This is a genomic window from Streptomyces sp. NPDC049040, from assembly GCF_043197715.1.
In the GTDB taxonomy this organism is placed as follows: domain Bacteria; phylum Actinomycetota; class Actinomycetes; order Streptomycetales; family Streptomycetaceae; genus Actinacidiphila.
In genome coordinates this window covers 170,255-284,421 of the sequence record NZ_JBICTO010000008.1, presented here as the reverse complement: position 1 = coordinate 284,421, position 114,167 = coordinate 170,255, and the positions used below count along the sequence as shown (strand labels likewise).

Here is a 114,167-nt window from a genome sequence, read left to right as displayed (position 1 = left end):
CGTCGGAACCCGCCTCGGGCTCCGACAGGGCGTAGGAGAACATGCCCTTCTTGCGGGCGAGCGCGCCCAGGTACCTCGTCTTGAGCTCCTCCGAGCCCGACAGCTGCACCGGGAGCGAGCCGAGCTTGTTGACCGCGGGGATGAGCGAGGAGGACGCGCAGACCCGGGCCACCTCCTCGATCACGATGACGGTGGACAGCGCGTCGGCCCCCGCGCCGTCGTAGGCCTCGGGGACGTGCACCGCGTGCAGGTCGTTGGCCTCCAGAGCGTCACGCGCCTCCTGCGGGAAGCGGCCCTGCTCGTCCACCTCGGCGGCGAAGGGGGCGATCTTCGCCTCCGCGAGGGAGCGCACGGCGTCCCGCAGCATCTCGTGCTCTTCGGAGGTCCGGAAAAGGTCGAAGTCGGAGGATCCGGCCACAGAATCTCACTCCCGAATGCTAACTACCGTTAAGTAACCCTACGATCCTAGGGCCGTGCCCATGATCAGGCCTACGTGACGTTCACGACAGCACAAGGTCGGCCCCGCACGGCCCGCGGCCCCGCGCCGCCCCGCCGTACGACCGGCTGTCCCGCACCGCCGCCTCCGTCGGCCAGGTCACCGCATCGTGGACCCGGCGACCTGCGCACACCCCTCTTTTGGCTGACCCGCTGCCGACTATGCTCTGGCCCATGCCTCTCAAGCTCACCGTCATCGGTACCGGCTACCTCGGCGCCACCCACGCCGCCGCCATGGCCGAACTCGGCTTCGACGTGCTCGCGCTCGACATCGAGCCGCGGAAGATCGAGATGCTGGCGCAGGGCCGGGTGCCGATGTTCGAGCCGGGCCTCGAGGACCTGCTGGCCAAGCACGTGGCAGGGATCGAGGGGTCCAGCGGGCGGCTGCGCTTCACCCTGTCCTGGGAAGAGGTGGCCGAGTTCGGCGACGTGCACTTCGTGTGCGTCAACACCCCCCAGAAGCAGGGCGAGTACGCCTGCGACATGAGCTACGTGGACCGCGCCTTCTCCCTGCTGGCCCCGCACCTGCGGCGGCCCGCGCTGGTGGTCGGCAAGTCCACCGTGCCCGTGGGCAGCGCGGCACGGCTGGCGGCGCTGCTGACCGAGCTGGCCCCGGTGGGCGCGGACGCGGAGCTGGCGTGGAATCCGGAGTTCCTGCGCGAGGGCTACGCGGTGCAGGACACCCTGCACCCGGACCGGATCGTGGTGGGCGTGACGAGCGAGCGCGCCGAATCGGTGCTGCGCGAGGTCTACGCCACGCCCGTCGGGGAGGGCACGCCCTTCATCGTGGCCGACTACCCGACGGCCGAGCTGGTCAAGACCGCGGCGAACGCCTTCCTCGCCACCAAGATCTCCTTCGTCAACGCCATGGCCGAGGTCAGCGAGGCGGCCGGCGGCGACGTCGCCAAGCTGGCGGAGGCGATCGGCTACGACGACCGGATCGGCCACAAATTCCTGCGGGCCGGCATCGGCTTCGGCGGCGGCTGCCTGCCCAAGGACATCCGCGCCTTCATGGCCAGGGCCGGGGAGCTGGGCGCCGACCAGGCGCTGACCTTCCTGCGCGAGGTCGACTCGATCAACATGCGCCGCCGCACCCACATGGTGGAGATGGCCCGCGAGGCGCTGGGCGGCGGCTTCCTCGGCCGCCGGATCGCGGTGCTCGGCGCGACCTTCAAGCCGGACTCCGACGACGTACGGGACTCCCCGGCGCTCAACGTCGCCGGGCAGATCCAGCTCCAGGGCGGCCAGGTCACCGTCTACGACCCCAAGGGCATGGACAACGCCCGCTCGCTCTTCCCCACCCTCGGCTACGCCCCGACCGCCCTGGACGCGGTCCGCGGCGCCGACATAGTGCTGCACCTGACGGAGTGGCGGGAATTCCGCGAGCTCGACCCGGGCGCGCTGGCCGACGTGGCGCGCGGCCGGTCGGTGCTCGACGGCCGAAACGCGCTGGACCCGGCCCTGTGGCGCAAGGCGGGCTGGACGTACCGCGCGATGGGCCGCCCGCAGGCGTAAGGCATGGCCGCGAGGTCCTGTCAGGCCGGTCCCTGTCAGGCCGGCTCGGGCGAGCCGGCCCTGGCGTTCTTCCGGTAGGCCCGCATCTTCGAGCGGCTGCCGCAGATCGCCATGGTGCACCAGCGGCTGCGGCCCGCCGGACTGCGGTCGTAGTAGACCCAGCGGCAGGTGTCGGCGGCGCACGCCTTGAGGCGCTGCCAGCTCCCGTCCGCAGTCGCCCCCGCGATGGCCGCGGCGACCGCCGCGGTGAGCTCCGCCGCTCCGGTGAGTCCTTCGGCGGCACCTACGGCGGCGCGACCCTCGGTGTCGACGGACAGCCGCAGCGGCGCGGCGGCCAGCAGCCGCTCCAGCGCCTCCCCGGTGGCGGCCGGGACGTCGGTGCCGGCGTGGGCCGCACAGACGTCCCGCAGCGCCTCACGCAGCGCCAGGACGTCGGCGAGCGCGCCCGCGTCGTAGCCGCGCCCCGCCAGGCCGCGGCTCCGCGCCCAGCCGGCGGCCGCGTCAGGGGACGTCAGTTCGTCGCTGCCGCCCTCCAGGTCCACGGTGTTGACCAGGTCCTGGACGAGTGCCAGCCCTTCGGGCGCGGGATCGCGGGTTCCTGGCTGCTCCACCCTTGTCACGTTACCTCTGCTCCCCCATCATGAAGTAACGGTTACCGCCAACCACCTCGTACCGGTAACACCGCCGACGAAAGGACCCGCCATGATCGGCCGGCTGAGCGCCGTCGTCCTCGACTGTCCCGACCCCGCCGCCCTCGCCGCGTTCTACGCCGAGCTGCTCGGCGGCACCGTCGAGGCCGAGGACGAGACCTGGGTGGACCTCGACCACGAGGGGGGCCGGCAGCTCTCCTTCCAGCTCGCCCCGCAGTACAGGGCGCCCGCCTGGCCCGACCCCGAGCGCCCGCAGCAGTACCACCTCGACATCGCGGTGCCCCGGGCCGAGATGGACGACGCGGAGAAGAAGGTGCTCGCCCTGGGCGCGACCCTGCTGGAGGGCGACCTCGGCGGGACCCGCAACTGGCGGGTCTACGCCGACCCCGCAGGGCACCCCTTCTGCCTCTGCGCCTGCTGAAGGGGCGCCCGGGCGGGCGGCACGGACCGGTCAGCCGGCCGGCAGCACCATCGTCGACGGGCCGCGCGTGGCCCGGATCGCGGTCGCGGCCGACTCCGCGTCCCGCAGCACCCGCACCGCGTTGTGCCAGGTCAGCTTGGCGAGGTCGCCGTCGGACCAGCCGCGCCGCAGCAACTCCGCGACCAGGTTCGGATAGCCGGCGACATCGCGCAGGCCGTCGGGAGTGAAGGCGGTGCCGTCGAAGTCGCCGCCGATCCCGACGTGGTCGACCCCGGCCACCTCGCGCATGTGGTCGAGGTGGTCGGCGACGGTCGCCGCGGTGGCCGCCGGGCGCGGGTGCTCCGCCTCATATGCCCGCTGGACGGCCATACCGCCGGGTGTGGTGTCCAGCGGGTGCAGGCCGTGCGCGCGCATGTTGGCGTCGGCCGCCGCGGTCCACTCGATGGCCGCGGGCAGGATGAACTTCGGCACGAAGGTGGCCATGGCCACGCCCCCGTTGGCCGGCAGCTGCGCGAGCACGTCGTCGGGGATGTTGCGCACGTGGTCGCAGACCGCGCGGGCCGAGGAGTGCGAGAAGAGCACCGGCGCCTCGGCCACCCGCAGCGCGGCGCGCATGGTGTCGGCGGAGACGTGCGAGAGGTCCACCAGCATCCCGAGCCGGTTCATCTCCCTGACGACCTCCTCGCCGAAGGCGGTCAGGCCGCCCGCGGCGGGCTCGTCCGTCGCGGAGTCCGCCCAGGGGGTGTTGTTGTTGTGGGTGAGCGTCATGTAGCGCACCCCGAGGTCGTGGAAGGCCCGCAGGACGGCCAGCGAGCCGTCGATGCTGTGGCCGCCCTCGGCGCCCATCAGGGAGGCGATACGCCCCTTGCCGCGGGCTTCCTCGAGGTCGTCCGCGGTCAGGGCGAGCGCGAGGTCGTCGGGATAGCGCTCGGTCAGGCGGCGGACGACGTCGATCTGCTCCAGGGTCGCGGTGACCGCGTCCGCGCCGGCCAGCTCGACCGACACGTAGACCGACCAGAACTGCCCGCCGACCCCGCCGGCCCGCAGGCGCGGGATGTCGGTGTGCAGGCGCTCGCTCTGGTCGGCCGCGATGTCCAGCCGGTCGAGGTCGTAGGAGACCTGCTCGCGCAGCGCCCACGGCAGGTCGTTGTGCCCGTCCACGACGGGGTGGGCGGCGAGCAGGTCACGGGCGCGATCGAGGAAGTCCATGCAGGCCAGCCTATGCGGCGGCCTACTTGGCGAAACCGAAGCCCGCGGCGCCGGTGACCTTGGCGCGCAGCCGCCGGCCCTTCTCGGTGGCCTGCTCGTTGAGCGAGGCCTGGAACTCGCGCATCCGCGCCTGGATCTCCGGGTCGTGCGCGGCCAGGATGCGGACTGCGAGCAGCCCCGCGTTGCGCGCGCCCGCCACCGAGACCGTGGCGACCGGCACACCGGCAGGCATCTGCACGATGGACAGCAGCGAGTCCATGCCGTCGAGGTACTTCAGCGGCACCGGCACCCCGATGACCGGCAGCGGGGTGACGGAGGCGAGCATCCCCGGCAGGTGGGCGGCGCCGCCGGCGCCCGCGATGAGTGCCTTGAGCCCGCGGTCCGCTGCCTGCTCGCCGTAGGCGATCATCTCGTGCGGCATGCGGTGCGCGGAGACCACGTCGACCTCGAAGGTGACGTCGAACTCCTGGAGCGCGTGGGCCGCGGCCTCCATCACCGGCCAGTCGGAGTCGGAGCCCATGACGATGCCCACCGAGGGTGCGGTGGTGCCGTGCGCTTCACTCATCGATCGTCCCTCGCAGGTAGTCGGCCGCGTGCCGGGCGCGCCCGCGCACGTCGGGCAGGTCGTCGCCGTAGGTGGTGACATGGCCGACCTTGCGGCCCGGCTTCACGTCCTTGCCGTACATGTGGATCTTCAGCCCGGGGTCGCGGGCCATGCAGTGCAGGTAGCCGGCGTACATGTCGGGGTAGTCGCCGCCGAGCACGTTGGCCATCACCGTCCAGCGGGCCCGCGGCCGCGGGTCGCCGAGCGGCAGGTCGAGCACGGCCCGCAGGTGGTTGGCGAACTGGGAGGTGGCGGCGCCGTCCATGGTCCAGTGGCCGCTGTTGTGCGGGCGCATGGCCAGCTCGTTGACCAGGATGCGGCCGTCGGCGGTCTCGAACAGCTCCACCGCGAGGTGGCCGACCACGCCCAGCTCGCGGGCCACGGTCAGCGCGAGCTGCTGCGCCTGCGCCGAGAGCACGTCGGGCAGTCCTGGCGCCGGGGCGATCACCGTGTCGCACACGCCGTCGACCTGCACGGACTCCACGACCGGATAGGCCACCGCCTGGCCGTGCGGCGAGCGCACGACGTTAGCGGCCAGCTCGCGCACGAAGTCGACCTTCTCCTCGGCGAGCACCGGCACACCGGCCTTGAAGGCGTCGGCGGCGTCGGCCTCCGCGCGGACGAACCAGACGCCCTTGCCGTCGTAGCCGCCGCGGACGGTCTTGAGGACCAGCGGGTATCCCGCGGTCTCCGCGGCGAACCGGGAGACGTCCGCCGGATCGGCGACGATCCGGTTGCGCGGGCAGGGCACACCGATCTCGGCGAGCCTGGTCCGCATGACGCCCTTGTCCTGCGCGTGCACCAGGGCGTCGGGCCCCGGGCGTACCACGATGCCGTCCGCCTCCAGGGCGCGCAGGTGCTCGGTCGGCACATGCTCGTGGTCGAAGGTGATGACGTCGCAGCCCTGCGCGAAGGCGCGCAGCGTGTCGAGGTCGCGGTAGTCGCCGACGGTGACGTCGGAGACGACCTGCGCGGCCGAGTCCTGGGCCGTGTCGCTGAGAATCCTGAACCTGATGCCGAGCGGGATGCCCGCCTCGTGGGTCATACGGGCGAGCTGGCCGCCGCCGACCATGCCGACTACGGGGAATGTCACGTTTTTTCCTGCCGGTGGAGCACGGGGGCCGGTCCCCCGCTGATGGCCCTACCAGGGTATCGGCCGCGCGACCGGTCGAACGCCGGACGGCCCTTCGGTGACTTCCAGGGGGCGGTTAGCATGAGGGACACCAAAAACCCCCGCCGCGACCCGCGCCATCGACCTACCCACCCACAGACAGGGCCCGAGCGATCACCATGACCGGATTCCACGCCCTGCGCGACAAGCTCGGCCTGATGTACCGCGAGATCGCGAAGTTCGGGGCGGTCGGCGGCGCCGGCGTACTGGTGAACATCGGCGTGTTCAACCTGGTCCGGCACAGCACCGGGCTCCAGACGGTACGGGCCAGCGTGCTGGCGACGCTGGTGTCGATCGCGTTCAACTACTTCGGCTTCCGCTACTTCACCTACCGCGACCGCGACAAGGCGGGCCGTACCAGGGAACTCGGGCTCTTCCTGTTCTTCAGCTGCATCGGCCTGGTGATCGAGAACGGCGTGCTGTTCGTCGCCACGTACGGCTTCGACTGGGACAGCCAGCTGCAGAGCAACGTGTTCAAATTCGTCGGCATCGGCGTGGCGACGCTCTTCCGCTTCTGGTCCTACCGCACCTGGGTCTTCCGGGCGGTCGCGGTACCGGAGCCGGTCGAGCCCGACCTCACCGTGCGGGACCCGCGGGTCGACGCGACCCGGCGCTGATCAGCTGACGATGTCCTCGCGCGGCGGGGGCGGCTGCATCTCCCTGGCGAGGAAGAGCGCGAAGACCGGCGGGTGCTGCTGGAGGAGTTCGAGGCGGCCGCCGTCCGCCTCCGCGAGATCGCGGGCGAGCGCCAGGCCGAGGCCGGTGGAATTGCGGCCGCTGACCGTACGCTCGAAGACCCGCGCGCCCAGGTCGGACGGCACACCACGGCCCTCGTCCGTGACCTCGACCACCGCCTGGTTCCCGGTCACCCTGGTACGCAGGCCCACCGTGCCCGCCCCGTGCATCAGCGAGTTCTCGATCAGCGTGGCCAGCACCTGCGCGACCGCGCCCGGGGTGCCGACCGCCCGCAGCGCCGGGGTGCCGGAGCGGACGACGGCCCTGCCCTCGTTCTGATACGCCGGGCGCCACTCCTCGACCTGCTGCTTGATCACCTCGTCGAGGTCGAAGTAGACCGCCGAGCCGGTCCGCGGGTCGCGCGCGTTGGTCAGCAGCCGCTGCACCACGTCGGTCAGCCGCTCGACCTGGCCGAGCGCGATGGTCGCCTCCTCCTTGACCGTCTCCTGGTCGTCGGTGGCCACGATCTCCTCGAGCCGCATCGACAGCGCGGTCAGCGGGGTGCGCAGCTGGTGGGAGGCGTCGGAGGCGAGCCTGCGCTCCGCGGTGAGCATCCGCCCGATCCGCTCGGCACTGGCGTCCAGCACGTCGGCGATCCGGTCGAGCTCCGGCACGCCGTAGCGGCGGTGCCGCGGGCGGGGGTCGCCGGAGCCGAGGCGCTCGGCGGTCGCGGCGAGGTCGCTGAGCGGGCTGGCCAGCCGCTTGGCCTGGCGCACGGCGAGGCCGACCGCGGCCACTACGGCGAGCAGCGCGACGGCCAGGATCACCAGCAGATTGCGCCCGATCTCCTCGCTGACGGTGGAACGCGGCTGCTCCACGGTCACGGACTCACCGTGGTCGCCGCGCTGGGTGGAGGTGATGACCTTGCCCTTGGGGCGGTTGCCGAGAGTGACCTGTGGGCGTCCCGGCACCCGCACCACCGCGTAGCGGTCGGCGGCGATCTGCCGGTCGAGGCCCTTGGCGTCGATGCTTTCCCCGGCCAGGATGCGGTTCTCCACGATGCCGACCAGCCGCACGGCCTCGGAGTCGACACCGTCGCGCGCGCTGCTCTCGATGGTCCTGGTCTCCACGAAGATCAGGGACAGCCCGAAGACGGCGATGACGACGAGCACCACGGCCAGCGTGGAGGAGATCAGACGGCGGCGCACGGCGGCGGCGGGTCAGTTCTTCTCGAACCGGAAACCGACTCCGCGCACCGTGGAGATGTACCGGGGGTTGGCCGCGTCGTCCCCGAGCTTCTTGCGCAGCCAGGAGATGTGCATGTCCAGCGTCTTGGTGGACGACCACCAGGTGGTGTCCCAGACCTCGCGCATCAGCTGCTCGCGGGTGACGACCCGGCCGGCGTCCCGCACCAGCACCCGCAGCAGGTCGAACTCCTTTGCGGTGAGCTGGAGTTCGTCATCACCCATCCAGGCGCGGTGCGACTCGACGTCGATCCGCACCCCGTGGGTGGACGGCTGCGCGGGCTCGGTGGTGCCGCGCCGCAGCAGGGCCCGCACCCGGGCCAGCAGCTCGGCCAGCCGGAAGGGCTTGGTCACGTAGTCGTCCGCGCCTGCGTCGAGGCCGACGACCGTGTCGACCTCGTCCGCACGGGCGGTCAGCACCAGCACGGGGAAGGTGTGGCCCTCCGTGCGGATCCGCCGGCACACGTCGAGGCCGTCCATCCCGGGCAGGCCCAGGTCGAGCACCACCAGGTCGACGGATCCCAGCAGCGCCGCCTCCAGCGCGGTGGGTCCGTCCTCGCGCACCTCGACCTCGTAGCCCTCGCGGCGCAGTGCGCGCGCGAGCGGTTCCGAGATGGATGCGTCGTCCTCGGCCAGAAGTACGCGGGTCATGGGCTTGATGGTAGTCCGCACCCCCCGGGCGTGAGGTGGTGGTACGCCGCTGTCCGTTCACGCCCCCCGCGACCGCCTCGCACCTGCGCTCCTGCGGCCCGCGGCGGTCAGGACAGCGGCCACGGGCGGGCGGTCGCGCCCAGCCTGTTCCAGGCGTTGATGACGGTGATCGCCCAGATGAGTTCGGCCAGCTCCCGCTCGTCGAACTGCGCCGCGGCGCGGGCGAAGACGTCGTCGCCGACCGGTCCGTCGGTGAGCCGGGTGGCGGCCTCGGTCAGTTCGAGGGCCGCGCGCTCGCGCGGGGTGAAGAACGGGGTCTCGCGCCACACCGGGAGCGCGTAGAGGCGCTGCTCGCTCTCGCCGCCCTTGCGGGCGTCCCGCGCGTGGGTGTCGACGCAGTACGCGCAGCCGTTCAGCTGGGAGGCCCGGGCCCGGACCAGTTCGAGCAGCGGATCCTCGAGGCCGATGTCGCGGGCGGCTGCGTCCAGTGCGTTCATGGCGCGGTTGACGTGGGGGACGAGCTTGTCCACGGCGAGGCGTACGGGCGGGGCGACGGTGGTCTGGTTCGCAGCGGCCTCCACGGGAGAGGTGGTGTCTGCGGTGGTGGTGTCAGTGCTCATGGCAAGAAATCTACGGCGGCAGTGGATCGTGGGTAAGGTCCACTTTCATGGACGATTCATGGCCCACTTCGGCGGCGGAAGCGCTCGGCGGGACGGGTGTGGACCTGCATCTCGACCTGCCGCACGGCACCCCCCACGGCCGCCGGGCGGCCCTCGAACGCGCACTGCGCGACGCCGTGCGCGGCGGCCGGCTCGCCCCCGGCAGCCGACTGCCGTCCAGTCGCAGGCTGGCCGCGGAGACCGGGCTGTCCCGCGGCACGGTCAAGTCGGCCTACGACCAGCTCACCGCCGAGGGCTACCTGACCGCCCGCCAAGGCTCCGGCACGGTGGTGGCCGACCGTCCGCAGGGGCCGTCCGCCCCGGCGCCCGGCCGGTCCGCCGTCCCTCGGGCGCCGCGCCACGACCTGCGCCCCGGCAGCCCCGACGTCACCTCCTTCCCGACCTCCGCCTGGCTGCGGGCCACCCGTCGGGTGCTGTCCGCCGCACCGTCCGCGGCATACGACTACGGCGACCCGCGCGGCACCGCGGAACTGCGCACCGCACTTGCCGGATACCTCGGCAGGACCCGAGGGGTGGTCGCGGAGCCGGACCGGATCGTGGTGGTCTCCGGGTACGTGCAGGGCCTCTCGCTGCTGACCGGTGTACTGGGCGGTCGGGGCGGGCGGGAGCGGGGCGGACCCGTGGTCGCCATGGAGGACCCCGGGCTGCCCTTCCACCGCGAGGTGGTGCGGCGGGCGGGCGGCCGGGTGGTGCCGTTGCCCGTCGACGAGTGGGGCGCGGGTGCCTGCCCGCGGGAGGCGGACGCGGTGGTCGTCACCCCCGCCCACCAGTACCCCACCGGCGTCACCCTGCACCCGGCCCGCCGCCACGCGCTCACCGCCTGGGCTCGGGAGGGCGGCGGCCTCGTGGTCGAGGACGACTACGACGGCGAATTCCGTTACGACAGGCAGCCGGTGGGCGCTCTCCAGGGCACGGCTCCCGACCAGGTCGTCTATCTCGGCACCGCCTCCAAGACGCTGGGGCCCGCGCTGCGGCTCGGCTGGATGGTGCTGCCGCCGCACCTGGTGGCGCCGGTCGCCGAGGCCAAGCTCTACAGCGACTACCACACCGGGTCGGTGGGCCAGTTGGCGCTTGCCGAGCTGATCGCCGACCACGCCTACGACCGGCATGTGCGCGCCGCGCGGCTGCGCTACCGGCGGCGCCGCGACCTGCTGGTCGCCCGGCTGACCGGCGAAGCGCCGTACCCCGGGGTCGAGGTGCGGGGCGTCGCGGCCGGACTGCACGCACTGCTCGGGTTGCCGCAGGACGGCCCGGACGAGGCCGAGGTGCTGCGCAGGGCCGCGGCCCTGGGGCTCGCCGTCGGGGCCCTGGGCGAGCACTGGCATGCAGCGGACGACGCCGTCGGTCCCGGCCCCGGACGCCCGCAGGGCCTCATCGTCGGTTACGGCACCCCCGGCGAGGGCGGCTACCCGGCGGCACTCGACATACTGACCCGGGTACTGGGGCCCTGACCGCAAGGGTGCGCGGGCATGCGGCTCGTCGGCGTCGCCGACAGCGGCGGCGGCCTGACGTCAGTGCACCCCGGGCGCGGGATCTCTGGCATGCCGCTCGCCGCGTACCCATGGCGCAACATTGGGCTGACGTCACTCGTCAGCACGAGTGACGTCAGCCCATTTTCGGCTACACCGGTCTTCTCGCCCGATCCCGAAACCGCCGAGCGGGGGCATCCGGCGCCCCGCCGGGGTACGCGAACGGCCCGCAGCGGGCGCCGCGGGCCGTTCCGGGTGTGCGTGGCGTCAGGACGGCGCCGCGAGCTCCGCCCACACCGTCTTGCCGGGGCGGTCGGTATTGCGAACGACTCCCCAGTCGAGGCAGAGCCGCTGGACTATGAACATGCCGTGGCCGCCCGGGCGTCCGGCCCGGTGCGGGGTTCGGGGCGCGGGCTCGCCGCCGCCGCCGTCGACCACTTCCAGGCGCAGCGACTTGGGGCTGCGGCGCAGCAGCAGTTCCTCGGGACCGCCGGCGTGCAGGCACGCATTGGTCACCAACTCCGAGACCACGAGCAGGACGTCCTCGGCAGCGGCCATGCGGTCCGCGGTCGCGGCCGGCAGCCAGCCCCAGTCACGCAGAGCCTGCCGGGTGAAGTCCCTGGCACGGGGCACGATGCCGCTCTCACCGGTGAGCTGGAGCCTGCGGGTGGCCTCCGGCTCACGGGACTGCGTCTCGTCGCTCTGAACGCCCCCGCCTGCACCCGGGTCCGGGTCACGGTCATCCGCGGCGAAGGGCCGGGTGGTGCTCATCTAGGCCTCACCTCACGGATGTACGACTGGGTCCGACCTTCTTCTTCCCGATGGATCTCCCGGAACACGTCCGTGAGGCCATCAAAGCTGGGGCACCCTGCGGCACCCATCGCGCGTCCTGCCCCCGAGCGCATCCGGCTACTCCTGGAGTGCCTGGTCGACGGTGGCATGCACGGTGAAGACCGCCTCTGCCCCGGTGATCTCCAGCACCCGGGCGACGGTCGGCCGCATGGCGGCCAGATGTACGGCGCCACCCTCGGCCTCGGCCCGCAGGCGTGCGCTCAACAGGACGTTGAGTCCCGTCGAGTCGCAGAACTCCAACTGCGAGCAGTCCACCACCAGCCGGGTCGCACCGGCGTCCATGGCCGCACCGAGCGGTTCGCTCAGCAGGTCCGCGGTGTGGTGGTCGAGCTCACCCGCCGGGGTGAAGACCGCGGAGTGGCCATGCTGCTTGACCTCGACACGCAACCGGCCAAGACCGGCTGTGTCGACCGCTTCGCGGTCCATTTACGCTCCTCTGCCCTTCGTGACGACGCGATCCCCGACCCTACGCGTTCCTCGGGTGAGACGGTAGTCGTCACTCTGACGTAGCCGTGACCTGGTGGGGCACCTTCACGCATCATGACGGTTCATGCGCGGCACGTGAACAAAGAACCGGGCAAAACGCCCATGACAGCGCCATAACTTGCGACGCCCCCGGCAACAGGCGTAGGGGTGGAGGTACGGCATAGGCACTGCCGACCGCCGCAAGAGAGGCAGGACCACATGGCACCCCCGCTCGGCCTGGATCACCAGAACCATGCGCTGGAGCAGTTCGCGGGGCTTGAGGGGCTCCCGGAAATTCCCCCCTACGACGAGATCGGACCGGTCGACGCGCGCGCCCTGTCCAAGACGCTCTTCGCCCGCCTCCACGGCCTGGAGGAGGGTACGGAGGAGCACGCGTACGTCCGCAACACGCTGGTGGAGCTGAACCTCGCCCTGGTGAAGTTCGCCGCCTCCCGGTTCCGCACCCGCAGCGAGCCGATGGAGGACATCATCCAGGTCGGCACGATCGGCCTGATCAAGGCGATCGACCGCTTCGAGCTGAGCCGCGGCGTCGAATTCCCGACCTTCGCGATGCCGACGATCGTCGGTGAGATCAAGCGCTTCTTCCGCGACACCAGCTGGTCGGTCCGGGTACCGCGGCGGCTCCAGGAGCTGCGCCTGGATCTGGCGAAGGCCGGCGACGAGCTGGCGCAGCAGCTGGACCGCACGCCGACCGTCCGCGAACTGGCCGCCCGGCTCGGGCTGCCGGAGGACGAGGTCATCGAGGGCATGGCGGCGAGCAACGCGTACACGGCCAGCTCGCTCGACGCCCAGCCGGCGGAGGACGACCCGGAGGGCGCGCTCGCCGACCGGATCGGCTACGAGGACCACGACCTCGAAGGCGTCGAGTTCGTCGAATCGCTCAAGCCGCTGATCGCCGGGCTGCCGCAGCGCGACCGGGCGATCCTTTCGCTGCGCTTCGTCGGCAACCTCACGCAGGCCGAGATCGGCGACGAGCTGGGCATCTCGCAGATGCACGTCTCGCGGCTGCTCACCCGGACGCTGTCACGGCTGCGCCGCGGGCTGCTCGTCGAGGAGTAGGCCGAGGTCCCCGCGCGCCTCGCGCAGCACGCCGTCCTTCCACACCGCCGCCGCCAGCGGCACACCGGGGCGGTACGCGAGGTGGACGTGGCTGGGCGCGTCCAGCAGCAGCAGATCCGCGCGGGCACCCGGCGCGATGCGGCCGATGTCGTCGCGGCGCAGGGCGCGCGCGCCGCCCCGGGTGGCGGCGTGCACCGCCTCGTCGGGGGTCATTCCCATGTCGCGGACCGCGACGGCGACACAGAACGGCATCGACGTGGTGAAGGACGAGCCCGGGTTGCAGTCGGTGGACAGCGCCACGGTGGCGCCCGCGTCGAGCAGCCTGCGGGCATCGGGGTAGCGCGCGCGGGTGGAGAACTCCGCTCCGGGCAGCAGCGTCGCCACGGTGGTGTCCGACGCGCTCGCGAGCGCGTCGACGTCGGCGTCGGTGAGGTGGGTGCAGTGGTCGGCGGAGGCCGCGCCCAGCTCGACGGCCAGCCGGACGCCGGGACCGTGGCCCAGCTGGTTGGCGTGCACCCGCGGGATCAGGCCGCGGGCCATGCCGGCGGTGAGGACGGCGCGGGCCTGGTCGCCGTCGAAGGCGCCGCGCTCGCAGAAGGCGTCCACCCAGCGGGCGTGCGGCGCGCAGGCCTCCAGCATCCCGCCGGTGACCAGGGCGACGTAGCCGGCCGGGTCGCCCTCGAACTCCGGCGCGACGACATGGGCGCCGAGGTAGGTGACCTCGGCGGTGTGCCGGGCGGCGATCTCCAGTGCGCGGGCCTCGTCGCGGGTGGTCAGGCCGTAGCCCGACTTGGTCTCCTGGGTGGTGGTGCCCTGCCGGAGTGCCTCGGTCAGGAAGCGGGTGAGGTTGGCGGCGAGTTCCGCGTCCGTGGCGGCGCGGGTGGCGGCGACCGTGGTGCGGATGCCGCCCGCGGTGTACGGGCGGCCCGACATCCTCGCGGCGAACTCCGCGCTCCGGTCGCCGGCGAAGAGCAGATGCGAGTGCGAGTCCACGAAGCCGGGCAGCAACGCGCGGCCGCCGGCGTCGATGCGCTTGTCGGTGGCGGGTGCTTTCCCGGACTCACCGACCCAGGCGACGCGGTCGCCTTCGATCACGACGGCCGCCGCGCCGGGAACCAGGCCCAGGGGGTCGCGGGTGCCGGGCGCGGAGCGGGAGGGGTCGTTGGTGACCAGGCTGCCGATGTCGGTGATGACCGTGCTGGTCGCCTTGCCGGTCGTCGTCATCGCTCGTGCTTTCGCTCGCCGGGTCGGGGAGGTTGGGGGCGCGGCCGGATGCCCGGCCGCGTGCGTCAGGACCGGGGCCGTGAGCCGGGGCCGTGGCCCGGGCCGTGAGCCCGGGCCGGACGCGGACCCCGGGTGGGGGCGGGTCAGCCGCGGAGTGCTCCGATCGCCTCCGCCAGCGCGGCCGGCACGTCCTGGACCAGCTGGTGCTGCCCGTCGCGGACGATCTGCCGGCCCCCCACCACGGTGTGCCGCACGTCGGCCGCCGTCGCCGCGAACACCGCGGTCTCGCCGGCCAGCCGTGGCGGCGGCCCCGCGGTGCGTACCGAGTCCAGCGCGACCGTCGTGAAGTCGGCCAGCGCGCCCGCCTCCAGCCGGCCCGCGTCGGGCCAGCCGAGACCGGCGTGCCCGTCCTCGGTGGCGGCGCGCAGCAGTTGGGCCGCGGTCCAGTGACCGCGGGTCATGGCCCGAAGCCGCTCGTTCAGCTCCACGGCCCGCGCCTCCTCGAACAGGTCGATCACCGCGTGGCTGTCGCTGCCCAGGCTCACCGGGCAGCCGGCGCGGCGCAGTTGCGGTGCCGGGCCGATGCCGTCGGCCAGGTCCCTCTCCGTGGTGGGGCACATGCACACCGCGCTGCCGGCGGCACCGAGCAGCGCGACGTCGCCCGCGGTGAGGTGGGTGGCGTGCACCGCGGTCGTGTTGGGCCGCCAGAAGCCGGAGTCGGCCAGCAGCCGGGTGGGGGTGCGGCCGTGCAGGACGAGGCAGGCGTCGTTCTCCGCGGTCTGCTCCGACAGGTGGATGTGGGTGGGCACCTCGGCGGTGCGCTCGGCGAACACCCGGTAGCCGTCCCGGTCGGAGAACGCCCGCACCGAGTGCACGGCGGCGCCGATCTTGGCGTGGCCCTCGCCCTTGAGCTGCGACCAGCGGTCGTACCAGCGGTCGGCGGTGCCGTCGCCGAAGCGCAGCTGCGGCCCTTCGAGCGGGCGGTAGCCGGTGCGGGTGAAGCCGCCGTGCAGGTAGGCGGTGTCCAGCAGCGTGATGCGGATGCCCGCCTCGCCCGCCGCGGCGATCAGCGCCTCGCCCATGGCGTTGGGGTTGTCGTAAGGGGTGCCGTCGCCCTGGTGGTGCAGGTAGTGGAATTCGCCGACGCAGGTGATGCCGGCCAGCGCCATCTCGGCGTAGACGGCACGGGCGAGGGTGAAGTAGCTGTCGGGGTCGAGGGCCCGCGCGACGTCGTACATGACGTCGCGCCAGCTCCAGAAGGACGTCGGCGCCGACCGCGCGGCTCCCGGTCGGCCGCGCTCGGCCGCGGGGGACGCTCCCGCGCCGATCTGCGCGGTGCCGCGCAACGCCCGGTGGAAGGCGTGGCTGTGGGCGTTGGCCAGGCCCGGCAGCGTCAGGCCGCGCAGCACGGTGGCGCCGGCGGGGGGCCGTTCGACTCCGGTGCGGACCTCGGCGATCCTGTCGTCGGCCACGGTCAGGGCGATGCCGGGTTCGGCGTGTGTGCCGAGCCAGGCGTGTTCCAGCCAGTAGGTCACCTGCACGCGAGACCTTCCAATACGTCGGCGAGCGCGGACACTCCGGCGGCACAGTCGTCCTCGGCCGCGCTTTCTGCCGGGGAGTGCGAGACGCCGGTGGGGTTGCGTACGAACAGCATGGCGGTCGGGACGGCCGCGGAGAGGATTCCGGCGTCGTGTCCCGCGCCGGTCGGCAGGACGGGCACCGGCGCACCCGCTCCGAGCAGGGCGGAAAGCCGGTCACGCAGGTCCTGGGCGAACTCGACCACCGGGGTGAACGACTCGCGGGTGACGCCCACCTGGACGCCGTCGCGGGCGCCGCGCTCGACGGCCGCCTGCTCGATCGAGGCCACGACCTCGGCGAGGATCTCCTCGTCGGGGGCTCGTGAATCCAGCCAGCCGCGGACCAGCGAGGCGATGGCGTTGACGCCGTTGGGTTCCACCGCGACCTTGCCGAAGGTCGCGAGCGCGCCCGCCAGCCGGGCCTTCTTCCTGGCGGCCAGCACCGTGTTGGCGTACGTCAGCATCGGGTCGTGGCGGTCCTCCAGCCGGGTGGTGCCCGCGTGGTTGGCCTCGCCGCGGAAGTCGAAGCGCCAGCGGCCGTGCGGCCAGATCGCCGAGGCGACGCCGACCGGCCGGTCCAGCAGGTCGAGGGCGCGGCCCTGCTCGACGTGCAGCTCCACGAAGGCGCCGACGCGGGCCAGCCGTTCCGGGTCGGGGCCGATCGCGGCCGGGTCCTGGCCCGCGCCTTCCATGGCGCGCGCGAGGCTCACACCGTCGGCGTCGACCAGTTCCCTGGCGTCCTGCGGGCTCAGCACGCCCGCGGTCAGCCGGGACCCCACGCAGGCCAGGCCGAAGCGGGCGCCCTCCTCGTCGGTGAAGTTGACGACGGCCAGCGGCCTGCGCGGCCGGGCTCCCCTGGCCCGCAACTCATCGAGCGCGGCGAAGGACGAGACGACGCCGAGCGGCCCGTCGAAGGCGCCGCCGTCGGGGACGGAGTCCAGATGGGAGCCGGTGACGACCGCGTCGCCCGCCGCGGGGTCGCCGAGCCAGGCCCACTGGTTGCCGTTGCGGTCCGTCTCACAGGCCAGTCCGCGGTCCTCGGCCTGGGCGCGGAACCACTCCCGGCAGTCCGCGTCGGCGGGCGTCCAGGCGTAGCGGCGGTAACCGCCGGACCCGGCGTGCCTGCCGATGGCCGCCAGCTCCCGCCACATGGTCTGGAAGCCGGCGCCCGCAGCGGCGGGGGTCACGAGGACTCCCGCATCGGGACCCGTACGTCGCGCTCGGCGGCAACCTCCGCGGCCCGGTCGTAGCCGGCGTCTACATGGCGGATGACGCCCATGCCGGGGTCGTTGGTGAGCACCCGTCGGATCTTCTCCGCCGCGAGCGCGGTGCCGTCGGCGACGGTGACCTGGCCGGCGTGGATGCTGCGGCCGATGCCGACACCGCCGCCGTGGTGGATCGACACCCAGGACGCGCCGGAGGCGACGTTGACCATCGCGTTGAGCAGCGGCCAGTCGGCGATGGCGTCGGAGCCGTCGAGCATGGCCTCTGTCTCGCGGTAGGGCGAGGCGACGGAACCGCAGTCCAGGTGGTCGCGGCCGATCACGATAGGGGCCTTGAGGGTGCCGTCGGCGACCATCTCGTTGAAGCGCTCGCCCGCCCGGTCGCGCTCGCCGTACCCGAGCCAGCAGATGCGGGCGGGCAGGCCCTGGAAGTGGACACGCTCACCGGCCAGTTTGATCCAGCGTGCCAGCGACTCGTTCTCCGGGAAGAGGTCGAGGATGGCGCGGTCGGTGCGGTGGATGTCGGCGGGGTCGCCGGACAGCGCCGCCCAGCGGAAGGGGCCCTTGCCCTCGCAGAACAGCGGGCGGATGTAGGCGGGGACGAAACCGGGGAAGGCGAAGGCCCGCTCGTAGCCGGCGAGCTGCGCCTCACCGCGGATGGAATTCCCGTAGTCGAAGACCTCGGCCCCCGCGTCCTGGAAGCCGACCATGGCCTCGACGTGCCGGGCCATCGACTCGCGGGCGCGCCGGGTGAATTCGGCGGGCTCCGCGGCGGCGTAATCGGCCATGTCGGCGAGTTCGACGCCGATCGGGAGGTACGCCAGCGGGTCGTGGGCAGAGGTCTGGTCGGTGACGATGTCGACGGGAGCCTGCATGGCCAGCAGCTGCGGCACGACCTCCGCGGCATTGCCCAGGACCCCGACGGACAGCGGGCGGCGCGCGTCACGGGCCTCGGTGGCCAGCCGCAGCGCGTGCTCGAGGCTGTCGGCGCGCACGTCGAGGTAGCGGTGCTCGATACGGCGCTCGATGGCCCGCGGGTCGACGTCGATGCACAGGGCCACGCCGCCGTTCATGGTGACGGCCAGCGGCTGGGCACCGCCCATGCCGCCGAGTCCCGCGGTGAGGGTGATCGTGCCGGCCAGCGAACCGTCGAAGCGTTTGGCGGCGACCGCCGCGAAGGTCTCGTAGGTGCCCTGGAGGATGCCCTGGGTGCCGATGTAGATCCACGAACCCGCGGTCATCTGGCCGTACATGGTCAGGCCGAGCGCTTCGAGGCGGCGGAATTCCTCCCAGGTGGCCCAGTCGCCGACCAGGTTGGAGTTGGCGATCAGCACGCGGGGCGCCCACTCGTGGGTCTGCATGACGCCGACCGGGCGGCCGGACTGGACCAGCATCGTCTCGTCCTGCTTCAGGCCGCGCAGGGTGCGGACCATCGCGTCGAAGGAATTCCAGTCCCGGGCGGCCTTGCCGGTGCCGCCGTAGACGACGAGCTTGTCGGGGTGCTCGGCCACCTCCGGGTCGAGGTTGTTCTGGAGCATGCGCAGCGCGGCTTCCTGCTGCCAGCCCAGGGCGCTCAGTTCCGTATCGCGCGGTGCGCGTACCGGCCTCGGTCCCGTCATCGGTGCGGCCTCCTCGTCATGGCGTTGAATATTCACATCCTGGCTAGCTGAATAGCTCTAGTCAACAAGGCCCGCGCCCCGGGTGCCCCGGGGCGCGGTACGGACCCGGGGTGCCCTCCCGCCGGGGACGGCGCGGTCTCCCGGCGGGGGCACGGTGCTGGCGGCGCGGCAGGGACGGCGCCGTCCCTGCCGGGCGCGATGGGCCGGCACGGCGGAGACGGTGCGCTCCTGGCGCGGGGCCGGCACCTGCCCGCCACAGGCACGCGGAGACGGCGCGATCCTGCGCGTGCACAACGCACGCGAAGGGCGCGCCCGAACCGTGCGGAGACGGCGCGGTCCTGCCGCGGGCGCGATGCGCGGGCACGGCGGAGAGGGTGCGCTGCCGGCGCGGGGGCGGCGCCGTACCGCCGCAGGCATGGTGTGCCGGCGCGCATGCGGCGGGGGTGCGGTGGCGTTGTGACCGGCGGGAGTGGTGGGATGGCCTGCATGACGGACGAGGCGGCGGTACGCCGGGGTGACGCTTTGCGCTCAGCGGTGGCCACCGGCCTGGTCAGCGAGGCGGAACCCGTCGTCGGGCTGCTGGACATCGCCGGCATCCGGCAGGCGGCAACCTCCCTGCACGCGGCCTTCGCCACCCCCGGGGTGGCCGTCGAGCACACCTTCGCCGTGAAAGCCGCTTCGCTGGTGCCGGTCCTGGCGCTGCTCGGGCAGTACGGGCTCGGCGCCGAGGTGGCGAGTCCGGGGGAACTGGCCCTGGCCCGCGCCGCCGGGATCCCGCCGGCCAGGACCGTACTCGACTCCCCCGCCAAGACCACCGCGGAGCTGCGCGAGGCCCTGGCCCTGGGCATCGCGGTCAACGCGGACAACCCGCAGGAGGTCGCCAGGATCGACGGCCTGCTGGCCGCCGCACCGTCCGCCTCGCCGATCGGGCTGCGGGTCAACCCCCAGATCGGCGGCGGCAGCATCGACGCGATGAGCACGGCCACCACCACCTCGAAATTCGGCGTGGCGCTGCGCGACCCCGGCGCCGAGGACTGGGTGCTGCGCACCTACGCGGAGCGGCCCTGGCTGAACCGCCTCCACACCCACACCGGCTCGCAGGGCGTGCCGCTGCCGCTGATGGCCGCAGGTGTCAGGGCCGCCTACGAGCTGGCGGAGCGGATCAACGCCGCCGCGGGACGGCAGCAGGTCACCGTTCTGGACATCGGCGGCGGCCTGCCCGTCAACTTCGGCTCGGACGCCGTCACCCCCACCTTCGGCGACTACGCCGACCTGCTGCGCGCCGAGGTGCCCGGCCTCTTCGACGGGCGCTACGGCATCGTCACCGAATTCGGCCGCGCGCTGCTCGCCAAGCACGGCACGGTCCTGGCCCGGGTCGAGTACGCCAAGTCCGCGGGCGGGCGGCCGATCGCCGTCACGCACGCCGGTGCCCAGGTCGCCACCCGCACCGTCTTCGCCCCCGACGCCTGGCCGCTGCGGGTCCTCGCCCTCGACCGGACGGGCCGGCCCAAGAGCGGCGAACCGGTGGTCCAGGACGTGGCCGGGCCCTGCTGCTTCGCCGGCGACCTCGTCGCGCGCGGGCGCGCGCTGCCCCCGCTCGGTCCAGGCGACCATGTCGCGCTGCTGGACACCGGCGCCTACTACTTCTCGACGCACTTCGCCTACAACTCGCTGCCCCGCCCCGCCGTCTGGGCCTACTCCGCGGTCTCCGGCGGCGATCCCGCCTTCGCCCCGGTCCGCCCGCCGCAGTCCCTCGCCGACCTGCTCACCGAGAGCGGCGCGGGCCTGCCCCCGCTGGTGCCCTAGCGCAGGCCCCGCGTCGCCCGGGTGCGGCGGCCGCCAACGCGGTTCAGCGCCGGCGGCGGGCGCCGCCGGGTCCGGCGTCACCTGCCGCTATGCCGGTGAGCTGGTAGGCGGCGGGGTCGCCGTCCGGGCGGACCCACAGCAGCGCGTCCTTGCCCCGTTCGATCCTGGCCAGCCGCAGCGACCTGGCGAAGAGCCCGGCACCGACACCGCCGAGGAGCATGCCGCCCGCGCAGGGCAGCACCAGCGAGGAGGCCGCCGCGACGACGAAGGCGGCGGCGAGCCACCAGCGGCGCCGCCGCGCCCAGGTGCGGGCGGTCACCTTGCGGTCCTGGAGGAAGACCGACTTCGCGGCCTTGGTCGCCGCCGCGGCACGCGAGGTGTGCCGGCCGCCGCGTATCAGGAAGGCGGCCACCGCCGCGATGATGAAGAGCGCCGCACCGGCCATGACGCCGATCCTCCGCCCGGTGGGGCTGAAGGTCACCGCCGTCCCCGGCACCGCCGCGACGACGCCCAGCCACCACAGCCAGGTCCCCGCCGTCCGTACCGTCACCGCCACTCGCGCCAATGTGTAGGCCCCGCGCACCACGTCGCGCCTCCTCCCGCGCCTGTCCGCCGCACGGCGGACGTCCGACAAGTGCTCGGGAGGTTACTTCGGAATTCTCAGATTTTCGTTAAGACGAAAGGAATTGGAACGGCCGTCCCTCACTCCACGAAGACCCCGCGCGCCGCGGCCTGCGCGTCGAACTCCTCCAGGCGTGCCTGCGCCTCGGGCAGCTCGTCGCACATCGACTCCAGCAGCACCCGGCCGAGCAGCATCGGGGCGCACGCGGTGTCGAACGCCAGCCCGGTCCCGACGGCGGCCGGCAGCAGCAGGTCGCTGTGCGCGGCGACCGGCGCGAACGCACTGTCGGACACGGTGACCACGGTCAGCCCCGCCTGCCGAGCGTGGGCCAGGGCGTCGATCACCTCCCGCGGGTGCCGGGGCAGCGCGAAGCACAGCAGCGCGCTGGCCCCCGCCCGCACCGCCGCGTCGATCCGGTCGGCCAGCATGGTGCCGCCCTCGTCCAGCAGCCGCACATCGGGGTGGACCTTGGCGGCGAAGTACGCGAAGCCGCGGGCCTGCGCCCCGGCCGCCCGCAGCCCGAGCACCGGCAGCGGGACCGATCCGGCCAGCAGCGCACCGGCCCTGGCGACGGGTCCAGGGTCGGCGAGCAGCGCCGCGAGGTGCCGCAGGTTCTCGATCTCGGCGTGCACCGCCTGCTGGTACTCGTTGCAACCCGCGACGTCGGGCGCGGACGCCACCGGCGACACCTCGCGCAGGTATCTGCGCAGCGCCGGATAGCCGTCGAAGCCGAGTGCCACCGCGAACCGGGTCACGGACGGCTGGCTGACGCCCGCGAGTTCGGCCACCTCCACGCTGGACAGGAAGGGCGCGTCCGAGGCCTTGCGCACCAGGCAGTGCGCGATCCTGCGCTGGGTGGGGGTCAGCCGGTGCGCCTCGAAGAGCTTCAGCAGCCGACCCGCGGCGCCGCCGGCCGAGGCCCCGTTCTCGCCCCCCGCTGCGTTACCCATCGCCGTCCATCCCTGACCTCGTCCACCGGCACTTATTCACTCGCCCAAGACTCTGCATGACGCTATGCATTTCCGGCAAGAGCCGCGACCCCGCCCATCCGCCTCAGCCGAGCAGCACCGAGGCCAGGACCTGCGCCGCGGGCAGCGCCCCGGCGCCCGTGCACCGCCAATACCCCTCACCGGCCTCGGCGTGCAGCGCGTACACCGCCGTCGCCTCGAACAGCGCGGCGAGCCCGCCCGGCACGGATATGACAAACGCCAGGCTGCCCTGCCAGGAATCCACCCCGCGCCTGCCCTCCCGCCGGGCCTTCCAGAACAGCAGCCCGCACACCGCGAGCGCCGCCACGCCGCACACCAGCGCCGCGTACACCAGCGCGAACTCCGTCCACGGCACCTGCAGCTGATGGCACAGCGCGTCGGCCCGCTTGCTGCGCCGGTTCTGCAGCAGCGCGCCGCCCACCAGCAGCAGCACGCCCAGCAGCACGAGAGCCGGCACCGACAGCACGCGCCGCCGCCAGCCGGCCGCGGGCGGCGGCCGCCGCACCCGCGCCTTCACCGCGCCCGCCGCGCCGTCCGCGGCCGCCCCGCCCGCCGCGAGACCTGTCGCGTCACTCATGTCCGGCCCCCCATCCGCCCCGCCCGCCGCGGCCGTTCGCCCGCCCGCCGCCCGGTCACTCACTGCTTTCTCAGCGTAACCGAAAGGGCCGGACAGGTGATCAACACCTGTCCGGCCCTGTGGATAACTCAGCTACTGCCGAGAAATCCCCAGCTCAGTGCCCCCGGGAGTCGACCGGTTCCCCATCGCGTACCTCGCCGGGACCACCCGGGATCCCGTGGCCGGCGTCGGCCGGCGTGGCCCGGTCGGCATGTCCCGGCCACCACGCGGCGTGACCGATGAGCGCGGTGAGACTCGGCGTGAAGAACATCGCCATCACGAAGGCCGCCATCACGATGCCGAAGGCGACCGCGAAGCCCATCTGGGTCAGGAAGGCGTTGCCCGACAGCATCAGGGTGGCGAAGGTCGCGGCCAGGATCAGACCGGCCGCACCGATCGTCGGGCCCGCGTGCCGCAGCGCCATGCTGGCCGCCTCCCGCGGGTTGCGGCCCTCCTTGGCCTCTTCCCTGAGCCTGGCGATCATCAGGATGTTGTAGTCGGTGCCGATGGCGACCACGAACAGGTACATGATGATCGGCAGCAGGAAGATCAGCCCGTCGCCCCTGCCGAAGATCAGCACCGTGGTGCCGAGCGTCGCGCCGAAGCCGAGGCCGACCGAGGCGATCAGGTACCAGGGCGCGACCACGCTGCGCAGCAGCAGGCCCAGGATCAGCATGATCAGCACCGCGGCGACCGGGAAGACCGTGCGGTAGTCGTGGTTGACGGCCGCGTTGATGTCCTTGAAGACCGACGAGGATCCGCCGACGAAGGCCTCGGTCCCGGGCGGTGCGCTGTCGTGGGCGACCGTCCTGACGTCGCCGATCGCCTTGATGGCCTTGTCGCTCGCGGCCTCGTACTTGAGCGTGACCGTGAAGTTGGCGGTGGTCCCGGCCTTGTTCAGGCCGGTCTTCGGGTCGAACTTGACGTCCGCGACACCGTCGGCCCCGCGCAGCTTGTCGGCGTAGGCGGTGAAGTCCGCGGTCAGCGGCTTGTTGCCGGTGCTGGTGAGGTAGACGTTGGCCGGCTCGGCGGCTCCCGCGGAGAACGCCTTGGTCAGCGTGTCCTGGACGACCATCGACTCCTTGGTCTTCGGGATCGAGCCGGACGCCAGGTCGTAGGACGCCTTGTAGCCCAGGGTGCCCAGGGCGAGCAGCACCATCACCAGACCGGAGACGATCGCCACCATCCCGGACCTGCGGCCGACCAGCTTGCCGATGGAGGCGAAGCGGGTGCCGCTCGGCTCCTGGTTCCACTTCTTGCCGGGCCAGAAGAGGGCGCGCGGCGGGATCAGCGAGCAGATCGCGGGGAAGAGCGTCAGTCCGGCCACCAGCGTGACCGCGACCAGGATGGCCAGCGCCGGGCCGAGCTGGGCGAGGAAGCCCAGGGTGGAGAGCGCGAGCGCGCAGAAGGCGATGATGACCGCGCCCGCCGCCGAGGCGATGGCCTCGCCGACCCGGGTGACGCTGTTGATCATCGCTTCCTTGGGCTCGTCACCCGCCCGCAGCCGTTCTCGGTAGCGGAACATCAGGAAGAGGAAGTAGTCGGTGCCGACGCCCAGGACCACCACGATCAGCAGCGCGGAGACCGAGCTGTTGGCCTGGAGTCCGAAGATCTTCGTCGCGTCGGCGATCAGCGCGTTGGACACGGTGAAGACCACGCCGAGCAGCAGGATCAGCGGCATGACGGCGATCAGCGGGGACCGGAAGATGATCGACAGCGTGATGATGATGATCAGCAGTGAGCCGACCAGCGCCAGCGCGTCCGAGGTCTTGCTCGCCTCCTGCGAGTCCAGGCCCTGTGCGGCCTGACCGCCGACCTGCACCTTCAGCGCGGTGCCCTTGGCCAGCGCGGTGGAGTCCTTGCGCAGCGCCTTGGCGGCGTCGGCCTGTTTCGGCTGGCCCGCGGACTTCTTGTCCATCTGGACCAGCGCGGTCTGGTATTTGCCGTCCTTGGACGGGCTGCCGTCGACGACCTTCTGGACCTCGCCGATCTTCTTCTGGCCGAGTTCCTTGGTGATCTTGGCGACGTCGGCCTTGTCGGCGGCCGTCAGCTTGCCGTGGTCGGCGCGCTCGTAGAGCACGATCGCGGCCGGGGTGAAGGCCGAGGGGAAGGCCTTCTCCTGGAGGTCCATGGCCTTGATGGACTCGTAGCTGCTCGGCAGGAAGCTGCTCTCGTCGCTGTTGGACGGCAGGCTCGGCGCGGTCGCGATGATCGCGACGGCCGCGATCACCCAGGCCACGATGGTCCATACGGGATGGCGGACGACTGTGCGTCCGATGCGGTGGAACATGCGGTGCTGCCTCCATGGCAGGACGAATCACCGCCACCCTTCGGAGCGGGACCGGGGTATCGGCGACCCGGGCGGCCGGGGCGGGCCGCCCGGTGGTGCGGGCATTCGTTGACTGAGGCATGAGCTTACTTGCCGCCCGGCTAGCAGCAACCCCGGGGTGGGGCGACGCCGGCGATGCGGAGCGGCCCGTTCGGACACGCCTGTCGCCCTACCCCTATCCCGGTCAGACGGGAGGGAGCAACCGTTTTTGCGGCTTGCCCATCGCGTTGCGCGGCAGCTCAGCGAGGAATCGGACGGTGCGCGGCCGCTTGTGCACCGACAGCCGAGCGGCCACGAAGTCCGTCAGCTCCGCGGCGCTCACCCCCTCGGCCACCACGTAGGCGACGACCTGCTGCCCCAGATCGGGGTGCGGCGCCCCGACGACGGCCGCCTCACGGACCGCCGGATGGTCGAGCAGCGCGTTCTCCACCTCGCCCGCGCCGATCCGGTAGCCGCCCGACTTGATCAGGTCGGTGGAGGCGCGCCCGACGATCCGGTGCGTGCCGTCCGCGTCGACCGCGGCCACGTCGCCGGTACGGAACCAGCCGTCCTCGGTGTACGAGGCTGCCGTCGCCTCCGGCCGCCCCAGGTAGCCGTCGAAGAGGGTGGGGCCCTTCACCTGCAGTTCGCCGACCCCGTCGGCAGCGTCGGCGATCCGGGTGGCGATCCCGGGCAGCACGGCGCCGACCGCGCCGGGAGCGCGCTCCCCCGCGGCCCGCGCGCTGACCGTGATCAGCGTCTCCGTCATGCCGTAGCGCTCCACCGGCGCATGGCCGGTCAGCGCCCGCAGGTCGCGGAAGACGGGGGCGGGCAGCGGGGCGCTGCCGGACACCAGCAGCCTGGCGCCGGCCAGCGCCCTGGCCGCGGCCTCGTCGCGCACCACCCGGTGCCACACGGTGGGCACCCCGAAGTAGAGGCTGCCGCCGGCGGCCGCGTACGCCGCAGGGGTGGGCCTGCCGGTGTGCACCAGCCGGCTGCCGGTGCGCAGGGCGCCCAGCACCCCGAGCACCAGGCCGTGCACATGGAAGAGCGGCAGCCCGTGCACCAGGGTGTCGTCCGCGGTCCACTGCCAGGCCTGCGCCAGCGCGTCGAGGTCGGCGGCGATGGCCGCGCGCGACAGCAGCACGCCTTTGGGCGGCCCGGTCGTACCCGAGGTGTAGAGCACCAGGGCCGCGCCCCCGTACCGCGTCCCGCCCGGCGCCGTGGCCGCCGCCGGCGTGAAGTCCGCCCGCTCCGCGAAGTCCACCGGCACCGTGGCGGCCCCGGAGTCCCGCAGGATGTGCTCGCGCTCCGCGGGACCCGCGTCGGGTGCGAGCGGCACCACGGGCACCCCGGCCAGCAGCCCGCCGACCACCGCGGCCACCGTCTCGAGGGACGCCGTGGCCCTGACCGCGAAGGCCTCCGTCCCCGCCACCCGCCGGGCGACCGCGCCCGCCGCGCCCAGCAGATCGGCGTAGGAGCAGCTGCGCCCGTCGACGGTCACCGCGTCCGCCCGGTCGGCAGCCCCGTGAAGGGCGGTCAGCAGCGGTACGTCGGCCATGTCGGAATCCTCCTCGGGGACGGCTGACCCCCGAGGAAATCGGGGGCTAACCCCAGTGTCGCCCACGGTCCGCGCTCTCTACGGTGGGCGTATGGACGCCCGCGACCCGGAACTCAACAGAGAACTCTCCGCCACCTTGCAGGCCCGCAAGGACCTCGGAGCGGAGTACGAGTCTGAACTCATCGACTCGTTCATGGAGAAGGTGACAGACCGCGTCGACAGCCATGTCGAGCAGCGGGTGCGCCGCGAACTCGCACAGCAGCAGACGTCGTTCGCACGCGCCGACCGGCGCCCGATCGGGCCGCCGCAGCCCAGCGCGCGTTTCGCCCGCTACGGATTCGCCGGCTTCAGCATGATCCTGGCGATCCCGCTGTCGGCCATCGGCGCATCGCAGGCCGGCACCGCCGGGCTGTTCATCAGCTGGGCGGGCATCGTCGGGGTGAATCTCGCCCAGGGGCTGAGCAGCGTCTGGTCGAAGTCCCGTCAGGACGCCGACTGAGACCGGGGACGAGCCCCGGGCGGAGGGCCGGCGGGGCCGCCGCCCGGCGGGGCGGCGGCCCCGCACCGGCCGAGGTCGCTCGGGAAGTCGGTCGCGGGGACCGCCGCACCCTCGGAGCGAGTCCGAAGGGCGGGACGACGGCGGTCCCCGCGAGGGACGCGGGCCGGGTCAGGACCGGGCTTGCGCGTCCTGGTCACCATGGAGTCCGGGAGCCGCTCCGGAGGTCCTTGGCGCCGTTGGCGTGCCGTCCGGGCCGGCGGATCGCCCGCCCTTTCGACATCACCCAATCTGCCTGACGCTTGTTAAGCGCGTGCTGCGCGTACGTGTCGCGGGTGTACCAGTTCCGCGAATCCCCACCGATCGGGCGCGGGCCGGCGCCTGCCGGGTCCGGCCCCGGCCCCGGTCGGGGCCCCGGTGCAGGCCCGACCCCCGGCTCCGGTTCAGGCCGCGCCGTTCCCGGTTCAGGCCCCGCCGTTCCCGGCCAGGAAGGCCAGCAGGTCCTGCCGGCTGACGACGCCGGTCGGCTTGCCCTCGACCAGCACGATCGCCGCGTCCGCGCCCTCCAGTACGGTCATCAGACCCGCGACCGGCTCGCCGGAGCCGACCTGCGGCAGCGGCGGGCACAGGTGCTTGTCCAGCGGGTCCTCCAGGTTCGCGCGCTTGGTGAACAGCGCGTGCAGCAGGTCCCGCTCCACCACGGACCCGATCACCTCGGCGGCCATCACGTCCGGGTGCCCCGCCCCCGGCTTGACCACCGGCATCTGGGACACGCCGTACTCGCGCAGCACCTCGATCGCCTGACCGACCGTCTCGTCCGGGTGCATGTGGACCAGCTGCGGCAGGTCGCCGTCCTTGTGCGCGAGGACGTCGGCGACGCGGGCCTCGCCCTCGCCCTCGTCGAGGAAGCCGTGCGAGCTCATCCACACGTCGCTGAAGATCTTCGACAGGTAGCCGCGGCCGCTGTCGGGCAGCAGCACGACGACCACGTCGTCGGGGCCGAGCCGTTGCGCGACCTCGAGCGCCGCCACGACCGCCATGCCGCAGGAGCCGCCGACCAGCAGGCCCTCCTCGCGGGCCAGCCGCCGGGTCATCTGGAAGGAGTCCTTGTCGGAGACCGCCACGATCTCGTCGGCGACGTCCCGGTCGTAGGCGGTCGGCCAGAAGTCCTCGCCGACGCCCTCGACCAGGTAGGGCCGCCCCGAGCCGCCGCTGTAGACCGAGCCCTCCGGGTCGGCGCCGATGACCTGCACCCGCCCGTCGCTGGCGTCCTTGAGGTAGCGGCCGGTCCCCGAGATGGTGCCGCCGGTGCCGACGCCCGCGACGAAGTGGGTGATCCGCCCGTCGGTCTGCTGCCACAGCTCGGGGCCGGTGGACTCGTAGTGCGACAGCGGGTTGTTGGGGTTGCTGTACTGGTCGGGCTTCCAGGCGTTCGGGGTCTCCGCCACCAGCCGGTCGGACACGTTGTAGTACGAGTCCGGGTGCTCGGGGTCGACGGCCGTCGGGCAGACGACGACCTCGGCGCCGTACGCCCGCAGGACGTTGATCTTGTCGGTGGAGACCTTGTCGGGGCAGACGAAGATGCAGTGGTAGCCCTTGCGCTGGGCGACCATCGCCAGGCCCACCCCGGTGTTGCCCGAGGTGGGCTCCACGATGGTGCCGCCGGGCTTCAGCTCGCCGCTGCGTTCCGCGGCCTCGATCATGCGCAGTGCGATGCGGTCCTTCACAGAACCGCCGGGGTTGAAGTATTCGACCTTGGCCAGGACGGTCGCCTGGATGCCCTCGGTCACACTGTTGAGCTTCACCAGCGGGGTGTTGCCGACGAGGCTGATCATCGAGTCGTGAAACTGCACCGTAGTGTCTCCGGGTTCTCCGTGATGGTGGGCTCAGCCTAGGTGCTGCACGCGAACCGGAGCGAAACGGGGACGTTGCGGACACCGTTGACGTTGCCGGGGATGTCCTTCGGGGCAACAAGTTCTTGTACCTGCTAGTACACAGGAGGTGAGCCGGCTCGATGTCGAGGGCGAGGGTGGCACGGCGGATCGCGACCGCGGCGGCGTTCGGCGGCGGCGGGATCAGCCTGTTGAGCGGGGCGGCGGTGGGCCTCGTACTGGCGGAGGTGCGGCTGGCCAAGCGGGTGGTCGGCGGCTCGGGGGACGTGCCGCCGCGGGCCGACGGCAGATACGGGTCCGCGTACGCGCGTTCGGGCGAGCCGCCGCTGCGGCTCGTCTTCCTCGGTGACTCCACGGCGGCAGGGCAGGGGGTGCACCGGGCGAGGGAGACCCCCGGCGCGCTGCTCGCGTCGGGGCTCGCGGCGGTCGCGGAACGGCCGGTGAAACTGGTCAACGTCGCGCAGCCGGGCGCCCAGTCCGACGACCTGCCCCGCCAGGTGGCACTGGTCCTCGACCCGTCGGCGCCGCCGCCCGACGTCGCCGTGATCATGATCGGCGCCAACGACGTCACCCACCGGATGCCGCCCGCCACCTCGGTGCGGCTGCTGTCGGAGGCGGTACGCAGGCTGCGCGCGGCCGGCGTGGAGGTGGTCGTCGGCACCTGCCCCGACCTGGGCTCGGTCGAACCGGTCTACCAGCCGCTGCGCTGGCTTGCCCGCCGGATGAGCCGTCAGCTGGCCGCGGCGCAGACCATCGCGGTGGTGGGCGTGGGCGGCCGCACGGTCTCGCTCGGCGACCTGCTGGGGCCCGAGTTCGAGGCCAGGCCGCGCGAGCTGTTCGGCCCCGACAACTTCCACCCCTCGACCGAGGGCTACGCGACCGCGGCCATGGCCGTGCTGCCGACGCTGTGCGCCGCGCTCGGGGTGTGGCCGCTGACCGACGAGCAGCCGGACGCTCGGCGCGGCGAGGGCTTCCTGCCGGTCGCCCAGGCGGCGGCGGAGGCGGCAGCCGAGGGCGGCACCGAGGTCACCGCGGCGCGGAACGCGGTCTCCGGCCCGCGGGGGCGATGGGCGCTCATCAAGCGGCGCAGGCGGCGGCTGCTGGCCGAGGAGCACCCCGAGCGGGACGCGGCGGAGGCGCGGGCGGCGGGGAAGGCGGCCGGAGAGGAGAGTGCGGCGCACCGCTCGGCGTGAGTGCGGCCGGGCCCTGACACGGGTGCCGCCTCCGGGTACGGGCGTGGCATCATCGGGTAAGCGAGCGCTCAGAAAGTAGTCCGCATCACAATGGCGCGGTGGTGACTCGCTGCGATACGTGCGGGTAACTTTCCAGAGAGTCCGCGGCAGTGCGCCGGCGTCCGGGCCGTCAGGACACCGGCGGCGCAGCCAGGCCGCGGCACAGCACAGCCGCCGCGCCAAGCACCACCCCCGTCCGCAGCTCGCCGAGGAGTGTCGCGATGCCCGAAGCCGTCATCGTCTCTGCCGCCCGTTCGCCCATCGGTCGCGCCTTCAAGGGGTCGCTCAAGGATCTGCGCCCGGACGACCTGGCCGCCACGATCATCCGAACGGCGCTCGACAAGGTGCCGCAGCTCGACCCGCACGACATCGACGACCTGATGCTGGGCTGCGGCCTGCCCGGCGGCGAGCAGGGCTTCAACCTGGCCCGGATCGTCGCGGTGGAGATGGGCATGGACCACCTGCCGGGCTGCACCGTCACCCGCTACTGCTCCTCCTCGCTCCAGACCACCCGGATGGCGCTGCACGCCATCAAGGCAGGCGAGGGCGACGTCTTCGTCTCGGCGGGCGTCGAGATGGTGTCGCGCTTCACCAAGGGCAATTCCGACAGCCTGCCCGACACGATGAACCCGCTGTTCGGCGACGCCATCGCGCGCACGGCCGCACGCGCGGAGCAGAGCGGCGCCGACTGGCACGACCCGCGCGAGGACGGCCTGGTGCCGGACGCCTACATCGCGATGGGGCAGACGGCGGAGAACCTGGCGGCGCTCAAGGGCATCACCCGGCAGGACCAGGACGAGTTCGGCGTGCGGTCGCAGAACCTGGCCGAGAAGGCCCTGGGCAACGGCTTCTGGGAGCGTGAGATCACCCCCGTGACGCTGCCTGACGGCACCGTGGTCGCCGCGGACGACGGCCCGCGGGCGGGAGTGACCATGGAGGGCGTCCAGGGCCTCAAGCCGGTCTTCAGGCCCGACGGCACGGTGACGGCGGGCAACTGCTGCCCGCTCAACGACGGCGCGGCCGCGCTCGTGATCATGTCCGACACCAAGGCGCGGGAGCTGGGCATCACCCCGCTGGCCCGGGTGGTCTCCACCGGCGTCTCGGGGCTGTCCCCCGAGATCATGGGATACGGCCCGGTCGAGGCCTCGCGGCAGGCACTGCGGCGGGCCGGGATGTCGATCGGCGACATCGACCTGGTCGAGATCAACGAGGCCTTCGCCGCGCAGGTCATCCCCTCCTACCGCGACCTGGGCATCGACCTCGACCGGCTGAACGTCAACGGCGGGGCCATCGCGGTCGGCCACCCGTTCGGGATGACCGGCGCGCGCATCACCGGGACCCTGATCAACAGCCTGCAGTTCCACGACAAGCAGTGGGGCCTCGAGACCATGTGCGTCGGCGGCGGCCAGGGCATGGCCATGGTGATCGAACGGCTCTCGTGACGCTCCGCCGCCGGCCGACTCCGTAACGACGAATTGTGACGTAAGTCGCAACCAAACCGCCCCCGGGATGTAATTTATCCCGGGGGCGGCGCATTACTGCTGGTCAGACAGCGCATACAAAAACAGGACAGCATCCCAGAACCACCCAACTCATGACTTTCCGCACTGCAAAGGCCAGGGGTTTACCGGCACAGTGAGGTGAGGGGGAAGTTTCGCCCACTGTCCAGGTGGGCATTGCTCGGGTCGCGTCAGTCGGGAGAACGTCAGTGAGTGCCAACTTCACCGTCCTGCTGGTCGCCGCGGGTATCGCCGCTGCGACGGGTTCCGCCGCTCTGCTCTCCGCCCGTGGCGTGCGCCGCGAGCTGTCGGCACTGCGCCAGGACCTGGCCGGCCTGTGCCTGCCGGGGCAGCGCGCCTCTGCGGGCGACATCAGGACCGCGGTCGCCGAGGCACTGGCCGACGAGCGCGAGCGCGAGCTCTCCGAGGCCCGTGCCTTCTGGGCCGAGCAGGAGGCCCGCGAGACCGCGGGCGACACGCAGTTCTTCCGCGGGGGTCTCTACGGCACCGGCGCCGAGGGCGGCCTGTCCGGCGGCGACTACGAGGTGCCGCCCGTGCTGCCCTACCTGCCCCGGCAGGCCGACTTCGCCGGGCTCGACGCCGGCTACGAGGCGGGCGTCGAGGGCGACGCCGCGGAGGCACCCGAGGCGACGCTGCCCGCGCCGGGCTCGATCCCGCACCCGTCCGGCCCCGATTTCGCGCCGTCCCCCGTCGTCGCCTCGCAGGACCAGACCGCCGACCGGCTCGCCGATCTCGCCGACGCCCGCATACCGCTGTCGGACGTCCGCCCCGGCCCGCTCGGCACCCTCGACGTCTACGTCTTCGCCGACGGCACCACGCTGTGCATGACGCCGGGCCACCGGGAGACCGCGCTGCGGCTGTGCGACGCCCTGGACCGGGGCGACGTCCCGGTGCTGCGCGGCGGCTCCGCGATAGCCGGCGCCTACGCGCTCACCTTCGCCTTCGGCGAGGAGAGTGTCTACGTGCTCGCCGACCGGGTCGTCGCCTCGCTCTGAGACCCGTCCGGCACCAGGCAACGTCCGGCGCCAGGCCATCCGGCGCCAAGCCTGTCCGGCACCGGGCCCGTCCTGCGGTATCTCAGTCGACCGCCCGAGCCGCCCGGGCCACCCGCTCGCGCGCCTCGGCCAGCAGGCCCCCGTGCTCGGGCAGCACCGCCACGGCGACGAGCTCCCGCCCGGCGAGGGCCAGTTGGTCGCCCACCACATGGACGCCGTCGTCCGGCATCACGTACGGCTCCCGGCCCGGGAATTCCAGCAGCTGCGCCTCGCGGTCCAGCCAGCGCGCGAGTTCGAGCCCGGTGGCCGCGGCACCCGCCTGGAGCCTGCGCTGCGGAAGCGACCGCAGGCGTCCGGCGAGGCGTTCCACGGCGGCGATCAGATCGGTGCGCTCCGGCATGACGCGACCCTACCGGGGTACGGGAGTCAGCCTCGCACCCATATCCGCACGTCCAGGGTGGTTGCCAACAACCGACCTCTCGGGCACGGTGGGGTGACCGGACCACATACCGGAGGCGCCGATGTCCCAAACGCACTTCTCCGAGGAAACCCACCGGAATCTGCTCGACCGCATCCCGCACTGCACCGGCCGCGAGGTCAGCGACTGGCTGTCCGCCCTCGCCGACGGCCCATCGTTCTTCCGCTTCGACGAGAAGGTCAGCTGGCTCCGTTCAGAGCACGAGCTCTCCTACGGCCACGCCAAGGCCCTCGTCCACGAGTACGACTTGCGGCGGGCCGCGCGCAACCTGCTCTGACCCCCCATCCGACGCAGAACGGGCCGCCCGGAAGCACTGCTTCCGACGGGCGGCCCGTTCGCTCGTCCGCTCCCGGCGGACCGTCAGTCGCGCAGGATCGCGACCAGCCGCAGCAGCTCCAGGTAGATCCACACCAGCGACAGCGTCAGCCCGAAGGCGGCAAGCCATGACTCCTGCCGCGGGGCGCCCCCGCGGATGCCGTCCTCGATCTGCTTGAAGTCCAGGGACAGGAAGAAGGCGCCCAGCGCGATGCCGAGCAGGCAGAAGACGATGCCGAGGGTGCCGGTGCGCAGTCCCAGGCCGTCGGCACTGCCGAAGGCCGCGAAGATCAGGTTGACCACCATCGCCAGGACGAAGCCGATCGCGACGGCCAGGCCGATCCGCTGGTAGCGGGCGGTCACCCGGATGATCCGTGCCCGGTAGGCGATGAGCATGCCGGCGAAGACCGCCATGGTGCCCAGCACCGCCTGGACAGGGGCGCCCTGCCATGCCTCGTTGTAGATCCGGCTGAGCACCCCGAGGAAGACGCCCTCGAAGGCCGCGTATCCGATGATCAGCGCGGGTACGGGCCTGCTCTTGAAGGCCTGCACCATGGCCAGCACGAACGCGATGAGCGCCGAGCCGACCGCGAGGCCGTAGTTGTCGGGCAGCACGACCCAGCCCAGGACCGCGCCGACCACCACGGTGCCGAGTGTCAGGCCGGTGCGCGCCACGACGTCGTCGATCGTCATGCGGCCGGTCTGCGCGGGGCCCGCGGCGGGCGCCGCGTACATCTCCTCCATGCGGTCGGCAGTGAGGGGCTGCGGCTGGTCGTAGGGGTTGCGCGGCGCCTGCGCGTAGGGGTTGCCGCCCTGCGGGGCGCCACCGGGGACGCCCTGGGCGCCCTGGCTCCCGAAGCCCGCGTAGTCGCTCCCGCGGGTGAAGCCCCGCCGGGAGAAGACCGGATTGCTGCTCCTCATCTCACTCCTCCATGGCCACGTACTGCGGCTTTGCGTCAAGGGTAATGGCTTGGCAAAAAACCGGCCCGCCGTCGGTCGGTGATCTTCCCCGGAAGCCCGCCCGCACTCACCCCGCGCCGGCGTGTCCCCCGGGTGCCGGCCCGGCCGCCACCGATCCCGCGCGATAGACGGTGGACGCCGGCGCCTCGGCGCGGTATCACTGAAGAGTGCAGACGAACACGCGTTCGAAACTCAGGGAGCAGGCCATGCCACGCCCCGACCACACCCGCGCCCTGCACGCGGCCCTGCTGACCGCCGCCCGCGGTCTGCCCGTCATCCCGCTGTCCCGTACCAAGCTGCCCGCCGTCCGCTCCCCGCACCGCGACGAGCCGCGGTCGGCCGCCATGTGCCGCGGTCAGTGCGGCAGGCCCGGCCACGGCGTCCACGACGCGACCACCGACCCGGCCCGGGTGCGCGCCCTCTTCGCCGTCGCGCCCTGGGCCACCGGTTACGGCGTCGCCTGCGGGCGCGGGCCGCACCATCTGATCGGCCTCGACCTGGACGTCAAGAACGGCGCCGACGGGATCGGGGCGCTGCGCGCGCTCGCCGACGCCCACGGCTTCACCCTGCCGAGCACCGTCACCGTGCTCACCCCGAGCGGCGGCCGCCACCTGTGGCTGTCCGCGCCGGGTCCGGTGCCCAACTCGGCAGGCCGGCTGGCCCCCGGCATCGACATACGCGGCGAGGGCGGTTACGTGGTCGGCCCCGGCTCCCGCACCGTGGCCGGCCATTACCTGCTCGCCCCGGGCACCGCCGACTCCCCGCTGGCCGCGGCACCCGACGCGCTGCTGCGGCTCGCGGCTCCGCCGCCCTCGCCCCACGAGCGGCAGCCCAGGCACGCGGCAGGGCCGCGCCATCCCGCCGAGAAGCGGGCCGCGGCCCTGGTGCGGTTCGTCCTGGATTCACACGAAGGAGAGCGCAACGGGCGGCTGTTCTGGGCCGCCTGCCGCGCCTACGACGCGGGGCTCGGCGATGTGCTGGCACCGGCCCTGGTGACGGCGGCGGTGCACACCGGCCTGACCGAGCGCGAGGCCGCCGCCACCGTGGCGTCGGCCGGCCGGCTGCGGGCCGCCCCGCAGCGCTGACGCGTGCGGGGCGGCCGGGAGGCGCCTGCCGTCAGGCGAGCACGCGCTGGTGCAGCGCGGTGACGGTCTTGCGGGCCGAGCTGAAGGCGCCGTGCTGCCAGGCGTCCATGTAGCTGAGCCAGTCGCCCGCGAAGTAGACGTGCCCCGTGGGTTCGTTGAGCGGCTTGTAGCGGGCGGCGTCGGGGCCGCCGGGAGTGCTGTGCCAGGCGGCCTCCTGGTAGGGGAACTGCCGCCAGTGGTGGGAGAAGGACGAGGCGAGTTCGCTGCGGTATTTCTCCCCGTAGATCTTCACACCCGCCGCCACGGCGCGCGCCTCGCGGTCCTTGGGGCTGAGCAGCGCGTAGGAGTCGGCGCGGGAGCCGGTGTTGTAGTAGCCGATCATCACACCGCGCTCGCCGTGGAAGCCGTAGGACGGGTGCCAGATGTGGGTGACGTCGAGGTCGGTCTCGGTGATGCCGCCGTAGATCCGGTGGTCGGTCTCCCACCAGCGCGAGCGGTATTCCAGGCCGATCTTGCCTGCCGAGGAGGGGGTGATGGCCTGGAGGGCGGCCTGCACGTCGGGGCCCAGGTTGTGCGGGACCTTGGCCAGGATGTTCGGCGGCATGGCGGCCACGCAGTAGTCCGCGTCGACGACCTTCGTGCGGCCGCCCTGGGTGTAGGTCACGCTGACGCCGTGCGCCTTGTCGGTGACCTGGGTGACGGCGCAGCCGGTGCGGACCTTGTGGGTCCCGACCGCCCTGGCCAGCGCGTGCGGGATGCGGTCCATGCCGCCGACCGGCTGGAACATCAGCATGGCCTGGTCGAATTCGAACTCGAAGGCGAAGTAGCGGCCGACTCCCGAGGCGAAGATCTCCGAGGCGCTGGGCACAGCGGACTCGACGACCCCGGGCGTGCCCGCGGCGGCCGGCCAGACGGAATAGCCGCGCCGGGAACTGCCGGTGTAGTCGAGCGTATTGCCGAGGTCTCCGTAGTCCTTGAGGAATTCCATCAGGCGTTCCCGGTCGGCCGAGGTCAGCGCCTGGTCGAGGGCGCCCTGGTCGGAGGCCTTCGCGAGCAGTTCGGTGACATAACCGAAGACGTCGGCCTTTGCGGCCCGGTAGCGCATCGGCGCGGTCATGCCGGCCGACTCGTTGTAGAGGTAGGTGTCGGCGTTGACATTGGTGAAGACCTCGATGGGCACGCCGAGTTCCCGGCAGTAGTCGAGGGTGATCATCCACTGGGCGATACGGGCGGGTCCGGCGTTCATGTACTGGCCGTCGGAGAAGCGCGCGGTCTGGCGGTTGCCGTAGAGGTCGGTGGTGGTGTCGCCGCCCCTGACGGTGAAGTTGCGGCCGCCCGGCCGGTCGCGTGCCTCCAGGATCGTGCAGTCGTAGCCCGCTTTGCCGAGTTCGTAGGCGGTGGTCAGGCCCGCTATGCCGCCGCCGAGCACGACCACCTTGGCGGCGGCCCTCCCGGTGAGGGTGAAGTCGCCCCGGCGCGGGGCGCGGAAGGCCGCCTCGCGGGACGCCGCCTCGGCGGTGGGGGTGAGGCCGAGCGCTCCCATGGTGGCGAGCATCGCGCCTGCCCCGCCCGTCGCGCCGACGGCACGCAGAAAGGCACGTCGATTGAACTGGGTCATCTGTCATGTCCCCTTTCGCTGCTGGCGCAGGGGACTTTCGCAGCGCGGCGTTACGCGTGATCGTTCGGCGCGTGACGCGGATGTAAGGGCAACCTCCGCCCGGCGCCCGCTACCTGCCGCGTGACGCTTCGTCATGCGGCGCCGCGGGGGGCGCGGTGCGGGAAGACCGGAGCTCCACGGTGTGCCCGCGTCACCCGGCGTCCACGGGCGCTTTCGCGCCCTTTCCGCCCTTCTCGCTGACAAACCACCCTGGGGGTAAGTGCCCGGAGCCGGACTTGAACCGGCACGCCCACGACGGGGCAGCGAGGTTTAAGCTCGCCGTGTCTGCGTTCCACCATCCGGGCCGGCGGGGCGCAGAGAAAAGCGTATCGGGGACGGCGGATCCGAACAGGGCGCCTCAGTTGTCATGTTGTCTTATTTTAGGGGGCGCTGACGCCATGTCAGTGCCCTCCGCGCACGACCGGGCTGCCCAGACCGTCGACCCCACAGGCACAGTTGCTCCACACAAGTGACGCGAAATCGCTCCCGCAACCGGCACAAACACGCCAACACCCCCCGGGTATGGCGCGTCCGCCACCCGTCCGGGATACATGCGCGGGACCTGGCTGCCGCCGGCACCGCCGGCGGCACGGGACCTGGCACCCCGGGATCGGCAGCGCGTCGGACACCCGGCCGCCGGACCGGGGCCGCGCCCGCGGCCCGGCGGCGATACAGCGGCTCCCGGGATCAGGACAGCCAGCCGCCGCGGGTCGGCGGCATGTCCGACGCGCCGCCCGCGTCCGTGCGTACCGCGAGCACCTGGTTGACGCCGATCCGGTTGCGTTCGAAGGACAGCGCGGAGGCCGCCATGTAGAGCTGCCAGACCCTGGCCCTGCCGACCGAGGTCGCGCGGGCGGCCTCGTCCCAGTGCGCCTCCAGGTTGTTCACCCAGGCCCGCAGGGTGCGCGCGTAGTGCTCGCGCAGCGCCTCGACGTCCCGCACCTCGAAGCCGGCGTCCTCCAGCCGGGCGACGGTCAGGCCGACCGGGGCGAGTTCGCCGTCGGGGAAGACGTAGCGGTCGATGAACTCGTCGACGCGGTAGGCCTCCTCGTCGCGCCACGGCCGGCGCGCGATCTGGTGGTTGAGCAGCCGGCCGCCGGGCCGCAGCAGGGCGTACAGCGTGCGGGCGTACTCCAGATAGCGGTCGGTGCCGACGTGCTCGGCCATGCCGATGGAGGAGATCGCGTCGTAAGGGCCGTCGGCGACGTCGCGGTAGTCCTGCACCCTGATGTCGATCCGGCTGGTCAGGCCGGCCTCCGCCACCCGCTTGCGGGCGAAGGCGGCCTGCTCGACGGACAGGGTGATCCCGGTGGCGCGGACACCGTAGTGCTCGGCTGCGTGCAGCACCATCGAGCCCCAGCCGCAGCCGACGTCCAGCAGCCGCTGCCCCTCACGCAGGCTCAGCTTGCGGCAGACCAGGTCGAGCTTGGCGTACTGCGCTTCTTCCAGGGTGGTGTCCTGCTCGGGCCACACGGCGCACGAGTACACCATGCTCGGGCCGAGCAGTAGCGCGTAGAAGTCGTTGCCCACGTCGTAGTGGTGGGCGATGGCCGCCTGGTCGCGGCGCTTGGTGTGGGCGATGCCGGTGCGCCGGCGCACTTCCTCAGGCGGCGGCGCGGGCGGCAGTCCAGGACCCGCCAGCGCCAGGGCCTCCCGTGCGAGGCGGTAGCTGCCGGGGTCGCGCACCAGGCCCGCGAGCCGTCGGGCGTTCCGTACCGCGGCGCCCCCGGCGACCGGATCCGGCTCGCCCCGCTCCCAGAGCAGCCCCGACAGGCGGTCGAGCGCCAGGTAGAGGTCGCCGTCCACCGCCAGGTCACCGGCCACCCAGCTGCGGACCAGGCCCAGTTCACCGGGGCGCCACAGCAGCCTGCGCAGGGCGCGGCGCCGCCGGAAGACCAGGACGGGCCCGCCGGGCGGCCCGGCCTCACTGCCGTCCCAGGCGCGCACGCGTAGCGGGAACGGTCTGGAGAGGGCGTGTTCGGCGAGTTCGAAGATGCGATGAGCCGCGTCAGCCATGCTTCCGAGCGTACGACTGAAAATCGCCGTTGACCCGCAAATCTACGTTGCGGATACACGCACTTCGCCCGGACGGCGGTTGCACGCCGGTCCCTGAACGCCGTAAGGGCGCCCGCACCACGGATGGCGGGCGCCCTCACGGCGTCGTGCACGGGGCGGCGGTGCCGCCCGTCGGGTCAGGCCGCGCCGGCCTTCTCGGTCTCGGCGACCTTCGGCTGCTGTGCCGCGGCGGGAGCCGGAATCGCCGGGCGGGCCGCCTCGTAGAACTCCTCGCGGGGGTTCTCGATGGCGCCGAGCGAGACGACCTCGCGCTTGAGGAACATCCCGAGGGTCCAGTCGGCGAAGACCCGGATCTTGCGGTTCCAGGTCGGCACCGCCATGCCGTGGTAGCCGCGGTGCATGTACCAGGCGAGCCGGCCCTTGACCTTGATCCTGGCCTTGCCGACCACGATCATCGCGACGCCCTTGTGCAGCCCGAGCCCGGCGACCGCACCCTTGTTGGCGTGCTTGTACTCCTGCTGCGGGAAGCCGCGCAGCCCGGAGATCACGTTGTCGCCGAGGACCTTGGCCTGGCGCAGCGCGTGCTGGGCGTTCGGCGGGCACCAGGCGCCCTCGCCGGCGGCGAGGTCGGGGATCTGGGCGTTGTCGCCCGCGGCCCAGATGTAGTCGGTGCCGCGCACCTGGAGCGAGGGGGCGGTGTCCACGTGGCCGCGCGGGCCGAGCGGAAGGCCGAACTTCGCCAGTGCCGGGTTGGGCTTGACGCCGGCCGTCCACACGATGGTGGAGGCGTCGACCTCCAGGCCGTTGGCGAGCACGACGTGCTTGTCGACGCAGGACTTCATCGAGGTGCTGAGGTAGACCTCGATACCGCGCTCCTGCAGGTGCTCAAGGCCCCACTTGCCGAGCTGCGGACCGACCTCGGGGAGGATCTTGTCGGCGGCGTCGACCAGGATGAAGCGCATGTCCTCGCGCTTCACGTTCGGGTAGTACTTCGACGCGTCGCGCGCCATGTCCTCGACCTCGCCGATGGTCTCCGCACCCGCGAAGCCACCGCCGACGAAGACGAAGGTCAGCGCCTTGCGGCGGATGTCCTCGTCGGTCGTGGAGTCGGCCTTGTCCAGCTGCTCGAGCACGTGGTTGCGCAGGCCGATCGCCTCCTCGACACCCTTCATGCCGATGCCGTTCTCGGCCAGGCCGGGGATCGGGAAGGTCCGGGAGACCGCGCCGAGCGCCATCACCAGGTAGTCGAAGGGAAGCTGGTAGGACTCGCCGACCAGCGGCTCGACCGTGGCGACCTTGCGGTCCTGGTCGATGTCGACGACCCGCCCGGTCAGCACCTCGGCCCCGGGCAGCACGCGCCGCAGCGGGACGACGACGTGACGCGGGGAGATGCTGCCTGCTGCCGTCTCGGGAAGGAAGGGCTGGTACGTCATGTACGAGCGCGGGTCGACGACCGTGACGGTCGCCTCGCCGTACCGCATCTTCTTCATGATGCGACGCGCCGCGTACAGGCCGACGTAACCGCCGCCTACTACGAGGATCCGTGGACGCTCCGTGGTGCTCATGCTTCGAGTATCCAGCACCCTCAGGGGGGTACCTCGTGAGCCCCTTCACAAGGGTGTGGACACCCTGTGCTACCCTGCGCGGTTTCGCGACCAGGCATGACGTGGTCCGCGTCAACCGGGAGGCACCCGGTGCCATGGCACCGGGCGCTGATCAGCACGGATCGTGCGGTGTTCAACCGACTGCCGGGCGGCCGTCACACCGCCGAAACACACCGCGGCCAGGGATTCCCGGGGTTCCTGGGGCTCACGCCTTGGAAAATTGGGCCGCAGAGCGGGAACTTCATGTGAAGAGTTTCACAAAGCTTTTCGCCCGGGCCCGCCGGCCGCGGCGAGCGCGATGCCGTCGAGGATGTCGTGCTCGCTCACCACGACCTCCTGCGCCCCGGTGCGCTCCATGATCCGGAGCAGGATCAGGGCGCCAGCGCCGATCACGTCGACCCGCCCCTCGTGCATGACCGCGATGGCCGCGCGCTCGGCGTGGGTGGCCGCGAGCAGCCGCTCGGTGACCGCCCTGACCTGGGGCAGGCCGATCCTGGCGTGGTGGATCGCCACGGGGTCGTACGCGGGCAGGTCCAGCGCCACGGCGGCGACGGTGGTGACCGAGCCGGCCAGGCCGACGAGCGTACGGGCGCGGTCCATCGGCACGGTTTCCGACGCCTGGGCGAGGGCCGCGTCGATGTCGGCGGTCATCGCGGCGACGATCTCCGGCGTCGGCGGGTCCACCGGCCGCCCGTCGCGCACGATGTGACGCTCCGTCATCCTCACGCAGCCGATGTCGACCGACCTCGCGGCCGTCACCGCGTCGGAGCCGAGCACGAACTCGGTCGACCCGCCGCCGATGTCGACCACCAGATAGGGCGTCAGCAGACCGTGCCCACCGGTCAGTTCACCGGTGGCCCCGGCGAAGGACAGCGCCGCCTCCTGGTCGCCGGTGATCACCACCGGCTCGACGCCCAGCAGGTCCACGACGCCCCGGACGAAGTCGTCCCTGTTCTCCGCGTCGCGCGAGGCCGAGGTGGCGACGAAGCGGATCCGCTCGGCGGGCACCCCGAACTGCCGGATCACCTCGGCGTATTCACGGCAGGCGGCGAAGGTGCGCTCGAGCGCCTCGGGCGCCAGCCGCCCGGTGCGGTCGACGCCCTGGCCGAGCCGGACGATCCGCATCCGCCGGTCGAGGTCCTTCATCGCCCCGGTCGCCGGGTCGACGTCGGCGACCAGCAGCCTGATCGAGTTGGTGCCGCAGTCGACGGCGGCGACGCGGGTGGTCGTCATGAGGTCTCCTCGCTCGTACCGGTCGGACGGGGGTCCCCGGTGTCCCCCGCTTGCTCGGTGCTCACAGCCGGCCCGGGGCCGTCCGGGTGCCCGCCGGCTCCGGCCGGCTCCCCCGCGGCCTGCCGGAGCGGGACGCACGGGCCCTTGGCCCACCAGTCAGGCAGCATCGCCAGCGCCTCGTCGCCGAGCGGGTTGACGCCGGGGCCCGCGGCGAGCGCGTGGCCGACCAGCACATGGAGGCACTTCACCCGGTCCGGCATGCCGCCCGCGCTGGGGAAGCCCTCGAGCACCTCGATGGCGTCGCGGCGGGCGATGTAGTCCTCGTGGGCGGCGCGGTAGGCGGTGGCGAGGTCGGTGTCCTCGGCAAGCCGCGCGGTCATCTCCTTCATCACCCCTTCGGCCTCCAGCGTGCCGATCGCGGAGGCAGCCCGCGGACAGGTCAGGTAGTAGACCGTCGGGAAGGGGGTGCCGTCCTCCAGCCGCGGCTGGGTCTCGACCACGTCGGGATTGCCGCACGGGCAGCGGTGCGCGACCGCGCGCAGGCCGCGCGGCGGGCGGCCGAGCTGCGCCCTGACGGCGGCGGCGTCCGCCGCGGTGGCGGGGGCGGGGGCGGGACTGTGCTGGGAGGGATTCATCTGCCGTTCTGTGTCTCTCGGGCCGTCGCCGGCGGGCTCCGGGGTCGCTGGGGTGGTGGCGGCATCCGCCGGGGTCGGCGCGGCTGCCGGATCCGCGGCGGCCCGCCTGGGCTGCCGCGGGCCGGGCGTCAGTGCTGCGGCGGACCCGCGGCGTCGGCGTGGTCCACGCCGTCCCACAGGTTCGTGTACCAGGGGCGGTGGGCGGCCGCCGCCTGCCCGCCGCCGTCACCGGGACTGCCCGAGCTCTTGTGCCGGGGGTCGGAGGTGGCGGTGGGCGCCGGATTCGCCACGGAGTAGCCGTCCTCACCCGGCATCACGTAGTGCAGCTGCTCGCGTGCCTGGGTCCGCACGTACTCCGGGTCCTGCCAGCGGGCCTTCTGCTCGCGCAGCTGCTCGACCTTCTGCCGTGCCTGCTGCGCCTCCCGGCGCTGGTCGGCGATGTCGGAGCGCTGCGCGATGTACTGCCGCATCGGGTAGGCGAGGGCGATCACCAGGGCGCACAGCACCAGCGCGAGCAGCGCGGCCCGCCCGGTGAGCCTGTTGCGGCGGGCCGGACGCCGGGCGGCGGCGGCGCGGTAGACCCGCGCGTGCGCCTCCTGCCCGATGGCCTTGAGCCTGGCCGCGGTGGAGAACCGGTCGGATCCCACGCCGTAGCTCCCCTCGTACGTCCCGCAGGACGCCCGTCCTGCGGGACCGAACATACTGCCAGGCCTGCCCGTACGCCGGTACGTCCCCGCCCACGGTACGGGACCGGGTACGGGGACGTACGGACGCCAGGTGCCTCCCCCGCGGCGTCAGCCGCGCCGCGCGGGGCCGTACCGTGTCAGCCCTTGAAGCGCGGGAAGGCACTGCGGCCGGCGTAGACCGCGGCGTCGTCGAGGATCTCCTCGATACGCAGCAGCTGGTTGTACTTCGCGACGCGCTCGGAGCGGGCCGGGGCGCCGGTCTTGATCTGGCCGCAGTTGGTGGCGACGGCCAGGTCGGCGATGGTGACGTCCTCGGTCTCGCCCGAGCGGTGCGACATCATGCACTTGTAGCCGCTGCGCTGCGCCAGCTCGACGGCGTCCAGGGTCTCGGTCAGCGAGCCGATCTGGTTGACCTTCACCAGCAGCGCGTTGGCCGTGGCGTTGTCGATGCCCTTCTGCAGGCGCTCGGGGTTGGTGACGAACAGGTCGTCGCCGACGATCTGCACCTTGCTGCCGAGCTTGTCGGTGAGGACCTTCCAGCCGGACCAGTCGTCCTCGAACAGCGGGTCCTCGATCGAGACCAGCGGGTAGGCCGAGACCAGCTCCTCGTAGTACTCGGTCATCTCCGCGGCCGAGCGCTGCTTGCCCTCGAACTCGTACTTGCCGTCCTTGTAGAACTCGGAGGCGGCGACGTCCAGGGCGAGCGCGATGTCCTGGCCGGGGGTGTAGCCGGCCTGCTTGATCGCCTCGATGATCAGGTCGAGCGCGTCACGGTTGGAGCCGAGATTCGGCGCGAAACCGCCCTCGTCGCCCAGACCCGTGGACAGGCCGCGGGTCTTCAGCACGCCCTTGAGGGTGTGGTAGACCTCGGCGCCCCAGCGCAGCGCCTCGGAGAAGGACTCCGCGCCGATCGGCGCGATCATGAACTCCTGGATGTCGACGTTGGAGTCCGCGTGCGACCCGCCGTTGAGGATGTTCATCATCGGGACCGGCAGCACATGGGCGTTCGGGCCGCCGAGGTAGCGGAAGAGCGGCAGGTCGGACGCCTCGGAGGCGGCGTGCGCGACGGCCAGCGACACGCCGAGGATGGCGTTGGCGCCGAGCGAGGACTTGTCGGGGGTGGCGTCCAGGTCGAACATCGCCTGGTCGATCAGCCGCTGCTCGGTGGCGTCGTAGCCGACGAGCTCGGGGCCGATCTGCTCGATCACGGCGAGGACGGCCTTCTCGACGCCCTTGCCCTGATAGCGGTTCTTGTCGCCGTCGCGGAGTTCGAGGGCCTCGAAGGCACCGGTGGATGCGCCGGACGGTACTGCGGCCCGGCCCGTGCTGCCGTCATCGAGGCCGACCTCGACCTCGACGGTGGGGTTGCCTCGCGAGTCGAGGATTTCCCGGGCTACGACGACGTCGATGGACGGCACGTTGTCTCCTTCAGATGATGTCTTCTCGTCTTTTCCGGGACGAGCCTAACCGCCTCGGGCGCCCGCGCCGGTCCCCGGCCCGGCCCCTGAGACGGAAAACCGGCCGGGCACGCGGCGCCCCGGAGGCGAGCCGCGTACCCGGCCGGTCGGTGAGGTTCAGCCGGACGGTCAGCCGAGGTGCAGCTGCTGGCCCGGGTAGATCAGGTCGGCGTCCTTGACGCTGTCCTTGTTGAGCTCGAAGAGCTTGTGCCAGCCGCCGGCCACGTGGTGGCTCTTGGCGATGCCGGACAGGCTGTCGCCGGACACGACGGTGTAGTCACCCTTGTGGCCGGAGTGCCGCCGCCAGTCCGAAGCGGTGTGCTTGGCGGGCTTGGCGGTGCTCTTGGCGGGGGTGCTCTTCGCCGGGGTGCTCTTCGCCGGGGTGGCGGCCTTGGCCGGCGTGGAGGACGACGAGCCGCCGGGGTTGATGTCGGGCGACGGGCCGCCCGCGGTCAGGCCGCCGGCCGACGCGCAGGACCAGGCGCCGGGGCCCTGGATGGCGAGCAGCTTCTCTGCGGCCGCGATCTGCTGGTCCTTGGTGGCCAGGTCGGCGCGGGGGGCGTACTGCAGGCCGCCGGCCGCTTCCCAGCTGGACTGCGAGAACTGCAGGCCGCCGTAGTAGCCGTTGCCGGTGTTGATCGACCAGTTGCCACCGGACTCGCACTGCGCGACGGCGTCCCAGGTGGCCACGGAAGCGGCCGAGGATGACGTGGCGCCGATCAGCGGCACGGCGATGGCGGTGCCGGCGACACCGGCGAATGTGGCGAATCGGACCATCTTCGAGGCACGACGGTGCTTACCCATGTTTGTGTCCCTCACCGACGCCTACGAGGTCAGCTGTCGGGTTCGGGCGTGAGTTGCCCGGCCTGCACCCCCGTTCGACCTTCGAACGCGGATGCGCGGCTTCACCCCGAGCCGGACCGGTGGCGGCAGGCGTCGCAGCGCAGTGCTGTCCGTGCTGCGCGGCTTGCTGCCTCTGGTCCGGCGGAAGACCGTGGGTCCCCCGCTCCTGCCTGCGGCGCTTTCGCGTCGACTGTTCCCGTGGGCGCGGCGGCAGGACTCGGCGTTCCGCTCCGACGGGGCCCGCTGTGGCGAGCGGTTAGACGTTAAGCACACCGGACCCCGTTGAACAAACACTCGCGTTTCGGGCGCCAACTGCCGCGCGTCATTCGCCGACTGGACGAAGCCGCAGGTCGGAAGGCCGGATTTGAGCAGCGAGCGAGCAGCCGGTCACAGGTTTGGAGAGAGGCTTGTCACATCATCGTGTGACCCGGAAATACCCTACGTCCGTTTTGTCACCGGGCTTGCGCGGTACGGCTGTTCGGCCTTCCGGCGGTCGCGGCTCAGCCGAGACTGAGGATCTGTCCGGGTTTGATGAGGTTTGGATTGTCGCCGATCAGCTGGTGGTTGACGTCGTAGAGCCGGTGCCAGCCACCCGCGACGTCATGGTCGGCCGCGATCCCGGACAGCGAGTCACCCGCGCCGACCTTGTAGGCACCCGATGCCGTATCGGCGCTCGTGTCCGTATTGCCGGTGTTGCCAGTGTCGTTGGCATCCGGGGTGTTCGCGGTGAGCCCGGTGGTTTCGGTACGTGTCGCCCGGTCCGCCGCGGCCAGCGCCTCGTCGGAGGGGCTGTACGGCCGCGCGTGGCGGCCGCTGCCCTCGGTGGGGGTACCCGGGGCCGTGGGGTCGGCCGGGGCGGCGGGAGGGGCGCTCTGGACGGGGGTGCCGGGGTCGGTGGGGGCCGGGGTCGCCGTGCTCGTGCCGGAACCCGTCCCGGTGCCCGCGGTGGTGCCGGTGCCCGTGGCGGGGGTGGTCGGCGTGCCGGCGGCGGGCGGCGCGGTGGTCGTGCCGCCGGTGTCGGCGGGCGTGGACGGCGCCGCGGGGTCGGTCGGGGTGGCCGATGGCGTCCCGGTGTCCGCCGATGTGCCGGGGTCGGCCGCGGTGGGCTCCGGTGTGGCGGTGCCGCCCGGGTCCACATCCGGCTTCCCGGTGTCCTTCAGCAGTCCCGTGCCCTGCTCGCAGCCGGGCCAGGCGTCGGGGCCGAGGTCCGCGAGGATCTTCTCGGCCACGGCTATCTGCTGCGACCGGGAGGCCAGGTCGGGCCGCGGGGCGTACACCGTGCCGCCGTACTGGCTCCAGGTGTCCTGGGTGATGGCGAGGCCGCCGTAGAAGCCGTTGTGGGTGTCGGCGCTCCACAGGCCGCCGGTCTCGCACACGGCGACCTTGTCCCAGGTGCCGGCGTCCGCGGCGTGCGCGGCTCCCGCGCCCGCTCCCAGCAAGGGCAGCGCGAGTCCCGCGCCGGTCGCCGCGACCGTCACCATGGCCGCGGGGGCCTGGCGGGGGCGTCGGTGCCTGCCGTTCCCTGACGAGAGCATGAGGTCGCCTTTCTTCACAGCCTTACGCGCCCGCGCGGCCCGCCGTCGAACGGCAATTGCCGCGCACCGTGGGGACCGGCGCGTCCCGCGAGCCGTGCGTGCCTCGCGTTGACCGCAGAACGTAGCGGTGTTGACCAGGCGATCACAAGTCGATGTAGCGCTCATCACGTCGCGGTCACGGACCTGACGGTCAATCAGTTTCCCTGTGCGGCCGAAGGAGTGAAGGCCACGGGCAGTGTCCGCAGTCCACGCATGATCAGGCCGCCGCGCCGGCGCAGGTCGGCGGGATCCGCGGCGAGCCGCAGGTCCGGCAGCCGGGTGAGCAGCGTCGTGAGCGCGGTCCTGGCCTCCAGACGGGCCAGCGGCGCACCGAGGCAGTAGTGGATGCCGTGCCCGTACCCGAGATGCGGATTGTCGGCCCGCGCGAGGTTTACGGTGTCGGGCGCGGAGAAACGCGCGGGATCGCGGTCCGCGGCCGCGAGTACCACCAGGACCGGGTCGCCGGCCGCGACACGCTGCCCGCCGACGGTCAGCGCGGTCGTCGCGTAGCGCCAGGTGGCCAGCTCCACCGGCCCGTCGTGGCGGAGCAGTTCCTCGACCGCGGTCTCCAGCAGCGCGGTCTCGCCGCGGGCCAGCGACGACTGGAGCTCGGCCCGCGGACCCGGGTGCGTCAGCAGGGTGTGCATCCCGTTGCCGATCAGGTTGACCGTCGTCTCGAAGCCGGCGAAGAGCAGGATGAAGGCCATCGCGGCGGCCTCGTTCTCCGTCAGATGCTCCCCGTGGTCGCTGGCCCTGATCAGACCGGAGATCAGGTCGTCCTGCGCTCCGCCGTCCGCGGCCGGGTCCGCACTCGCGCCCGTGCCCGTGCCGAGCTCCGCGCGCTTGCGGTGGATCAACTCCACCAGATACGCGCGCATCCGCTTGACCGAACGCGCCACACCGCCGCGCGGACCGCCGCCGTGCCGGATCATCATCCCGGCCCAGTCCCTGAAGTCGTCCTGGTCCTCCGGCGGCACCCCCAGCAGGTCGCAGATCGCGTAAATGGGCAGCGGGAAGGCGAACTCATGGATCAGGTCCGCCTCGCCGCGCTCCGCGAAACCGTCCACGAAACGGTCCGTCAACTGCTGGACCCGCGGGCCGAAGCCGGCCACCCGGCGGGGGGTGAACGCCTTCGACACCAGGCGGCGCAGCCGGGTGTGGTCGGGCGGATCGATGTTCAGCAGATGCGTCATCAGGTCCGCGCTCCGCTCCCCCGGGATGCCGGTCTTGCCCCGCGCGCCGGGCGACCCCGCGTGGTGCACCGGATTCTTGCTCAGCCGCGGGTCCGCCAGCGCCTCGCGCGCGTCCGCGTACCGGGTGACCAGCCAGGCCTCCACGCCGCTCGGCAGCGTCGTGCGGTGCACCGGGGAGTGCTCGCGCAGCCAGGCGTAGGCCGGGTAGGGGTCGGTCGCGAACTCCCAGGTGAACAGCTCGGGCATGGCGGCGGGCTCGGTCATCCCCCGACCGTACGTGAAGCGGCCTACCGCTCCGACTCGTCCTGCCCCGCCGGCCCTGCCCCACCGTCGGCGCCGGTCTCCGCCCCGGTCCGCGCTCCGGTCTCCGCTGCGCGTACGGCCGCCCGGTAGCGGCGGGCCGCGTGCCGCAGCGCCGCCTCCGGGTCGACGCCCGCCGCCTGCGCGGCGGCGGCCTCGGCCAGCAGGTGGTCGCCCAGGGCGGTCTCGTCGTCGTAGGCCGGGGCCCGCGGGCCGGCCGGCAGCGGCAGCCCCGCCTCCCTCGCCCGTCCTGCGAGCTTGGCCGCCAGCGCCAGCGCGGGCGACGCGAGCGGGATGCCGTCGGTGACCGAGTCGCGGGCCTTCTCCACGCCCTTGAGCCGTATCCAGTTGGCCCGCACCTGCTCGGGCGTCTCGGCGACCTCGTCACCGAAGATGTGCGGGTGCCGGTGGACCAGCTTGGCGACTAGGCCCGCGGCCACGTCGTCGATGCCGAACGGCGCCTCCGGGTCGTCCTCGGCGATCACGGCGTGGAAGACCACCTGGAGCAGGACGTCGCCCAGCTCCTCGCGCACCGCCTCCCGGTCGCCCTCCTCGATCGCCTCGACCAGCTCGTACATCTCCTCGATGCCGTACTTCGCCAGGTCCTCGTGGGTGCGCAGGCTGCTCCAGGGGCACTCGGCCCTGATCCGCTCCATCACCTGGACCAGGTCGAGCAGCCGGGCGCCCGGCAGGTCGTACGACCCGGGCAGCAGCTCCAGGTCGGGCATCGCGACCCGCCCCGAGCCGCCGAGCCTGGCCAGCTCGTCGGTGACGGCCCGGTCGCCCTCACCGCCCGCGGGCAGATACACCACGGTGCGGCCGCCGGCCGCCGCCTCGGCCAGCTCCCGGCCGGTGGGCGCGGCCGTTTCGACCGCCACGCCCGCCTCGCGCAGGAAGGGCAGCTGCGGGTGGTCGGGGTCCGCGCACAGGACCCGGTCGGCGGCGCGCAGCGTCTGCCACGCCGGCCAGGACAGCTGGCCCGGCGCGACGCGGTGGCTGGTGGTGAGCAGGATCAGCCGGCCGGGGCCGCCCGCGGAATCGTCGACGTCGTTCACACCTCGAACGTACCGCGGGCCTCGGACAACCGCGTCACGCCGCCGGCGCCACCGCGCTCGACGTCCTGTCGACCACCCACGGGTCGGTGGCGTCGCCGATGATCGCCTTCTTCGAGTCCCAGGCGCCGTACCGCGGGTTGATCTTCACGCCCAGGTCGCGCGCCGTCTTGGAGATGGCGCTCACGACCGCGGTCTGCCCGCCGTCGCTGCCCGGCTGGAAGCCCAGGCTCACGATCAGCTTGCCGACCAGAGCGTTCGTGCGGAAGAAGCCCTCCGCCCCGGCCGGCACGATGTCGTACTGCTGGAGCAGCGTGGCGTCGAGCGCCTCCTTGCTCCCGCCGAACTGCTGGAGCGCCGCGTCGTACTGCTGCTGCACCTCGCCGTCGCTGACCGTCACCCCGGCGTCGGCGGCGGCCCGTTCGATGACGGTGTTCTGCACCAGCATGCTCAGCGTCTGGGTCGACAGCTTGCCGCCCGCGGAGACCATCTGGGCGGCCTGCGGGGAGGCGGCCTGCGCCGCCCGCACCTCGTTGACCTTGCTCTGCAGCGTCGACACGGTGATCTTCTGATCGCCGACCACGGCCGCGGCGCCCGGTTGCGCCGGTCCCGACCCGCACGCGGTGAGAGCGGGCGATGCCAGCAGCAGCGCGGCTGCGGCGATCGAGACGGCGGTGCGGCGGCGGACCATGGGTGCCTCCCGGCAGGGAACAAGCCTCACGATGCTGATGTGATGATCGAGCACGAGGATATTGATCCCGGGGCGCCGATATCCAGCACTACGGCCAACAGGATCCGCACAGCCGCCGCCCGGACACGCGTCAGGAGTCGCGCCACGGCCCGCCGGAAGCCGGGTCAGCCGGTCGGCAGCGGCTCGTCGGGGCAGCCCTTGAGCACCTTGTTCATCGCGTCGCGCTCCGCCGAGGTCACCCACACGCCGTACTTCTTCTTCACCGCCACCTGCCGCGCCACGTAGGCGCAGCGGAAGCCGGTGTTGGGCGGCAGCCAGGTGGCGGTGTCACCGTCGCTCTTGCGGCGGTTGGTGGACGAGTCGACTGCCAGCAGGTTGAGCGGGTCGTTGGCGAAATCCGTCCGCTTGTCGTCGGACCACTGCTGGGCGCCCTTCTGCCAGGCGTCGGACAGGGCGACCGCGTGGTCGATGTCCACCTTGCTCGCCCCGCGCTTGTAGGTGATGTGCGTGCCGGTGTAGGGGTCGGAGAGGGTGCCCGAGGTGACGATGCACTTCTTGGCGCCGTCGCGGAAAGTCGTCTGGCGCAGGTCGCGCTTGAGTATGTCGTCGCGCGTGTCGCAGTGGTTGTGGTCGGTGTCCGACCACGCGGGGCCGAAGCGCTCGCGCGAGTAACCGGTCTTCGGCGCCCGGCCCTTGACCGTCAGCCCGCCGACCGCCGCCAGCGCGCTGCCCTTGCCGGCGTGGCCGCCCGGGGCACCGGCTCCTGGCGGCGAGGCGCTGCCCGTGGCGGCGCCTTCCGTCGGGTCCTTGCAGCCCGCCAGGGTGCCGCCCAGCGCGACGGCGAGGACCGCCGTGCAGACCAGGGTGCGGGTGGCCCCGGGGTGGGTGTGCGACGTCTGCGCCATCTTCGCCTCTCAAGGGTCGGCCGGAGGTTCCGGGACCGGGTGGGGGACAGGTCGACCCGGACCGGGTGCGGCGGCCGGGATGACGAGCGGAAAAACAGTTCGTCAACTGCCTTCCCCCACCGGCGGAGACTACGGCTCCCGGAAGGCGCCTCCTGCCGCCGGCTGCGGCGACCGGATCAACGTCGGCGTGCCGCGGTCGGACCGGCCCCGGTCATCGTCAAGCTGGGAACACCCCGAACCGGGGCGAAACGGGCGAGCTGCGAAGCATGGCCGGGCGGCCGACGCGAAGGGAGACCCGCGCATGGACGGCGACAGGGACAGGGCGGAGGCCGTACTGCCGGCCCAGGAGCCGGGCCCGCGGGACGGCGCCGCGACCCCGCGGTGGACCGCCGCGTCCGTCGCCGGGGCCCCGGCGACCGCGGTGGACGCGGGTGGGGCGGCGGACGCGGGTGGCGCGACGGACATGGCGGTCGCGGCGATCGCAGAGGAGGGGAAGGGCGCACCGGCCTCGGCGACCGCGGCCCGGCGGTGGCGGTGGCGGCTGCCGGCCCGCCTCGACCCGTGGCTGCTCTCCGCGGCCTTCCTCGCCCTCTACTGCGCGCTCTCGCTCTCCCGCTACCGCCGCCTCGACACGATGTCGTGGGACCTGGGCATCTTCGAGCAGGCCGTACGCGGCTACGCCCACCTGCGCGCGCCCGTCGCCGACCTCAAGGGACCGGGCTTCAACGTGCTCGGCGACCACTTCAGCCCGATCACCGCGCTCATCGCTCCCTTCTACCGCTTCTTCCCGACCCCGGTGACCCTGCTGGTGGCCCAGGCGCTGCTGTTCGCGCTCTCGGTGGTGCCGGTGGCGCGCACCGCCGCGCAACTGCTCGACCGCGGCCGGGGACTGGCGGTCGGCGCCGCCTACGGGCTGTCCTGGGGGGTGCAGCGGGCGGTCGACTTCGACTTCCACGAAATCGCCTTCGCGGTGCCGCTGGTCGCCTTCTCGCTGGCGGCGGTCCTGCGGCGGCGCTGGCGGACGGCGCTGGCCTGGGCGGTACCGCTGGTGCTGGTCAAGGAGGACATGGGCGCCGCGGTCGTGATGATCGGTGCCGTGGTCTGGCTGCGGGCCGGCCACGCCACGGTGCGCGGCCCCAAGGGCGGCGGCCGGGTGCGCGCCTGGGCGCTCGGCCTCGCCGTCTTCGGGGCCGTCGCGTCGGCCTGGGAGGTCGGCTGGCTCATCCCCGCCTTCCACGGCCCCGGCTACGACGCGCTCAACCACATCAACGGCGACGGCGCGCTCTCCGGCCATGTCCCGCCGGTCACCGCGCTGCGCACGCTGCTGTGGATCCTGCTGCCTGCCGGCGCGCTGCTCGCGCTGCGCTCGCCGCTGCTGCTGGTCGTGCTGCCGACGCTCGGCTGGCGTTTCGCGTCCCACTACCCGGAGAACTGGGGCACCGCCTGGCACTACAACGCCGTCCTCATGCCCGTGGTCTTCCTCGCCGCGGTGGACCGCGCCGCGGCGATCGGGGCCGCCGCACCCGGCCGGCGCCGGACACCGCAGTGGTTGCGCTCCTGTGCCCGCGCGCTGCCTGCCGTGATGCTCGGCGCCGCCCTCGCGCTGAGCACCCAGCTGCCGCTGGCCGACCTGACCCACCGGGCCGCCTACCAGGTCGACGGCCCCACCAGGGCGGCGAAGAAGGCCCTCACCCGTATCCCGGACGGCGCGACGGTGGAGGCCAACGTCGGGCCGCTGAGCCGTCTGGTGCGGCGCACCACCGTCTACTGGGTCGGGCAGACGGGCGGCCTCGCACCGGACTACCTGGCCTTCGAGAACCGCTCCCACTGGCTCCAGGACCCGGTCGGCTACGCCGTGCAACTACACCCGGGGACCCGCTACTCCACCGTCGCGGACGCCGGCGGCTACGTGGTGCTGCGCCGCGAGTGAACCGGTCCCGGCCTTCCGGCCGTCCCCCCACCCGTGTCGCGGGCCCTGCCGCTATCCCTGCACCTGGCCGAGCCAGGCCAGCGTCCGCTGGATCTCGGCGACGAAGGGGTGGTGCAGGCCGTGCACCCGGCCCGCGTCGTAGAGCAGCCGGGTGAGGACGTCGTGGGCGGCGGCCCGGTCGCCGACGGACAGCAGCAGATGGGCGGTCCTGCGGCGGATGTCCAGCGGTGTGCCGGGGCTGGTGCCGGAATACCGCTCGAAGTACGGGAGCAGCACCCGGTATTCGGACAGCGCGGCCCGCGGGTCACCGAGGTGTTCCAGGCACTGCGCCGCCTCGTAGCGGAACTGCAGAGCCTGGCGGTCGGCACCGCCGTACTGCGAGGCGAATTCGTCCGACAGGCGGCGCAACTCCGGCAGCGCCCTGCGGTACTGCCCGTCCTCCATCAGCGTCGCCGCGAACTGCTTGCGCAGGGCGCGCAGGACCGGCGAGTGCTCGCCGTGCTTCTCCGCTGCGGCCGGGATGATGCCGCCGAGCAGGTCGACGGCCTGGGTGATCCGGCCCGCGTCGAGCAGCCGCTTGACCTCGTCGACCGCCGTCGCCAGGTCGGCGCCCTTCGGCGCGTGCGCGGGGCGGGGGGGCGTCGGCGGAGGCACGGTGGGCGGCGCCGCGGTGGCCTGGTCGGGCCAGGGCGCCTGCGGGCGCAGGAAGGGCCGCGTCGGGTCGAGCGGGCCGGGCGCACGGTGCCCGGACCCCGGCGGCGGCAGCAGGGCGGCCAGTTCGCGGTAGACGTCCTGGGCTCCCGCCGGCCGGTGCTGCGGGTCCTTGGCGAGCAGCCGCAGCACCAGGGACTCCAGCGGCTCCGGCACCTCAGGGCGCAGCAGGCGCAACGGAACCGGCGCCTCGTACAGGTGCCGGTGCAGCACCCCGAGCGCCGTGGTGCCGGCGAACGGGACATTCCCGCTGAGCAGTTCGTGCAGCAGCACGCCGAGCGCGTACAGGTCGGTACGCGGGCCTACCGCGCCGCCCATCGCCTGCTCGGGCGCCATGTACGCCGGGCTGCCGATCGGCGAACCGGTGTGGGTCAGCCGGGTGGTGTCGGTGTCCATCACCGACGCGACTCCCAGGTCCAGCACGGTGAGCGTGCCGTCCGGCCGGACCATCACATTGCGCGGCTTGAGGTCGCGGTGGACTATCGGCACCGCGTGGACAGCGGACAGCACGGCGCACAGCTGGGCCGCGACCGCCACCGCCCACGGCCAGGGATAGGGCTCGTGCTCGGCGAGGTGGTCGCCGAGGTCGGCCCCCTCCACGTACTGCATCACCAGATACAGCTCGTCGCCGTCCGCCCCCGCGTCATGGACGGTCACCAGGCCCGGGTGGTCGACCTGGGCGGTGACCCGGCACTCCCGGTCGAACCGCCGGCGCAGTTCGTCGACGTCGGCGCCGTCGGCGACCTTGTCGGGCCGCAGCAGCTTCACTGCGACCCGACGGTCGAGGCGGCGGTCGTAGGCGGTCCACACCTGGCCCATTCCGCCCTGGCCGATGACGGTGGCCAGTTCGTACCGGCCGGCGATGAGCCGACCGATCATCGGCCCTCCTCCTTGCGGAGGTAGTCGCTCAACTCGTCGAGTTCCGCCCGCACCTGGTTGATCCGCGGCTGCGGCTGTGCCGGCGGCGGGGTCTGCTCGGGCACGGGGGTCGGCGTCGGCATCGAGGTCTGCGCCGGCATGGGCGACTGGGTCTGCATCGGCGCGGGCCGCGCTATGCCGCCGTGCACCGGGCCCCCGTGCATCGGCCCGGGTGTCGGGCCGTACGAGCTTGCGTACGGGTTCTGCGGCGCGTAGCCGGTGGGCATCGCGTAGCCGGCCGGGCGGGTGTCCTTGCGCCTGATGTCCATCACGAGGAAGTAGGCGGGGGTGCCGAACATGCACACCAGCACGGTCAGCGTGCCCGCGTTGGACTGCCAGCTGTCGGTGTTGTCGTGCGCCAGGCCGACCAGGGTGTAGCCGATGATGATCGCCACGATGTCGAGCACCATCAGCGCCCAGTCCAGCGGGTGTCGGCGCACCACTGCCAGCCGCAGCAGCGAGCCCCACGCGAGGAAGCCGAGCGACAGCACCGGCAGGGCGGTGAAGATCACGCGCAGCCAGATCACCACCCCGCGACCGGCGGGACGGGGCTGCGGCGGGGCGATGCCGGGGCCGTACATCTGGTGCTCCTGGTCGTCGAAGCGGATGACTAGTCGAGAGCGTATCGGCCGCAAAGGACAGGCGGCGCCCCTTCCGCCAGGGCCTGTGGACAACTACCCGGGACGCACCGTGCCGTCGGTCAGCCCGTCGTAGAGGCCCTGCACCAGCAGGTCGCCGAGCTGGGTCGCCTGGCGCAGCGTCTCCTCGAAGGCGGCGAGCGTGCGGAAGCGCTCGCCGTACCGCCGCTGGTCGGCCAGCGGCAGCCTCGGCACCTGCAGCCTGCGCACGTCGAGCCGGGTGGACGTCGAGGCAAAGCTGCTGGCCTGGCGGTTGTTGGCGGTGCCGCGCAGGAATCCGGCGAGGAACCACGGGTCGAGGGCCGAGGTGTCGGGGCGGAGCAGATACACGTTGCGCCCGAGGGCCGCGCCGGCCGAGGCGGCGTCCACGACCCGGGCCACCGCGCCGCCGCCGAGGACCGGCACCACCACGTCGCCCTCCTCGACCACCACCGGCTCCTCGACGGAGCCGTCCGGGCGGCCCGGCGGGAGCAGGCCGGTCGGGTCGCCGCCTGCGACCACGTCGTGCTCGGTCAGCACCGCGCGGGCGGCGGCCGAGCCGTCCGCGGGAGCGGTGCCCCCGCCGCCCGCGCGCATCAGCAGCGCGCCGGCCCTGGCGAGTTCGCCGACCGTCGTGGTCGGCCAGCGGGCGGGCTCGCCTGCCGCCGGGGGTGCGGGCGCTATCTCCGCGGTGCGGCGCAGGGTCATCGCCAGCCGGTCCCGGACGGACTCCAGCGCGGCGGCGCCGCCTTCCGCGGCCGGCGGCGGCAGGTGCCGCGCGGGGGTCACGTCCACGTCGTCGTCGAGAAGTTCGATCACGGGCAGGGTGCGATTGACCCCGGGGCGGTCCGGCACCGCCCCGTGCCCGTCGAAGGCGGTCCATGCCTCGATCGCGGCGGCGCTGACGGCGTACCAGGGCGCCTTCTCCGCTCCGTGTCCCGGTATCCCGGCGGCGTCGAACAGCAGCAGCTCCGCCGGCGGACGCCGGTCGGGCTCCGGCTTGCGCAGCACCCACAGGTGCAGCGGCAGTCCGTGCGGCGGGGCGGCGCCCGCGGGCAGCGCCACGACGGCGCGCAGCGCGCCGCGCCGCAGCAGGTCGGCGCGCACCCGGCGGCCGGAGCGGCGCGACGCGGCGGCCGGCGGCATGAGCATCACGACGGTGCCGCCGTCGCGCACATGGGCCAGGGAGTGCTGCAGCCAGGCGAGCTCCGACTCGGTACGGGCCGGGAATCCGTACTCCCAGCGCGCGTCGTAACCCAGCTCGTCGTGGCCCCAATTGCGCTCGTTGAACGGCGGGTGGCACAGCACGGTGTCGACGGAGTCCTCGGGGAAGGCGTCCTCCCGCAGGCTGTCCCCCGAGGCGACCCGGACTCGGACGGCCGGATCGGTGGCCATCGCGATCCGCAGCGCGGTGAGGGAGGCGAGCTCGGGGTCGATCTCCTGCGCGTGCACCGACGCGGTGGGTGCGCAGGCACGCAGCAGGGCTCCGCTCCCGCACGCGGGGTCGAGCACGCTGCCGGGCCGCTCGCCCGCGAGCGCGGCCATCAGCTCGGCCGGCCCCTGCGGGGTGAGGGTGAACTGCCGGGGGTTGGCGTCCAGATAGCGGCCGAACAGGAACTCGTAGGTCTGGGCGGGGCCGGTGTCCTGGGCGAACTTCGCGGTCGTGCGCAGCAGGGGGACCGCTTCGTCGAGGCTGTCCGGCAGCCGCACCGGGTGCTCGGCTCCGAACCTCGCGGCCAGTACCGCTTCCATGTCCGCCGGCAGGCGTGCGGCGAGCTCGTCGTCGGTCGCGGCGCTGTAACTGATCTGGAGGCGGGGGTCCTCCTGGAAGAGCATCAGCAGGGATCCCGCGATGCGCAGCGCGGCCGGCACGCCGTCGGGGTGGCTGTCGGCGCGCTGCCACAGCCGCTCGTGCAGCGGTACGGAAGGAAGCTTGCCCTGCTCGTGGAGCCAGCGCTCGACGGCTGACAGCTCATAGGTGGGGCTGGTGTCGGACCCGCCGACGGGCCTGGGGAAGTCGTCGTGCCGCCGGCGCCAGTTGCTGACGGCGGCCCTTCCGACACCGGCCAGCCTGGCGATTCCCGCCGCTGTCACCTCGCTCGCGTGCTCGGGCACGGTCTTCTCCTTCCCCCGGTTCGTCCGCGACGCCTGTCTGCGTGGTTGCGAGCATACCCAGCGATCGTGGTCGGACCCCTTCACGACGTGAACATCACTCGTTCGAGAATCGGTGTTGACTCGGTTCACAAGAAGATGCTGTCATGGTGGCAACGGTTCACAGGGCCATCGAGGCCCGCCGAGCACAGGGGGGAATCCCATGTCCAAGCTGTCTCTCGTCCGCCTCGCCGCCGCGGGCACCGTCGCCGCCGTCCTCGCGATCGGCACGGCGGCCTGCGGCCCCGCGGACGACTCCGCCTCGTCGACCGGCTCCTCGGCTCCGGCCGCGGGCAAGGCGACCGCCGGCGCCTCCTCGGCTCCCGCGTCGGCGCCCGCGAAGAAGAAGGAGGACAAGCCCGGGGCGAAGGCGGCCTTCAAGGGCGACGGCACCTTCCAGGTCGGCACCGACATCCAGCCCGGCACCTACAAGTCCAGTGGGAACGACGACGGCATGTGCTATTGGGAGCGGGACAAGGACGCCAAGGGCTCCACCGACTCGATCATTTCCAACGACACGGTCGCCGGCAGCAGCTACGTGACGATCAAGAAGACCGACAAGATCTTCACCTCGACGGACTGCAAGGACTGGTTCGTGGCCGGCGCGGACAAGGCCGGTGCGCCCAAGACGTCGATGGGCGACGGCATGTACAAGGTCGGCACCGACATAGTCGCCGGCACCTACAAGGCCAAGGGCGGCGACACCTGCTACTGGGAGCGCGACAAGGACGCCCTGCACGACGTGGACTCCATAGCCGCGAACGACAACGTCACCGGGGCGGCCGTGGTCACCATCACCAGCGGTGACGCCTACTTCAAGACCTCCGGCTGCGGCACCTGGGCCAAGACCGCCTGACCGCCGCGACCTGCCAGGACCGCAGCTGCCCGGCCCGCCCGCGGAGGGGCGGGCGGGGCGGTCGGGGCCGGACCGGGAGGGGCTACGGGGGCCGCCGGGCCGGGGAGGCGGAGGCCGGGTGGTCACCATGGGTCCCGCAAGGACAGTCCCGTCCCGTATCTTTTCCGGCAGACCCCGACCCCGCTTCCTCGGGAGGACGACGATGGACAGGGCCGAGGCCGTCATACCGCAGCACAGCGGCGAGGCCGCGCCGCGCGCCGCCCTGCCGGGCTCCAGCGGCCTCGCGGCGCTGAGACTGCGGGCGGCGGGGGTGCGGCCCGATCCGTACCTGCTGGGCGCCGTGTTCTTCGTCGCCTACGTCCTGCTGTCGCTGACCCGGTATCGCCGGATGCTGACGATGTCGTGGGACCTGGGCATCTTCGAGCAGGCCGTGCGCGGTTACGCGCATCTGCAGGCGCCGACGACCCCGCTGAAGGGCCCCGGGTTCAACGCGCTCGGCGACCACTTCAGCCCGATCACCGCACTCATCGCCCCCTTCTACCGGGTCTTCCCGACTCCGGCCACGCTGCTGGTGGCCCAGGCGCTGCTGTTCGCGCTGTCGGTGGTCCCGGTGACCCGGTGCGCCGGGCTGCTGCTGGGCCGGGGGCGCGGGCTGGCCGTGGGCGCGGCGTACGGGCTGTCGTGGGGAGTGCAGCGGGCGGTCGACTTCGACTTCCACGAGGTCGCCTTCGCGATGCCGCTGCTGGCCTTCTCGCTGGAAGCGGTGATCCGCAAGCGCTGGGGTGCGGCGATGTGGTGGGCGCTGCCGCTGGTGCTGGTCAAGGAGGACATGGGCGTCACGGCCTCGGCGATCGGCGCGATCGTCTGGTGGCGCACCCGGGAGTCCGGGGAGCCCGGGGCGTCCGTCCCGGCGCAGGCGACCGCGCCCGGCGGGCAGAAGCCGGCCGGCGGCGCCGCGGCGGACGCGGCGGACCCCGACGGCGCGGAGCATGGCAGCACACCGGAAGGGGGTGAGCAGGTGGAGGCGCCGCTGAGCGACGCGCAGCGTTACGGACCATGGGCGATCGGGCTGATGGGCTTCGGGGTGGCGGCCGCCGCGCTGGCCCTCGGAGTGCTGATCCCCGCCTTCCACGGCCCCGGATACGACGCGTTCAACCACATCAACGGCGACGGCACCATGACCGGGCGGATCCCGTTCGGCACCGCGGTGCGCACCCTGCTGTGGTTGCTGCTGCCGACCAGCGGGCTGCTGGCGCTGCGGTCGCCGCTGATCGTGGCGGCGCTGCCGACGGTCGGCTGGCGGTTCCTCTCGCACTACCCGGAGAACTGGGGCACGGCCTGGCACTACAGCGCGGTGCTGATGCCGATCATCTTCCTGGCGCTTGTGGACGCGGCGGCCCGGGCCAGGCAGAGCCCTCAGCCGTGGCTGCGGTCGTACGCGTCCGGGGTGCCGGCCGCGGCGGTCGGGGCGGCGATGGCGCTGACCCTGTCCCTGCCGCTGGCGTCCCTCAGCCACACCGACACCTACAAGGTCGATGCGCGCACCAAGGCGGTCGAGAAGGTGCTCGACCTGATACCCGACGGCGCCACCGTCGAGGCCAACGTCGGGCCGATCAGCCGGCTGGTCCACCGCACCACCGTCTACTGGGTCGGCGGCACGGCCGGAGTGGTGCCGCAGTACATCGCGATCGACAATTCCAGCGGGTGGGTGCCGGACCCGACGACCTACGGCTCACAACTGCACCCGGGCTCGACGTACACGCAGATCGCCAACCAGGACGGCTACGTGATCCTGCGCCGCAACTAGGGTCTGCCGGATCCTGCGCCCCGTCCGTCCCCGCCTGGTCAACCCTGCGCCGGCCATTCCCTGCGCGGGCCATTCCCTGCGCCGGCTATCCCCTGCGCCGGCTATCCCCTGCGCGGGCTATCCCCTGTGCTGGGGGCCGTCGACCGGGTAGTCGACGTAGGCGAAGCGGCGGCTGTCGGGGGACCAGCTGTTGACGTTGAGGCTGCCCTGGCCGCCGAAGAAGGCGAGCAGGTCGCGGGGAGGGCCGCCGGCGGAGTCCAGGAGGCGCAGGACGACATCGCGGTCGGCGGGATGGCCCTCGGTGCCGGGCGGGAAGCTGATGTAGAGGATGTGCCGTCCGTCGGGCGAGGCGTGGGGGAACCAGTTGACGCGCTCGTCCGAGGTCAGCCGGGTCAGCTCCGAGCCGTCCGGGCGCATGCGGAAGAGCTGGGCGTGGCCCGGGACGTCGGCGCCGTGCTCGGAGTTGAAGAGGATCCAGCCGCCGTCCGGGGTGAATTCCGGGCCGTCCGCGGGAGCCGGGCCGTCGGTCAGCCGGGTGTCGGGGCCGCCTGCCGACGGCAGGGTGAAGATGTTGCGGTAGCCCCACTCGTCGCCGCCGTAGGGCTCGACGCCGACGTAGGACAGGGTGAGGCCGTCCGGTGAGACGCCGTGCAGGAAGTGCCGGAAGGGGCCGGGGGCGCGGTCGTTGGTGACCCGGCGGGCCGGGCCGCCGGCGAAGGGCACCGCGTGGATGTGCCCGTCGCCTGCCGACAGGTAGACGGTGGCTCCGTCCGGTGAGAGCACGTGGTCGTTGTTGGCGTCGGTGATGCCGCCGGTGTCGATGACCTCGGGCAGCACACCGTCGCCGTGGTCCCCGTCGCCGTGGGCGGCCTCGGCGGGGATCCGCAGCAGCAGGCCGTCCTGGTTGACGACCAGCCAGCGGCCGTCGGGCGACCAGTTGGGCGCTTCCAGGGCGCTGTCCGCGGTCTCGTACACCAGCCGGGGCTCGCCGCCGTCGATGTCGCCGACCAGCAGCCGGGCGCGTTGCCCGGGGGCCAGCGGCCTTACGTTCGTCCCCGCACCGGTGATCGTCACGCCCGCACTGTAACCGCGGGCGGGATGGCGGTCGCCGGGCGGGGCGACGGCTGAGCAGGGGGAAGGGGTCAGGTGCCGAGGATGGTGGTCAGGAAGTCGGCGGTCCACTGGAGGAGTTCGCGGCCGACCACGGGCTTGCCGCCGATGCGGGCGGAGCCGGGCCGGGGCACCAGCACCTGGTGGGCGGCGGGCTTGAGGACGGCGCGCGGGTGCAGCCTGGACAGCCGCAGCTCCTGCGACTCTCGCAGCTCGACGGGGCCGAAGCGGATGTTGGAGCCCTGGAGCGTGATGTCGGTGACGCCGACCTTGCGGGCCAGCATCCGCAGCCCGGCCACCAGCAGCAGGTTCTCCACCGGCTCCGGCATCGGGCCGTAGCGGTCGACCAGTTCCTCACGGACGGCGGTGACGTCCTCCGCGGAGTTGGCGGCCGCGATGGCGCGGTAGGCCTGGAGCCGCAGCCGCTCGCCGGGCGCGTAGTCGTGCGGGACGTGCGCGTCGACGGGCAGCTCGATCTTGACCTCGAGCAGCGTCTCCTCCGGCTCACCGCCGGACTCCAGGGCGGAGCGGTAGTCGGCGACGGCCTCGCCCACCATCCGCACGTAGAGGTCGAAGCCGACGCCCGCGATGTGGCCCGACTGCTCGCCGCCCAGGAGGTTGCCGGCGCCGCGGATCTCCAGGTCCTTCATCGCGACGTACATGCCCGCGCCCATCTCGGTGTGCTGCGCGATGGTGGCGAGCCGTTCGTGCGCGGTCTCGGTGAGCGGCTTCTCCGGCGGGTAGAGGAAGTAGGCGTAGCCGCGCTCACGGGAGCGGCCGACCCGGCCACGCAGCTGGTGCAGCTGGGACAGGCCGAAGGTGTCGCCGCGCTCCACGATCAGGGTGTTGGCGTTGGCGATGTCGATGCCGGACTCCACGATCGTGGTGGAGACCAGCACGTCGAACCGCTTCTCCCAGAAGTCGACCACGACCGACTCGAGGGCCGCTTCGCCCATCTGCCCGTGGGCGGTGGCGATCCGCGCCTCGGGCACGATCTCCCGCAGGCGGGCGGCCGCCCGGTCGATGGACTCGACCCGGTTGTGGATGTAGAAGACCTGGCCCTCGCGCAGCAGTTCACGCCGGATGGCGGCGCCGATCTGCTTCTCCTCGTACGGCCCGACGAAGGTCAGCACCGGGTGCCGCTCCTCCGGCGGGGTGGTGATGGTGGACATCTCCCGGATGCCCGTGACGGCCATCTCCAGGGTTCGCGGGATGGGGGTGGCGGACATGGTCAGCACGTCGACGTTGGCCCGCAGCTTCTTGAGCTGCTCCTTGTGCTCGACGCCGAAGCGCTGCTCCTCGTCCACGATGACGAGGCCGAGGTCCTTGAAGCGGGTCTCGGACGAGAACAGCCGGTGGGTGCCGATGACGAGGTCGACCGACCCGTCGAGGAGCCCCTCGAGCACCGCCTTGGCCTCGGAGTCGCTCTGGAAGCGGGACAGCGCCCGCACCTTGACGGGGAACTGGGAGTACCGCTCGGAGAAGGTGCCGAAGTGCTGCTGTACCAGCAGCGTCGTCGGGACCAGCACGGCGACCTGCTTGCCGTCCTGCACCGCCTTGAAGGCCGCCCTGACCGCGATCTCGGTCTTGCCGTAGCCGACGTCGCCGCAGATCAGCCGGTCCATCGGGACGGACTTCTCCATGTCCTCCTTGACCTCGGCGATGGTGGTGAGCTGGTCGGGCGTCTCCGCGTAGGGGAAGGCGTCCTCCAGCTCGCGCTGCCAGGGGGTGTCGGGCCCGAAGGTGTGGCCGGGGGCCGCCATCCGGGCCGAGTACAGCCGGATCAGGTCGGCGGCGATCTCCTTGACCGCCTTCTTCGCCCGTGCCTTGGTCTTCGTCCAGTCGGCGCCGCCCAGCCGGTGCAGCGTGGGGGCCTCGCCGCCTACGTACTTGGTGATCTGCTCCAGCTGGTCGGTGGGCACGAACAGCCGGTCGCCCGGCTGGCCGCGCTTGGCCGGGGCGTACTCGACGACCAGGTACTCCCGTGTGGCGCCCTGGACGGTGCGCTGCACCATCTCCACGTAGCGGCCGACGCCGTGCTGCTCGTGCACGATGTAGTCGCCGCCGACCAGGGTGAGCGGGTCGATGGTCTTGCGGCGCCGGGACGGCATCCGCCCCATGTCCTTGGTGGTGGACCGCTGCCCCGACAGGTCGGTCTCGGTCAGCACCGCGAGCCGCAGCGCGGGGTCGATGAAGCCGTGCTCGATCGAGCCCGTCGCGACGTGCACCACGGAGGGCGCGAGGTCGGCCAGCTCCAGGTCGAGCCGGGCCGCGATGCCCTCGCCCGCCAGCACCTCGGCGACCCGGGCGGCCGGGCCCTGGCCCTCGGTGACGTAGACCGTCCGCCAGCCGTCGGCGATCCAGCCCTTGGTGTCGGCGAGGGCCCGGGCGGTGTCGCCGCGGTAGAGCTCGGGGGCGCGCATGCCCAGCTTGAGGGTGTCGCCGTCGAGTTCGTCGGCCTCGTCGGCGGCGAAGGGGCTCACCGACCACCACGGCAGGCCCAGCTCGCGGGCGTGGTCGCGGACGTCGGCGATCGGCCACAGCGAGGCGGCGCCCAGGTCGATCGGCGCCTGGCCGCCGCCCGCCGACGCCGCCCAGGACGCCTCGAGGAATTCCTGCGAGGTGGCCACCAGGTCGGCGGCCCTGGTCCGCACCCGCTCCGGGTCGCACACCACGGTCATCGACCCGGCGGGCAGCACGTCGAGCAGCAGCTCCATGGAGTCCACCAGCACGGGGGCCAGCGACTCCATGCCCTCGACGGCGATGCCCTCGGCGATCTTGTCCAGCAGTTCGCGCAGCTCAGGGTGCTCGACGGCCAGCTCGGCCGCGCGCGCCCGCACCTCGTCGGTGAGCAGCAGCTCGCGGCAGGGCGGTGCCCACAGGCCGTGTTCCGCGACCTCGAGGGAGCGCTGGTCGGCGACCTTGAAGTAGCGGATCTCCTCGACCTCGTCGCCCCAGAACTCCACGCGCAGCGGGTGTTCCTCGGTCGGCGGGAAGACGTCGAGGATGCCGCCGCGCACCGCGAACTCGCCGCGCTTCTCGACCAGCTCCACCCGCGCGTAGGCGGCTGCCGCCAGTCCGTCGACGACCGCGCCGAGGTCGGCGCTGCCGCCGCTGGTCAGTGCCACGGGCTCCAGGTCGCCGAGGCCCTTGACCTGGGGTTGCAGCACGGAGCGGATCGGGGCGACCACGACCCGGACGGGTCCGGCCGTCGGGTCGTCGGCGCGCGGGTGGGCCAGGCGCCGCAGCACGGCCAGCCGGCGGCCGACGGTGTCGCTGCGGGGGGACAGCCGCTCGTGCGGCAGCGTCTCCCACGCCGGGTACTCCACGACCGTGTCGGGCGGCAGCATGGAGCGCAGCGCGGCCGCCAGGTCCTCGGTCTCCCGCCCTGTGGCGGTGACGGCGAGGACCGTGCGCTGCGCCTTGGCGGCGAGCGCCGCCACGGCCAGCGGGCGGGCGGCCGGCGGGCCGACCAGGTCCACATGGGGCCGCGATCCGGAGACCGCGGCCTGGACCGCCTCAGCCAGCGCGCTGTCGGCTGCGACTGCGTCGACCAGACCGTTGAGACTCATACAGGTTCCGTCCCGGGGTTCGCGTGCGGGGGCGCGGCCGCGGGGGCAACGCCAACCGCCCGACACGTGTCACGTGCCGGGGGTTCCCTTCAGCGTACGGCCTTCCCCCCGGGGTACGCCCCCGGACGGCCCTGTCCCGCCGTCCCCCGCGGGCGCCGCCGGGACGGGGGCAGCCGCCCGAGCGCCCGGGGGCGGCCGCCGGTGCCGCCCAGCCCCCGGGGGCAGCCCGTCCGTGCAACCGGCGGTGCGGGGGACAGCCGTCGGCCCCGGTACGCCGGGGGGAGGCGTGCCGGGGCCGGGGCCGGATGACGCTCGGGGGCGTCAGTCCGTGGCGATGGCGTTGAGGACGTTCATGCGCCCCGCCCTGAAGGCCGGCAGCAGGGCGGCGAGCAGGCCGACCACCGCCGAGCCGACGAAGACGGTCCCGATCGTCACCCACGGGACCTGGAGGATGCCCAGGCCCTGGGAGGCGAGCACCTTCTGCCCGGTGGCGCCCCAGCCGAGGCCGAGGCCCAGGCCCACCAGGGCGCCGAAGAGGGCGATGACCACCGACTCCAGCCGGATCATGCGGCGCAGCTGGCGCCGCGAGGTGCCGATGGCCCGCATGAGGCCGATCTCCCGGGTGCGCTCGACCACCGACAGCGCCAGGGTGTTCACCACACCCAGGATCGCGACGATGATCGCGAGGCCGAGCAGCGCGTAGATCATGTAGAGCAGCTGGTTGACCTGGCTCTGGATGAGGTCCTTGTAGTCGGCCTGGTCGCGGACGTCGATCTGCGGGTAGGCCTTGACGGAGGCCTTGAGCGAGGCGTAGGCCTCCTTCTCCTTGCCGTCCGCCGCCTTGGCGAACATCATGAAGTCGCCGGGCATCTTGTCCGCGGGCAGGTAGCTGCGGGCGGTGGCGATGTTGGTGAACATCGACCCGTGCTCGATGCTGGTGTCGTCGCTGGTGATCGCGGCGACCTTGAGGTGGGCGGGCCGGCCGCCGGTCATGAGGACGGTGAGCTCGTCGCCGAGCTTGACCTTGTGGTCCTTGGCGAAGCCCTCGGGCAGCGACATCGCGTCCTTGCCGTAGGCGTCGGTGAGCTTGCCCTGGAGGGTCTTGAGCCGCAGGTCCTGCGGGTAGGTCGGGTCCGCCGCGGTCAGATCGGTCTTGACCGTGCTGCCCGAGGGCAGCGTGAGCTTGGCGTTGACGATCGTGTAGTGGGTGAAGTGGTCGATGTCCTTCGTCGCGGTGAGCGCCTTCTCGGCGGCCGGGGTGAGGGTCTGGTCGCCGTTGTTGCCGACCTGGACGATGAAGTCCGCGCCGACCGACTTGTCGAGCTGGTCGTTGGCGGAGGCCACCATCGAAGAGCCGACCACCGACATGCCGGCCACCAGGGCCAGGCCGATCATCAGCGCGGAGGCGGTGGCGCCGGTGCGCCGCGGGTTCCGCAGCGCGTTGCGCTCGGCGAGGCGTCCCATGGGGCCGAAGAAGCGCAGCACCACCGCGCTCACCGCCCGAACGATCACACCGGCAAGCAGCGGGCCGACGATGACGAAGCCGACCAGGGTGAGCAGCACGCCCAGGCCCAGCAGGCCGCCGCCCGAGGAGGCCTTGTCGGCCTGTCCCGCGCCGACCAGGGCGAGCGCGCCGGCCGCGCAGACCAGGATGCCGATCGCGGCCCTGATCCGTCCCGCCCTGCCGTCGGCCGGGGTGCCGGCGTCGCGCAGCGCGGCCATCGGGGAGATCTTGCCCGCCCTGCGGGCCGGGATGTAGGCGGAGACCACGGTGACGATGACACCGATGGCCAGGCCGATGATCGGGGTGGTGGCCTTGATGGTGAGCTCGGAGGTGTCGAGCTTCATCCCGACCTTGCCCATCAGGTTCATCAGCCCGATGGCCAGGCCGATGCCGCCGCCGATGCCGAGCACCGAGCCGGTGACGCCGAGCAGCACCGCCTCGATGAGCACCGATCTGTTGACCTGCCGGCGGCTGGAGCCGAGTGCCCGCATCAGCCCGATCTCCCGGGTGCGCTGGGCGACCAGCATGGAGAAGGTGTTGACGATCAGGAAGATGCCGACCAGGACGGCGATCCCGGCGAAGCCGAGCATCGCGTACTTCATGAAGTTCAGGAAGCCGCCGAGGTCGTCCTGGTCCTTCTTCTTGGTCTCGGCCGCGGTGTCGATGGTGTAGCCGCTGCCGATGGCCGCCTTGACGTTCTGCTTGAGCTGGTCGTCGGTGGTGCCGGCGGCGGCGGTGAGGCCGAAGCCGGTGTATTCGGCAGCATTGCCGAGCAGTTTGGCCTGGGCGGTGGCGGTGTCGATGTAGACGACGGCCGCACCCGGGTTGGTGGTCTTGAAGGTCGCGATGCCGGAGATGGTGACCTTGAAGTCGCCGGGCGCCGCGATGACCCGCAGGGTGTCACCGATCTTCAGGTCGTGCTTCTTGGCGGTGTCGGCGTCGAGTACGGCCTGGTCCGCGCCCTGCGGGATGTGGCCGGAGGAGATCTCCACGGCCTTGGTCTCGGTCGGGTCCCAGTTGCTGACGATGGTCGGGGCGCCGGACGAGGGGCTGATCTTGTCGTTGTCCGCGTCGGCGACCGTGACGTCCTGGCTGGTGACGTCGGGGTCGGACTTGGCGACGCCGGCCACGTGCACCAGCTTCTGCTGGAGCGAGGCGGGGACCGCGTCGGGCATCCCGGTGGCCTGCCGGTCGTCGACCTTCTTGGCGCTGATGGTGACGTCGGAGGCGGTGGAGCCGAAGAGCTTGTCGAAGGTGGCGGTCATGGTGTCGGTGAACACCAGGGTGCCGCAGACGAACGCCACCGAGAGCAGCACGGCGATCGCCGAGAGGGCCATTCTGCCCTTGTGCGCGAAGAAGTTGCGCACCGAGGTCTTCAGGACGGTCATGAGGTCCTCCCGCGGCCGTCGAAGGACTTCATGCGCTCCAGGACGGACTCGGCCGTCGGGTTGGCCATCTCGTCGACGATCCGGCCGTCGGCGAGGTAGAGCACGCGGTCGGCGTACGAGGCGGCGACCGGGTCGTGGGTGACCATCACGATGGTCTGGCCGAGTTCGTCGACCGAGCGGCGCAGGAAGCCGAGGACCTCGGCGCCGGCCCGCGAGTCGAGGTTTCCCGTCGGCTCGTCACCGAAGATGATCTCGGGGCGGGCGGCCAGGGCGCGGGCGACGGCCACGCGCTGCTGCTGGCCGCCGGACAGCTGGGTCGGGCGGTGCTTGAGCCGGCCGGCAAGGCCGACGGTCTCCACCACCCGGTCGAACCAGTCGCGGTCGACCTTGCGGCCCGCGATGTCCATCGGCAGCGTGATGTTCTCCGCCGCGTTGAGGGTCGGGAGCAGGTTGAAGGACTGGAAGATGAAGCCGATCTTGTCCCGGCGCAGCTGGGTGAGCTTCTTGTCCTTCATGCCGGTGATCTCGCTGTCGCCGACCCAGATACGGCCCTCGGTGACCGTGTCGAGTCCGGCGAGGCAGTGCATGAGAGTGGACTTGCCCGAGCCGGAGGGGCCCATGATCGCGGTGAACCGCCCGCGGACGATGTCCACGTCGACCGCGTCCAGCGCGACCACGCGGGTCTCGCCGGCTCCGTACGACTTGGTCACCGAGCGGCCTGCAGCGGCAACAGCCGAACGTCCTCCGTTGCCCCCGGCCTTGGGAATCGTCACTGCCGTTGTCACTGTGTCTCCTGTGTCGTCGTGTGCGTCTCAGGTGGAGCGTTGATCGGTCTGCGGTACGTACATCAGCCTGCTGGAGTCCGCCGTGCCGCACGATGGGGAAGGTCTCCGTCTTGCTGGTGGGGGTAGCCCCACCCCGCCCTATGACCGTAGGGAACGCGTAAGGCGGGAACGTCATCCGCCGGTACGAACCTGGGGCGCCCCAAAGTAGGTGCCTCCCCCTAGGGGAACGGCGGGCGCGGGTCATACCGGGGTAAGGGTCGGGCCGTCCTGCCTGGTCAGTCGGCCGCGAGTGTGAGCCGTACGGTGCGGCCGCCGCCGATCAGCGCGGCCAGTGCCAGATCGATGTCGGGGCCGACGTACCAGTCCCCCGCGTGGTCGACGGCGTAGACCCGGCCCTCGGCGTCGATGGCCAGCAGGGCGCCGGAGCCGGGCTCCTCGCCGAGCGGGCTGACCTCGGTCTCCAGCGCCCTGCCGAGGTCGGCGAAGATCCGTGCCATGTGCAGGCCGAGCAGCGGGTCCACGGTGACCGCGCTGGGCACGACCAGCCGGCCGGGGCCGGAGGCCGCCGGGTAGGCGAGGCCGCCGAACTCGGCCCACGCCTCGATGGCGGCGGGGAAGACGGCGTGCCGGTGGCCGCCGGGTGTCACATGGCCGCGCAGCAGGTCGGCCCACTCCTCGGCCTGCTTGATGTCCCAGCGGCCGGGCTCCCAGCCGCCCGCCCGCAGCGCGGCGTCGACGCCGACGGGGAAACGCACACTGGCTGGCATCGGGGCGTTCATTCCCCTTCTGATTCGGCGGCCGGGTCGACCGCCCGCACCCCGAAGTGCGCGAGCAGCGGAGTGCAGGAGCGGCACGGCGGGGCGTACGAGCCGTGCGCCGGGTCGCCGTCCTCGCGTATCCGGCGGGCCGTCAGCTTCGCCCCGCGCAGCGCCTTGCGCGCCTCGCTCTGGGTCAGCGGGCGGCGCGAGGCCCGCTTGCCGCGCTGCGTCTCGACCGCGGCGAGATGGCGTGAAATGAGCACCGGCTCCGCGCACCGGCCGGTGAAGCGCTCGCGCTGGGCGGCGGGCAGCGCGTCGAGGAATTCCTGCACGATCGGGTGCAGGACGGGCGGCTGGTCGCCCTTGGCGCCGGTGCAGGTCAGGACCTCGTCACGGATGGACAGCGCGGCGGCGACCGCGGGCAGGATGCCGTCCCTGCGGTGCAGGAGCGGCGGCGGTCCCTCCCGGTGCCGGGGGGCGCTCCAGTTCAGCCTGGGGTCGGCGGCCGCCACCGGCGGAATGTGAGTTGTCATGTTTTACGTGCATCCCTCCGTCCGCCCGCAGGAGCGAGCGATCCCCCGTCTGCCGATCAGAGTGCCAAACACGCCACGAGATGGGGAAGCGGAACACCTCTCCGCGCCCATTGTGTGTGGGCCATGTCACCGTCGGGTGACCGAACGCCGACACAGCAGACACAGCGCGTACACGGCGAACACATGAACGCCACATCCCGGGGGCCGTCGGCGCGCCGGGAGCATGCCCCGGAGCGCGGGGAGCCGCACAGCCGGGGCACAGCGTCCGGCCCGGCATGGACGCGGAGCACCGCGGACAGGGAGGATCGGCAGTCGGCCCGCGCCCGCGGGTCCCCCCACACCGCCGAACCAGGGAATGTGACCTCGATGCACAAGACCCGGCTCCGTCTGGCCGCGGCCGCGCTGCCCGCGCTGCTGCTCGCCGCCGCCTGCTCGTCCTCCTCCGACTCCACGAAGGACCCGGACGGCTCCGCGACCGTACTGAGCGGCAAGGCACCGCTCACCACAGAGCAGCTCAGCAAGGCCCTGGTCACCGACTCCGACGTGCCCGGCTGGACGGTCCAGCCGTCGCAGACCGCCGACTCCTCCGACACCTCGCGGCTGACCGCCGACAAACCCGTCTGCCAGCCGCTCGCCGACATCACCAGCAGCAATCCGACGATCCACCGGATGGCGTTCATCGGCGCGGCCTTCGCCAAGACCACGGCGACCGGGGGCACCACCCCTGACGTGATCAACCAGATGCTGGTGGCCAGCCACGCGCCGGGCGACGCCAAGAAGGTCATCGAGTCGGTGAAGACCGCGCTCGCCGGCTGCACGGGCTTCACGGCCACCGACAACACGGGCGAGAAGACGCCGTTCACCATCTCCAAGGGCCCCGCGGTGCCGACGGGGGACGACTCGGTGGCGTACGTCATGAACGACGCCGCGGACAAGAAGACCGGTGCCGCGCTGGTGGCCGTCGTGCAGACCGGCGACACGGTGACCGCGTACCTGTCGGTGAAGTCCGCCGGCGGCGCGGGGCCGCTGCCCATCGATGTGGCGCGCAAGCAGAGCGACAAGCTCAAGGCGGCGCTCGCGGCACGGAAGTAGCCCCGGCCGCGGTCCGCACCGTGACCGTCCTGTGAGCAGCCCCACAGCGGAAAGGGCGGCCCTGTTGCCGTAAAGTCGCGCGGCAACGGGCCGCCGCCCGTGCGGACGCCGTCGCCCGTGGGACGCCGGGGACGGACACGACACAGGGGAATCGCATCGATGCCGATACGCGCAGACCATCGCCTACTGACCGGTAGGCGGGCCGTGGCCGCCGCCGCGCTGCTGCCCGCCCTCGCGCTCGCGACCGGTTGCGGTGGCGGCAAGGACAAGCCGGGGCCGGTCAAGGCGTCCGGTGCGGTGTCCATCGCCAAGCTGACGTCGGCGCTGCTGACCTCGACCGACCTGCCGCACGTCCAGGTGCTGCCGGCCGGCAGCAAGGAGCAGCTGCTCGGTGCCGCGCAGAAGGCCGACGTGGCGGCGTGCCAGCCGGTGCTCGACCAGTGGAGCAGCCAGCCCAGGCACCCGCGGCAGGTCTACACCGGCGCGATGGTCACCGACACCACGGACAAGGACAAGAACGCCAAGGCCATCTCACTGTCCGTCATCGCGTCCTACAAGACGGGCGACGCGACCGCGGTGCTGGACGAGCTCGCCACGTCGGTGGCCGCCTGCCGCAGTTTCGGCGTGGTGCGCGGCGGTGTCACCACCCACTTCGAGGTGCGGCCCGCGACCACCGCGGCCGGGCTCGGCGACCAGCAGGTCACCTACACGATCGGCGACACCGCCAAGGGTGCGGCGGGCCAGGTGCTCGTCACGGTGGTCAGGGCGGGCGACGCGACGGCGGCCTACGAGACCGTGCGCGCCGACCACAAGCCGGCCTCCCTGCGCCGCACGATCCCGGTCAAGCAGGTCGCGAAACTCCGCACCGCCGCCAAGGGCGACTGACGCCCGTCCGGCCCCCGCCGGCACCGCGGGGGACCACCCGGCCACCGGCGGCGCAAACTGCCGGTCAGCGCACCTGCGACAGGCCAGGACGACAGGCCCTAGGCTGTCGTCATCACCCGTACGCACCAGGGGGCAGCAGTCATGACGACAGGTCGGCAAGGGCTGGGAGCAGCGCCTCCCGACCCCGGAGCGGGGGGTCGGACCGCGCCGCCGAACGCGGCCTACGCCGGGCAGGTCGTGCACTTCCCCGACCCGCTACGGGCCGGCCGGTATCCGCAGGGGGTGTGGATCGACGACGAGGGGCACCCCGACTTCTCGCCCTACGCCCGCGCCGCGGCCGAGATAGCCGAGCCCCCCGAGGGCTTCGGCATCGACGAACTGCGGCTGACCGACTACGTCTCGGCCAACGCCGCGCTGCACACCGCGGGCCACGAGCTGTGGGGCAGCCTGCCCCCGGTCGCCACCCCGCACGGCTGGACCTGGCACCACGTGGCCGGCAGCCGCCGGCTCGAATTGATCCCGGCCGAGGTCAAGGCGCTGCTGCGGCACCACGGCGGGCTCGCGGAGTCGGTCGCCGACCACGGCAAGCGCGGCACCCGCCCGCTCCAGGAGACCCGGCCGGTGCACTTCGCGCTGCCGAAGGACGCGGTGGCGGTCAGCGAGGCGCAGGTGCGGGACGTCGAGGAGGAGTTGGGCTACCGGCTGCCGGGTTCCTACCGGGCCTTCCTCAAGGCTGCGGGCGGCTGCGCGCCGCGCGGGGTCGCGCTCGACCCGGAGCTGGGGCTGCTGCTCGACCAGCCGTTCTTCACCGTCCGCGACGCCGCGGCCGCCAACGACCTGGTCTACGTCAACAAGTGCCTGCGCGACCACCTCACCAAGGACTACCTGGCGATCGGCTACATCCAGGGCGGCCTGCTCGCGGTGAAGGCGAAGGGCGGCGACGCGGGTTCCGTGTGGTTCTGCTCCTACGACGACGCCCGCGACGGCGACCGCTGGGACACCCCGGCCGACCGGGTCGCGGAACTGCTGCTGCCGTGCGGCGACTCGATCGACGCCTTCCTGCTGCGCCTCGCGGGCAACCCGCCGGAGCTGGAGACGGTCGCGAACCTGATGGTCGACGGCGGTTTCGCCACCGCCACCGCGGTGGAGGAGTGAGCCGGACATGGTGACTTTCGCTCAGGCGCAGGAGCGCGCGGAGCACTGGATCAACGGCGACGTGCCGCCCTACGAGCACCGGGAGGTCCGGGTCCGCGAGTTCGACCTCGGCTTCGTGCTCTGGTCGGAGCCGCGTGACGGCGGCCCCTCCGCGGACGACGGCGGCGACGTGCGGGTGGTCATCGCCCGCGACAGCGGGGACGCGACCTTGTGGCCCGCCCTGCCCATCGGCGAGTTGATCCGCCGCTACGAGGAGGAGTACGGCGCCGTGCCGAACGACGCGGCGCCGGAGCCGCCGCAGCGCATCGACCTGGAGGCGACGTCCTTCCTGCTGAGCCCGCCGCAGTGGCTCCAGGACGCGGCCGACCGCATGGGCATCCCCGACCACCGGCAGGCAGCGGGCGGCGCCGGCACGGGGACGCCGTCCGGCGACTCCTCCGGCCGGATCGACTACCGCAGGCCCGCCGCCGACCAGAGCACGCCCCGGGAGCCGGAGCGGCAGCGGCCCGCAGCCGCGTCCGAGGGGTCGGGCGGCGTGGACTACACGCGGCGCCCCGCCGCCGTGCCCGCGCAGGACGGCCCGCAGGACGGCGGGAGTTGGGCGGGCAAGACGGTCAGCGACTCGGGCGAGGCCCAGTCGGTGCCGGTCCCCGCGACCGTCTTCGCGCCGCCGATCAGCGGCGCGGACCTGGCGGACGAGCCGCCGCGGCCCGAGTCCTCCGAGGCGCGCACCAAGCTGCTGCCCGGCGGCAGCGGGCTGCCCGAGCCTTCGGTCACGCCGGCCCCGCCACCGCCGGCGCGCGGCGGGGTGCCGCACACCGTGGGCGGCTCCGAATATCCCCCGCCGAGCGGACCCGGCGTGCCCCTGCCCCCGCCGGCCGCCGCGGGTGGCGCGGGCCGTGCCCCGAGCAGCGCCGCGGACATCGCGGGCCTGGAGACGGCGAAGGCCGTCCGTGGCAGCGTGCCGCCGCCTCCGCCGCCGCACGCGGGCGGTACGCCCCCGCCGCCTCCGCCGTACGCGGGTACGGCCACGCCTCCCCCGCCGCCCTACGCCGGAGGCCCCGGCACCCCCCAGCCCCCGGCAGGCAACGACCCGCACTACGCCGCCACCATGCTCGCGGGACCCGGCATCGGCACGCCTCCGCCGCCGCACGCGGGCGGTACGCCCCCGCCGCCTCCGCCGTACGCGGGTACGGGCACGCCCCCGCCGCCGCCCTACGCCGGAGGCCCCGGCACCCCCCAGCCCCCCACGGGCAACGACCCGCACTACGCCGCCACCATGCTCGCGGGACCCGGCACCCCGCCGCCCGCCCCGTATCCGGGAGGGCCCGGGGCACCCGGCGCCGGCGGACCGCCGCCCCCGCCGTACCCGGGCGGCCCCGGGGCGCCCCAGCCGCCCGCCGGGAACGACCCGCACTACGCGGCCACCATGCTCGCCGGACCCGGCACCCCGCCGCCCGCGGCCGGCGGCCCGCCGCCGCCAGGGCCCTTCGCAGGGGCCCAGGGCGCCATGCCCCCGCCGCCGCCGTACGCGGGCGGGCCCGCCGCGCCGCCGCCCGCGCCCGCTTACGGCTATCCGCAGCCGCCGGCCGGTGTGCCGACCGTGGGGCCCGGCTACATGGCGGTCCTGCGCTACCGCGGCCAGGACGGCAGCGAGCAGCAGATCATCCGCCGCTCGGCGCCCGGCACCCCGCACCCCGAGTGGCAGATCCTGCACGAGTTGCGGTCGGCGGGAGTGCGCCCGGAGCAGGTGCTCGAACTGCACACGGAGCTGGAGTCCTGCGACCTGCCGGGCGGTTACTGCACCCGGATGATCAAGGAGACCTGGCCGCAGGTGCGGATCAGCCACACCGCCCCCTACGGCAGGGACCACGCCGGCCGCCGGCAGGGCGTGCAGCACCTGCTGACGCACCAGGGCGAACTGCACCAGGTGGCGGGCGCCCCCGCCCGCCCGCAGCCGCAGCGGGTGCCGATGCCCGACCCGCACACGGTGCTCCGGGTGCCCCCGGTCGGGCTCGACGTGATCGGGCAGGAGCTGGCGGGCGCCTTCGGGCCGCCCGGGGTCTTCCGCTTCGACCAGCGGGCCGTCTCGCGGCAGGGGGTGCCCGACATCGTGGCGCAGACCCTGATGTGGGCGGGCCTGCCGGTGGACTTCGGGCCGTTCTTCTGGGCGCAGGCCCAGCCGGGCCAGCCGGTGCCGACGCTCGCGGAGCTGGCCGCCTCGCGCGGGGTGCAGCCGGCCGCGGACGCGGGTTCGTATCTGGTGATGGGCAACGACTTCGGGCGCCAGCTGTGCGTGCAGTACGGCACCGCGCACATCGTGGCGCTGCCGCTGGAGGGCGGACCCGCGGGTTCGCCGCCCGCGGCGCCGCAGTTCGTGAACTCCAGCCTGCCCGAGTTCGCCCGCAGCCTTGCGCTGCTCGGCCGGATGTGGCGGCTGCGGATCGGGCTCACGCCCGAGCAGGCGGGTCACTGGACGGTGGACTTCCAGGCGCAGCTGGCCGCGCAGGACCCGGCGGCGATCGCGTCGCCCGACAACTGGTGGTCGGTGCTGATCGAGCAGATGTGGGACGGGCTGCTGTAGCGGCCGCAGGGCGCCGGCTGAGGGCCGGGCGGAAGGGTGCGCACCCTTCCGCCCGGCCCTCCGGCGTTTTCCGGGTAGGAGAGCAGTCGGAGTGTCGTAGCTCGTACAATTCGGTCATAAGCCATAAATGGATACGAAGGAACGGCGAGAGGCAGCAGCGGTAGGCCGGCGCGGTAAAAGGGGCAGACGGATGAGCAGCAACACGACCGCATCGTCAACAGGCTTCGACCAGACGCGCGGGCGCGCCCAGGGCTACCGCCCGGAACAGGTCGACCGCTTCCTCGAAGAGCTCTCGGAGGACCGCGACGCCGCCTGGGAGCGCGCCGCCCGGCTGACCGTCCTCGCCAACGACATGGAGGCGGAGTGCGCCGCCCTGCGCGAGCAGGTCGCCACGCTCGCCCCCGCGACCTTCGAGACGCTCGGGCCGGGCGCCCAGGAGCTGATGCAGCTGGTCGAGGAGGAGGCCGCGGCGGTGCGGGAGCGCGCCGAGGTCGAGGCGCAGTACGCGAGGGACGCCGCCGAGACCGCCCGCCGCACCCTCCAGGACGAGGCCAGGGCCGCCGCCTCGGAACGGCTGGCCGCCGCGGAGGACCAGGCGGAGCGGATGCTCGACGAGGCCTGCGGCCGGGCCGCCGAGGTCCTCGGGCAGGCCCGCGCCGAGGCAGACGGCGTACGCGGCGAGGCGGACAGGGCCCTCGACGCCATGCGGCAGGACGCCGACCGCGGTGCCGCCGAGGCCGACCGGGAGCGGCAGGAGCGCCTCGACGCCCTCAGACACGAACTCGCCGAGCGCGACGCGGGCATCGACAGCCGCATCGCCGACCTGCTGGCCGACGCGGAGCGCCGACTGGACGCGGCGCAGAAGGAGCGGGCCGCGGCCGAGGAGGCGCTGCGCACCCAGCAGGAGGAGGCCGAGCGGCGGGCTTCCGCGATGCTCGGGGAGGCACGGCTGCACGAGGAGCGGGTCAGGCGCGAGAGCGAGCGGGCGCTGCGCGCGCACGAGGAGCACCGCGACGAGATCCGCGCGCACCTCGCGCACGTCAGGGCGACCCTCGCCACCCTCACCGGGCGCGGCGCCCCGCCGGCCGAGGACTGACCCCGGCTCCGGCCCCACCGGGCGCCCGTGATCCCCGTGCTGCGACCGCCCGGTGCGTGCCCACCGGCGGGTTGCGCCTGCGCGCGGCCCGGCCGCCGTCAGTTGCCGCGCAGCGGGACCATGGCCGAGACGCGGAAGCCGCCGTCCGCGGTCGGTCCCGCCGCGAAGCCGCCGCCGTGCGCGGTGACCCGCTCCCTCATGCCGAGCAGCCCGTGGCCGCCGCTGGGCAGGACGGCCTGCGCGGAGCCGTCGGAAGGGCCGTTGGTGATCAGGACCGCCACCTCCGCCTCGCGGTAGGCCAGCCGGACGATCGCCTTGGCCCCCGCCGCGTGCTTGTGCACATTGGTGAGCGCCTCCTGCACGACGCGGTAGACGGTGGCCTCGATCCGCGGCCCGCACGGGCGCTGCGCGCCCTCGACGGTCAGCACGACGCCCATCCCCGCGGCCTGCGACTCCTCGACGAGGGCGGCGAGCCGGGCGAGGCTGGGGCCTTCCGCGTCGGGCTCCTGCCGTATCTCCCCCCGCACGGTGTCGGTCCGTACCGCGGCAACCGGCGCCGGGGCCGCGGCCGTCCGCAGCACACCGAGCATCTGGCGCAGCTCCGTGAGCGCCTGCCGCCCCATGTCGCCCAGCATCTCCGCGCTGGCCGACGCCTTCTGCGGGTCCTTCAGCGCGACCGCCTTGAGCGCCGCTGCGTGCACCACCATCAGGCTCACCCGGTGCGCGACGACGTCGTGCATGTCGCGGGCGATCCTGGTGCGCTCCTCGGCCCTGGCACGCTCGGCGCGCTCCGCGGCCTTCTCCGCGAGGAGTTCCAGCTCGCGCTCCAGGCCGTCGGCCCGCTCCCGCAGGCTCTCCACCAGGCGGCGCCTGGCGCGTACGTAGAGGCCGAGCAGCACCGGTGGACCGGTCAGGCCGAGCGCCATCAGGGCCGCGATGATCAAGGTCAGCGGCATCCGCATGGAGCCGTCGCCGTCGGAGCCGCGCAGGTTGTCCTGGAACTGGAGGAAGGCGACCAGCATGGTGCCGAAGCCGTTCATCCCAGCGAGCGCGGCGGTGATCCGGCGCGGCACCTCCGACGATGCCAGCGTGTAGAGGCCGACGAGCGACAGCAGGAAGCCCATCTGCGCCGGCGTCATGGCGATGCTGACCAGCACCACGGCGACCGGCCAGCGCCGGCGCAGCACCAGGACGGAGCCGACGAGCACGCCGAGCAGCGCCCCCGCGCCGGTGACGATGCCGGTGCGGTCGGCGAAGGTGGCGCCCTCGAAGGCGCACTCGATCGCGGAGACCGCGGCCAGCGTCACGTCCAGGACGAAACTGCGCCGCCTGCGCCACCACCACCAGCCGGAGCGGGGCGGCCCGACCGCTTCCGTGCCGGCCGCCGCACCTCCTCCGGCGCCGTCGTCCGGTACGTGCGCCCCCGTCGTACTCATGGCGTCCAGCGTAGGCGGTGCCCGTGCCGGTGTACCGGGCGCATACCGGCCGGGCACCCGAGCGTCACCGGCAGGTCGCCGGGCGTCCATCCGGGCGGCGGCCGAGGCGGGTGCGATGTCCGCCAGATGGGCTGGCCGTCTCGCCGGAGGGGCCGCGACTTATCCTGGGACGGCCGGACAGCGCGGTCCGCGAGTACGCCGTCCACTTCCCCTGCACAAGGAGCCGCACCTGTGAGCAGCGCCGACACCGCCCCGGACAGCAGTACCGCCAGCAGTACCGCCCTGCGTGCCGACATCCGACGCCTGGGAGAGCTGCTCGGCGGCACCCTGGTGCGGCAGGAGGGCCAGGACCTGCTCGACCTGGTCGAGAAGGTCCGCGCACTGACGCGCAGCGACGGCGAGGCCGCCGCCGCCCTGCTCGGCGACACCGACCTGGAGACCGCAGCCAAGCTGGTCCGCGCCTTCTCCACCTACTTCCACCTGGCGAACGTCACCGAGCAGGTGCACCGCGGTCGCGAGCTGCGCTCCCGCCGCGCCGTCGAGGGCGGGCTGCTCGCCCAGACCGCCGACCTGCTCAAGGAGGGCGACCCCGACCACGTACGCGAGTCGGTCCGCAACCTCAACGTGCGGCCGGTCTTCACCGCGCACCCCACGGAGGCGGCCCGCCGCTCCGTGCTGAACAAGCTGCGGCGGATCGCCGAGCTGCTGGAGGACGGGCACGACACCGGCGAGGGCAGCACCGGTGACCGGCGGCGCGCCGACCTGCGGCTGGCGGAGAACATCGACCTGCTGTGGCAGACCGACGAGCTGCGGGTGGTGCGCCCGGAACCGGCGGACGAGGCACGCAACGCGATCTACTACCTGGACGAGCTGCACGCCGGCGCGGTCGGCGACGTCCTGGAGGACCTGGCCGCCGAGCTGGAGCGGGTCGGCGTGCCGCTGCCCGCCACCACCCGCCCGCTGACCTTCGGCACCTGGATCGGCGGCGACCGGGACGGCAATCCCAACGTGACGCCCGAGGTCACCTGGGACGTGCTGATCCTCCAGCACGAGCACGGCATCACCGACGCGCTGGAGCTGGTCGACTTCCTGCGCGGCGCACTGTCCAACTCGATCCGCAACTCCGGCGCGAGCAGCGAACTGCTCGACTCGCTCGCCACCGACCTGGTGGCGCTGCCCGAGATCAGCCCGCGCTACAAGCGGCTCAACGCCGAGGAGCCCTACCGGCTCAAGGCCACCTGCATCCGGCAGAAGCTGATCAACACCCGGGAGCGGCTGGCCGGCGGCACCCCGCACATCCCGGGCCGCGACTACCTGGGCACCGCGGGGCTGCTCGACGACCTCCAGCAGATCCAGGACTCGCTGCGCGCCCACCGCGGCGGCCTGATCGCCGACGGCCGGATGGACCGGACGATCCGCACCCTGTCGGCCTTCGGCCTCCAGCTGGCGACGATGGACGTGCGCGAGCACGCCGAGGCCCACCACCACGCGCTCGGCCAGCTCTTCGACCGGCTCGGCGAGGAGTCCTGGCGGTACTCCGACATGCCGCGCGACTACCGCCGCAAGCTGCTCGCCAAGGAGCTGCGCTCGCGGCGCCCGCTGGCACCGACCCCGGCGCCACTGGACGAGGCGGGCGCCAAGACGCTGGGCGTCTTCCACACCATCAGCGAGGCCTTCGAGCGGTTCGGCCCCGAGGTCGTGGAGTCGTACATCATCTCGATGTGCCTGGGCTCCGACGACGTCTTCGCCGCCGCCGTGCTCGCCCGCGAGGCGGGCCTGATCGACCTGCACACCGGCGTGGCCAAGATCGGCATCGTGCCGCTGCTTGAGACCACGGACGAGCTCAAGATCGCCGACAAGCTGCTGGACGAGATGCTGTCCGACCCGTCCTACCGGCGGCTGGTGTCGCTGCGCGGGGACGTGCAGGAGGTGATGCTCGGCTACTCCGACTCGTCGAAGTTCGGCGGCATCACCACCTCGCAGTGGGAGATCCACCGGGCCCAGCGCCGGCTGCGCGACGTGGCGCACCGGCACGGGGTGCGGCTGCGGCTCTTCCACGGCCGCGGCGGCACCGTCGGCCGCGGCGGCGGCCCCTCGCACACCGCGATCCTCGCCCAGCCCTGGGGCACCCTGGAGGGTGAGATCAAGGTGACCGAGCAGGGCGAGGTCATCTCCGACAAGTACCTGATCCCCTCGCTCGCCCGGGAGAACCTGGAGCTGACGGTCGCCGCCACGCTGCAGGCGTCCGCCCTGCACACCGCACCCCGCCAGTCGGACGAGGCGCTGGCGCGCTGGGACGGGGCGATGGACATCGTCTCCGAGGCCGCCCACGACGCCTACCGCAAGCTGGTCGAGGACCCCGACCTGCCGCCGTACTTCTTCGCGTCCACCCCCGTCGACCAGCTCGGCGAGCTGCACCTGGGCTCCCGCCCGTCCCGCCGCCCGGACTCCGGCGCGGGCCTCGACGGGCTGCGGGCCATCCCGTGGGTCTTCGGCTGGACGCAGTCCCGGCAGATCGTCCCCGGCTGGTTCGGTGTCGGCTCGGGCCTGAAGGCCGCGCGCGAGGCCGGGCTCGACACGGTCCTGGAGGAGGCGCACGGCCAGTGGCACTTCTTCCGCAACTTCCTGTCCAACGTCGAGATGACGCTGGCCAAGACCGACCTGCGGATCGCCCGGCACTACGTCGAGACCCTGGTGCCCGACGAGCTCCAGCACGTCTTCGAGACGATCGAGGCCGAGCACGAGCTGACCGTGCGTGAGGTGCTGCGCCTGACCGGCGAGTCGGAGCTGCTGGCCGCGAGCCCGGTGCTCGCGCAGACCTTCCACATCCGCGACCAGTACCTCGACCCGATCTCCTACCTCCAGGTCACCCTGCTGGCCCGGCAGCGGGAGGCCGCGGCCCGCGGCGACGAGCCCGACCCGCTGCTCGCACGCGCGCTGCTGCTGACCGTCAACGGCGTCGCGGCGGGCCTGCGCAACACCGGCTGACCGCGACACCGGCTGACCCGCGACACCGGCTCACCCGGGTGACCGGCAGTGACACCTCCGCCCCCGGGCCCGCCAGGGCCCGGGGGCGGAGGTGTGAGCGGGGTCAGTTCTTGCGGTGGCCGATCAGCCGGGGCCTGGGCTCCAGGCCGGACAGGCCGTTCCAGGAGAGGTTGACCAGGTGCGCGGCGACCTCGGACTTCCTGGGGCGCTGGGCGTCGACCCACCACTGCCCGGTGAGGGCGACCATGCCGACCAGGGCCTGTGCGTAGAGCGGCGCGAGTTTGGGGTCGAAGCCGCGTTGTTTGAACTCGTGGCCGAGGATGTCCTCCACCTGGGTGGCGATGTCGCCGATGAGCGAGGCGAAGGTGCCGGTGGACTGGGTGACCGGGGAGTCGCGGACCAGGATGCGGAAGCCGTCGGTGTACTGCTCGATGTAGTCGAGCAGGGCGAAGGCGGCCTGCTCGAGGAGTTCGCGGGGGTGGCCGCCGGTGAGCGCACCGGTCACCATGTCCAGCAGCCGGCGCATCTCCCGGTCGACGACGACGGCGTAGAGCCCTTCCTTGCCGCCGAAGTGCTCGTAGACCACCGGTTTGGAGACGCCCGCCTTGTGGGCGATCTCCTCGACCGAGGTGCCTTCGAAGCCTCGTTCGGCGAACAGGGTCCGCCCGATGTCGAGGAGCTGCTCGCGTCGTTCCTTGCCGGTCATCCGGACCCGCCGCGTCCGGCGCGCGGTGGGTCCCGAGGAAGCCCGGGAGGGGGGGTCGGTGTCGGGGGTGGGGGTCGTCGTCGCCCTGTCGTCTCTGCCGTCGCTCACTGCCCCATCATGCCGCTTCGCTGACGTCTTCCTGACGGCGGGAGGCGATCCGCTCGGCGGTCGGCCAGCGGACGTCGGTGGCCCAGCCCGCGAGCTCGAACCAGCGGATGATGCGGGCGCTCGAGTCGATCTGGCCGCGCAGCACGCCGTGCCGCGCGCAGGTGGGGTCGGCGTGGTGGAGGTTGTGCCACGACTCGCCGCAGGACAGCACCGCCAGCCACCACACGTTGCCCGAGCGGTCCCGCGATTTGAAGGGGCGCTTGCCGACCGCGTGGCAGATGGAGTTGATCGACCAGGTCACGTGGTGCAGCAGAGCCACCCGAACGAGCGACCCCCAGAAGAAGGCGGTGAACGCTCCGTACCACGACATGGTGGCCAGGCCGCCGACCAGCGGCGGCAGCAGCAGCGAGATCGCGGTCCACAGCCAGAAGTCGCGGGAGATCCGGCGGATCGCCGGGTCCCTGATCAGGTCGGGCGCGTACTTCTGCTGCGGGGTCTGCTCCTCGTCGAAGAGCCAGCCCATGTGCGCCCACCACAGGCCCTTCATCAGCGCGGGCAGCGTCTCGCCGTAGCGCCACGGGCTGTGCGGGTCGCCCTCGGCGTCGCTGAACTTGTGGTGCCTGCGGTGGTCGGCCACCCAGCGCACGATCGGGCCCTCGACCGCCATCGAGCCCGCGATGGCCAGCGCGATCTTCAGGGGCCTGTTGGCCTTGAACGAGCCGTGGGTGAAGTGCCGGTGGAAGCCGATGGTGATGCCGTGGCACCCCAGGTAGTACATGCCCACCATCAGGCCGGCGTCGAGCCAGCTCATGCCGCGCCCCCAGGCCAGCGGCACCGCGGCGGCCAGCGCCACGAAGGGGATGCAGATGAAGAGCAGCAGCGCGATCTGCTCGATCGAGCGCTTGCTCTCGCCGCCGCGGGTGGCGAGTGACTGCGGGTCCTGTCCTGGAGTCCCGGGATCCGGTTCCCGGGACTCGGTGATCACGTCCGTCTGTGTGGTCATGTCTGTCCCTCGCGGATGTGGAAGTGGGGGGCTGTTATCTGGGGTTACGTCCGTAACCTACGCCGCCGTAAGTATTGCAGCGCTGCATGGCGGACGACAGGACCGTGTCCGGCGCCCGACGATCGACTCCTACCCGGTTCTCCGTCGCGTCCACCCCGCCCGGTACGGCATGATGGGAGCGGCCGACCGGTCTTCCCGACGCGACGTGGGGAAAGGCCGAGTTGATCCGCCGTGGTGTAATGGCAGCACTGGGGCTTTTGGTGCCTTAAGTCCGGGTTCGAATCCTGGCGGCGGAGCAGTACGTGGGCGTATCGGGGAAGGCCTCGGTATCCTGCGGGAGTCCTGCACTCGAAGCCCAGGAGTCCCCCCTGTGAGCCCCACACGCCCGGCTGCCGTCGTCGTCCTCGCCGCGGGTGAGGGCACACGCATGAAGTCGGCCACCCCGAAGGTCCTGCACCCGATCTGCGGCCGTTCGCTGCTCGGCCATGTGGTCGCCGCCGCCCGCGAGCTGGACCCGGAACAGCTGGTCGTGGTCGTCGGACACGGGCGCGAGCAGGTCACGGAGCACCTGTCCGCGGCCGACCCCGCCGCCCTGACCGCCGTGCAGGACGAGCAGAACGGCACCGGCCACGCGGTCCGCGTGGGCCTGGAGGAGCTGGCCCGGCAGGGCGTCACCCCCGACGGCACCGTCGTGGTGACCTACGGCGACACCCCGCTGCTGACCGCGGCCACCCTGGCGACGCTGGTCTCCGCGCACCAGGCCGACGGCAACGCGGTGACGGTGCTGACCGCGAAGGTCCCCGACCCGACCGGCTACGGGCGCATCGTGCGCGACCTGACCGACGGCCAGGTCACCGCGATCGTCGAGCAGAAGGACGCCTCGCCCGACCAGCAGGCCATCGACGAGATCAACTCCGGGGTCTACGCCTACGACGCCGCCCTGCTGGCCGAGGCGCTGACCAAGGTCACCACGGACAACTCGCAGGCCGAGGAGTACCTGACGGACACCCTGGCGATCCTGCGCGGGGCCGGTCACCGGGTCGGCGCGTACGCGGCAGCCGACCACCGGGAGATCGCCGGGGTGAACAATCGGGTGCAGCTGGCCGAGGCCCGCCGGGTCTTCAACGACCGGCTGCTGCGGCGCGCCATGCTGGACGGCGCCACCATCGTCGACCCCGCCTCCACCTGGCTGGACGCCGACGTGGTGCTGGAGCCGGACGCCCTGATCCACCCCAACACCCAGCTGCTGGGCAGCACCAGGGTGGCCGAGGGCGCCGAGGTCGGCCCGAACTGCACGCTCACCGACACGGTGGTCGGCGCGGGCGCCCGGGTGTCGAACACGGTGGCCCAGGAGGCGGAGATCGGCCCCGAGGCCAACGTCGGCCCGTACGCCTACCTGCGGCCCGGTGCCAGGCTCGGCCGCGGCGCCAAGGCCGGGACGTACGTGGAGATGAAGAACGCCTCGATCGGCGCCGGAACCAAGGTGCCGCACCTGAGCTATGTGGGTGACGCGACCATCGGCGAGCACACCAACATCGGCGCGGCCAGCGTCTTCGTCAACTACGACGGCGAGGCCAAGCACCACACCACGATCGGCAGCTTCTGCAAGACCGGCTCCGACAACATGTTCGTCGCCCCCGTGGTGGTCGGCGACGGCGCCTACACCGCGGCCGGCTCGGTGATCACCAAGGACGTGCCGGCCGGTTCGCTGGCGGTGGCCCGCGGGCAGCAGCGCAACATCGAGGGCTGGGTCGCCCGCAAGCGCCCGGGCAGCGCCGCCGCGCAGGCCGCGGAGCGCGCCAAGCTCGACGATTGACCGGTGGCCGGGGGTGGCGCGGCTCGTCTTCGAAAGGCTGAGCCGCGCCCTTCCGACGGTGCCGCACGCGTCTTCGAAAGGGTGAGTGAGGGCCGTCTCATCGGCCTCTCCGAGGTGCACAGATGCGCCGGAGGGGGCGTACCGTGTGGGTTGCACACAATTCCGCCAGCACGCCTTCTTCGGGGCGTCGCTGTGTCGAACACCAGTCGAACACCAAGGAGACGGTGCAGTGACCGGGATCAAGACGACCGGTGAGAAGAAGTTGATGCTCTTCTCCGGCCGCGCCCACCCCGATCTGGCGGAGGCGGTGGCACGGGAACTCGGAGTCGAGCTGGTGCCGACCAAGGCTTTCGACTTCGCCAACGGCGAGATCTACGTGCGGTTCCAGGAGTCGGCGCGCGGCGCCGACTGCTTTTTGATCCAGAGCCACACCCGCCCCATCAACCAGTGGATCATGGAACAGCTGATCATGCTGGACGCCCTGAAGAGGGCCTCGGCGCGCAGCATCACCGTGATCGTCCCCTTCTACGGCTACGCCCGGCAGGACAAGAAGCACCGCGGCCGCGAGCCGATCTCGGCCCGGCTGATCGCCGACCTGTTCAAGACCGCGGGCGCCGACCGCATCCTGACCGTCGACCTGCACACGGACCAGATCCAGGGCTTCTTCGACGGCCCCGTCGACCACCTGTTCGCGCTGCCGATCCTGGCGGACTACGTCGGCTCCAAGGTCGACCGCAACAAGCTCACCGTCGTCTCGCCCGACGCCGGCCGGGTCAGGGTCGCCGACCGCTGGTGCGACCGGCTCGGCGCGCCGCTGGCCATCGTGCACAAGCGCCGCGACCCGGATGTCGCCAACCAGGTGAAGGTCCACGAGGTCGTCGGCGACGTCAAGGGCCGGGTCTGCGTCCTGGTCGACGACATGATCGACACCGGCGGCACGATCTGCGCCGCCGCCGACGCGCTGTTCGCCAACGGGGCCGAGGACGTCATCGTCACCGCCACGCACGGCGTGCTGTCGGGGCCCGCCGCGGACCGGCTGAAGAACTCCAGGGTCAGCGAGTTCATCCTGACGGACACGCTGCCCACCCCCAACGAGCTGAACCTCGACAAGATCACCGTGCTGTCGATGGCGCCGACCATCGCCAACGCCGTGCGCGAGGTCTTCGAGGACGGCTCGGTGACCAGCCTGTTCGAGGACTCGCACTGACGTCGCAAGCGGGCCGCGGCAGAATCGGTACGCCGGTCCGCCGTCCGTAGCCTGATCGATTTCGTCCGGGGCCTCCCCGCCGGTTACGCTGTCCGCGTTGCTCGGCGAGGGAGGCCCCGGACGTATCTCGTTCCGGACCCGGCTCCGTTATCGACGCGCTCCTCGTAACCGTGGATCGGCCCGTCGGGGCCGGGCGACCGTACCGTCTGCCACCACGAGGAGTGAACCTCATGTCCGAGGTCAAGATCGCCGCCCAGCTGCGCACCGAGTTCGGCAAGGGCGCCGCCCGCCGGATCCGCCGTTCCGACCAGGTGCCCGCCGTCATCTACGGCCACGGCGCCGACCCCAAGCACGTCTCGGTCCCCGGCCACGAGCTGCTGCTCGCGCTGCGCACCGCCAACGTCCTGATCTCGCTCGACATCGACGGCAAGGCCGAGCTGGTCATCCCCAAGGCCGTGCAGCGCGACCCGCTGCGCGGCTTCATCGAGCACGTCGACCTGCTGTCGGTCAAGCGCGGCGAGAAGGTCACCGTCGAGATCCCGGTCGCCACCGAGGGCGAGCTGGCCCCCGGCGGCAACCTGCTGGAGCACGTGCTCAACACCCTGCCGGTCGAGGCCGAGGCCACCCACATCCCCGAGGGCGTCACGGTCAGCGTCGAGGGCCTGGAGGCCGGCGCCTCCATCCTCGCCAAGGACATCGCGCTGCCGAAGGGCACCACGCTGGCCGTCGACGAGGACGCCGTGGTGATCCAGGTCGTGGCCGCGCAGGCCGAGGCCGCCGAGGAGACCGAGGAAGAGGCCGCCGAGGACGAGGCCGCTCCCGCCGCCGAGGAAGACGCCGCGGAAGAAGCCTGATCCGGCGTCGCCTTCCGGCGACTCCCTGCCGCCGCCGTACCCTGCGGGGTGCGGCGGCGCAGTTGCGTTCCGCCCCCGCACGACCTGCCCCGCACCCGAGCCCGCCCGAGACCTGGAGACGTGGATGAGCGACAGCACAGCGCCCTGGCTGGTGGCCGGTCTCGGCAACCCCGGGCCCGAGTACGCGGCGAACCGGCACAACATCGGCTTCATGGTCGCCGACCTGCTGGCCGAGCGGATCGGCGGGCACTTCAAGCGCTCGGGCAAGGCCCAGGCCCAGGTCGTGGAGGGCAGGATCGGCCCGCCGGGGCCCGCGAGCCGCCGGGTCGTGCTGGCCAAGCCGATGACCTTCATGAACCTGTCCGGCGGGCCGGTGACCGCGCTCAAGGACTTCTACAAGGTGCCGACCGAGCGCGTCATCGCCGTCCACGACGAGCTGGACATCCCCTACGCGGCGCTGCGGCTCAAGCTCGGCGGCGGCGACAACGGCCACAACGGGCTCAAGTCGATCACCAAGTCGCTGGGCCCGGACTATCTGCGGGTGCGGGCCGGCATCGGCCGCCCGCCCGGGCGGATGGACGTGGCCGCCTTCGTGCTCAAGGACTTCTCCGCGACCGAGCGCAAGGAGCTGGACTGGTTCGTGGACCGGGCCGCCGACGCCGTCGAGGCGCTCATCGCGGACGGCCTGGAGCGCGCGCAGAGCACGTACAACAGCTGACCGCGGTGCCCCGGGTCCCGCGGGTTTGACCGGACGGCATGCCATGGCCAAAGATCGCCCGCATGGTCAAACGGAGCCGTTCCCGCCGGGTGGCGGAGGGCGCTTGGGGACTTGTGCTGCTGGCCCGGGTGGTCGGTGTGACCGCGGTGGCCGCGCTGCTGCTGGTGTCCGGCGCGTGGGACTCCTGGCGGACCGCCCAGCACGTGATGCTGACCAAGGGCCGTGAGCACGGCACCATGACGCTGGCCAGCTGCGGTGACTCCGTCTGCACGGGGCCCTTCGTGCCCAAGGGCACCGCCGTCGCCCGCCCCCGGGTCACCATCGAGCTGCCGATCAGGCACACCACGGGCGCGAAGGTCCCGGTCGCCGTCGAGCCGGGCACCAGCAAGGTCGTCAGGGCCGGCTGGGGCGGGGTCCTCTTCGCCTGGGTCCCCTTCGGCGGCGCCCTGCTGCTGGCCGCCGTGGTCCTGGCCGGCGGCCTGCGGATGCGCCGCACCGCCTGGGTCCTCGCCGGCTGCGGGGCGGCCCTGCTGGCGGGCGCCTTCCTCACCCTCTAGGCCGCGGGCATGCCCCCGCCCCCGGCCGCACGGGGCCTGGGGCGGGGGCGGGGGTCGCGGCGCGGGTCAGTTCGCGGGGCCTGCGGTGCGGGCCACGGCGAAGATCCGCCGGAAGGGGAAGACCGTGCCGTGCGGGCCGGGCGGATAGGCCTTGCGCAGCAGGTCGCGGTACTGCCCGACGAATTCGCGCGCGGCGGCCGGGTCGTCGTCGAGGGCGGTCAGGACGGGGCGCAGAGCGGTGCCCTTGGTCCATTCGAGGACCGGGTCCTCGCCCTGGAGCAGCTGTACGTAGGTGGACTCCCAGACGTCCACCTCCTGGCAGCCGAGCACGGTCAGGCGCTCCAGGTAGTCGGCGGGGCTGAGGATGTGCACGTAGCGGCGGCCGTGGCCGTCGAGCCGGGCGCGCCACCGGGGTGTGTCGCAGAGCTCGGCGAGCAGCGCGTGGCTCGGCGCGGTGAAGTTGCCGGGTACCTGGAAGGCGAGGGTGCCGCCGGGGGTGAGGTGGTCGAGCCAGTCGCCGAAGCGGTCGGCGTGGCCCGGCACCCACTGGAGTGCGGCGTTGGAGACGATCAGGTCGTAGGGCTCGTCGGGTGTCCAGACGGCGGCGTCGGCCCGGCGGAAGTCCAGGGTGCCGCCACCGGGGGTGGGTCCCGCGTGGTCCGCCGCCGAGGCCAGCATCTCGCGGGAGCTGTCGAGGCCGGTGATACGGGCGGCCGGCCAGCGGTCGGCCAGCAGTGCGGTGACGTTGCCGGGGCCGCAGCCCACGTCGGCGATACGCGCGGCGTCCCCGCCGGGCAGTCCGCCGATCCGGGCGAGGAGGTCGAGGAACGGGCGGGTGCGGTGGGTGGCATGGCGGAGATACTGGTGTGGGTCCCACGTCGGGCTTGCGTGCATCGTTCGTACTCCCTGGGTGGTACGGAACCGCTGCCGAAACGGAGGGCGAGGTTCACCCCTCCTCTCCAGGCTCCACCCATGGATATCTTGATGTCAAGAGACTTCATATCGACAGACCTATTACACTGATCTCCATGGAGGACGAGGTCGACCGGCTGGTCGCTGCATGGCGCCGAGAGCGCCCCGACCTCGACGTCGAACCGCTCGAGGTGCTCAGCCGGGTGAGCAGGCTGGCCCGGCACCTGGACCGGGCCAGGCGGCTGGCCTTCGCGGAGCACAGCCTGGAGCCATGGGAGTTCGACGTGCTCACCGCGCTGCGGCGCGCGGGCACCCCGTATCAGCTCTCACCCGGGCAGCTGCTCACCCAGACCCTGGTCACCTCGGGCACGATGACCAACCGGATCGACAGGCTCGCGGAGAAGCGCCTGGTCGAAAGGCTCCCCGACCCCTCCGACCGGCGCGGGGTGCTGGTCAGGCTCACCCGGGCGGGGCAGGACCGCGCCGACCGGGCGCTGGCCGGCCTGCTCGCCCAGGAACGCGCCATCCTGGGCGAGCTCAGCCAGGCCCAACGGGCCGCTCTCGCGGCGCTGCTACGACAGCTGACCGCGCCTTTCGACAACATCCCCGGCTGACGGGACCAGCTCCACCGGTCCCACGCCCGCCCGCCGGGCCAGCGCCACGGCCGCGAGCGTCGAGTGCACACCGAGCTTGCCCAGCACGTTCTGCATGTGCGTGCGGACCGTGTGCGGGGACAGGAACAGCCGTTCCGCGACCGCCTTGCGGCCGAGCCCCGCCACCATGCAGCGCAGCACCTCCTGCTCACGCGGCGTCAGCGACTCGACCAGCTGCTCGCTCTCGGTGCGGTGCCTGCGGGCCGCGGTCAACTCGCGCAGCACACCGGTCAGCAGGGCGGGCGGCAGATGCGTCTCGTCCCGAAGCACCCCGCGCACCACCGCGAGCAGCCGGGACAGCGAGCAGTCCTTGGCGACCCAGCCGGACGCCCCCGCCTGGAGCGCGAGGGCCGCGCGCTGCGGATCGTCCCGCTCGGCCAGCACCACCGTGCGGGTGCCGAGGTGCTCGGCACGGACCCGTTCCACCAGCGCGAGGCCGTCGATGACGGGGTCGCGCGGCTCGGCGTGCCGCTGTTCCGACAGCGGTGGCACGGCGGTCAGTTGCGGCCGGCCCCTGGGGCCTGTGCCCAGGTCGGCGTCGACAAGCAGTACGTCGTAGCGCCGGCCGTCGACCGCGGCGCGGTCCAGGCAGCGCTGGGCGGCGGGGCCGCTGCCGGCCGCCGAGACGTCGACGTCTGATTCCGCCGCGAGTGCGGCAGCAAGCGACTCGGCGAAGATGCGATGGTCATCGACGACGAGCACGCGGATTCGTCCCACGGACACCACTCCCGCTGTACGGCACTCCCCCAGTGGCGGGGCGTCATCGCCTGGGATCCGGCACCCGTGGCGGGGCCGCCGCCCCGGGCACGGGTGCCGAATCCCGTGCGTCTCGCCCCCTGATGAACGCCGGCCCCCACCGGCGCTGTGGGAAAAGCGTAGGGGTTCCCCCGGATATTGGCGCCGTCTTGGCGGAAGTTGCCCGTCCGGGCAACTTCCGCCCGGCGGGGGCGCGGGTCAGCCGAGGCGGTGGGCGCCGGGTGCGGGGGTGGACGCGAAGATGCGGGCGGCCGGCAAGGCGGCGCTGACGGCCGCGGTCACGGCGGCCTGCGACTCGGCCGGGACCAGGGCGATGGCCGAGCCGCCGAAGCCGCCGCCGGTCATCCTGGCACCGAGCGCGCCGCAGGCCAGGACCGTGTCGACGACCAGGTCGAGCTCGGGGCATGACACCTGGAAGTCGTCCCGCAGGGACGCGTGGCCTGCGGTGAGGACCGGCCCGATGTCGCGGATGCGCCCGGCGTCGAGCAGCGCGATGACCTCCTCGACGCGGCGGTTCTCGGTGACGACGTGCCGGGTGAGCCGGCGCAGCCGCTCGTCGGGAAGGGCGTCGAGCGCGGCGGCCAGGCCGTCGTAGGACACGTCCCGCAGCGCGGGCAGGCCCAGCACGGCGGCGGCCTCCTCGCAGCCGGACCGCAGCGAGGCGTAGGCCCCGTCCGCGTGGGCGTGCTTGACGCGGGTGTCGGCCACCAGCAGCACCAGGCCCTCGCCCGCCAGGTCGAGCGGCACCTGGCGCTGCGCGAGGCCGCGTACGTCGAGGTGCAGCGCGTGCCCCTCGGTGCAGCACGCGGACGCGGTCTGGTCCATGACGCCGACGGGCGCCCCGACGTAGACGTTCTCCGAGCGCTGGCAGAGCAGCGCGAGATCCTGCCGGCCGATCCGCGCGCCGTACAGGTCGCAGAGCGCGAGCGCGGTGACGACCTGGAGGGCCGCGGAGGAGGACAGCCCGCCGCCGACCGGCACCGTGCTGTCGTAGTGGATGTCGGCGCCGCCGACCGGGTGCCCCGCCTCGCGCAGGGTCCACAGCACCGCGGCGGGGTAGGTGGCCCAGCCGGCCCCCCGGCCCGGTTCGAGGTCGTCGATGCGCAGCTCGACCACGCCGCCGTCCATGTCGGCGGAGTGGACCCGCAGCAGGCCGTCGTCGCGGCGGGCGACGGCCGCCCTGGTGGTCTGCGGGAGGGCGAAGGGCAGCACGTGGCCGTCGTTGTAGTCGGTGTGCTCGCCGATCAGGTTCACCCGTCCGGGCGCTGCCCAGCTGCCTTCCGGCGCGCGTCCGAAGACATCCTTGAAGGCTATGCCGAGGTCCGTCATCGTGCGTCCTCCCCGAGGGATTGGGCGAAGGTCCAGGCGTCGCGGACGATGTCCGCGAGGTCGGTGCGGGTGGGCCGCCAGCCGAGCCGGTCGTGCGCGCGCTGTGCGGAGGCGACCAGGATGGCGGGGTCGCCGGCCCTGCGCGGCTGCGTGACCGCGGGGATGGGGTGCCCGGTGACCTGCCGGACGGTGTCGACGACCTCACGGACGGAGAATCCGCTGCCGTTGCCGAGGTTGCAGATCAGGTGCTCGCCCGCGGCGGCGTGGTCGAGCGCCAGCAGGTGCGCCTCCGCCAGGTCGGCGACGTGGATGTAGTCGCGCAGGCAGGTGCCGTCGGGGGTCGGGTAGTCGTCGCCGTAGACGGCGATGGACTCCCGCCGGCCCTGGGCGACCTGGAGGACCAGCGGGATGAGGTGCGACTCGGGGTCGTGCCGCTCGCCGTGGCTGCCGTAGGCGCCGGCGACGTTGAAGTAGCGCAGGGACACCGCGGCCAGGCCGTGGGCGGCGCACTCGGCGCCGATCATGTGGTCGACGGCGAGCTTGGTGGCGCCGTAGGGGTTGGTCGGCGCGGTGACGGAGTCCTCGGTGATGGGGACGGTCGCGGGCTCGCCGTAGGTGGCGGCCGTGGAGGAGAAGACCAGCGTGCGGACACCGGACTCGCGCATGGCGTCGAGCAGTTCGAGGGTGCCGCCGACGTTGTTCCGCCAGTACTTCGCCGGGTCCGCGACGGACTCGCCGACCTGCGAGGACGCGGCGAAGTGCAGCACCGCGTCGTAGGAGCCGTCGAGCACCTTGGCGGCTTCCTGGATCCGGCCCTCGACGAAGTCGGCGCCGGCGGGCACGCCCTCCCGGAAGCCCGTGGACAGGTCGTCGAGCACGGTCACCCGGTGCCCGGCCTCCAGCAGACGGGCCGCGACGACCCCGCCGACGTATCCGGCTCCACCGGTGACCAGCAGTTTCCTGGGGCTCTTGCTCACTGGCTCGCTACCTCTCGCAGTCGCAGCGCGGCGGCCTCCGGCGGTACGTCGTTGATGAACGCGCCCATGCCCGACTCGGACCCCGCAAGGTACTTCAGCTTGCCCGATGTGCGGCGAATCGTGAAAAGCTCCAGATGCAGGGCGAAGTCGCGTCGCTCGGGGGTGTCGAAGGGCGCCTGGTGCCAGCCGGAGATGTACGGGGTGCGGGGCTGGTCGGGGCCGAAGATCCGGTCGAAGCGGCGCAGCAGCTCCAGGTAGACGCGCGGGAATTCGGCGCGCGCGTCCTCGTCGAGGGCGAGCAGGTCGGGCACCCGGCGGCGCGGGAAGAGGTGGACCTCGTAGGGCCAGTGGGCGGCGTGCGGGACGAACGCGGTCCAGTGCTCGCCGGCCAGCACGATCCGCCGCCCGTCGGCGATCTCGTCGGCCAGCACGTCGTCGAAGAGGTTGCGGCCGGTGCGCTCCCGGTGCTCGGCGAGGGTGCGCAGCATGAGCGAGGTGCGCGGGGTGACGAAGGGGTACCCGTAGATCTGGCCGTGCGGGTGGCCGAGGGTGACGCCGATCTCCTTGCCGCGGTTCTCGAAGGGGAAGACCTGCACGACACCCTGCAGTTGGGACAGCTCCCTGGTGCGGTCGATCCAGGCGTCGAGGACCAGCCGGGCGCGGGCCTCGGTGAGGTCGGCGAAGGACGCGTCGTGGTCGGAGGTGAAGCAGACCACCTCGCAGCGCCCGGCGTCGCCCGCCAGCGAGGGGAAGCGGTTCTCGAAGACGACGACCTCGTAGTCGGTGTCGGGTATCTCGCTGAGCCGCCCCTCACGGGACGGGCAGAGCGGGCACTCGTCGGCCGGGGGGTGGTAGGTGCGGCCCTGGCGGTGCGAGGCGACAGCCACGGTGTCGCCGAGCAGGCGGTCGTGGCGCAGTTCCGAGTGGGTGGCGACGGGCTCCAGCGGACGGCGGTCGACGGCGTCGCGGACGACGTTGTCGGCCGTGTCGTCGGCGTCGTAGTAGATCAGTTCGCGGCCGTCCGCGAGCCGGGTCGTCGTCTTCTTCACCCTACAGACCCCTCACACCACAATCACCCAACATAACCGCACACAATGAATCATGACAGAACAGTGCAGTCAATGCGCGAGGGCAGGTGAAGTTGACTTCATTACCTGTAGGGAGCGCCGCGTGTGTTTCGGGCACAACCAAACAAAGACGAACAGATACACGACCGGACCCCCCACCGACGGCGCTCGGGGGCCTCCACCCGCGGTATCGGCCGGGTCAGCGCTGCACGGGGGCCGCCGCACGGTCCAGCAGGCCGGTGCGGGCGGCCAGTGCCGCCGCCTCCAGCCGGGAGCCGACCCCCAGCTTCATCAGCACCCGCTGCACGTGCGTGCGCGCGGTACTGGGCGCTATCTTCATCCCCGCGGCGATCAGCCGGGTGTCCTCGCCCTCGGCGACCCTGACCAGCACCTCGATCTCGCGCGGGGTCAGCAGTTCGAGCAGCCGCATACCCTCGTCGTCCGGCTGCTGCGCCGGGTTGAGCAGCTCGGCGAAGGCGCCCTGCAGCAGCGGCTGCGCCACCGCGACCTCACCGGCCCGCGCCTTGGCCATGGCCCGCTCCACGCCCTCGATCCGCTCGTCGTGGCGCACGTAGCCCGACGCGCCGGCCGCGAAGGCCGCCGCGATGCCGCGCGGGTCGGGCACCGGGCCCAGGACCACCACCGCCACCGAGGGCCGCTCGCGCCTGATCCGCGCGACCGCGTCGAAGGCGCCGGGCTCCGCGGGCGCCGCCGTGCCGAACAGGCACACCTCGGGCGCCCGGCTCAGCACCAGCTCCGCCGCACCGCCGGAGGGCGCGGACGCGGCCAGCACGCGGTGTCCGCGCAGCTTCAGCGCGGAGGCCAGCGCCTCGGCCAGCAGCCGGTGGTCGTCGACCACGACCAGGCGTACGCCCATGTCGGCCATCCCCCATCCCCACAGGGGTCCGCTACGCCGCCGCCCCCGTTCCCTGTGCATACCGCGCCCGAGCCGGTCCCAACCGCCCCCGCCGGGTATGGGCCCAGGCCGCGAAGTTACACGCTTGCCCCATGGGCGCGCGCCCCGAACCGGGCAGAAATTTCCGGGAATTCCGGACTGCCTGCCGGCAGGGGACGCGCGGGTGGCCCGGCGGTGCGGCTCAGTGGAAGTCGACCAGGTACTTCTCGTCGTCGTTGCCCTCGTAGACGGTGTGGGTCACCACGTAGAAGTGGCCGTTGTGCCAGTAGGGGTAGTTCTCCAGGTCCGACAGGTCGATGTGGTCGTGTGCCCCGTCCGCGAAGCTCGCGAACTTCGTCATCGCGCCGGTCGCGGGATCGATGGTGATCAGCTTGCCCGCCACGTCGTAGTCCGGCGGTTCGACGGCGAGCACCTTGCCGTCCACGAAGTCCAGGCCGACCACCGCCTGCTTGTCCTCGGGCTTGGCCACCCACTTCTGCTTGCCGTCGCTGGTGTTGAAGGCGACGATGCCGCTCAGCACCTGGCCCTGGCTGTCGCTCTGGCTGCGCAGCGTCAGGTAGACGGTGTCCTTGCTGACCAGCACGTTGTGCACGTCCTGGGCGCCGTTGTCACCGAGCGAGACGTCGTACTTGTCGGTGCCCAGCGAGATCCGGGACTGCATCTTGCCGGCCGCCAGGGTGACGACGTCGGTGGTGTTGCTGTTCTCGGTGCCGAGCACCACCACGACCGGGTCGGTGGACACGATCGCGTTGACCTCGGTGCCGCCCGGCGCGCTCCACGTCCACTTGGCCTTCCCGTGGTTCTCCGGGTCGACCACCTGGACCTTGTAGGTCTCGAAGTTGCAGTTGACGATCACCACGAACTGGCTGCCGCCGGCGTAGCCGTCGTCCTCGCAGTCGCCGTTGCCGCCCTGCCACAGGACCGCCTGGGTGGACAGCCGGTAGCCGATCGAGCCGCTGAGCCAGTCCACGCCGACCGTGTCACCGCTGATCGCCATCTGCGAGTAGTCGAAGTCGGTCTTGCTCCCGGTGGCGCCCGGCAGGTTCACCGACCACTTCTGGACGCCGGTGGTCAGGTCGAAGACCATGATCTGGTTGCAACTCGGGCCGTACTGGATCGCCGCCAGGTTCTTGTACGTGTCCTTGGCCGCCGAGCAGTCGCCGCGGGAGGGCGCGGGCAGCGTCCAGGCCGGGTTGCCGGTGGACATGTCGTAGGCGACGACCTTGTTGATCTCGCCCTTCACCACGTACTTGTCGGTGAACCAGATCCCGGGGACCGTCTTGAGGTTGTCCTTCTCCGCGACCTTGTCCGCCGGCTTGTCCCAGCCGAACGCCAGCTCCTCGGAGTGCGGGGCCGCGGTCGGGGCGCCGCTGGTCGGCCCCGCGGTCGGCTTGGGGTCCGGCTTGCTGTCGCCCTTCGTCGCGAAGTAGACACCGCCGCCGACCACAAGCACCGCGGCCACCACGGCCGCGACGATGATCAGCAGCTTGTTCCTGGACCCGCCACCGCCCGGAGCGCCCGGATACTGCGGCTGGCCCGGGTAGCCGTACGGCCCCTGCGGCGGCACCTGGCCGTACTGCGGCTGTCCCGGGTACTGCGGCTGGCCGCCGCCGGCGTACGGCGGGGGTGGCGGGGCCTGCGGCGGGAACTGCTGGTTGGGGAAGGCCGCCTGGGTGGGCGCCTGCGCGTACGGGTTCTGCGCGGGCGGCACCGGCTGCGCGTACGGGTTCTCGCCCGCGGGCGGCTGCCCCGGGGCCGGGTAGCCGTAACCGCCGCCCGGGGGCGGCGGCGGGGTCTGCGCCGGATACCCGTAGCCGGGCGGCGGGGGCGGCGCCTGCGGCTGCGGGTGCTGGGGAGGTCCCGGCGGGGGCGGCACGGCGCCGTCGGACTTCCCGAACTCGGGCGGGTTGCCTGGCGGCGGGGGCGGCTGCGACATCGGCGGGACCTCTTCGTGCTCACGGTTGGTGTCGGGTGATCGGAAATTCTTTCTATCACCCGGCACCCTTGCCCCCAGGGGCCAGAGCTGTTCCGTTACCCGCCTGCTACACGTTCTCCCCGACCGCCCCGCCGGACCTCCGCAACGGCTACTGGCCCGCGTCGTCGGCCAGTTCGAGCCAGCGCATTTCCATGTCCTCGCGCTCCTCGCGCAACGCCCGCAGCTCGGCGTCGAGTTCCGCGACCTTCGCGAAATCGGTGGCGTGCTCGGCGATCCGCGCGTGCAGCGTCTTCTCCTTGTCGCCGAGCTTGTCCAACTGCCGCTCGATGCGCTGGAGCTCCTTCTTCGCCGCCCGGGTATCGCCGACCGGCTTGTCCTTCGGCTGCGGCGCCGGGGGCGCCGCGGCCTCCGCGATCGCCCTGCGGCGCTCCAGGTACTCGTCCACCCCGCGCGGCAACATCCGCAGGCTCTGGTCGCCGAGCAGCGCGAAGGTCCTGTCGGTGGTGCGCTCCAGGAAGAAGCGGTCGTGGCTGATGACCGCCATCGAACCCGGCCAGCCGTCCAGCAGGTCCTCCAGCTGGGTCAGCGTCTCGATGTCCAGGTCGTTGGTCGGCTCGTCGAGGAACAGCACGTTCGGCTCGTCCATCAGCAGCCGCAGCAGTTGCAGGCGGCGCCGCTCACCACCGGACAGGTCGCCGACCGGCGTCCACTGCTTCTCCTTGGTGAAGCCGAACTTCTCGCACAGCTGCCCAGCCGTCATCTCCCGGCCCTTGCCCAGGTCGACCCGCTGCCGCACCGCCTCGACCGCCTGCAGAACCCGCCAGGACGGGTCCAGCTCCGCGACCTCCTGCGAGAGGTACGCCAGCCGCACCGTCTTGCCCACCACGACCCGGCCCGCGGCCGGCTGCGTGTCGCCGTCGCTCACCGCCGCGTCGGCGAGGGCCTTGAGCAGCGAGGTCTTCCCCGCGCCGTTCACCCCCACCAGGCCGACCCGGTCACCGGGGCCGAGCTGCCAGGTGACATGCCGCAGCAACTGCTTGGGCCCGGCCGTGACCGTGACGTCCTCCAACTCGAAGACGGTCTTGCCGAGCCGGGAGTTGGCGAACTTCATCAGCTCCGCCGAGTCACGCGGCGGCGGCACATCCTCGATCAGGGCGTTCGCCGCCTCGATCCTGAAGCGCGGCTTCGACGTCCGCGCGGGGGCGCCCCTGCGCAGCCACGCCAGCTCCTTGCGGACCAGGTTCTGCCGCTTGGTCTCCTCCGTCGCCGCGATGCGCTCCCGCTCGGCGCGGGCGAAGACGTAGTCGCTGTAGCCGCCCTCGTACTCGTAGACCGAGCCGCGCTGCACATCCCACATCCGGGTGCACACCTGGTCCAGGAACCAGCGGTCGTGCGTCACCACCACGAGCGCCGACCTGCGGGCCCGCAGATGCGCCGCGAGCCAGGCGATGCCCTCCACATCGAGGTGGTTGGTCGGCTCGTCCAGCACGATCAGGTCCTGCTCGTCGATCAGCAGCTTCGCCAGGGCGATACGCCGGCGCTCGCCACCGGACAGCGGGCCGATCACCGTGTCGAGCCCGGCGGGGAAGCCCGGCAGGTCCAACCCGCCGAACAACCCGGTCAGCACGTCCCGGATCCTGGCGTCGCCCGCCCACTGGTGGTCCGCCCGGTCCCCGACCACCTCATGCCGCACGGTCGCCGCCGGGTCCAGGCTGTCGTGCTGCGTCAGCACCCCGAGCCGCAGCCCGCCCTGGTGCGTCACGCGTCCCGCGTCGGGCTCCTCCAGCTTCGCGAGCATCCGCACGAGGGTGGTCTTGCCGTCCCCGTTCCGCCCGACGACGCCGATACGGTCCCCCTCGGACACGCCGAGCGACACCGCTTCCAGCAAAGCGCGGGTGCCGTACGTCTTGCCGACGGCTTCGACGTTGACCAGGTTGACGGCCACTTCTCGTCTCTCCAAGCGCAGGGGGAAATCTCTCCCTCACCCTAATCGCCCGGGGCACCCTGGCTTTCCCCTCCGGGGGCGGGGGCGGGTGGACGCCATGCCGTGCCGTGCCGTGCGGGTGCCCCGGGCGTTACGGGGCCGGTGCCGGGTGGCGCCTCGCGGGGTGCCCCCGGCGCTGCAGGGCGGGTGCCGCGGCGTCGGGGCTGTTCGCGCAGTTCCTCGCGCCCCTCACGGGGTGCCCCCGGGCGTTGGGGGGCGGGTGCGGCGCCATCGGGGCTGGGCGCGCAGTTCCTCGCGCCCCTCAGGGGGTGCCCCCCGGCGTTGGGGGGCGGGTGCCGCGGCGTCGGGGCTGGGTGGCGCCTCACGGGGTGCCCCCCCGGCGTTGGCGGGCGGGTGCCGCGGCGTCGGGGCTGGGCGCGCAGTTCCTCGCGCCCCTCGCGGGGTGCCCCCCGGCGTTGGGGGGCGGCGGGGGGATGGCGGGGTCAGAGGAGGGTGGCGCCGGGGGAGGGGGAAGGGGCGGTGTGGGCGCCGGAGGGGAAGGTGGCTGCCAGGGTGGCTGCGGCGGCCGCGGAGGGGGCGAGGAAGGCGCAGGTGGGGCCCGAGCCAGAGACGAGTGCGGCAAGGGCGCCGGCCGCCAGCCCGGCGTCCAGGGTGGCGGCGAGCGCCGGGCGCAGGCCGACCGAGGCGGCCTGGAGGTCGTTGGAGAGCGCCGCGGCCAGCGCGGTGGCCGACCCCGTCCGGAGCGCGGCGAGCAGCGCGGGGTCCGCGACCGGCGCGGGAAGGTCGGCGGCGAGGTCGCTCCCCCCACCGGCCCGCCGCAGGCGATCGCATTCGCGGTAGACGTCCGGCGTGGACAGCCCGCCCTCGGCGACGGCGAAGACCCAGTGGAATTCCCCGCCGACCTCGAGCGGCGTCAGGATCTCCCCGCGCCCGACCCCGAGCGCGGCGCCCCCCAGCAGGCCGAAGGGCACGTCGCTGCCCAGTTCCGCGGCCAGTTCGAGCAGCTCCTCGCGCGGTGCGCCGAGCCCCCACAGCGCGTCGCACGCGACGAGGGCGCCCGCCGCGTCGGCGGATCCGCCCGCCATGCCTCCGGCAACCGGGATGTCCTTGTCGATGTGCAGGTGCACGTCGGGCTCGACCCCGTACCGCTTGGCGAGCGTGACCGCCGCCCGCGCGGCGAGATTCGTCCCGTCGAGCGGGACGCCCGCCACGTCCCGGCCCGCCGCGGTGATCCGCAGCCCGTCCGCGGGCGCGGCGGTGACGTGGTCGTGGAGCCCGACGGCGAGGAAGACCGTGGCCAGGTCGTGGAAGCCGTCAGGGCGCCGGCCGCCCACGGACAGCTGGACGTTGACCTTGGCGGGCACGCGGACGGTGACGGCGCTCACGGGCGGGGGCTCCTCATGTTCGGCTACGGCTTGTGCTCGGCGACTGCGGCGAACTCCTCGACGGTCAGCGCTTCGCCGCGTGCCTGCGGGGAGACCCCGGCGGCCAGCAGCGCGGACTCCGCGGCTGCGGCGGACCCGGCCCACCCGGCGAGCGCGGCGCGCAGCGTCTTGCGGCGCTGCGCGAAGGCCGCGTCGACCACGGCGAAGACCTCCTGCCGGGTCGCCGACGTACGCGGCGGGTCGCGCCGCACGAGGGCGACGAGCCCGGAGTCCACGTTGGGCGCGGGCCAGAAGACGCTGCGCCCGATGGCGCCGGCGCGCTTGACGTCGGCGTACCAGTTCGCCTTGACCGAGGGCACGCCGTAGACCTTGTTGCCCGGCCCCGCGGCGAGCCGGTCGGCGACCTCCGACTGGACCATGACGAGCGTGCGCTCGATGCCGGGGAAGGTCGCGAGCATGTGCAGCAGCACCGGGACGGCGACGTTGTAGGGCAGGTTCGCCACGAGGGCGGTGGGGGGCGGCCCCGGGAGTTCGGTCACCGCCATGGCGTCGCTGTGGACCAGGTCGAAGCGGTCGGCGCGGGCGGGCAGACGTGCCGCGACGGTGGCGGGCAGTGCCGCGGCCAGCACGTCGTCGATCTCGATCGCGGTCACATGCGCGGCCGCTTCCAGCAGTGCGAGGGTGAGGGAGCCGAGCCCTGGGCCGACCTCGACGACGGTGTCGTCCTCACGGACGCCCGCGGTCCGCACGATCCTGCGTACGGTGTTCGCGTCGATCACGAAGTTCTGCCCGCGCTGCTTGGTCGGCCGAACGCCGAGCGCCGCGGCCAGCTCACGGATGTCCGCGGGGCCCAGAAGGGCGTCGGTCTCAGTGCCACTCACCCGCCCTAGGCTAGTCGAGCCTTCGGCCCTCCCGAGCCGGGCCGTTCCGCAGGCCGGGCGGCCGGGACCGCCGGCTCAGCGGAAGAGCCGCCGCCCGCAGACGGGCCAGGGGGAGGTGCCCCGGGACGCGTAGAGCCGCTGTGCGAGGCGGGTCTGCTCCGCGGAGCTCGCGTCCTGCGGCCGCCCCTGTCCGCCCAGGCTTCGCCAGGTGCGCAGGTCGAACTGGTAGAGGCCGCCGTACCGCCCGGACGGGTCCACGACGTGCGGCCGGCCGCCGGACTCGCACTGGGCGAGCCCGTGCCAGTCCAGTCCTGAGCCCCGGCCGCCCTTGGTGCCCGCGCTGCCCCGGGCGCGCTTCGTGCCGACCCGGATCACCTCGGCGACGGGCGCGCGGGTCAGCCGGGTGCGCAGGACGCGGGTGGAGCGCACTGCGCCGACCGTGCGGACGGCGTAGCGCACCTCGCGCACCCCGTCCCGGCCGTGGACGTCCACGACGGTGGTGCCGCGGGCGAGTGCCGGGTCGCGGTGCCGTACGACGCGGTAGGGCACCGCCTCATGGCGGGTGGCCCGCGTGGTGCGCACCCGTACGACGGTCACACCGGCGCCGTCCCGCGGGAAGGTGCCCGCGGGGGGCGAGACGGTGTCCTCGGGTCCGAGGACGACCCCGGCGTCCGCGACGGCCCCGCGGACGGTGACCGCGTGGGTGCGCACGATGTGCGCGCGGCCGTCGGCGACGACGGTGACACGCCGCTCGGTGCGTACGGACAGCGCGAGCCCGAGCCGTCCGACGGCGGCGCCGCGTGAGGCGTCCACGAAGACCCCGTCGGCCCGGACGCCGACCTGCCGCAGGGCGTCGGCGACGGTCGTGGCGGTGGTCCAGATGCGCCGCCTGCGGCCGTCGAGCGTGAGGGTCAGCGGGCGGCCGTAGCGGACGGCGACGTTGTCGCCGTCGTGCAGCCGGCGCCCGGGCGCGGGTGCCACGATGTCGTGGCCGCCGACCGTGACGTGCTGCTGCCGCAGGACGTCCGCGACGTCGTCGGCGAACGTGTGGACGGTCCGCACCCGACCGTCGACGCTGAGCCGTACGGTCTTGTCGGCCACGACATACGCACCGGCGCCGCCGGCGAGAACCGCCACGACGAGTGTCTGCGGTACGAGCCTGCGCGCCGGTCCGGCGAGGTGAATGCTCACGACGCCGGACCTTAAAGCCTAAAAGCCGCAGAACGTCGCATTTCGCATCATGTGTCGTAGCCGAAGGCGCGGGCGGTGTTGGCGGCGACGGCCGCCGCCAGCAGGTCCTCGTCGTCGCCCCGCGCCGCGGCCATCGCCCGCAGCGTGACCGGAATGAGGTAAGGCGCGTTGGGCCGACCGCGGTAGGGCACGGGCGTCAGGAAGGGCGCGTCGGTCTCGACCAGCAGCAGGTCGCGCGGGGCGACGGCCACCGCGTCCCGCAGGTTCTGCGCGGACTTGTAGCTGACCGTCCCGGCGAAGGACATGTAGTAGCCGTGCTCGGCGCACACCCGGGCCATCTCGGCGTCGCCCGAGTAGCAGTGGAAGACCACCGAGGAGGGCGCGCCCTCCTCCGCCAGGATGCGCAGCACGTCCGCGTGGGCGTCCCGGTCGTGGATGACCAGCGTCTTGCCGTGGCGCTTGGCGATGTCGATGTGCCGGCGGAAGGAGTGCTGCTGGTCCTCGACGCCCTCGGGCCCGGTGCGGAAGTAGTCGAGGCCGGTCTCGCCGACCCCGAGGACCTGCGGAAGCGCGGCGAGCGCGTCGATGGCGTCGATCTCGGCGTCGAGGCCCGCCCGGCCGCCGGAGCCCTCGCGGTTCGCCACTCGTGGCGCCTCGTTGGGGTGAAGCGCCACCGTGGCCCAGATGTCGTCCCAGGCGGCAGCCGTCTCCGCGGCCCAGCGCGACCCCGCGAGGTCGCACCCGACCTGGACGAGCGTGTCGACGCCGACCGCCGCTGCCTGGGCGACGGCGTCCGCGACGCTGCCTGACTGCATGTCGAGATGGGTGTGGGAGTCGGCGACCGCGACCCGCAGCGGCTCCGGCGCCGGCGGTGCGGTCGGCTTCTTGCTGTCCCTGCTGTCCCTGTCTGGCATGCCCCGATCCTAGGGACCGGGGCCGCGGCTCATTCCCCCGCCTTTTCCCCCTCGTGCCTGCGGTGCAGGAAGTGCAGCGCGGACCGGTGGCGCCGCGCCCCCGCGGGGGCCTGCTCCGCCGGGACGGGCCGGTGCGCGGCGGACCGCAGGGCGGCCACACCGGCCACCCGCCCCGGCCGCATGATGCGCACCCGGTGCCCGTCGCACTTCAGGCAGGTCGGGTGGGTGAGCGGGGACGGCACCTGGCTGCCGTCGGCGAGATAGGTCACGTAGGCGCGGCCGAAGGTGTCGACGTGGTGCTCGATCTCGAAGGCCTGCTCCCAGCCGTGACCGCAGTTCATGCAGGCGAAGGAGTAGGCCTCGTGGACCACGTTCGCACCGGGGTCGGCGGTGGCCCGCGACTGCGGCCCGCTGCCTATGGTGTCGCTCATGTGCTGCTCCTGGCTGCCCTCCGGGCGCCGCGCCCGGACCGGGACTTCCACTCACCAGCGAACGCCCGATTCCCCTCCGCCCGGCGGGCCGTGCCCGAAGCTTGGACCAGATTTGGGGTCTATGGGAGAGATGGCATGGATTGCTTTGCCAGCCCCGCAGTTTAGGTCCCTTGCCGTGATCCCCTGCAGCCGTACGGCGGCCGCCGCGGCACCGCTGCGCCGCGTCGTCCCGCCGGGCCCGTCAGCCCTCGCCGGTGGGACTCCGGCCCGGCGCGGGGACCTCCCGGCGGGTCAGACCCCGCCGTGCTTGGCGGCGACGACCGCGTCGAAGACCTCCCGCTTGGGCAGCCCCGCCGCCGCCGCGACGGCCGCGATGGCCTCCTTGCGCCGCTCCCCCGCGGCCTCGCGGGCCGCGACCCGGCGGACGATCTCGGCGGGGTCGAGGTCGGCGGGGCCCGGCGCGGGCGCGCCTTCGACCACGACGGTGATCTCGCCGCGCACGCCGTCCTGCGCCGCCCACCGGGCCAGCTCGGCCAGCGGGCCGCGCCTGACCTCCTCGTAGGTCTTGGTCAGCTCCCGGCACACCGCGGCGCGCCGTTCGGCGCCGAAGACCTCGGCCATGGCGGCGAGCGTGTCGTCGATGCGGTGCGTGGCCTCGAAGTACACCAGCGTCCTGCGGTCCGCGGCGACCTCGCGCAGCCGGGCCAGCCGCTCGCCCGCCTTCCTGGGCAGGAAGCCCTCGAAGCAGAAGCGGTCCACCGGCAGTCCCGAGACGGCCAGCGCGGTCAGGACGGCGGAGGGGCCGGGGACCGCGGTCACGGTGATGCCGCGCTCCACGGCCGCGGCGACCAGCCGGTAGCCGGGGTCGGAGACCGACGGCATCCCGGCGTCCGTGACGAGCACGACACGCGCGCCGCCGGCCAGCGCCTCGACCAGCTCGGGGGTGCGCCCGGTCTCGTTGCCCTCGAAGTAGGACACGATCCGCCCGGCGGGCTCGATGCCGAGGGCCTGGGTCAGCCGCCGCAGCCGCCGGGTGTCCTCGGCGGCGATGACATCGGCCCCTGCCAGCTCGGTGCCGAGCCGGGGCGGGGCGTCCGCGGGGTCGCCGATGGGGGTTCCGGCCAGTACGAGGACGCCTGCGGCTTGCGTGGTCACCCGTCCAGCTTCCCACCTGCGGCCGGCGGCCCCGACCGCGGCCGGGCGCCGGGATTGCGGACAAACAGGGGCGCCGGGCTCCGACCTCATCACATTTTCAGAGGCGTTCCCTACGATGGGCCGGTGACGAGTGAGACCGCGACGCAGGACCGGGCCGCCGAGGGTGTTCTGGCACAGCCGCATCCGAGCCCCTGGGCGCAACGGCTGCGCAGGTTCGGCTATGCGGAAGGGCCGAGGACCGACACCCGCGAGCGGCTGGTGCCGCCCTTCCCCGAACCGGGGACCCGGATGTGGCGGTCGCTCGGCGCCGGCGAGCGGCTCTCCCATCTGCTGGCCCGCGTGTCGGGCTGGCTCGGGCCGATCCTGGTGGCGGTCCTGGCCGGCGGCCTGCGCTTCTGGCACCTGGGCACGCCCCGCGAGGTCGTCTTCGACGAGACGTACTACGCCAAGGACGCCTGGTCGCTGCTCAAGCTCGGCTACGAGGGCACCTGGCCCGACGCCAAGATCACCAACCCGGACCTGCTGGGGCACCCGCAGACCATCCCGCTGTCCGACGCGCCCGGCTACGTGGTGCACCCGCCGGCCGGCAAGTGGGTGATCGCGGTCGGCGAGTGGATCTTCGGCATGAACCCCTTCGGCTGGCGCTTCATGATGGCCCTGCTCGGCACCCTGGCGGTGCTGATGCTGTGCCGGATCGGGCGCCGGCTCTTCCGCTCCACCGCGCTCGGCTGCCTGGCCGGGCTGCTGATGGCGGTGGACGGCCTGGAGTTCGTGATGAGCCGGATCGCGCTGCTCGACCTGGTGATCATGTTCTTCGCGCTGGCCGCCTTCGGCTGCCTGCTGGTGGACCGCGACTGGTCGAGAGCCCGGCTGGCCAGGGCGCTGCCGGTCGACGAGTCCGGCTGGGCGGGCCCCGACCGGCGGGTCGGCGACCGGGTCGGCATGGGCTGGCGCCCGTGGCGCATCGCGGCCGCGGTCTGCCTCGGCCTGGCCGCGGCGAGCAAGTGGAACGGCCTGTACTTCCTGGCGTTCTTCACGATCATGACCCTGGCCTGGGACCTCGGCTCGCGCCGCCTGGCCGGCGCCCGGCACCCGGCCCTTGCCGTGCTCCGCAAGGACTTCGGCTGGTCGGTGCTGACCATGATCCCGGTCACCGTGCTGACCTACCTGGCGACCTGGACCGGCTGGTTCATGTCCGACAAGGCCTACGGCCGGCACTGGGCCGACGACCGCGGCGGTACCTGGTCGTGGATCCCGGCGCCGCTGCGCAGCCTGTGGCATTACGAGTACGAGGTCTACCAGTTCAATGTGACGCTGCACACGCCCCACCCGTACCAGTCCAACCCCTGGAGCTGGCTGGTGCTGGGACGTCCGGTGTCGTACTACTTCGAGTCGCCCAAGCTCGGCCAGGACGGCTGCCACAGCACCGGCGGCTGCTCGAAGGAGATCCTGGCGCTGGGCACCCCGCTGCTGTGGTGGTCGGCCTGCTTCGCGCTGCTGTACCTGCTCTACCGCTGGGTGCTGCGCCGCGACTGGCGGGCGGGCGCGATCCTGTGCGCTGTGGGCGCGGGCCTGCTGCCGTGGCTGCACTACCAGGACCGGACGATCTTCTACTTCTACGCGGTCTCCTTCGTGCCCTACCTCTGCCTCGCGGTGGCGATGATGGTGGGCGCCTTCCTCGGCCCACCGGGTTCGACCGAGGGGCGCCGGATGTGGGGCGCGGTCGGCGCGGGCACCCTGGTGCTGCTGATCATCTGGAACTTCATCTACTTCTTCCCGATCTACACCGGCATGACGATCCCGTACACCGGCTGGCAGGCCAGGATGTGGTTCGACTCCTGGGTCTGACCGCGGCGCAACCCGCGGGCAGCCGGGCTCCGCGGCAGCCCGCGGGACGGCCTTCCGCGGTTCCCTGCGGGACCGTTCGGGGACGAAGTCGTGTCGATTTCGAGACCCGTCCTGTCACACCCGTCCCTTAGAGTGCGAGTGTGAGCGCGCTCATTTGAACGCGTTCAGGGGGTGGGAAGAGGGGGGATCTCAGTGCCCATGGCACGAGGGGTCAAGACCGGGATCATCGGCGCGGTCTTCACCGGCATGCTGGGCGTCGCCGTGTACGGCGCCTACAACATCTACACGGGCCTGGACGGCGAGAGCAGCGGCACCAAACCGGCCGCCACGACCCTCAGGGACGACAGCCCGCTCAGCGCCAAGGACGTCAGCAGGACGGCGGGCGACTTCCTCGCCGCCTGGTCGGCGGGCGACCTGACGAAGGCCGCGGGTTTGACGGACTCGGTCCAGACGGCGACCGCGGCGTTGAACGCCTACAAGACCGAGGCGAGCATCGGCAAGGTCACGGCGACGCCGATCCCGTCGGACACCGCGACCGACTCGACCGCCGCCGCGGGCACGAGCACCATGAGCGTGCCGTTCACGGTGAAGGCGACCATCTCGTACCAGAACCTGCCGCCGAAGGTCTGGACGTACACCTCGACCCTGACCGTCGGCCGCAACACGGTGGGCGACGCCTCGGTCAAGTGGGCGCCGAACGTGCTGGAGCCCGACCTCAAGGACGGGCAGTCGCTGGTCACCGGCCTCGCCACCGCGCCGCAGCTGGACCTGGTGGACCGGCACGGCAAGACGATGACGGCCGACCGGTACCCGGGCCTGACCGACGTCTTCGCCGACCTGCGCAAGCGGTACGCGAACGCCAAGCTCGGCGGCTCCCCCGGCATCGAGACCTATGTCGCCGACGAGAGCGGCACCGCGGTCAAGACGCTGTACGTGGTCAAGCCGGGCAAGAACGCCAGGCTCAAGACCACCCTGGACGCCGGCATCCAGGCGGCCGCGGAGAAGGCGGTGCAGAAGGCGACGGACGCCGGCGTGACGGCGATCGACTCCGACAACGGCGACATCCTGGCCATGGCGACCAACCCGCCGGGCGGTGAGAACTACGCGATGTCGCTCAAGGCGCCCGGCTCCACCTTCAAGATCGTCACTGCCGCCGCGCTGATGCTGGCCCCGCCGTCGAAGGCGTACCCGAACGGCATCAAGCCGGACTCGCCCGCGCGGTGCGTCGACGGCTACAACGTGGTCGGCGGCCGGCCCTACCACAACGTCACGAGGGACAACCTGAAGGCCGACCTCGCCTGGGACTTCGAGCAGTCCTGCAACACCGGCTTCATCCGGCTCTCGCCGAATCTGGACTCCACGTCCCTGACGAAGGTGGGCCGGACCTACTTCGGCCTGGTCGGCAAGGACGAGCCCTGGTTCGTCGGCACCGGCACCACCGACGGCAGCATCCCCGGCGGCGTCGGCGACGAGCTGACCTCGGAGATGATCGGCCAGGGCCAGGTGCTGATGAACACCCTCAACATGGCCTCGGTCTCCGCCACCGTCTTGAACGGGAAATTCCACCAGCCGTCGATACTCGACGACACCAGCCTCATAGCGAACCGGCAGGACTTCCCCACGCAGAAGCTGCCGTCCTCGATCCGCAAGAATCTGATGTCGATGATGAAGGGCACCGTCACCAGCGGCACCGCCCGCGGCGTACTGACCGGTGTGGCGAGCCCTTACGGCGCCAAGACCGGCTCGGCGGAGGAGAACGAGGGCCTGGCCAACGGCTGGTTCACCGCCTACGCCGGGCATGTCGCCGCCGCCGGCATGGTGGTCAGCGGCGGCCACGGCAACGCGTCCGCGGGCCCGATCGTCGCCGACGTCCTGCGCGCCGCCTCCTAGGATCCGCCGCACGCGCGCGTGCCCCCGTCCCGCACGCGCGTGTGCCCCCGTCCGCGGCGACCGCGGGCGGGGGCACGTCGCCGACGGGCTCAGCCCAGCCGCACCGGCAGGTGCAGGTGGCCGTGCGAGATGAACGACTCCACCGGCGGCAGCTCCTCGTCCGGCGCCGCGAGCGCGAGGCCGGGGAAGCGGGCGAAGAGCGCCGGCAGGGCTATCTCGGCCTCCAGCCGGGCCAGCGGCGCACCGAGGCAGAAGTGCACGCCGTGCCCGAAGGCGAGGTGCTCCTTGTTGACCCGGGTCACGTCGAAGGTGTCGGCGCTCTCCCCGTGGTAGGCCGGGTGGCGGCCGGCGGCGGCGTACGCGGCCAGGATCGCCTCGCCCTTCTTGATGCTGACCTCGCCGACCGAGATGTCGTCCACCGCGTACCGCAGCGGCAGGCTGGCGACCGGCGCCTCAGCTCGCAGCGTCTCCTCGATGACGTCGCTCCAGTTGGCCTTGCCCGCCCGGACCAGTTCGAGCTGCTCGGGGTGGGTGAGCAGGGCGTGGACAGCGTTGTCGAGCAGGTTGACGGTGGTCTCGTGGCCCGCGCTGATCATCAGCAGCAGGGTGTCCACGAGCTCGCCCTCGGTCAGCCGGGAGCCGTCCTCCTCGCGGGCCGCGATCAGCACGCTGGTCAGGTCGTCGCCGGGCTTGTCCCGCTTGATGGCGACCAGTTCGGAGAGCACCCGGTGCATGTCGGTGAAGGTGGCGACGGCGTCCGCGGGGCTGATGGCGGTGTTGAAGATGTTGTCGACCAGCCGCCGCAGCTCCTTGCGGGTCTCCTCGTCCTCGATGCCGAAGAGCTGGCAGATCACCTGGATCGGGATCGGGTAGCAGTACGCCTCGCGCAGGTCGACCGGCTCGCCCGCCGGCGTCTCGGCGAGGCCGTCGAGGAGTTCGGTGGTCATCTGCTCGATCCAGGGGCGCAGGGCCTCCGTGCGGCGGGCGGTGAAGGCCATCGACACCAGCTTGCGCAGCCGCCGGTGGTCGCCCCCGTAGGCGGTGAACATGTTGGTGACCGCGACCCAGGTGAACAGCGGCCAGTCAGGCGTGATCTCGCCGTTGGCCCAGGCCGCCCAGTGCTGCCGCGGGTCCTTGGAGACCCGGGAGTCGGTCAGCAGCGTCTTGAGCAGCGCCTGGTCGGTTACCGCCCACGCCTCGACCCCACCAGGAAGCTCCACCAGCGTCGCGGGGCCGCGTTCGCGGATTCGGGCTGCCTCGCCGTGGATGTCGCGTCCTGCGGGGTCGATGACGAGGGGGCTGGCTTGGGGTTCCATTCGGTGACTCCAGAAGTCTCGTCCGCGGTGGCCGGCGCGGTGATGGTGATCGGCGGGAAAACAACGGGCAGCGCGACAAGGGCCCGGTGGAAGGGGCCCTGCCGCCACTCCAACTGATCTACCCCACAGTCGAGTTCGACATCCGGCAGCCGGTCGAGCAGCTTCTCGACCGCGACCGACGCGATCAGCCGGGCCGGGCTCTTGGCGGGGCAGGTGTGCGGTCCCGCGCTCCACGCCAGGTGGGCGCGGTTGCCGCCGCGCCGCTCGCCGCTGAGCGCCGGGTCGGTGTTGGCGGCTGTGAAGCTGATCAGGATCGGGTGTCCCGCCGGCAGTGCCACGCCGTCGACCTCGGTGTCCTGGAGCGCGTAGTGCACGGCGTAGTTCGCCAGCGGCGAGTCCGCCCACAGCACCTCGTCGAGCGCCTCGTCGACCGGCATGCTGCCGCCGGCCAGGTCGCCGGCGAAGCGGTCGTCGGAGAGCAGCAGGAGCAGCGCGTTGCAGATGAGGTTCTGCTCCGGCTCGGTGCCCGCGCCCATGAGGAGGATGAGCTGGTGCATCATCTCCTCGTCGGTCAGCTCCGCCGGGTGCGCCATCATCCAGGACGAGACGTCGGCCGCGGGCTCGCGGCGCTTGAGCGCGACGAGTTCTGCGACGCCCTCGCCGAGCACCTGGTTGGCCTTCTCCGAGTCGCCGTCGGCGTCGAAGATGCCGGACATGCCGAAGACCAGCTTGTCGCCGATGTCGGCGGGGCAGCCGAACATCCGGTTGAAGACCAGCAGCGGCAGCAGCGCGCCGTACTCGCCGAGCAGGTCGGCGTTGCCGCGGGCCCCGATCCTGTCGATGAGGATGTCGGCGCTCTCCTCGACGTAGCCGCGCAGCGCGACCGGGTCGACCTGGGAGAGGCTGTCGGTGATCACCCCGCGCAGCCGGGCGTGTTCCTCGCCGTCGGACCACAGGGCGTTGGGCCGGTACATCATCATCGGCACCACCGGGCTGTCCGCCGGGACCGAACCGTCCGCCAGCGCCCGCCAGTTGCGCGGGTCCTTCGAGAAGCGCTCGGGGCTGCGCAGCACTTCGAGCGCACTCTGGTAGCCCAGCGCCAGGAAGGCGCCGACGCCCGGCGCGATCTCCACGGAGGCGATGCTGCCCTGCTTGCGCAGCTCCGCGAAGGTCGCCTTGGGATCGGCGGCGTGCTCGGGCCCGTAGAGGCGGGTGGCGCCGCTGCCCGCGTGCGCGGGGCACCCGGGCGGCGGTGCTGCGGCGGCGGCCTGCGGTGCGGTGGGCTCTGGCGCGGTGGGGGACGTCATCAGGGTTCAGAACTCCTGGGCTGCTGGGGTGGGGCGGGTCTGCAGGTGTTCCACCAGGGCGATCAGCGCCTTGGTGGAGGAGGCGGCGTCGCGGGCGTCGCAGGTGACCAGAGGCGTCTCCGGCAGCAGGTCGAGCGCTTCGCGGATCTCCTCCTCGGGGAAGTGCGGCGCCGCGTCGAACTGGTTGACCGCCACCGCGTACGGCATGCCGTACTCCTCCAGCAGCCCCATCACATCGAAGGACTGGTCGAGCCGCCGGGTGTCGGCCAGCACCAGGGCGCCGAGCGCGCCTTGGAGCATGTCGGTCCACAGCTGCGCGAAGCGCTTCTGGCCGGGCGCGCCGAAGAGGTAGAGCACCAGGCTCTCGCTGAGGGTGAGCCGCCCGAAGTCCATGGCGACGGTGGTGGTGGTCTTGTCGGGTACGCCGGCCAGGTCGTCGATGTGCGCGCCAGCCTGCGAGAGGGGTTCCTCGGTGCGCAGCGGCTTGATCTCGGAGAGTGTCCCGACGAAGGTGGTCTTGCCGACGGCGAAGTGCCCCACGACCAGGATCTTGGCCGCTGTCCTGACCGAGTCGGCCACGTACGAGGGTCCGCCCGGTGGGACGAGGGCGCGGTCAGAGGCGGGCGCGGAGCCCATTGAGCACCTCCTGAAGAAGCTGGGCGTCGGGGAGTTGTGCCTTGGGAATGGCGGCTCTTGCGATGATGTGGCCGCTGTCGATGAGGTCGCTGATCAGCACCTTGGTGACGCTGATCGGCAGGGCGAGGTGCCCCGCCACCTCGGCCACCGACAGGGCTCCGCCCCTGCACAGCTCCATCACCGCGCGCCGCTCCGGCGTGAGCCCGCTCAGCGAACGGGTGGTCACGGCGTTCACCAGCGTGACGATGTCCAGGGTGTTGCGCGTCGGATGAGCACGCCCGTCGGTGACGACGTAGGCCCGCACGAGCCCCTGCTCCCGCCTGCGCGGCGGGGTCATGACCGTACGGTGGTGCCCGGCCGGGTGGATGCCGCCGCGTCCTGGCGGGGCGGGCTGGTCAGCTCCTTGCCGAGCCGGTCGACCAGCTTCTGCATGCGGTAGGTCACCATCTCCATGTCCACGTTCTGCGTGGCGGAGACCGCCAGGTAGGCGCCCGCTCCCGCCGCGACGAGGAAGACGTAGCCCTCGGCGAACTCGACCAGGGTCTGCTGCCAGGGCGAGCCGCCCCTGCCGCAGAACTCCGCGGTGCTGCGGCTGATGGACTGGAGCCCCGACAGGGCGGCGGCCTGGCGCTCGGCCTCGTCGCGTGCGATGCCCTGGGAGTGGGCTCTGAGCATCCCGTCCGCGGACAGCAGGATCGCGTGCCGCGCCTCAGGGACCTTCAGGACCTCGTCGAGCATCCAGCCCAGTTCGTTGGCCATATGGTCGTTCATTCCTGAGTCGTCCCTTCGTCATCGGCGTTTTCCGCGCGCCCGGAGCGCGTGCCACGGGCGAATGCACCCATACGGGATGCGGTCTCGTACGGGGAGCGGATCGGCCCGGTGTCCTCGTCGGCAGCCGGGGCCGCGACGTGCGCGTGCCGGGCCGCGAGCTGTTCCTCGCTGATCTCGCGCCGGCGCCGCTTGGGCAGGCCGCCCGCGGTGGCCCCGGTGATGGGCGTCTCGGGTACGTCCTCGCCCGGTCCGCGTCCGTACACCGTCTCCGCCACCGCCGTCTCGTGCCGGGTGCGCACCGCCGGCTCCGCCTCGACCGCCCGTACGACCGCGGGTGCCGCCGGAGGCAGGGGCTGGGGTGCGGGCGCCTGGGTCCTTGCCGCCGCCGGGGTGCGTACCGGCAGGTCGTCCTGCGCGGCCGCGCGGGCGTGCGCCGCCGCGCGCGCGACCACGGGGGCCGCGGCCGTACCCGCGGTGGCCAGCAGCGCCTTGGGCAGGAACAGCACCGCCCGCACACCGCCGTAGGGCGACCGGGTGTCGACCGACACCGAGAAGCCGTAGCGCGCCGCCAGCACGCCGATGACCGCGAAGCCGAACTGCGGCGGGTCGCCGAGCCGGTTGATGTCCAGGTTCTCGCCGCCGGCCAGCCGCTCGACGGCGACCGAGACCTCCAGGTCGTCCATGCCGACACCCGCGTCGTCGATGACGATCGTGGTGCCGTTGTGCGCGGGCCGCACGGTGACCTCCACCGAGGTGTTCGGCTGGGAGTGCCGGGTGGCGTTGTCCAGCAGTTCCGCGACTGCCAGCACCACCGGCTCCACCGCCCGGCTGACCACGTCGACGTCCGGGCCGGTGCCGATCTCGACCCGCTGGTAGTCGCGGATGCGGGACTTGGCGCCCCGCAGCACGTCGATCAGCGGTGAGGCGGCGCGCTGGCGGCCGGGCCACGACCCGCAGAGCACCGCGATGGCCTGCGCGCGCCGCCCGAACTGCGAGTTGGCGTGGTCGATCTCCATCAGGCCCTGCAAGACGTGCGGGTTGTCGTGCCGGTCCTGCATGTCGGAGATGGACAGCTGCTGCTCGTTCGCCAGCGCCTGCACCGAGCGCATCGCCGCCTTCAAGGTGGCCTTGGCCGACTGGTCGGCCCGCACCCGGGCCTTCTCCGCGGCGCCGACGAACCGCTCCACGGCCTCGTCCATGCGGGCCGCGTACGCGGTGCCCGCCAGCCGTCCCTCGCGCAGCCCCTGCTGGGGCCGCCGCCCGCCCATCTCCACGGCGGGCAGCCTGACGTCGACCAGGTGCGCGGCCTCGGCCTCGCGTACCCGTACGTCCTCCTCGGCCGCGGTGAGCCTTTTCCTGAGCCGGGCCGCTGCGATCGCCTGCCATATCCACAGGACGAGGGCCGCGAGAGCGACGACGGCGACAGGCCAGAACACCGCGCCCGATATGTGACTAGTCATCAGATCCTCATGAACTCGGGGAGGCCGATCAGACCGGGGCAACCCATCCGCACTCCGGCCCGTAACGGGACGTTCCGGACGCCGCACGGCGGTCGGTGGGA

Annotated in this window: 96 protein-coding genes, 2 tRNA genes and 1 riboswitch (1 of these 99 cut by a window edge); of the genes, 30 read left to right on the top strand and 68 right to left on the bottom strand. The window is 72.7% G+C overall.

Features of this window, described 5'->3' with window-relative positions:
• Positions 1-418: the start of an acyl-CoA dehydrogenase family protein gene (locus tag ACGFMP_RS22445; RefSeq protein ID WP_393674581.1), read on the bottom strand. Its footprint begins 743 nt before the window's first position; only the first 418 of its 1,161 coding nucleotides appear in the window; the start codon lies at positions 416-418; its stop codon lies beyond the left edge, outside the window.
• A gap of 251 nt (positions 419-669) precedes the next feature.
• Here ACGFMP_RS22445 and ACGFMP_RS22440 point away from each other — a divergent pair, with 251 nt between their 5' ends.
• Complete coding sequence (locus tag ACGFMP_RS22440) at positions 670-2,010, top strand: UDP-glucose dehydrogenase family protein (RefSeq protein ID WP_393674579.1); 1,341 nt, start codon at positions 670-672, stop codon at positions 2,008-2,010.
• A 35-nt stretch (positions 2,011-2,045) separates the two neighbouring features.
• On the opposite strand, the gene ACGFMP_RS22435 is transcribed toward ACGFMP_RS22440, so the two are convergent.
• Positions 2,046-2,621 (bottom strand): CGNR zinc finger domain-containing protein, encoded by a 576-nt coding sequence (locus tag ACGFMP_RS22435; RefSeq protein WP_393674577.1) that lies wholly within the window; start codon positions 2,619-2,621, stop codon positions 2,046-2,048.
• 91 nt (positions 2,622-2,712) lie between these two features.
• Here ACGFMP_RS22435 and ACGFMP_RS22430 point away from each other — a divergent pair, with 91 nt between their 5' ends.
• The gene (locus ACGFMP_RS22430; RefSeq protein ID WP_393674576.1) at positions 2,713-3,081 is read left to right on the top strand and encodes a VOC family protein; all 369 of its coding nucleotides are present in this window, start codon (positions 2,713-2,715) and stop codon (positions 3,079-3,081) included.
• A 30-nt stretch (positions 3,082-3,111) separates the two neighbouring features.
• Here ACGFMP_RS22430 and ACGFMP_RS22425 read toward each other — a convergent pair whose 3' ends face one another.
• From ACGFMP_RS22425 to ACGFMP_RS22415, 3 genes are read right to left on the bottom strand one after another with little or no spacing between them, the layout of a single operon-like run.
• Positions 3,112-4,290 carry a dipeptidase gene (locus tag ACGFMP_RS22425; protein ID WP_393674574.1) on the bottom strand — a complete coding sequence of 393 codons (1,179 nt, stop codon included), beginning with the start codon at positions 4,288-4,290 and terminating at the stop codon, positions 3,112-3,114.
• A gap of 22 nt (positions 4,291-4,312) precedes the next feature.
• Positions 4,313-4,855, bottom strand: coding sequence for a 5-(carboxyamino)imidazole ribonucleotide mutase (gene purE / locus ACGFMP_RS22420; RefSeq protein WP_393674572.1), 543 nt, complete (start codon positions 4,853-4,855; stop codon positions 4,313-4,315).
• Entirely contained in the window at positions 4,848-5,987 is a 1,140-nt protein-coding gene (locus ACGFMP_RS22415; protein ID WP_393674571.1) for a 5-(carboxyamino)imidazole ribonucleotide synthase, read from the bottom strand. Before ACGFMP_RS22415 ends, purE begins: the two co-directional genes overlap by 8 nt.
• Before the next feature lie 197 nt (positions 5,988-6,184).
• Between ACGFMP_RS22415 and ACGFMP_RS22410 the strand changes: the two genes are divergently transcribed.
• Positions 6,185-6,682 (top strand): GtrA family protein, encoded by a 498-nt coding sequence (locus tag ACGFMP_RS22410; RefSeq protein WP_393674570.1) that lies wholly within the window; start codon positions 6,185-6,187, stop codon positions 6,680-6,682.
• Here the strand turns inward: ACGFMP_RS22410 and ACGFMP_RS22405 are convergent, their stop codons facing one another.
• The 3 genes from ACGFMP_RS22405 to ACGFMP_RS22395 form a co-directional block, all read right to left on the bottom strand.
• A complete protein-coding gene (locus ACGFMP_RS22405) occupies positions 6,683-7,948 on the bottom strand; it encodes an ATP-binding protein (protein WP_393674569.1) in 1,266 nt (421 codons plus the stop codon). It abuts the gene before it with no gap.
• Between the two features lie 12 nt (positions 7,949-7,960).
• Positions 7,961-8,635, bottom strand: a complete 675-nt coding sequence (locus tag ACGFMP_RS22400; protein ID WP_073497961.1) for a response regulator transcription factor — start codon at positions 8,633-8,635, stop codon at positions 7,961-7,963.
• Positions 8,636-8,742: 107 nt separating this feature from the next.
• Positions 8,743-9,255: a carboxymuconolactone decarboxylase family protein gene (locus ACGFMP_RS22395; protein WP_393674567.1), complete on the bottom strand. Its 513-nt coding sequence runs from the start codon at positions 9,253-9,255 to the stop codon at positions 8,743-8,745.
• Between the two features lie 47 nt (positions 9,256-9,302).
• On the opposite strand from ACGFMP_RS22395, the gene ACGFMP_RS22390 reads away from it, so the two are divergent.
• The gene (locus ACGFMP_RS22390; RefSeq protein WP_393674566.1) at positions 9,303-10,766 is read left to right on the top strand and encodes a PLP-dependent aminotransferase family protein; all 1,464 of its coding nucleotides are present in this window, start codon (positions 9,303-9,305) and stop codon (positions 10,764-10,766) included.
• Positions 10,767-11,051: 285 nt separating this feature from the next.
• Here the strand turns inward: ACGFMP_RS22390 and ACGFMP_RS22385 are convergent, their stop codons facing one another.
• Positions 11,052-11,555, bottom strand: coding sequence for an ATP-binding protein (locus ACGFMP_RS22385; RefSeq protein WP_393674565.1), 504 nt, complete (start codon positions 11,553-11,555; stop codon positions 11,052-11,054).
• A gap of 138 nt (positions 11,556-11,693) precedes the next feature.
• Positions 11,694-12,062, bottom strand: a complete 369-nt coding sequence (locus ACGFMP_RS22380) for an STAS domain-containing protein (protein ID WP_393674563.1) — start codon at positions 12,060-12,062, stop codon at positions 11,694-11,696.
• Between the two features lie 258 nt (positions 12,063-12,320).
• On the opposite strand from ACGFMP_RS22380, the gene ACGFMP_RS22375 reads away from it, so the two are divergent.
• Complete coding sequence (locus ACGFMP_RS22375; RefSeq protein ID WP_393674561.1) at positions 12,321-13,181, top strand: RNA polymerase sigma factor SigF; 861 nt, start codon at positions 12,321-12,323, stop codon at positions 13,179-13,181.
• Here ACGFMP_RS22375 and hutI read toward each other — a convergent pair.
• From hutI to hutU, 4 genes are all read right to left on the bottom strand, one after another.
• Positions 13,146-14,405 (bottom strand): imidazolonepropionase, encoded by a 1,260-nt coding sequence (gene hutI / locus ACGFMP_RS22370; RefSeq protein WP_393674560.1) that lies wholly within the window; start codon positions 14,403-14,405, stop codon positions 13,146-13,148. The two genes, ACGFMP_RS22375 and hutI, sit on opposite strands and share 36 nt — an antisense overlap.
• Before the next feature lie 143 nt (positions 14,406-14,548).
• Complete coding sequence (locus ACGFMP_RS22365; protein WP_393674558.1) at positions 14,549-15,946, bottom strand: formimidoylglutamate deiminase; 1,398 nt, start codon at positions 15,944-15,946, stop codon at positions 14,549-14,551.
• Positions 15,937-17,133 carry an allantoate amidohydrolase gene (locus ACGFMP_RS22360; protein ID WP_393674655.1) on the bottom strand — a complete coding sequence of 399 codons (1,197 nt, stop codon included), beginning with the start codon at positions 17,131-17,133 and terminating at the stop codon, positions 15,937-15,939. Before ACGFMP_RS22360 ends, ACGFMP_RS22365 begins: the two co-directional genes overlap by 10 nt.
• 32 nt (positions 17,134-17,165) lie before the next feature.
• Positions 17,166-18,824 (bottom strand): urocanate hydratase, encoded by a 1,659-nt coding sequence (hutU, locus tag ACGFMP_RS22355; RefSeq protein ID WP_393674557.1) that lies wholly within the window; start codon positions 18,822-18,824, stop codon positions 17,166-17,168.
• Positions 18,825-19,310: 486 nt separating this feature from the next.
• On the opposite strand from hutU, the gene ACGFMP_RS22350 reads away from it, so the two are divergent.
• A complete protein-coding gene (locus ACGFMP_RS22350) occupies positions 19,311-20,630 on the top strand; it encodes a diaminopimelate decarboxylase (protein ID WP_393674555.1) in 1,320 nt (439 codons plus the stop codon).
• A gap of 43 nt (positions 20,631-20,673) precedes the next feature.
• Here ACGFMP_RS22350 and ACGFMP_RS22345 read toward each other — a convergent pair whose 3' ends face one another.
• From ACGFMP_RS22345 to ACGFMP_RS22325, 5 genes are all read right to left on the bottom strand, one after another.
• The gene (locus ACGFMP_RS22345) at positions 20,674-21,186 is read right to left on the bottom strand and encodes a hypothetical protein (protein ID WP_393674553.1); all 513 of its coding nucleotides are present in this window, start codon (positions 21,184-21,186) and stop codon (positions 20,674-20,676) included.
• A 146-nt stretch (positions 21,187-21,332) separates the two neighbouring features.
• Positions 21,333-22,202, bottom strand: a complete 870-nt coding sequence (locus ACGFMP_RS22340; RefSeq protein WP_393674552.1) for a MurR/RpiR family transcriptional regulator — start codon at positions 22,200-22,202, stop codon at positions 21,333-21,335.
• A gap of 103 nt (positions 22,203-22,305) precedes the next feature.
• Entirely contained in the window at positions 22,306-22,818 is a 513-nt protein-coding gene (locus ACGFMP_RS22335; RefSeq protein ID WP_393674551.1) for a hypothetical protein, read from the bottom strand.
• A gap of 154 nt (positions 22,819-22,972) precedes the next feature.
• Complete coding sequence (locus ACGFMP_RS22330; protein ID WP_393674550.1) at positions 22,973-25,147, bottom strand: MMPL family transporter; 2,175 nt, start codon at positions 25,145-25,147, stop codon at positions 22,973-22,975.
• A gap of 223 nt (positions 25,148-25,370) precedes the next feature.
• The gene (locus tag ACGFMP_RS22325; protein WP_393674548.1) at positions 25,371-26,726 is read right to left on the bottom strand and encodes an AMP-binding protein; all 1,356 of its coding nucleotides are present in this window, start codon (positions 26,724-26,726) and stop codon (positions 25,371-25,373) included.
• Positions 26,727-26,817: 91 nt separating this feature from the next.
• Between ACGFMP_RS22325 and ACGFMP_RS22320 the strand changes: the two genes are divergently transcribed.
• Positions 26,818-27,225, top strand: coding sequence for a hypothetical protein (locus tag ACGFMP_RS22320; protein ID WP_393674547.1), 408 nt, complete (start codon positions 26,818-26,820; stop codon positions 27,223-27,225).
• Between the two features lie 461 nt (positions 27,226-27,686).
• Here the strand turns inward: ACGFMP_RS22320 and ACGFMP_RS22315 are convergent, their stop codons facing one another.
• Positions 27,687-29,075 (bottom strand): cystathionine beta-synthase, encoded by a 1,389-nt coding sequence (locus ACGFMP_RS22315; RefSeq protein WP_393674545.1) that lies wholly within the window; start codon positions 29,073-29,075, stop codon positions 27,687-27,689.
• A gap of 161 nt (positions 29,076-29,236) precedes the next feature.
• On the opposite strand from ACGFMP_RS22315, the gene ACGFMP_RS22310 reads away from it, so the two are divergent.
• The 3 genes from ACGFMP_RS22310 to ACGFMP_RS22300 all read left to right on the top strand — a co-directional run bounded on the left by ACGFMP_RS22310 (position 29,237) and on the right by ACGFMP_RS22300 (position 32,861).
• The gene (locus ACGFMP_RS22310) at positions 29,237-30,307 is read left to right on the top strand and encodes an SGNH/GDSL hydrolase family protein (RefSeq protein ID WP_393674544.1); all 1,071 of its coding nucleotides are present in this window, start codon (positions 29,237-29,239) and stop codon (positions 30,305-30,307) included.
• A gap of 260 nt (positions 30,308-30,567) precedes the next feature.
• Positions 30,568-31,788, top strand: a complete 1,221-nt coding sequence (locus ACGFMP_RS22305) for an acetyl-CoA C-acetyltransferase (RefSeq protein ID WP_393674542.1) — start codon at positions 30,568-30,570, stop codon at positions 31,786-31,788.
• Positions 31,789-32,054: 266 nt separating this feature from the next.
• The gene (locus tag ACGFMP_RS22300) at positions 32,055-32,861 is read left to right on the top strand and encodes a hypothetical protein (protein WP_393674541.1); all 807 of its coding nucleotides are present in this window, start codon (positions 32,055-32,057) and stop codon (positions 32,859-32,861) included.
• Positions 32,862-32,943: 82 nt separating this feature from the next.
• Here the strand turns inward: ACGFMP_RS22300 and ACGFMP_RS22295 are convergent, their stop codons facing one another.
• On the bottom strand, positions 32,944-33,261 hold the full coding sequence (locus ACGFMP_RS22295) for a hypothetical protein (RefSeq protein ID WP_393674540.1): 318 nt from the start codon (positions 33,259-33,261) through the stop codon (positions 32,944-32,946).
• Between the two features lie 121 nt (positions 33,262-33,382).
• Here ACGFMP_RS22295 and ACGFMP_RS22290 point away from each other — a divergent pair, with 121 nt between their 5' ends.
• A complete protein-coding gene (locus ACGFMP_RS22290; RefSeq protein WP_393674539.1) occupies positions 33,383-33,616 on the top strand; it encodes a DUF4287 domain-containing protein in 234 nt (77 codons plus the stop codon).
• Positions 33,617-33,699: 83 nt separating this feature from the next.
• Here the strand turns inward: ACGFMP_RS22290 and ACGFMP_RS22285 are convergent, their stop codons facing one another.
• Complete coding sequence (locus ACGFMP_RS22285; protein ID WP_393674538.1) at positions 33,700-34,575, bottom strand: Bax inhibitor-1/YccA family protein; 876 nt, start codon at positions 34,573-34,575, stop codon at positions 33,700-33,702.
• A gap of 245 nt (positions 34,576-34,820) precedes the next feature.
• Here ACGFMP_RS22285 and ACGFMP_RS22280 point away from each other — a divergent pair, with 245 nt between their 5' ends.
• A complete protein-coding gene (locus tag ACGFMP_RS22280; RefSeq protein ID WP_393674537.1) occupies positions 34,821-35,699 on the top strand; it encodes a bifunctional DNA primase/polymerase in 879 nt (292 codons plus the stop codon).
• Positions 35,700-35,730: 31 nt separating this feature from the next.
• On the opposite strand, the gene ACGFMP_RS22275 is transcribed toward ACGFMP_RS22280, so the two are convergent.
• From ACGFMP_RS22275 to ACGFMP_RS22210, 14 genes are all read right to left on the bottom strand, one after another.
• Positions 35,731-37,254 (bottom strand): flavin monoamine oxidase family protein, encoded by a 1,524-nt coding sequence (locus ACGFMP_RS22275; protein WP_393674653.1) that lies wholly within the window; start codon positions 37,252-37,254, stop codon positions 35,731-35,733.
• Between the two features lie 323 nt (positions 37,255-37,577).
• Positions 37,578-37,661: transfer RNA gene (locus ACGFMP_RS22270), tRNA-Leu, on the bottom strand.
• A 382-nt stretch (positions 37,662-38,043) separates the two neighbouring features.
• A complete protein-coding gene (locus tag ACGFMP_RS22265) occupies positions 38,044-39,372 on the bottom strand; it encodes a class I SAM-dependent methyltransferase (protein WP_393674535.1) in 1,329 nt (442 codons plus the stop codon).
• 176 nt (positions 39,373-39,548) lie between these two features.
• Positions 39,549-40,937, bottom strand: coding sequence for an NAD(P)/FAD-dependent oxidoreductase (locus ACGFMP_RS22260; protein WP_393674534.1), 1,389 nt, complete (start codon positions 40,935-40,937; stop codon positions 39,549-39,551).
• 294 nt (positions 40,938-41,231) lie between these two features.
• Complete coding sequence (locus ACGFMP_RS22255) at positions 41,232-42,209, bottom strand: exopolyphosphatase (protein WP_393674532.1); 978 nt, start codon at positions 42,207-42,209, stop codon at positions 41,232-41,234.
• Complete coding sequence (locus ACGFMP_RS22250; protein ID WP_393674531.1) at positions 42,206-42,844, bottom strand: DUF501 domain-containing protein; 639 nt, start codon at positions 42,842-42,844, stop codon at positions 42,206-42,208. The genes ACGFMP_RS22255 and ACGFMP_RS22250 overlap by 4 nt, the downstream gene beginning before the upstream one ends.
• A 128-nt stretch (positions 42,845-42,972) precedes the next feature.
• Positions 42,973-43,491, bottom strand: coding sequence for a septum formation initiator family protein (locus tag ACGFMP_RS22245; protein WP_393674530.1), 519 nt, complete (start codon positions 43,489-43,491; stop codon positions 42,973-42,975).
• A 176-nt stretch (positions 43,492-43,667) separates the two neighbouring features.
• Positions 43,668-44,948 (bottom strand): phosphopyruvate hydratase, encoded by a 1,281-nt coding sequence (gene eno / locus ACGFMP_RS22240; protein WP_393674529.1) that lies wholly within the window; start codon positions 44,946-44,948, stop codon positions 43,668-43,670.
• Positions 44,949-45,116: 168 nt separating this feature from the next.
• Positions 45,117-45,791 (bottom strand): transglycosylase family protein, encoded by a 675-nt coding sequence (locus ACGFMP_RS22235; protein ID WP_393674528.1) that lies wholly within the window; start codon positions 45,789-45,791, stop codon positions 45,117-45,119.
• A 3-nt stretch (positions 45,792-45,794) separates the two neighbouring features.
• Positions 45,795-46,018: riboswitch (cyclic di-AMP (ydaO/yuaA leader) on the bottom strand.
• 312 nt (positions 46,019-46,330) lie between these two features.
• Positions 46,331-47,365, bottom strand: a complete 1,035-nt coding sequence (locus ACGFMP_RS22230; RefSeq protein ID WP_393674527.1) for a transglycosylase family protein — start codon at positions 47,363-47,365, stop codon at positions 46,331-46,333.
• A 194-nt stretch (positions 47,366-47,559) separates the two neighbouring features.
• On the bottom strand, positions 47,560-48,861 hold the full coding sequence (locus ACGFMP_RS22225) for a cytochrome P450 (RefSeq protein ID WP_393674526.1): 1,302 nt from the start codon (positions 48,859-48,861) through the stop codon (positions 47,560-47,562).
• A 23-nt stretch (positions 48,862-48,884) separates the two neighbouring features.
• Positions 48,885-49,952, bottom strand: a complete 1,068-nt coding sequence (locus ACGFMP_RS22220; protein WP_393674525.1) for a nucleoside triphosphate pyrophosphohydrolase — start codon at positions 49,950-49,952, stop codon at positions 48,885-48,887.
• A 34-nt stretch (positions 49,953-49,986) separates the two neighbouring features.
• A complete protein-coding gene (locus tag ACGFMP_RS22215; RefSeq protein ID WP_393674524.1) occupies positions 49,987-50,640 on the bottom strand; it encodes a SurA N-terminal domain-containing protein in 654 nt (217 codons plus the stop codon).
• Positions 50,641-50,804: 164 nt separating this feature from the next.
• Positions 50,805-51,545: an HNH endonuclease family protein gene (locus tag ACGFMP_RS22210; protein WP_393674523.1), complete on the bottom strand. Its 741-nt coding sequence runs from the start codon at positions 51,543-51,545 to the stop codon at positions 50,805-50,807.
• Between the two features lie 463 nt (positions 51,546-52,008).
• On the opposite strand from ACGFMP_RS22210, the gene ACGFMP_RS22205 reads away from it, so the two are divergent.
• The gene (locus ACGFMP_RS22205) at positions 52,009-53,475 is read left to right on the top strand and encodes a DUF2079 domain-containing protein (protein WP_393674651.1); all 1,467 of its coding nucleotides are present in this window, start codon (positions 52,009-52,011) and stop codon (positions 53,473-53,475) included.
• A gap of 51 nt (positions 53,476-53,526) precedes the next feature.
• On the opposite strand, the gene ACGFMP_RS22200 is transcribed toward ACGFMP_RS22205, so the two are convergent.
• The 3 genes from ACGFMP_RS22200 to ACGFMP_RS22190 form a co-directional block, all read right to left on the bottom strand.
• Positions 53,527-55,065, bottom strand: a complete 1,539-nt coding sequence (locus tag ACGFMP_RS22200; protein ID WP_393674521.1) for a protein kinase — start codon at positions 55,063-55,065, stop codon at positions 53,527-53,529.
• Complete coding sequence (locus ACGFMP_RS22195; RefSeq protein ID WP_393674519.1) at positions 55,062-55,685, bottom strand: hypothetical protein; 624 nt, start codon at positions 55,683-55,685, stop codon at positions 55,062-55,064. The genes ACGFMP_RS22200 and ACGFMP_RS22195 overlap by 4 nt, the downstream gene beginning before the upstream one ends.
• A 93-nt stretch (positions 55,686-55,778) precedes the next feature.
• Positions 55,779-57,836, bottom strand: a complete 2,058-nt coding sequence (locus ACGFMP_RS22190) for an N-6 DNA methylase (protein WP_393674518.1) — start codon at positions 57,834-57,836, stop codon at positions 55,779-55,781.
• Between the two features lie 199 nt (positions 57,837-58,035).
• Here ACGFMP_RS22190 and ACGFMP_RS22185 point away from each other — a divergent pair, with 199 nt between their 5' ends.
• Together ACGFMP_RS22185 and ACGFMP_RS22180 are read left to right on the top strand one after the other, a co-directional pair.
• Positions 58,036-58,728, top strand: coding sequence for a hypothetical protein (locus ACGFMP_RS22185; RefSeq protein ID WP_393674517.1), 693 nt, complete (start codon positions 58,036-58,038; stop codon positions 58,726-58,728).
• A 202-nt stretch (positions 58,729-58,930) separates the two neighbouring features.
• Complete coding sequence (locus ACGFMP_RS22180) at positions 58,931-60,535, top strand: DUF2079 domain-containing protein (protein ID WP_393674516.1); 1,605 nt, start codon at positions 58,931-58,933, stop codon at positions 60,533-60,535.
• Positions 60,536-60,652: 117 nt separating this feature from the next.
• Here the strand turns inward: ACGFMP_RS22180 and ACGFMP_RS22175 are convergent, their stop codons facing one another.
• The 6 genes from ACGFMP_RS22175 to ACGFMP_RS22150 all read right to left on the bottom strand — a co-directional run bounded on the left by ACGFMP_RS22175 (position 60,653) and on the right by ACGFMP_RS22150 (position 70,185).
• Positions 60,653-61,609 (bottom strand): TolB family protein, encoded by a 957-nt coding sequence (locus tag ACGFMP_RS22175; RefSeq protein WP_393674515.1) that lies wholly within the window; start codon positions 61,607-61,609, stop codon positions 60,653-60,655.
• A 68-nt stretch (positions 61,610-61,677) separates the two neighbouring features.
• Complete coding sequence (gene mfd / locus ACGFMP_RS22170) at positions 61,678-65,217, bottom strand: transcription-repair coupling factor (RefSeq protein WP_393674514.1); 3,540 nt, start codon at positions 65,215-65,217, stop codon at positions 61,678-61,680.
• Between the two features lie 321 nt (positions 65,218-65,538).
• Positions 65,539-68,109, bottom strand: coding sequence for an ABC transporter permease (locus tag ACGFMP_RS22165; RefSeq protein ID WP_393674513.1), 2,571 nt, complete (start codon positions 68,107-68,109; stop codon positions 65,539-65,541).
• The gene (locus ACGFMP_RS22160) at positions 68,106-68,894 is read right to left on the bottom strand and encodes an ABC transporter ATP-binding protein (protein ID WP_205046643.1); all 789 of its coding nucleotides are present in this window, start codon (positions 68,892-68,894) and stop codon (positions 68,106-68,108) included. Before ACGFMP_RS22160 ends, ACGFMP_RS22165 begins: the two co-directional genes overlap by 4 nt.
• Before the next feature lie 275 nt (positions 68,895-69,169).
• The gene (locus ACGFMP_RS22155; protein ID WP_393674512.1) at positions 69,170-69,673 is read right to left on the bottom strand and encodes an SUKH-3 domain-containing protein; all 504 of its coding nucleotides are present in this window, start codon (positions 69,671-69,673) and stop codon (positions 69,170-69,172) included.
• Entirely contained in the window at positions 69,670-70,185 is a 516-nt protein-coding gene (locus ACGFMP_RS22150; protein ID WP_393674510.1) for a YwqJ-related putative deaminase, read from the bottom strand. The genes ACGFMP_RS22155 and ACGFMP_RS22150 overlap by 4 nt, the downstream gene beginning before the upstream one ends.
• 366 nt (positions 70,186-70,551) lie before the next feature.
• On the opposite strand from ACGFMP_RS22150, the gene ACGFMP_RS22145 reads away from it, so the two are divergent.
• The 5 genes from ACGFMP_RS22145 to ACGFMP_RS22125 all read left to right on the top strand — a co-directional run bounded on the left by ACGFMP_RS22145 (position 70,552) and on the right by ACGFMP_RS22125 (position 76,997).
• On the top strand, positions 70,552-71,277 hold the full coding sequence (locus ACGFMP_RS22145; RefSeq protein WP_393674509.1) for a sensor domain-containing protein: 726 nt from the start codon (positions 70,552-70,554) through the stop codon (positions 71,275-71,277).
• A 159-nt stretch (positions 71,278-71,436) separates the two neighbouring features.
• Positions 71,437-72,162 (top strand): hypothetical protein, encoded by a 726-nt coding sequence (locus tag ACGFMP_RS22140; protein WP_393674508.1) that lies wholly within the window; start codon positions 71,437-71,439, stop codon positions 72,160-72,162.
• Positions 72,163-72,303: 141 nt separating this feature from the next.
• Positions 72,304-73,317 (top strand): SMI1/KNR4 family protein, encoded by a 1,014-nt coding sequence (locus tag ACGFMP_RS22135; RefSeq protein ID WP_393674506.1) that lies wholly within the window; start codon positions 72,304-72,306, stop codon positions 73,315-73,317.
• Between the two features lie 7 nt (positions 73,318-73,324).
• Entirely contained in the window at positions 73,325-75,901 is a 2,577-nt protein-coding gene (locus ACGFMP_RS22130; RefSeq protein ID WP_393674505.1) for an SUKH-4 family immunity protein, read from the top strand.
• Between the two features lie 190 nt (positions 75,902-76,091).
• Positions 76,092-76,997, top strand: a complete 906-nt coding sequence (locus ACGFMP_RS22125) for a cellulose-binding protein (protein ID WP_393674504.1) — start codon at positions 76,092-76,094, stop codon at positions 76,995-76,997.
• 98 nt (positions 76,998-77,095) lie between these two features.
• Here ACGFMP_RS22125 and ACGFMP_RS22120 read toward each other — a convergent pair whose 3' ends face one another.
• Positions 77,096-78,433 carry a sensor histidine kinase gene (locus ACGFMP_RS22120; protein WP_393674503.1) on the bottom strand — a complete coding sequence of 446 codons (1,338 nt, stop codon included), beginning with the start codon at positions 78,431-78,433 and terminating at the stop codon, positions 77,096-77,098.
• A gap of 231 nt (positions 78,434-78,664) precedes the next feature.
• Here ACGFMP_RS22120 and ppc point away from each other — a divergent pair, with 231 nt between their 5' ends.
• Positions 78,665-81,421: a phosphoenolpyruvate carboxylase gene (ppc, locus tag ACGFMP_RS22115; RefSeq protein WP_393674502.1), complete on the top strand. Its 2,757-nt coding sequence runs from the start codon at positions 78,665-78,667 to the stop codon at positions 81,419-81,421.
• A 103-nt stretch (positions 81,422-81,524) separates the two neighbouring features.
• Here ppc and ACGFMP_RS22110 read toward each other — a convergent pair whose 3' ends face one another.
• Both ACGFMP_RS22110 and ACGFMP_RS22105 read right to left on the bottom strand, forming a co-directional pair.
• A complete protein-coding gene (locus tag ACGFMP_RS22110) occupies positions 81,525-82,127 on the bottom strand; it encodes a TetR family transcriptional regulator (RefSeq protein ID WP_393674649.1) in 603 nt (200 codons plus the stop codon).
• A gap of 115 nt (positions 82,128-82,242) precedes the next feature.
• A complete protein-coding gene (locus ACGFMP_RS22105) occupies positions 82,243-83,238 on the bottom strand; it encodes an acyl-CoA desaturase (RefSeq protein WP_393674501.1) in 996 nt (331 codons plus the stop codon).
• Between the two features lie 225 nt (positions 83,239-83,463).
• Between ACGFMP_RS22105 and ACGFMP_RS22100 the strand changes: the two genes are divergently transcribed.
• From ACGFMP_RS22100 to ACGFMP_RS22075, 6 genes are all read left to right on the top strand, one after another.
• Positions 83,464-83,534, top strand: a tRNA-Gln gene (locus tag ACGFMP_RS22100).
• Between the two features lie 74 nt (positions 83,535-83,608).
• Positions 83,609-85,054: a bifunctional UDP-N-acetylglucosamine diphosphorylase/glucosamine-1-phosphate N-acetyltransferase GlmU gene (glmU, locus tag ACGFMP_RS22095; RefSeq protein WP_393674500.1), complete on the top strand. Its 1,446-nt coding sequence runs from the start codon at positions 83,609-83,611 to the stop codon at positions 85,052-85,054.
• Between the two features lie 229 nt (positions 85,055-85,283).
• Entirely contained in the window at positions 85,284-86,261 is a 978-nt protein-coding gene (locus ACGFMP_RS22090) for a ribose-phosphate diphosphokinase (RefSeq protein WP_393674499.1), read from the top strand.
• Positions 86,262-86,491: 230 nt separating this feature from the next.
• The gene (locus tag ACGFMP_RS22085) at positions 86,492-87,115 is read left to right on the top strand and encodes a 50S ribosomal protein L25/general stress protein Ctc (RefSeq protein WP_393674498.1); all 624 of its coding nucleotides are present in this window, start codon (positions 86,492-86,494) and stop codon (positions 87,113-87,115) included.
• 124 nt (positions 87,116-87,239) lie between these two features.
• The gene (gene pth / locus ACGFMP_RS22080) at positions 87,240-87,833 is read left to right on the top strand and encodes an aminoacyl-tRNA hydrolase (RefSeq protein ID WP_393674497.1); all 594 of its coding nucleotides are present in this window, start codon (positions 87,240-87,242) and stop codon (positions 87,831-87,833) included.
• A gap of 62 nt (positions 87,834-87,895) precedes the next feature.
• Positions 87,896-88,390 (top strand): hypothetical protein, encoded by a 495-nt coding sequence (locus ACGFMP_RS22075; RefSeq protein ID WP_393674496.1) that lies wholly within the window; start codon positions 87,896-87,898, stop codon positions 88,388-88,390.
• 66 nt (positions 88,391-88,456) lie between these two features.
• Here the strand turns inward: ACGFMP_RS22075 and ACGFMP_RS22070 are convergent, their stop codons facing one another.
• Entirely contained in the window at positions 88,457-89,284 is an 828-nt protein-coding gene (locus tag ACGFMP_RS22070) for a trans-aconitate 2-methyltransferase (RefSeq protein WP_393674495.1), read from the bottom strand.
• A gap of 134 nt (positions 89,285-89,418) precedes the next feature.
• Here ACGFMP_RS22070 and ACGFMP_RS22065 point away from each other — a divergent pair, with 134 nt between their 5' ends.
• Positions 89,419-89,916: a MarR family winged helix-turn-helix transcriptional regulator gene (locus tag ACGFMP_RS22065; RefSeq protein ID WP_393674494.1), complete on the top strand. Its 498-nt coding sequence runs from the start codon at positions 89,419-89,421 to the stop codon at positions 89,914-89,916.
• On the opposite strand, the gene ACGFMP_RS22060 is transcribed toward ACGFMP_RS22065, so the two are convergent.
• From ACGFMP_RS22060 to rsmI, 13 genes are all read right to left on the bottom strand, one after another.
• Entirely contained in the window at positions 89,875-90,672 is a 798-nt protein-coding gene (locus ACGFMP_RS22060; protein ID WP_393674492.1) for a LuxR C-terminal-related transcriptional regulator, read from the bottom strand. The two genes, ACGFMP_RS22065 and ACGFMP_RS22060, sit on opposite strands and share 42 nt — an antisense overlap.
• A gap of 237 nt (positions 90,673-90,909) precedes the next feature.
• Positions 90,910-92,040 carry a galactokinase gene (gene galK, locus ACGFMP_RS22055; RefSeq protein WP_393674491.1) on the bottom strand — a complete coding sequence of 377 codons (1,131 nt, stop codon included), beginning with the start codon at positions 92,038-92,040 and terminating at the stop codon, positions 90,910-90,912.
• Positions 92,037-93,017, bottom strand: a complete 981-nt coding sequence (gene galE, locus ACGFMP_RS22050; RefSeq protein ID WP_393674490.1) for a UDP-glucose 4-epimerase GalE — start codon at positions 93,015-93,017, stop codon at positions 92,037-92,039. The genes galK and galE overlap by 4 nt, the downstream gene beginning before the upstream one ends.
• Positions 93,014-94,066, bottom strand: a complete 1,053-nt coding sequence (galT, locus tag ACGFMP_RS22045) for a galactose-1-phosphate uridylyltransferase (RefSeq protein WP_393674489.1) — start codon at positions 94,064-94,066, stop codon at positions 93,014-93,016. Before galT ends, galE begins: the two co-directional genes overlap by 4 nt.
• Before the next feature lie 217 nt (positions 94,067-94,283).
• Positions 94,284-94,961 carry a response regulator transcription factor gene (locus ACGFMP_RS22040; RefSeq protein WP_393674647.1) on the bottom strand — a complete coding sequence of 226 codons (678 nt, stop codon included), beginning with the start codon at positions 94,959-94,961 and terminating at the stop codon, positions 94,284-94,286.
• A 220-nt stretch (positions 94,962-95,181) separates the two neighbouring features.
• Entirely contained in the window at positions 95,182-96,936 is a 1,755-nt protein-coding gene (locus tag ACGFMP_RS22035; RefSeq protein WP_393674487.1) for a hypothetical protein, read from the bottom strand.
• Between the two features lie 148 nt (positions 96,937-97,084).
• Positions 97,085-98,881, bottom strand: coding sequence for an ABC-F family ATP-binding cassette domain-containing protein (locus tag ACGFMP_RS22030; RefSeq protein ID WP_393674645.1), 1,797 nt, complete (start codon positions 98,879-98,881; stop codon positions 97,085-97,087).
• Positions 98,882-99,363: 482 nt separating this feature from the next.
• Positions 99,364-100,266 (bottom strand): 4-(cytidine 5'-diphospho)-2-C-methyl-D-erythritol kinase, encoded by a 903-nt coding sequence (locus tag ACGFMP_RS22025; protein WP_393674486.1) that lies wholly within the window; start codon positions 100,264-100,266, stop codon positions 99,364-99,366.
• A 23-nt stretch (positions 100,267-100,289) separates the two neighbouring features.
• Positions 100,290-101,147 carry a 16S rRNA (adenine(1518)-N(6)/adenine(1519)-N(6))-dimethyltransferase RsmA gene (gene rsmA / locus ACGFMP_RS22020; protein ID WP_393674484.1) on the bottom strand — a complete coding sequence of 286 codons (858 nt, stop codon included), beginning with the start codon at positions 101,145-101,147 and terminating at the stop codon, positions 100,290-100,292.
• Between the two features lie 75 nt (positions 101,148-101,222).
• Positions 101,223-102,338, bottom strand: coding sequence for a ubiquitin-like domain-containing protein (locus tag ACGFMP_RS22015; protein WP_393674483.1), 1,116 nt, complete (start codon positions 102,336-102,338; stop codon positions 101,223-101,225).
• Positions 102,339-102,385: 47 nt separating this feature from the next.
• Positions 102,386-103,252, bottom strand: a complete 867-nt coding sequence (locus tag ACGFMP_RS22010; protein ID WP_393674482.1) for a TatD family hydrolase — start codon at positions 103,250-103,252, stop codon at positions 102,386-102,388.
• Positions 103,253-103,281: 29 nt separating this feature from the next.
• On the bottom strand, positions 103,282-103,683 hold the full coding sequence (locus ACGFMP_RS22005) for a hypothetical protein (RefSeq protein ID WP_393674481.1): 402 nt from the start codon (positions 103,681-103,683) through the stop codon (positions 103,282-103,284).
• 291 nt (positions 103,684-103,974) lie between these two features.
• Positions 103,975-104,838: a 16S rRNA (cytidine(1402)-2'-O)-methyltransferase gene (gene rsmI, locus ACGFMP_RS22000; RefSeq protein ID WP_393674480.1), complete on the bottom strand. Its 864-nt coding sequence runs from the start codon at positions 104,836-104,838 to the stop codon at positions 103,975-103,977.
• Between the two features lie 123 nt (positions 104,839-104,961).
• Between rsmI and ACGFMP_RS21995 the strand changes: the two genes are divergently transcribed.
• Together ACGFMP_RS21995 and ACGFMP_RS21990 are read left to right on the top strand one after the other, a co-directional pair.
• Entirely contained in the window at positions 104,962-106,686 is a 1,725-nt protein-coding gene (locus ACGFMP_RS21995) for a dolichyl-phosphate-mannose--protein mannosyltransferase (RefSeq protein WP_393674479.1), read from the top strand.
• Positions 106,687-106,884: 198 nt separating this feature from the next.
• Complete coding sequence (locus tag ACGFMP_RS21990) at positions 106,885-108,576, top strand: penicillin-binding transpeptidase domain-containing protein (protein ID WP_393674478.1); 1,692 nt, start codon at positions 106,885-106,887, stop codon at positions 108,574-108,576.
• An 89-nt stretch (positions 108,577-108,665) separates the two neighbouring features.
• Here the strand turns inward: ACGFMP_RS21990 and ACGFMP_RS21985 are convergent, their stop codons facing one another.
• Genes ACGFMP_RS21985 through ACGFMP_RS21960 form a run of 6 tightly spaced genes read right to left on the bottom strand, consistent with a single transcriptional unit; the run spans position 108,666 to position 114,066 of the window.
• Positions 108,666-109,796 (bottom strand): cytochrome P450, encoded by a 1,131-nt coding sequence (locus ACGFMP_RS21985; protein ID WP_393674643.1) that lies wholly within the window; start codon positions 109,794-109,796, stop codon positions 108,666-108,668.
• On the bottom strand, positions 109,760-111,199 hold the full coding sequence (locus ACGFMP_RS21980; RefSeq protein WP_393674477.1) for a cytochrome P450: 1,440 nt from the start codon (positions 111,197-111,199) through the stop codon (positions 109,760-109,762). The genes ACGFMP_RS21985 and ACGFMP_RS21980 overlap by 37 nt, the downstream gene beginning before the upstream one ends.
• 6 nt (positions 111,200-111,205) lie before the next feature.
• On the bottom strand, positions 111,206-111,835 hold the full coding sequence (locus ACGFMP_RS21975; RefSeq protein WP_393674476.1) for an ATP/GTP-binding protein: 630 nt from the start codon (positions 111,833-111,835) through the stop codon (positions 111,206-111,208).
• On the bottom strand, positions 111,813-112,172 hold the full coding sequence (locus tag ACGFMP_RS21970) for a DUF742 domain-containing protein (protein WP_393674474.1): 360 nt from the start codon (positions 112,170-112,172) through the stop codon (positions 111,813-111,815). The genes ACGFMP_RS21975 and ACGFMP_RS21970 overlap by 23 nt, the downstream gene beginning before the upstream one ends.
• Complete coding sequence (locus ACGFMP_RS21965; RefSeq protein WP_393674473.1) at positions 112,169-112,606, bottom strand: roadblock/LC7 domain-containing protein; 438 nt, start codon at positions 112,604-112,606, stop codon at positions 112,169-112,171. The genes ACGFMP_RS21970 and ACGFMP_RS21965 overlap by 4 nt, the downstream gene beginning before the upstream one ends.
• Positions 112,603-114,066, bottom strand: coding sequence for an ATP-binding protein (locus ACGFMP_RS21960; protein WP_393674472.1), 1,464 nt, complete (start codon positions 114,064-114,066; stop codon positions 112,603-112,605). The genes ACGFMP_RS21965 and ACGFMP_RS21960 overlap by 4 nt, the downstream gene beginning before the upstream one ends.
• Positions 114,067-114,167 lie beyond the last annotated feature (101 nt).

Coding starts and splice junctions, on each gene's coding strand:
- ACGFMP_RS22065 (WP_393674494.1), top strand. CDS start 89,419: ATGGAGGACGAGGTCGACCGGCTGGTCGCTGCATGGCGCCGAGAGCGC.
- ACGFMP_RS22110 (WP_393674649.1), bottom strand. CDS start 82,127: ATGACCGGCAAGGAACGACGCGAGCAGCTCCTCGACATCGGGCGGACC.
- ACGFMP_RS22305 (WP_393674542.1), top strand. CDS start 30,568: ATGCCCGAAGCCGTCATCGTCTCTGCCGCCCGTTCGCCCATCGGTCGC.
- ACGFMP_RS22125 (WP_393674504.1), top strand. CDS start 76,092: ATGAGCAGCAACACGACCGCATCGTCAACAGGCTTCGACCAGACGCGC.
- ACGFMP_RS22155 (WP_393674512.1), bottom strand. CDS start 69,673: ATGAACGCCCCGATGCCAGCCAGTGTGCGTTTCCCCGTCGGCGTCGAC.
- ACGFMP_RS21990 (WP_393674478.1), top strand. CDS start 106,885: ATGGCACGAGGGGTCAAGACCGGGATCATCGGCGCGGTCTTCACCGGC.
- ACGFMP_RS22310 (WP_393674544.1), top strand. CDS start 29,237: ATGTCGAGGGCGAGGGTGGCACGGCGGATCGCGACCGCGGCGGCGTTC.
- ACGFMP_RS22185 (WP_393674517.1), top strand. CDS start 58,036: ATGTCCAAGCTGTCTCTCGTCCGCCTCGCCGCCGCGGGCACCGTCGCC.
- ACGFMP_RS22430 (WP_393674576.1), top strand. CDS start 2,713: ATGATCGGCCGGCTGAGCGCCGTCGTCCTCGACTGTCCCGACCCCGCC.
- ACGFMP_RS22260 (WP_393674534.1), bottom strand. CDS start 40,937: ATGAGCACCACGGAGCGTCCACGGATCCTCGTAGTAGGCGGCGGTTAC.
- ACGFMP_RS22180 (WP_393674516.1), top strand. CDS start 58,931: ATGGACAGGGCCGAGGCCGTCATACCGCAGCACAGCGGCGAGGCCGCG.
- ACGFMP_RS22105 (WP_393674501.1), bottom strand. CDS start 83,238: ATGACCACACAGACGGACGTGATCACCGAGTCCCGGGAACCGGATCCC.
- ACGFMP_RS22375 (WP_393674561.1), top strand. CDS start 12,321: ATGGCACCCCCGCTCGGCCTGGATCACCAGAACCATGCGCTGGAGCAG.
- ACGFMP_RS22395 (WP_393674567.1), bottom strand. CDS start 9,255: ATGAGCACTGACACCACCACCGCAGACACCACCTCTCCCGTGGAGGCC.
- ACGFMP_RS22035 (WP_393674487.1), bottom strand. CDS start 96,936: ATGTCGCAGCCGCCCCCGCCGCCAGGCAACCCGCCCGAGTTCGGGAAG.
- ACGFMP_RS22250 (WP_393674531.1), bottom strand. CDS start 42,844: ATGAATCCCTCCCAGCACAGTCCCGCCCCCGCCCCCGCCACCGCGGCG.
- ACGFMP_RS22200 (WP_393674521.1), bottom strand. CDS start 55,065: ATGATCGGTCGGCTCATCGCCGGCCGGTACGAACTGGCCACCGTCATC.
- ACGFMP_RS22130 (WP_393674505.1), top strand. CDS start 73,325: ATGGTGACTTTCGCTCAGGCGCAGGAGCGCGCGGAGCACTGGATCAAC.
- galK (WP_393674491.1), bottom strand. CDS start 92,040: ATGACGGACCTCGGCATAGCCTTCAAGGATGTCTTCGGACGCGCGCCG.
- ACGFMP_RS22165 (WP_393674513.1), bottom strand. CDS start 68,109: ATGACCGTCCTGAAGACCTCGGTGCGCAACTTCTTCGCGCACAAGGGC.
- ACGFMP_RS22215 (WP_393674524.1), bottom strand. CDS start 50,640: ATGGTCCGCCGCCGCACCGCCGTCTCGATCGCCGCAGCCGCGCTGCTG.
- ACGFMP_RS22360 (WP_393674655.1), bottom strand. CDS start 17,133: ATGTGGCGGGAGCTGGCGGCCATCGGCAGGCACGCCGGGTCCGGCGGT.
- ACGFMP_RS22285 (WP_393674538.1), bottom strand. CDS start 34,575: ATGAGGAGCAGCAATCCGGTCTTCTCCCGGCGGGGCTTCACCCGCGGG.
- ACGFMP_RS22085 (WP_393674498.1), top strand. CDS start 86,492: ATGTCCGAGGTCAAGATCGCCGCCCAGCTGCGCACCGAGTTCGGCAAG.
- ACGFMP_RS21975 (WP_393674476.1), bottom strand. CDS start 111,835: ATGGGCTCCGCGCCCGCCTCTGACCGCGCCCTCGTCCCACCGGGCGGA.
- ACGFMP_RS21970 (WP_393674474.1), bottom strand. CDS start 112,172: ATGACCCCGCCGCGCAGGCGGGAGCAGGGGCTCGTGCGGGCCTACGTC.
- ACGFMP_RS22380 (WP_393674563.1), bottom strand. CDS start 12,062: ATGGACCGCGAAGCGGTCGACACAGCCGGTCTTGGCCGGTTGCGTGTC.
- hutU (WP_393674557.1), bottom strand. CDS start 18,824: ATGACGGGACCGAGGCCGGTACGCGCACCGCGCGATACGGAACTGAGC.
- ACGFMP_RS22390 (WP_393674566.1), top strand. CDS start 9,303: ATGGACGATTCATGGCCCACTTCGGCGGCGGAAGCGCTCGGCGGGACG.
- ACGFMP_RS22070 (WP_393674495.1), bottom strand. CDS start 89,284: ATGCACGCAAGCCCGACGTGGGACCCACACCAGTATCTCCGCCATGCC.
- ACGFMP_RS22295 (WP_393674540.1), bottom strand. CDS start 33,261: ATGCCGGAGCGCACCGATCTGATCGCCGCCGTGGAACGCCTCGCCGGA.
- ACGFMP_RS22005 (WP_393674481.1), bottom strand. CDS start 103,683: ATGAGCGACACCATAGGCAGCGGGCCGCAGTCGCGGGCCACCGCCGAC.
- ACGFMP_RS21980 (WP_393674477.1), bottom strand. CDS start 111,199: ATGACGTCCCCCACCGCGCCAGAGCCCACCGCACCGCAGGCCGCCGCC.
- ACGFMP_RS22235 (WP_393674528.1), bottom strand. CDS start 45,791: ATGGGTAAGCACCGTCGTGCCTCGAAGATGGTCCGATTCGCCACATTC.
- ACGFMP_RS22145 (WP_393674509.1), top strand. CDS start 70,552: ATGCACAAGACCCGGCTCCGTCTGGCCGCGGCCGCGCTGCCCGCGCTG.
- ACGFMP_RS22325 (WP_393674548.1), bottom strand. CDS start 26,726: ATGGCCGACGTACCGCTGCTGACCGCCCTTCACGGGGCTGCCGACCGG.
- ACGFMP_RS22400 (WP_073497961.1), bottom strand. CDS start 8,635: ATGACCCGCGTACTTCTGGCCGAGGACGACGCATCCATCTCGGAACCG.
- ACGFMP_RS22410 (WP_393674570.1), top strand. CDS start 6,185: ATGACCGGATTCCACGCCCTGCGCGACAAGCTCGGCCTGATGTACCGC.
- ACGFMP_RS22150 (WP_393674510.1), bottom strand. CDS start 70,185: ATGACAACTCACATTCCGCCGGTGGCGGCCGCCGACCCCAGGCTGAAC.
- ACGFMP_RS21960 (WP_393674472.1), bottom strand. CDS start 114,066: ATGACTAGTCACATATCGGGCGCGGTGTTCTGGCCTGTCGCCGTCGTC.
- ACGFMP_RS22195 (WP_393674519.1), bottom strand. CDS start 55,685: ATGTACGGCCCCGGCATCGCCCCGCCGCAGCCCCGTCCCGCCGGTCGC.
- ACGFMP_RS22350 (WP_393674555.1), top strand. CDS start 19,311: ATGACGGACGAGGCGGCGGTACGCCGGGGTGACGCTTTGCGCTCAGCG.
- ACGFMP_RS22385 (WP_393674565.1), bottom strand. CDS start 11,555: ATGAGCACCACCCGGCCCTTCGCCGCGGATGACCGTGACCCGGACCCG.
- mfd (WP_393674514.1), bottom strand. CDS start 65,217: ATGAGTCTCAACGGTCTGGTCGACGCAGTCGCAGCCGACAGCGCGCTG.
- ACGFMP_RS22210 (WP_393674523.1), bottom strand. CDS start 51,545: ATGGCGCAGACGTCGCACACCCACCCCGGGGCCACCCGCACCCTGGTC.
- ACGFMP_RS22075 (WP_393674496.1), top strand. CDS start 87,896: ATGGTCAAACGGAGCCGTTCCCGCCGGGTGGCGGAGGGCGCTTGGGGA.
- ACGFMP_RS22140 (WP_393674508.1), top strand. CDS start 71,437: ATGCCGATACGCGCAGACCATCGCCTACTGACCGGTAGGCGGGCCGTG.
- ACGFMP_RS22225 (WP_393674526.1), bottom strand. CDS start 48,861: ATGACCGAGCCCGCCGCCATGCCCGAGCTGTTCACCTGGGAGTTCGCG.
- purE (WP_393674572.1), bottom strand. CDS start 4,855: ATGAGTGAAGCGCACGGCACCACCGCACCCTCGGTGGGCATCGTCATG.
- ACGFMP_RS22280 (WP_393674537.1), top strand. CDS start 34,821: ATGCCACGCCCCGACCACACCCGCGCCCTGCACGCGGCCCTGCTGACC.
- ACGFMP_RS22255 (WP_393674532.1), bottom strand. CDS start 42,209: ATGACGACCACCCGCGTCGCCGCCGTCGACTGCGGCACCAACTCGATC.
- ACGFMP_RS22340 (WP_393674552.1), bottom strand. CDS start 22,202: ATGGGTAACGCAGCGGGGGGCGAGAACGGGGCCTCGGCCGGCGGCGCC.
- ACGFMP_RS22275 (WP_393674653.1), bottom strand. CDS start 37,254: ATGCTCGCCACCATGGGAGCGCTCGGCCTCACCCCCACCGCCGAGGCG.
- ACGFMP_RS21965 (WP_393674473.1), bottom strand. CDS start 112,606: ATGAACGACCATATGGCCAACGAACTGGGCTGGATGCTCGACGAGGTC.
- ACGFMP_RS22230 (WP_393674527.1), bottom strand. CDS start 47,365: ATGCTCTCGTCAGGGAACGGCAGGCACCGACGCCCCCGCCAGGCCCCC.
- ACGFMP_RS22135 (WP_393674506.1), top strand. CDS start 72,304: ATGACGACAGGTCGGCAAGGGCTGGGAGCAGCGCCTCCCGACCCCGGA.
- ACGFMP_RS22290 (WP_393674539.1), top strand. CDS start 33,383: ATGTCCCAAACGCACTTCTCCGAGGAAACCCACCGGAATCTGCTCGAC.
- pth (WP_393674497.1), top strand. CDS start 87,240: ATGAGCGACAGCACAGCGCCCTGGCTGGTGGCCGGTCTCGGCAACCCC.
- ACGFMP_RS22440 (WP_393674579.1), top strand. CDS start 670: ATGCCTCTCAAGCTCACCGTCATCGGTACCGGCTACCTCGGCGCCACC.
- ACGFMP_RS22320 (WP_393674547.1), top strand. CDS start 26,818: ATGGACGCCCGCGACCCGGAACTCAACAGAGAACTCTCCGCCACCTTG.
- ACGFMP_RS22335 (WP_393674551.1), bottom strand. CDS start 22,818: ATGAGTGACGCGACAGGTCTCGCGGCGGGCGGGGCGGCCGCGGACGGC.
- ACGFMP_RS22425 (WP_393674574.1), bottom strand. CDS start 4,290: ATGGACTTCCTCGATCGCGCCCGTGACCTGCTCGCCGCCCACCCCGTC.
- ACGFMP_RS22330 (WP_393674550.1), bottom strand. CDS start 25,147: ATGTTCCACCGCATCGGACGCACAGTCGTCCGCCATCCCGTATGGACC.
- hutI (WP_393674560.1), bottom strand. CDS start 14,405: ATGACGACGACCGGCAAGGCGACCAGCACGGTCATCACCGACATCGGC.
- ACGFMP_RS22040 (WP_393674647.1), bottom strand. CDS start 94,961: ATGGGCGTACGCCTGGTCGTGGTCGACGACCACCGGCTGCTGGCCGAG.
- ACGFMP_RS22120 (WP_393674503.1), bottom strand. CDS start 78,433: ATGAGTACGACGGGGGCGCACGTACCGGACGACGGCGCCGGAGGAGGT.
- ACGFMP_RS22205 (WP_393674651.1), top strand. CDS start 52,009: ATGGCGGTCGCGGCGATCGCAGAGGAGGGGAAGGGCGCACCGGCCTCG.
- ACGFMP_RS22010 (WP_393674482.1), bottom strand. CDS start 103,252: ATGCCAGACAGGGACAGCAGGGACAGCAAGAAGCCGACCGCACCGCCG.
- ACGFMP_RS22265 (WP_393674535.1), bottom strand. CDS start 39,372: ATGGCTGACGCGGCTCATCGCATCTTCGAACTCGCCGAACACGCCCTC.